The organism is Ferrimonas marina (assembly GCF_900129905.1).
Taxonomy (GTDB): Bacteria; Pseudomonadota; Gammaproteobacteria; order Enterobacterales; family Shewanellaceae; genus Ferrimonas; species Ferrimonas marina.
In genome coordinates, this window is the sequence record NZ_FQXG01000006.1 from 189,786 (window position 1) to 302,622 (window position 112,837).

A 112,837-nucleotide genomic window follows, 5' to 3' on the forward strand; every position below is an offset into this window, starting at 1 on the left:
GCAGGGTACCCTCCGGCAGCAGCGACCAGGGCTGGGGCGGGGCGATGAAGCCCTGGTAGCCCGCCAGCGGACTGTCCTGCCAGGCCACCAACGCATCGGTCTGCTCAACCCCACAGAGGTAGGTGTCGATCTGCAGACCCTGGGCGGTCAGGCTGAGCGCCTGGGCCAGCTCCTGCTGCCCCTGGGTGTCACCGAAGCTGTGATCCAGCCGCACGTAATCCGGCAGCAATACCCGCAGGTAATCCACTGACCCCAGATCGCGACCGAAATGGTCGATGCCAAAGGGGTAGCCCAACTTTTTCAGCATCTGGCGCAGAGCCAGCAGGTTACTGCCACCGCGCAGGGCTTGCTGCTCACTGATCTCGAACTGCAGCGGACTGGGGTGGGCCTCCAGCAGGCTGGCCAGCCAGTGGCGGAAGGGCGGATGATTGATGCTCTCGCTGGTCAGGTTGATCGACAAGGGGTGGGCGCTGTCGCGACAGCGGGGATCCGCCACCACCTGCTGCAGCAGGCAGCGATCGAAGGTGGAGCCCAGCCCCAGCAGATTCAGGTAGGGCAGGAATTGGTTGGCGTGCACCGCCTCCCCCTGGTTGCAGAGTCGGCCAAACAGCTCATAGTGCTTGACCCCATGGCTCTGCCAATCCTGAACCGGCTGCAGGTAGATCGCCATCGGCTGCTCCAGTGCTTCAATAAGCCAAGAACGCCACTGCTGTTGACTGACCGGTTGCTGCTGGGGCTTGAACCAGTGCAGCGGCTCACCCAGTTGTTGGGCCTGGCGCATCGCGCCGTCGGCCTCGGCCAGCAGTTGTGCCTGATCATGCTGAGGCAGGCGCACCACCACACCGATGGTTACCTTATCCGGGTGACTCAGGGCGCTGTTCTGCTCCAGTCGAGCGGCCCACTGCTGCAGCTGCTCCGCCAGCTGGTGCTGGGCCACCAGGTCCAGGTCCATTGCCAGCACGGCAAACTCGTTGGCGCTGATACGGAAGGCGGCACTGCCCGGCAGCGGGTCACACAGCTTGGTTAACTGCTGGGCCAGCTGCTGGATGGTCTCATCCCGTAACTGGTAGCCAAACTGGCCGCGGATCTGTTCCAGCAGCGGTACGCTGATCATCGCCAACATCCCCTCGCCCGGCTCCGACAACCAGGAGCTCAGGCGCTGGTTGAGATGCTGACGGTTGGCCAGGCCAGAGACCGCATCGGCCAGCAGCGAGCTTTGCAGCCGGCTGACCTGGTCGGCATGGGCCTGGAACTGCTGCTGTAGCTGCTGCTCCATGCTGTTGATGCTGCGTACCAGGGCCGCCAATTCGCGTGTGGCGGGCTCGGCGATAGGCTGATCAAAGTGGTGCTGGGCCACCGCTTCGGCATGAGACTGGATGGCGTGCAGCGGCTTGAGCAGGCGGTGCAGGCCCCACCTGGCGATCCCCAGGGTCAACAGCAACAATCCACCACTGAGCAGCAGCAGGTTAACCAGGCTGTTCCACAGCTGGCGGTAGGCGTAGCCAGGGTGGGTGGTCATGGTCAGCTCGCCCAGCTGCAGCCAGCCGCTGGTGATCACCAGGTTGCGCTGTTGGGGCTGGAACCAGCCCAGCTGGCTAAACCATCGGGGCACCTCGCTGTGGGCCTCGGAGCTGTGCCAACGCTTGACGCTGCCGTCCGCCAGCCAGGTCAGGTCGATGCTCTGGTACAGGCCGCCATCGAAGGTGGCGGATACCAACGCCTCGGCGGATACCTTGTCAGCCTGTTCCATGTGGGGCTTAAGCATCATCGACAATGCCTGGCTGCTGTTGTCCAGCTCCACCCCCATTTGGCGGTACAAAAAGCCACGCATCTCGACCAGTTGTCCCCAGCTGAGCGTCAACACCAGGGCGACGAACAGGCCGAGCACGAGCAGGGAAAGCTGTTTGTAGAGGGTCATGGGTCCATCCTTGCTGTCAGAGGGCGTTGCATCACGCCCTGTTGTCGACGCTGATTAAAGCGGTTCCAGCGGTCCAGGGCTGGCTGATTGGTGAGCTCCCGGCCGCCACCCGGTCCGTCCAGCCACAGGCGCTCGCCATTGAAGCTGTATACCGGGAGCAGGTCGCGGCGGGCGCTGGCGGGCAGGATCTCGCCCTTGAGGTTATCCAAAATCAGCGGCTCACTGGCTGGGGTGGGGTAGTAGGCCACCACCATGTGAAACTGGTTGAGACTGGTGGCTTTGACGTACACCAGCCGCAGCTGGGAGGTGGGGATCCCCAGGGCGCGCAGCGATAGGAACTTGGCCAGGGCAAAGTCCTCGCAGTCGCCCATGGCGGCGCCGATGAACTCCATCGGGGTAGCCCAGTAGTTATCCTCACCCCAAACCACCCGATCATCGAGGAAACGGAACTGGTTAAAGAACCGGTTAATCTCGGCCAACTGTTGGCGCTGGTCCTGGCCATTGAGCTCACTCATCAGGGTGCGCCAGGCCTGGTAGCGCAGACCCGCGGACTCGCCGTAGATCTGCACCAGCTTGCGTTGCTGCTGCGGTAGCCACTCCGGTGGTGCCGCCAGACACAGCATGGCGACACCCAACAAGGCCGCCACCAGCGACCTGACTGCGTTGCGCATCGGCTGTTAGCGCCCCACGGTCCAGACCGTCCATTTCATCGCGACCTTTTCGTCTTCACTGCTGATCTCTGCCACCACCCTGCGGTTGCGGCTATGGGCCAGCGGATCATTGCCCGGATCCTCCGGCCGGTCGAAGCTGTAGCCGACGGTATCGATACGCTGGGCCTGCAGGCCAAAGTGCTCCATCAGAGCGGTCTTTACTGATTCTGCCCGACGCTCGGACAGCCACTGGTTGTAGCTATGGCTGCCCACCTCGCTGCAATGGCCCTCGATAATGACCTTGGTTTCCGGGTACTGGGCCATAAAGTCCGCCAGCGCATGGAGAGAATCCATCACCTCAGTGTCCAGTCGGGAGGAGTTGTTTTCAAACAGTACCTTGAGCTCACGACGCGCGGTGTAAGCCAGGCGCTCATCACAGCCGTCATTGCTGACCTCGGCACCGCCGAGGCTTTCAGGGCAGGCCTCACGGGCCAGGATTACCCCATCGCCATCGGCGTCACTGAGGTCATATTGCTGCTCGGTGCTTTGCCACTGCACCAGGGGTTGGTTGGCGCAACCGGACAGGATCAGGCCGGCACACAGAAAGGCAAGGGGGGTGGCAGTGGGCTTATTCATAGTCACGCTCCGCATTCCATTGGCTGGGACGGGTGATGCGCAGGGAGTCGAGCAGCTGACCGCTGGCGTTGAGTACCCGGTACTTGGCCATCAGCTCGTCCATCTCCGCATCGATGTAGTCCTGGCGCGCCAGGAAGAGTTCGTTTTCGGTATCGAGCAGGTCCAGCAGGGTCCGTTGACCCAGGCGGAACTGCTCGCTGTACGCCAGCTGGGCCTCTTTCGCGGCTTCCACATGCTGGCGGATAAACTCCCGCTGCAGCGCCAGCTGTTCGTAGGCGTTCCAGGCCAGTCGCATCCCTTCGAATACGCTGCGCTGAGCCTGCTCCCGTACCGATTTGGCGGAGCCCAGCTTGTAGGCAGCCTCGCGGGAGCGGGCCTTGGTGCTGCCACCGGCAAACAGGTTGTATTTGAACTCCAGCATGGCGCTGAGGTCGTTGTTGTGGCCTTCGTAGTTGTCCAGATCCTGGCCCCAGCTGCCCTCCAGCTTGAGGTTCAGTTCCGGGTAGTAATTGGCTCGGGCCACGGTACGCTCTGCCTGGGCGGCGGCGATGTCCAGCTGGGCCGAGCGCAGCACCGGGTGGTTGTCGGTGGCCAGCAGCGCCGCGGCCAGATCACTGGGTAGGCGGTCGTGGTCCGGCATCGGTGAGACCAGATCCACCGGCTCATCATTGGTGACCTGGCGGAACTGGGCCTCGGCATCCAGCAGGTTGTTGACCGCGGCGACCCGGTTGGCGTGGGCGCGAGCCAGGCGGCCGGTGCTCTGGGCCAGATCGGCGCTGTCGCCCAGGCCGGACTGGCTGCGCTCGACAATCTTGTCGTGGATGGTGCGGTGGTTGTCCAGGTTGTGCTCTGCCAGTTCCAGCTGGTGACGGGCCTTGAGCACCCCGGTATAGACCTGAGCCACGTCCAGCGCGGTGTCCTCCGCCTGAGCAAACAGGGCCCATTGATCAGCGGCGGCCTCTTTGCCCAGCCGCTCTACCTCACCGGGGGTACGGAAGCCGTCAAACAGCAGCTGGCTGAGGCTGACCCCGGCCTGCTGCGGTGTGGTTTCCAGATCGTGGTCGCCACTGCGGGTGCGCCCTACCGGGGTATCACTTTGCTGGTAGCCATAGCGGCCAAACAGGTCGACCTGGGGGAAGTAGCCGCCGCGCACCTGGTTGACCTGCTCCTCGGTGGCCTTAAAGCGGTTAAACTGCTGGCGTACCTGGGGGTGGGTATCCAGGGTGTAAGCAACCGTCTGCTCCAGGCTCTTGGCATAGAGTGGAGCGCAGAGGCTGGCGGCCAATAACGCCGCCGAGATCTGGGTTTTCATCATTGTCCGTCCTTTGATTTTGATGTGTTCTCAGCGCTCTCGCAGCGCATTTTCTTTGGCCCTTAACAAGGGGGTAAGCAGGTAAGCGAGGATGCTTTTTTGTCCCGTCAGTACGTCCACCGAGGTGATCATGCCGGGGATGATGGGCAGGGGTTCCTCCGCCTTACCTAAGCGGTTGCTGTCGGTGCGGATCCGCACCAGGTAAAAACTGTTGCCCTCGTCGTCTGTGATGGTGTCGGCACTGATGTGCTCCACCGTGCCGGACAGGCCGCCGTAGCGGGTGAAGTCGTAGGCGGTCACCTTGACCGTGGCCGGCAGGCCCGGACGCAGGAAGGCGATGTCCTTGGGGGCGATGTGCGCCTCCACCAGCAGCTGGTCCTCGGAGGGAACGATCTCGATCAGTGCTTCCCCCGGCTGCACTACGCCACCGAGGGTGTTGATCTTGAGGGATTTCACCGTGCCATTGACCGGCGAGACGATCAGGGTGCGATCCACCTTGTCCTGGGCGCCGATATTGGCCTGGCTCAGCCGTGCCAACTGGGCACTGATCTCGTTCAGCTCACTTTGGCTTTCGCTGATGAAGTTGAGGGCGATCTCACTGCGTTTGAGTACCGCCTCATCCCGTTCCAGCAGCAGCGAGGGGCGCAACTGACGCAGCGAGGCCAGTTCGCCCTCGGCGTCGTTGGCCTGGCGTTGCAGCTTGATCAGCTCCACCTCGGAGACGATACCGCGCTCAGCCAGGGGCTTGGTGATCTCCAGCTCGCGCATGATCAATTGGTAGCTGGCACTGAGGGTCTGGATCCGGGTGGCCAGCTCCTTGAGCTCGTTCTCTTTTTTATGGATCGCCTGGGCCTCGATATGGATCCGGTTTTCCAGTTGGCTCAGGGTGTGGCGATATTCCGCCTTTTGCTGTTCGACCAGCTCGGGTGCCTGTTCCGCCTGGGCAAACTGCAGTTGCTGGGGCTGGATCTGGACCTGGCGCTGCCACACCTGGGGGCCACTGCCATTGGCCACGCTGACGCTGGCCAGCTGGGCCTTGAGTCGCTCCCGGGTCAGGCTCAGGTTGAGGCTCTCCTGCTCCCGTTGGGCCAGATCGGAGCGGAAGCGAGTATCGTCAATCCGCAGCAGCGGATCGCCGGCCTGTACCACCATCCCTTCGCTGATCAGGATCGCCTCGATCACCCCACCGTCCAGGCTCTGGATCACCTGTACCTGAGAGGAGGGGATCACCTTGCCCAGGCCGCGGGTAACCTCATCAAGCTGGCTCAAGCCGGCCCACAGCAGCAGGCTGGCGATCAGCGCCGCCAGCAGCCAGACCAGTTTGCGCTGGTAGCTGGGGGGGTGAAACAGCAGCGGGTCTTGCCAGTCGTACTTGGCCATCATTCAGCCCCTCCCTGTTTGAGCTTGGCCATCACCTGCTCGGTGGGGCCGTTGGCCACCAGCCGGCCGCGCTCCAGCACCAGCAGCCGTTGACTCAGGGCCAGCAGCGGCTGCTTATGGGTGATCAACACCAGAGTCTTGTCCTTGGGCAACTGCTGCAGGGTGCGGACCAGTTGCAGCTCAGCCCGGGCATCCAGGCTGGCGCTGGGCTCATCCAGTACCAGGATGGAGGGATCGTTGAGCAGGGCGCGGGCCAGGGCGACCGCTTGGCGCTGGCCCGCCGACAGGGCCATGCCGGACTCGCCCACCTGGCGGTTCAACCCCTGGGGATCCAGATCGGTGAACAGGCTGACCCCGGACAGGGTGACGGCCCGATTTAACTGGGCGTCGCTGACCTGGCGCGCCCCCAGCAGGATGTTGTCGCGGATGGTGCCGTAGAACAGCCGTACATCCTGGGGCACATAGCCCACCTGGTGACGCAAGAAGGCGGTGTGGAGCTGGCCGATATCGCGGCCATCAAAGCGCAGATGGCCCTGGCTGGGCTGGAGGAAACCCAGCAATAGCTTGGCCAGGGTGGATTTGCCCGAGCCGTTGCGGCCAATCAGCGCCACCCGCTCACCGGGCTGGATGCGGAAGTCGATCCCCTTGAGGATGGGATCGCCCTGGGGGTCAAAGCGAAAGTGCAGGTCGTCCACCTGGATCTTGCCATGCAGGCGGCCCAGGTCCGGGTAGTAGCCGTCGGCCTCACTGTCCTGGGGCAGGGCCATCAACTGGTCAAGGCTGTGCAGGGTGCCTTTGACGTGGTGGGCCCGACTCATCAGGCCGATCAGTTGGGCCATGGGGCTGATGGCCCGACCGGTGAGGATCACCGCGGCGATGATCCCCCCCATGGAGATCAGCCCCTCTTCCAGCTTGTAGACCCCTAGCACTACCACGGCCAGGGTGGCGATCTGTACGGTGAAGCTGGCGCTGTGGCTGGCCAGGTTGGTCAGCTGGCGGCTCTTGGTATGCCAGTCGGCGCTGTGGGCTTGCATCTTCTCCCAGCTGTGCTGGATCGGGCCTTCGGCGCCGGCGCTCTTGATGGTCTCCAGCCCGGTGATGGACTCGTACAGGTGGGCATGGCGCAGATCGGCGTAGCGCTGTGCCTCCCGACTGGCGTGGGCCAGCTTGGGCTGCAGCGCCAGGGTAACCGCCAGCATCACCCCGATGGCGATGATCGGCGGCCACACCAGTGGGCCGGCGACCCAGGCAATGATCGCCAGGAACAGCAGGGAAAAGGGTAGGTCGACCAGGGTGGTGAGGGTGGAGGAGGCGATGAACTCACGGACCGAGTCAAACTCGCCAAACTGGCGGGCCAGGGCGCCGGTGGAGGCGGGCCTATGCTGCAGCCGCATCCCCAGGATGCGGCCAAACAGGCTGCGGGAAACCTCCAGATCGGTGCGCTTGCCGGCGTAGTCGATCAGTACTGCCCGGATCTGTTTGAGCATCAGATCGAAGGCGAAGGCGATGCCGGCCCCGACGGCCAGTACCCAGAGTGATTCGTAGGCCAGGTTGGGGACCACCCGGTCGTACACGTTCATGATGAACAGCGGCGAGACCAGGGCAAACAGGTTGATCAGTACCGATGCCAGCAGGATATCCCGGTACAGGGTGCGCGCCTTGCGCAGCGGCCCCCAGAACCAGTGTCCCTGGCTCTCCTCGGCTTGCTCCGGGGTAAAGCGAGGGTCCTCCGCCAGCTGAGGGCTGAGCAGTACCACCTGTCCGAGGAAGCCCCGCTCCAGCTCGCGGCGACTGCGGCGGATAGGGGTTTGGGTGATGGGCTCCAGTAGCTCGGCCTCCTCCTCGTCCAGACCCAGCAGTAGGGTTGGGGGCTCATCCGCCAGGGCGATCAAGCAGGGGAAGGCCTGCTCTGGCAGTTGGCTCAGTTCCATCACCAGGCGTCGACAGGTCAGGCCGCAGCGAGCAGCCGCCTGCTCCAGGTGAGACAGGGGGAGATCGCCGTCGACCCAGGGCAATGCTGCCTGGACCGAATGCCGGTTCACCGCCAGCTCATAATGACCGGCCAACCACATCAGGTTGTCCAGTAGCGGGCTGGGCGGGGTGGCGTCGACAGCACGAGAGATCTCCGACATACCGGCTCCTTACGGCAACAGCTCGTTTTGCTGCGGGGCCACATCGATGGCGGGACCCCCGGCAGCGTTATTGGCACTGGGCTGGGCGCTGTCCAGCACCAGGGCGCCATCCTGCAGCAGGGCGTCCAGGTCCTGGTACTGGTTGCCCTCCAGCACGATGGTCAGGCTGGGGGCACCCACGCCGGTGGGGGTGACCTCGATGGTGGTGTCGGTGCCGTCGGTGGAGACGTTGAGGTAATCGGTCAGATCCCCCTGCTCCTCACCCACCAGCAGATCGGACAGGTCGAGGCGGTCACCGTCGGCGCGGCTGAAGTCGACCACGGTGTCGAGGCTGCCGTCGGCATCGCCATCGCGCCAGGCAAAGGTGTCAGCACCGCTGCCGCCGCTGAGCAGATCGGAGCCCAAGCCACCCACCAGCAGATCATCGCCCTCCTGGCCATAGAGGATGTCATCCCCTGCGCCGCCATAGAGGATGTCATCGCCACCGTCCCGGCCCTGACCACCGCTGTCCACCGACTCCTGAGACAGGGTCTGGTGGTGGGTGCGGACGTAGTTGAGGGTGTCTTCCCGACTCCAGTTGTTGGCAGGGTCCTGCTCCAGCGCCTCGAACACCTTGGTGCCGGAGCCCGGGGGCAGATCCAGCCCCTGCTGTTGCGCCAGCTCATCGGTATTGGGGCTGTCGCCAAACAGGATGTCGTTGCCGGCACCGCCATCCAGCAGCTGACGTCCTACCCCATCCAGGGTCAGCTCCACCAGGTTTTGCAGGGTCTGGTCGAGACCGTTGCTTCCCTCCAACAGTTGGGCCGCACCGCTGCTGTCGATGTGATCCATCAGCAGCTGAGTGGTGACGTTGTCTGGTTGGCCATCGCCGGTCAGGTCTACTGCATCGGTGAGCAGCTGGTCCGGGTCCATGCCAAAGCCCACGGCCCGAAGGCTGTTGGACAGGCTGTTTAGCAGGGCGACCTCATCCTGGCTGTCGTTGTTGGCCTGACCTAGCAGGTGCTTGATCGCCCGCTCTGAATTGCCGGATTGCGTGCCGTTGGCGTCATCCCCCCTGAGGTTGGCGGTGGGGATGCCGTCGGTGATCAGGAAGGTGTGGGTTTCATCCGCCGCCGGGGCATCGCCCTGCAGCCAGTCGATCGCCTCCTGGAACGCCGCCTCGTAGTTGGTGACGCCGCGGGAGAACAGGGCCTCGACGAACGCCTGCGCTGAAGCGAGTTGGTCAGGGTCGGTGACGTCAAAGGTGTCCTGACTTTGGCCGTCGACGTTTTTGGCAAAGCCGATCAGCTTAACGGTTACGGTGCCGGGGTGGTCCTTCATGCTGTTAAGCATATTGGTGACCGCGGCTTTGACCTCCTGCAGTTCCCAGGTGTAGAGAGACTCTGAGGTGTCGATCATGATGACGTAGTTGTAGTCGAGGGGCTGCTCCTGCAGTTCGGAACCGCCGGCATCCCCCAGGATGATGTCATCCCCCTGGTTGTCGGGACCCGGGGCGGCCAGTTCGATGGTGAAGTCATCTTCAACCGTATCACCGTCGCTGTCGGTGACCCCCAGGGTGAAGTCCAGTGTCACATCCTTGGTGGTGCTGACGATGGTTTCTGCCGAGGTGCCGGAGAACTGGAAGCGGAACTCGCTGCCCGAGCCTGCGCTCATCAGCTCGATATAGCTAATGCTGCCGACGTTTTCAATGACTTCGCCAGAGCGGATGGTGCCCTCATCCAGCAGGTTGCCGTCGGCGTCGAAGGCGCGGTAGGCGATCTCGTCGGCCCCGGCAAAGCTGACGCTGGTGGCGGCCACATCCTGCTGATAATCGACGATCAGAACTTCATCGTCCTGGATGAAGGCATTGTCGATGCCAACCCCGTTGTTGTTGCCGTTGACCTTACCCTCGGAGCCATCGTTACTGCGTGCGGTCAGGGTAAAGGCCAGCTCAAAGTTCGGGGCGATGTCAGCGGCGTTGTATTCCACATCGAACGCGCCGGTAGTCGAGTCGTAGCCGATGTAAAGGATGGGGCCATTGCCGCCGGTAGCGCCTTCGACACCGGCAATCTCAATGGTTTCGAGGCTGTCGATGCTGACATGACCGTCGATGCTGTAGCTGCCGTTGTCGGGATCCGCGGTCAGGGTAAAGATCAGCTGCTGACCATTGGCACCATCTTCACCCTGGTAGGCGCTGGGAACGTCATTGGTGTCCAGGTAGGCGATCAGCACGTCGGGGTTGGCGGGGTCGACGTAGTAGAACACCGAGTAGCCATTGGAGGTCAGGCCGGAATCGGTAAAGGCCTCGCCCTGGTAGCTGTCACCCATCAACTTGGCGATGGTGGGGTTGAAGTCGGCGCTGTAGCCTTGATCTACGCCCTCAAGCTCGAGGGTACCCTCGCCATGATAATTGGCGGCGTTCTCGCCTTGCAGATCCCCTGCCACCAGACTGATGCCGTCATCCAGAACGGTCAGGTTGACCTGGCCACTGGCGCTGTTGCCGCCTGCATCGGTGGCCACCACCTCAATGCCGCTGATAGTGAGCTGATCCAGGTCGACCTGGTGTTGCAGGTTCTCCATCAGGGTGGCCTGGACCGAGACATTGCCATCCCCCAGATCCTGCAGTGACAGCGAGATCATCGGCTGTTGTAGATCGCCATCCAGGTAGCCGACCAGGGAACCACTGACCACCTGCCAGCTCAGGCTGCCGTCCAGCCCATCGATCTGGATGCCATCGGTATCGCCGAAGGCGTAGGCCGCAATGGCAAAGACACCCAGGGTGAAGGTCAGGGTGGTGGTCTGGGTATCGGTTTGATTGCCCTCGGTGGCAGCATCATCCAGGGTGATACCCGCCAGATCGCCGCCCTCGAGCTCGCCGGTGCCCTGGATGGTTACGGTGACGGTCTGGGAGAGCACGCCACCCTGGCCATCGTCAACGGTGACCGTGTAGGTCTGCACCAGGCTGTCGTCCGGCCCCAGTTGCTGGATGGCATCCAGGCTGTTGTCGACGCTGAAGCTCCAGCTGCCGTCGTCATTGACGACGAAGGTGCCCAGGTAGTCGTCGCCGTCGGCTTCGAAACTCAGGGTGGTGTTGCTGTCGTCGGCACCGAGCACCAGGTTGAGATCGCCACCGGTGGCCAGCATGCCATTGTTGACATCGATGTCTTCGGTCACGCTGCCGCTGTCGGCAGAAATGCTGGGGGCATCGTTGGTACCGGTGACGGTGATGGTGACCTGGGTTTCCGAACCATCAGTGAGGGTCACGGTAATAACATCAGTCACCTGCTCGCCGTCGGCGAGGGCATCGACGGTGGCGTTCTGGGCCAGGGTGTAGGTCCAGTTGCCCTGGGCATCCACCACCAGGGAGCCGTAGCTGCCGGCCAGGGTGTCGGCGACAAAGGCCAGATCCGGGTTATCCGCGTCGGTGGCAGTGAGCTGACCGTCGGCAGTCAGCACGGTGTCTTCGGTAACCGAACCGCTGTCCTCAGAAATCACCGGGGCATCGTCGGTGCCAGTCACGGTGATGGTGACCTGGGTTTCGGAGCCGTCGGTGAGGGTCACGGTAATAACATCAGTCACCTGCTCGCCGTCGGCGAGAGCATCGACGGTGGCGTTCTGCGCCAGGGTGTAGGTCCAGTTGCCGTTGGCATCCACCACCAGCGAGCCGTAGCTGCCGGCCAGGGTGTCAGCCACAAAGGCCAAGTCCGGGTTGTCAGCATCGGTGGCGGTGAGCTGACCTTCTGCGGTCAGCACCGTGTCTTCGGTGACGCTGCCACTGTCCTCAGAGATGACCGGGGCATCGTCGGTGCCGGTGACGGTGATGGTGACCTGGGTTTCTGAGCCGTCGGTGAGGGTGACAGTAATCACGTCAGTGACCTGCTCGCCGTCGGTCAGCGCGTCCACGGTGGCGTTCTGGGCCAGGGTGTAGGTCCAGTTGCCGTTGGCGTCCACCACCAGCGAGCCGTAGCTGCCGGCAATCGTGTCGGCGACGAAGGCCAGGTCCGGGTTGTCGGCGTCGGTGGCGCTGAGCTGACCTTCGGCGGTCAGCACCGTGTCCTCGGTGACGCTGCCGCTGTCTTCGGAGATCACCGGGGCATCGTCGGTGCCAGTCACCGTAATGGTGACCTGGGTCTGGGAGCCGTCGGTGAGGGTCACGGTAATAACATCAGTCACCTGCTCGCCGTCGGTGAGGGCATCGACGGTGGCGTTCTGGGCCAGGGTGTAGGTCCAGTTGCCGTTGGCATCGACCACCAGCGAGCCGTAGCTGCCGGCCAGGGTGTCGGCGACGAAGGCCAAATCTGGGTTATCCGCATCGGTGGCAGTCAGCTGACCTTCGGCAGTCAGCACGGTGTCCTCGGTGACGCTGCCGCTGTCTTCGGAGATGACCGGGGCATCGTCGGTGCCGGTGACGGTGATGGTGACCTGGGTTTCGGAGCCGTCGGTGAGAGTGACGGTGATGACATCAGTCACCTGTTCGCCGTCGGTGAGGGCATCGATGGTGGCGTTCTGGGCCAGGGTGTAGGTCCAGTTGCCGTTGGCGTCCACTACCAGCGAGCCGTAGCTGCCGGCCAGGGTGTCGGCGACGAAGGCCAAATCTGGGTTATCCGCATCGGTGGCAGTCAGCTGACCTTCGGCAGTCAGCACGGTGTCCTCGGTGACGCTGCCGCTGTCTTCGGAGATGACCGGGGCATCGTCGGTGCCGGTGACGGTGATGGTGACCTGGGTTTCGGAGCCGTCGGTGAGGGTGACGGTGATGACGTCGGTCACTTGCTCGCCGTCAGTCAGCGCATCGACGGTGGCGTTCTGCGCCAGGGTGTAGGTCCAGTTGCCTTGAGCATCCACCACCAGCGAGCCGTAGCTGCCGGCCAGAGTATCAGCGACGAAGGCCAGATCCGGGTTATCCGCGTCGGTGGCAGTCAGCTGACCTTCCGCGGTCAGTACCGTGTCCTCGGTGACCGAGCCGGTGTCTTGGGAGATCACCGGGGCATCGTCGGTGCCGGTGACGGTGATGGTGACCTGGGTCTGGGAGCCGTCGGTGAGGGTGACGGTGATGACATCAGTCACCTGCTCGCCGTCGGTGAGGGCATCGACGGTGGCGTTCTGGGCCAGGGTGTAGGTCCAGTTGCCGTTGGCATCCAGGGTCAGGCTGCCGTAGCTGCCGGCCAGGGTGTCGGCGACGAAGGCCAGATCCGGGTTGTCGGCGTCGGTGGCGCTGAGCTGACCTTCCGCGGTCAGCACAGTGTCTTCAGTAACCGAACCGCTGTCCTCGGAGATCACTGGCGCATCGTCGGTACCGGTGACGGTGATGGTGACCTGGGTTTGTGAGCCATCGGTGAGGGTAACGGTGATGACGTCGGTGACCTGTTCGCCGTCGGTGAGGGCATCGACCGTGGCGTTCTGCGCCAAGGTGTAGGTCCAGTTGCCGCTGGCATCCACCACCAGTGAGCCATAGCTGCCGGTCAGGGTATCGGCGACGAAGGCCAGATCCGGGTTGTCGGCGTCGGTGGCAGTGAGCTGACCGTCGGCGGTCAGCACCGTGTCTTCGGTGACGCTGCCGCTGTCCTCAGAGATGACCGGGGCATCGTCGGTGCCAGTGACGGTGATGGTGACCTGGGTTTCGGAGCCGTCGGTCAGGGTCACGGTGATGACATCGGTGACCTGCTCGCCGTCGGTCAGCGCATCGACGGTGGCGTTCTGCGCCAGGGTGTAGGTCCAGTTGCCGTTAGCATCCACCACCAGCGAACCGTAGCTGCCGGCCAGGGTGTCGGCGACAAAGGCCAGATCCGGGTTATCCGCATCGGTGGCGGTGAGCTGACCTTCTGCGGTCAGCACTGTGTCCTCGGTGACCGAGCCGCTGTCCTCAGAGATCACCGGGGCATCGTCGGTGCCGGTGACGGTGATGGTGACCTGGGTTTCAGAGCCGTCGGTGAGGGTGACGGTGATGACGTCGGTCACTTGCTCGCCGTCGGTGAGGGCATCGACGGTGGCGTTTTGCGCCAAGGTGTAGGTCCAGTTGCCGTTGGCATCGACGGATAGGGAGCCATAGCTGCCGGCGAGGGTGTCGGCGACGAAGGCCAGGTCCGGGTTGTCCGCATCGGTGGCGGTGAGCTGACCTTCGGCGATGAGGTCGGTGTCTTCGGTGACGCTGCCGCTGTCCTCAGAGATTACAGGGGCATCGTCGGTGCCGGTGACGGTGATGGTGACCTGGGTTTCGGAGCCGTCGGTGAGGGTGACAGTAATGACATCGGTGACCTGCTCACCGTCGGTAAGGGCGTCGACGGTGGCGTTCTGCGCCAGGGTGTAGGTCCAGTTGCCTTGGGCATCGACGGTCAGGCTGCCATAGCTGCCGGAGAGGGTATCAGCCACAAAGGCCAGATCCGGGTTGTCGGCGTCGGTGGCAGTGAGCTGACCTTCGGCGGTCAGCGCCGTGTCTTCGGTCACCGAGCCGATGTCTTCGGAGATCACCGGGGCATCGTCGGTGCCGGTGACGGTGATGGTGACCTGGGTTTCGGAGCCGTCATTCAAGGTGACCGTAATAACATCGGTGACCTGCTCACCGTCGATGAGGGCATCGACGGTGGCGTTCTGGGCCAGGGTGTAGGTCCAGTTGCCGTTGGCATCGACGGTCAGGGAGCCATAGCTGCCGGCAATCGTGTCGGCGACGAAGGCCAGGTCCGGGTTGTCGGAGTCGGTGGCTGTCAGGGTGCCGGTGGCAACCAGATCCGTGTCTTCGGTGACCGAGCCGGTGTCTTCGGAGATCACCGGGGCATCGTCGGTGCCGGTGACGGTGATGGTGACCTGGGTTTCAGAGCCGTCGGTGAGGGTGACGGTGATGACGTCGGTGACCTGCTCACCGTCGGTAAGGGCATCGACGGTGGCGTTCTGGGCCAGGGTGTAGGTCCAGTTGCCGTTGGCATCGACAGTCAGGCTGCCGTAGCTGCCGGCCAGGGTGTCGGCGACGAAGGCCAAGTCCGGGTTGTCCGAATCGTTGGCGCTGAGCTGTCCATCCGCGGTGAGCAGAGTGTCTTCAATCACGGCCCCTTCACCAGCGCTGATGATGGGGGCGATGTCGGCATCCGGGCCAAGCAGCGGGGCACCGCTGTCGCGGAAGCTCAGGGCATCGGTCGGGTCGGCAGCGGCAGTTTGGTAGCCCCCTTGGGTCTGGGTTTCTACAGCATTGCGATCAACCTTAATGAAGCTTTCCTGGCCCTGGGCACCCACCTGGCCGGCGGCGGTATCGGGCAGCTCTTCCAGATCAGCGCCCTGCATCAACAGTTGCTGCAGAGCCGCCACTTCGGGGTCGATGGTTTCAGTCCCTTGGGCGTTGGGCTGGGCGGTTTCCAGCTGAACCCCGTCTGCCAGGTAAACCTGTTCGCCGGGGCTGAGCAGGTCACCGGCAAAGCGCAGGGATTCGGTGCCGTCGACAGCGATAACGCGTACCGAGTCGGCTCCATGGATCTGGCGAATGGTCAGGCTATGTTGAATGGTTTGAACTTGCACGGTGCTCCCTCCCGTTATGCCTCTTCCTGAGGGCATTTGCTGCCACGATTTCAACTGCCGAGCGTGACCGAATTAACCATATGGTACCGGGCTGGTAACTTGATGCCAACATTTTGACGGGTGGAAATACGGTTTAAAAACCACAACATAGAGAGGGCTTGAACGGGATTTTGCGAGGTTTTGGCAGGTATTGCGGTGAATGGTGCGAAAGAAGCCTAGATAGGGTGTATCTGGTTCATTTATAAAAATTACGCTGGATGAAAAAACGGCCTACCATCAGGGCAGGCCGTTCGGGCGGCAAAGCGAATAAAACTCAAAGTATCGACGGGTCTATGCCGAGTTGGCCAGTGCACTAGCCTCCGGTATGGCTCATAAAGCGCAGGATCTGTGTTTCTCCTTCATCGCTGAAGTGGTGCATCTCCGGCTTGCGAGACATGGCATTGACGATAGCTTCCTTCACCGGCGCCAGCTGACCCGGGTTTTGTCGCAGGATCGCCTTCAGGTCTACCGAATTCTCGTTGCCGAGGCAGAGCAGCAGCTCACCGGTGGTGGTCACCCGAACCCGGTTGCACTGATCGCAGAAGTTGTGACTGTGCGGGCTGATAAAGCCGATGCGGATGTCGCTGTCTTCCATCCGGTAGTAACGTGCCGGCCCGCCGGTATTCTCGGTGGTGGGGATCAGCGCATGCTCAGCTTCAATCAGGCGGCGCACCTCGGCGCTGGTCAGCATCGAGTGCTTGCGTCGGTCGTCCGACAGCAGGCCCAGTGGCATCTCCTCGATGAAGCTGATGTCCACGCCCTTGTCCCGGGCGAAGTTGACCAGGTCCAGCACCTCGTCGTCATTGTTGCCCTTCATCGCCACGGTATTGAGCTTGATCCGTTCAAAGCCGGCCTCGATGGCGGCGTCGATCCCCGCCAATACCCGCTCCAGCTTGCCGTTGCGGGTCACCGCTTTGAAGCGATCCGGATCCAGGGTGTCCAGGCTGATGTTGATGCGCTTCAGGCCCGCCTCCGCCAGGGCGGGGGCAAACTTCTTGAGGCGCGAACCGTTGGTGGTCAGGCAGAGATCCTTCAGACCCGGCAGGTCTGCCAACTGCTTCACCAGAAAGTCCAGGTTGCTCTTCACCAGGGGCTCGCCCCCGGTCAGCCGGATCTTGCTCACCCCAAGCTCAGTGAAGGCCTGGGCGATCAGGTGCAGCTCCTCCAGGGACAGAACCTCCTCCCGGGGCAGGAAGGTGGGGTTCTCATCCATGCAGTAGACGCAGCGAAAATCGCAATGGTCGGTAACAGATAAGCGAAGGTATTTGATCTCACGACCGAAACCATCAATCAGTGCCATTATGACTCTTCCTTACAACAGATCGGCGAAGGGTTGGATCCACACCGACTCACCCGCCTGCACTTGGGCCAGGGGCTCTTCGATGATGATCAGGCAGTTGGCCTTGGACATGGAGCCCAGCATACCGCTGCCCTGGTGACCGGTGCTGACCACCTGCAGTTGGCCAACGGCACCCAGTTGGGCAACGCCACGGAGAAACTCGGTGCGGCCAACCCGGCTGCGCAGGCTCTCGCCCGCCACGGCACGCAGTCTCTGCGGCTGCCAGTCACGCTCACCGGCCAGCTTGCGCAGGGTCGGCTGGACAAACTGCATAAAGGAGACCATCACCGCAACCGGGTTACCCGGCAGGCCGAAGAACAGGGTGTCGCCCAGGGTGCCAAAGGCCAGGGGGCGGCCCGGCCGCTGAGCGATCTTCCAAAAATCGATCTGGCCCAGCTTGGCCAGGGCGCCCTTGATAAAGTCGGCGTCGCCAACGGAAACACCGCCTGAGGTCAGCACCACATCCGCTTGCGCCGCGGCCTGCTCCAGGGCGTGGACCATGGCCGCCTCGTTGTCTTCGATGATCCCCAGATCGATGATCTCACAGCCGAGCTTGGTCAGCATGCCGTGCAGGGTGAAGCGATTGGAGTCGAAGATGCAGTTGGGCTTGAGCGGTTGGTCCGGTGCACAGACTTCGTCACCGGTGGAGAAGATCGCCACCTTGGGGCGACGCAGCACCTTGGGCTGACCCAGCCCCAGTGAGGCTAACAGACCCAGCTCCGCGGCGCCGATGCGCTTGCCTGCCGGCAACGCGGTGGCACCCAGGGCGATGTCTTCCCCTGCCTGGCGAACATTCTGGCCTGGCTCGATGGGGCCTTCGAAGCGTACCTGGTCACCCTCTTGCTGGGCCAGTTCACGCATGACCACGGTGTCGGCGCCGGCGGGCATGGGTGCGCCGGTCATGATCTTAACCGCTTCGCCGGGCTGCAGCGGTTCCGGGTAGTGGTAGCCGGCAAAAACCTCGGCCACCACGCGGTACTGCTCGCAGGTGGGATCGTAGGCAAAGCCGTAGCCATCCATCGCCGAGTTGGTGTGCTGCGGCACGTTGATGGGGGAGACGGTCTCCTCGGCCAGCACCCGGTTGAGGCTGTCGATCAGGCTGACCGCCTGTTGTTCAGTGATGGGGTTTGCCATCGCCAGGATGCGATCCAGGCCCTGTTGCACCGACAGCTGCTTGCGCTCGGTGTCATCGCAGCTGGGCCCCAGCGGCGTCAGCGCCACCGGCTGCCAGCGGGCCATGAAGCCCTGAACGAAGTCGGCAATGGCGGCGACGTCGTTGATGTCCAGTTGCGGCAGGGTGCAGGAGTCGGGCAGCTGGGTGGCTTCATCGCAGGCGATGCCCTGGATCAGCGGGTCGTCGGTGAAGACAAAGGGCTTGCCCACCTCGGCCCGGTGCAGCTCCAGCTTGGGCAGGGGCAGCTTCTTAAAGCCCTCCACCAGGATAAGATCGACCCGGCTCTGGTCGACCAAGCCCAGCAGCTCCTTGAGCTCCGGGTCGCCCTCCACCGGGCGCTCCATCATCAGGGCGCGTCGCTTAGAGGAGGCGATCAGCATCTGATCGGCGCCGGCCTTGCGCAGCTCGTAGCTGTCCTTGCCGGGCTTATCCACCTCGAAGTTACAGTGGGCGTGCTTGAGCATCGCCAGGCGGACACCGCGCTGGTTCAATTCGGGGATCAGCTTGCGCAGCAGCGTGGTCTTGCCGGTGCCACTGTAGGCACACAGGCCCAGCACCGGGACGCGGCAATCGGCCAATAATTCATTCAGGGTCATGGCGGTTCTCACAGCGGATCGTTGTTGGCCAGGGCCTGTTCCATCTGCTGGCACTGCTCTGGCGTATTAATGTTGGCGAAGTCGTTGGCTTGGCCGCTAAAGGTACAGCGTGCCAGCGTGTGCTGACGGTACCAGACGGCGATCTTGCGTTCACCACTGCTCAGGAAGGCTTGCATCGAGGGCAGCAGCTCGCGTTTCAGCAGCAGGATCACCGGGTGATCCCACTCGCCGTCGTTGGCCACCACCACGTCGGCCTGCTGCGCCTGCTGGGTTTGGTGCAAGCGCTCGATCAGATCCGGCGGCAGCCTCGGAGTGTCACAGGGGCAGACCACCACGAAGGGGGTCTCGGCCTGCTGCAGGGCCACTTCCATCCCGGCCATCGGCCCGGGGTAGTCTGCCCGCTCATCGCCAAAGACCGGAAACCCCAGGGCCCGATAGGCGTCCTGGTTGCGGTTGGCGATGATCAGGGTGGCCATGCCTTCGGGTCGTACCCGAGAGAGCACATGCTGCACCATGGGGCGGCCGGCGACCGTGATCAACCCCTTATCTTTGCCATCCATTCGGCTGGCCCGTCCCCCGGCGAGGATGGCCAGAGTGGTATCTGCCTTCATGCGCATTGGTCCTGTTGATGGGGTTGGTGCAACTGTTGGTCCTGTAAGGTCCAGACTTGCCGACATAAAGCGGTCAGCTCGGTGTGCTGGTGGCTGACCAGCACCACGCCACAACCCTGGGCGTTAAGCTCGATCACCATCTGGGTGATCAACTCGATGGATTCGGGATCCAGGTTGGCGGTGGGTTCATCCAGCAGCAGGAATTGTGGGTCAAGCACCCAGGCCCGCGCCAGCGCCAGGCGCTGACGCTCGCCGCCGGACAGCACCTGGGCAGGGCGGTCCTGCAGGTGTTCCAGGTGGGCCAACTGCAGCGCTTTGCGCACCCGCTCCTCCTTGGCCACTGAGGTCAGGCGACGGTGTTTGAGGCCAAACCGCAGGTTTTCAATCACGGTGCGGTCAAACAGGTAGGGGCTTTGATGCAGGTAGACAATCTGGCCCAGCTCAACCTTGTTGTCGCCCAGGCGAACCTGGCCCCGACTGGGCTTGATCAGGCCAGACAGGGTCTTGAGCAGGGTGGTTTTGCCGGTGCCGTTCTTGCCCTTGAGCCAGATCGCCTCGCCGGCGGACACCGACAGTTGCGGGATACGGAACAGCAGACGGTCTTCGAAGCGCTTCTCCAGCGCGGTGGCGGTCAGCAACATGGGTTAACCTCGACGCAAGCCTTCCTGACGGCTGCGTAAGCTGCCCAGGGAGAAATTCAAAATCAGGGCCAGTACCAGCAGCACCGTGCCCAGGGCAACGGCCTGGGCAAACTCGCCCTTGCTGGTTTCCAGCGCAATAGCGGTGGGGATGTTGCGGGTGACATTCTGGATGTTGCCGCCCACCAGCATCGATGCCCCCACCTCAGTGATGATACGGCTAAAGGCGGCGATCACGGCCACCAGCAGCGGCGCGCGCAGTTCGTGGCAAAACACGAAGAAGGCCTGCAACCGGTTGGCACCCAGGGTGCGGGCGGTTTCCCAGGCGCGCCAGTCGCCGCTGGCAAAGGCACCGTAGCTGAGGGAGACCAGCACCGGGATGGCCAGCAGCATCTGCGCCAGCACCATGGCGTTCTGGCTGAACAGCCAGCGCAGATCCCCCAACGGCCCCTGGCGATAAAGCATCAGGTAGACCGCCAGGCCGACCACCACCGTGGGGATCGCCTGCAGGGTCTGAAACATGGAGATAGTAAACCAGCGGCCGGGGAAGCGGCCGACGGCCAGGGCAAAGCCCAGGGCAATAGTAAAGGGCAGCACCAGCAGCAGCGCTTTAACGGAAACGCTAAAGGAGACGGCGATGATGGTCCAAACATCGGGGTCAAAGGTCAGCAGCAGGGCCAGGCCCTGCTGCACGGTGGCGAGGATGCCTTCGTTCATTCTTATCTCTTATAGGTGGCGTGAAACAGTTGCTTGCCGTTGACGCGGAACTGGTCGATCAGGGACTGACCCTGCTCGCTGACCAGCCAGTCGCTCAGCGCCTGGGCGCCGCGGTGGTTCAGATCCGGGTACTTGGTCTCGTTGATCAGGATGATCTGGTAGGGGTTGGCCAGGTTATCGGCGCCCTCGTACACCACCTCGAGATCGAGCCGGTTGATGAAGGCCAGGTAGGTGCCGCGGTCCGACAGAAGGTAGCCGCGCATCTCGTTGGCGGTCAGCAGGGCAGGGCCCATGCCCTGGCCGATGGCGGCGTAACCGGAAAAGTTCGGTTCCACCTCGGCCGCTTGCCACAGCGCCATCTCTTTCATGTGAGTACCGGAGTCGTCGCCACGGGAAACGAAATGGGCCTGGTTGCGGGCAATGCTTTGCAGCGCCTGCTCCAGCGAGGGCGCCTGCTTAACCTGGGCCGGATCGCTGGCCGGCCCCAGCAGCACGAAGTCGTTCATCATCAGGTAGCGCGGGATGCGACCAAAGCCATCGGCAACAAACTGGGCCTCAGCCTCAGGGGCGTGGGTCATCACCACGTCCACATCACCGTTGCGGCCATGACGCAGCGCCTTGCCGGTGCCGGTGGCGATCACCTGGACCTGGTAGCCGCTTTGGCGCTCAAACTCCGGCAGCAGGTAGGCCAGCAAGCCGGTGTTGTCCGTACTGGTCGTGGTGGCCAGTCGGACGATCTTGTCGTCGGCCGCCTGCACCAGGGTGGGCAGTACGAGGGCCAGCAGGGCGGCTTTTAGCAAGGTTTTCATCTCTGCGTTCCTTAGCGTGAATCAACATCAGAGGGATGTCGCCCATGTGCAATTTCGATACCACATGTTCATTCACCGTCTTTTTTTGCACTCAATCACGTTTTTTGGGTGGAAAACTGGGTCAGAATGACTCACCTTACACAGGCCGATAGCCAAAATGACCGGGGTACGGACATTTTGGCCCAACCATAAGACCATTTGGGTAACCCACTCCTATGTCAGAGACCTTTCAAAACCCCACGGCCATGTCGGTGCTGGTGGTAGACGATGAATCCGGCATGCGCTCCTTCCTTAAGAAGGCGCTGGCCCGTCGCTTTACCCTGGTCGAGGTGGCCGGCAGTGTGGAGGAGGCGGAGCAGCTGCGCAGCCGTTGCCATTTCGACCTGCTGATTGTCGACATCAGTCTGCCTGGGCGTGACGGTATCGAATGGCATGAGGCCCTCGATCTGGATACCCGCCGCTCTGACGTGATCTTCATGACCGGCTTTGCCGACATGGACACCGCCATCCGGGCGCTGCGCGCTGGCGCCGCCGACTTCATCCTCAAGCCGTTCCGGCTGGAGCAGATGATGCAATCGGTGGATCGCTGCATCGAGCGTCGCCTGCTGCGGCGCGAGAACCTGATGCTGCGACGGGAGATGGCCCACAGCCACCCCAATACCATCATCGGCAACAGCGCCAACCTGATGGAGGTGAAGGAGGTGATCCGTCGGGTCGCCCCCACCAACTCGGTGGTGTTGATCGAGGGGGAATCCGGCACCGGCAAGGAGCTGGTGGCCCGTTCGCTGCACCAGCTGTCCGGCCGCAGCGGTTCCTTTGTGGCGGTCAACTGTGGCTCCATCGCTCCCGAGCTGCTGGAGAGCGAGCTGTTTGGCCATGTGGCCGGGGCCTTCACCGGCGCCCGCGGGGCCCGGGAGGGGCTGTTCAGCTTTGCCAACGGCGGCACCATCTTCCTCGATGAGATCGGCGAGATGCCGCTGCAGATGCAGACCGCCCTGCTGCGGGTGCTGGAGCAGCGCACCATCCGTCCGGTCGGCTCGGAGAAGGAGCTGCCGGTGGACGTGCGGGTGGTGGCGGCCACCAACCGCGAGCTGTTGGCGGAGGTGGACGCTGGTCGATTCCGTCGCGATCTCTACTACCGTCTCAACGTGCTAAACATCACCATCCCCGCACTGCGTGAGCGGCCCGATGACGTGGTCGATCTGGTGCACCACTTTACCCGTCAACTGGCGGCGGAACTGGGGGTACGGGAGGTGGCCTGGAGCCACGAGGATCTGCAGGTGATGCAGAACTACGACTGGCCCGGCAACATCCGTGAGCTGCGCAACCTGGTGGAGCGCTGCTTGCTGCTGGGTAAGCCACCGGCGGAGTACTGGCGCAGCCAGGAAGCCAATGACGCCCCGGCCATGGCCGGCGGTGAGGGCTACCCGGTGGAGATGGCGCTCAAAGAGGTGGAGCGGCTGCACGTGCTCAAGGTGGTCGAGGAGCAACAGGGCAACAAATCCGCCGCCGCGCGGGTGCTCGGGGTGTCTCGCAAGACCCTCGACCGTAAATTCAAAGAGTGGGGTCTGAGCGAGTAATGCTGGGTCGTTGGCGTCGTCAGTTCCGTAACGATGTACGGGTCCTGACCAGCACCGTCCGCTACCGTTTGTTGGTGCTGATGCTGCTGCCGGTGCTGGTTACCCTGGCCAGCCTGGTGTTCATCACCATCTACTGGAACGTCACCTACACCGGCAACCAGCTGTTCATGAAGGTACGCAGCGATCTGGCGGTGGCTCAGGGGGTGCTCTCCAACGAAGCGGAGAACCAGCAGCTTGCCTTGCGTCAGCTGCAGCATGCCTGGGAGTTCACCCGCCTGATCCAGAGCCTGACCTATTCCGACCGCTCGATGGATCGCCTGCTGGAGCGTAATCGTGAGCAGCTGGGTCTACAGTTCCTGCGCCTGGTCAGCCTGGAGCAGGCGCAAAGCGATCCCCAGTTGCGGCCGCTGATCCCGGAGTCCAACCAGTGGGGGCGCTCCAGTTTGCAAGTGCTCAGTCGCCAGCAGATGCTGCAGATAAGCCCGGTGCTGGCGCGGGAAGCCAGCATGCCGCTGCAGCCGACCCCGATGGCGATGCTGCCGATGAAGGGCTTCGAACAACGCGGCTTGGTGGGACGCTCGCTGGTGGAGGTTCGGGCCCCGGACGGCCGCCGGGTCGGCTTCCTCGATGGCGGTGTGCTGCTTAACCACAACACCGATCTGGTGGATGGGATCCGCGAGCTGACCTATGCCGATGGCACCCTGCCGGCCCGCACTCGCGGCACCGTGACCCTGTTCCTGGATAACGTGCGGATCAGCACCAATGTCCCCTCCGACGACGGCTATGGCCGCGCCATCGGCACATTGGTGTCGGAGCAGGTGCGGCTCAAGGTACTGGAGCAGGGCGAGATGTGGGTAGATCGGGCCTTCGTCTACAACGATTGGTACATCTCCGCCTATGCGCCACTGACTGACATCAATGGTGACCGCATCGGCATGATCTACACCGGCTTTACCGAGGCGCCCTTTGTTCACAATTACCTGATGAACATCGTTGAGCTGGGCACCATCCTGTTGCTGGTGATGCTCGGCTCCGGCCTGGCGGTGTTTTACGGCGCCGCCGGCCTGCTCAAGCCCATCGATCGCATCCATTCGGTGGTGCGGGATGTTCAGCTGGGCCACGATGGCCGCATCGGCGATCTGGGGCTGGACCCGTCCAACGAACTGGCCCAGCTGGGTCACCAGTTTGACCGCATGCTGGACCAGCTGCAGGAGCGCAACCGCCAGATCCAGCTGGCCAACGACCAGTTGGAGCAGAAGGTGGAGCAGCGCACCGAGATCCTCAAGCGCCGCACCCAGGAGTTGAAGCGCAACATCGAGCTGCTCAACGAGACCCGTCAGCAGATGGTGACCAATGAAAAGCTGGTGGCGCTGGGGGAGATGACCGCCGGCATCGCTCACGAGATCAACAACCCCACCGCGGTGATCCTAGGCAACATGGAGCTGATCAAGCTCGAGTTGGGGGATCAGGCCGACAGCATCGATGATGAGATTGAGCTGATCTTCCAGCAGGTGCAACGCATCAAGGAGATCATCCAGTCGCTGCTGCAGTACGCACGGCCGGGGGATCTCAACATGCCACTCAAGCGCCAGACGGTGAACCCCATCGTTGAGGAGATGCTGGTGCTGGTGCGCCACTCCCTGCGCAAGCAGTCGGTGGCGGTGGACCTGGAGCTGGAGGCGGATCAACTGGTGGAGGTCAATCGCCAGCAGCTGCTGCAGGTGCTGATCAACCTGGTGGTGAATGCCGCCCACGCCATGGACGGACAGGGCCAGGTGCGGGTACGCAGCGGCAACTGGCAGGAGCAGGGCCAACTCAAGGGGGTGTGGATCTCCGTCTCTGACGACGGCATCGGTATTCCCCCCGAGCTGCAGACCCGCATCTTCGATCCCTTCTTCACCACCCGCAAACAGGGGACCGGGCTGGGGTTATCGCTGAGCTACGGCATCATCCGCCGCTTCGGTGGGGTGATGGAGCTGGAGTCCCAGCCTAACGTGGGTTCCACCTTCACCATTCGCCTGCCGCTGCAAAGCCCGGCAATGGATGGCGAGTCGGCGCCGCTGCCGATCACCCTGCAGTAGCGACCGCATCGTGGCTAAACCCAACAAACGCCTGCCGGGGCGCACCGTCGATGTGCTGTGTTGTCGCTGTGGTACCCGGCTGTTTGTTTACCACAAGGGCGGCAAGGGCAGCCTGGTGAAGTGCTTCAAGGAGCGCATTGCCAAGGACTTCACCGAGAAGCCCTGTCACTGTCCCGGTTGCGGTGGCCAGTTCGCTCGCGAGACCCTGGTGCGGGGCACCCCGGCCTACAAGATCATCGGCGGCAAGGCGGTGGCCAAGTAAGCGAGTGCTGACCTCGCCCAGGTCGTATCGACAAACTCACTGCAGGCTGTAGCCCCGTCCTTCCATGCAGGCCCGGAAGGCACGGTTAAAGCTGTCCATCTGGGCCTGACGGTCCTGCTCCTGGGCCTGAACCGCGGCCTCATTGCCTGCCTGTTTGCGGCGCTGGCGCGCGCCGCCGGCAATCACCCCAGTACCGGCCCCGATGGCCGCCCCTTTGCCAGCATCGCCGGCGATGGCGCCGATCACCGCACCGGTAGCCGCACCACCCACTGCGCCGCCCAGGCGCTCACCGCCACTCTCCTGCTGAGCCGGTGCGCTCTGGTTGGCCAGGGCCACGGGATCGACCCCGGTGTTGTCCGTCGCCCACAGCTGGCACTCCGCCTGGTCCTGTTTTTGCTGTTCCGGCGATTGGCCCTCGGCGGGATAGATGATGGGATTGGCCAGCAGCGGGCTGGCGAACAGGGTAACAAGCAGCAGGTTGGGGCGCATGGGACAACTCCTTGGGGGGCCTGCTTTAGGTATAGATCGTCCCGCCTGGGCCCAGGCAACAAAAAGGCGGGCCCCAGGGCCCGCCTTTTTGTCTTGCTACGCTGTCTTGCCTTTTATGGCAGGCCTGGCGTCAGGCGCCGCTCCACAACAGCTTGCCGGAGTCGGTCAGGTCGTAGCCCCCCAGGCGCTGGGCATGGGTCAGGGTATCCGGGTGCTGCATCACATTGAACAGCTGCTGCAGGTGCTGACGGAAGAACACTCCCTGGGGCATCACCATATCGAACGACTCCCGCCCCAGTGGCAGGAAGGCCAGGCCGAACTCGCCGGCCACGCCCTGGCAGCCGAAGCCAAAGTCCGCCTCGCCCCGGGCGATGCCCGCCGCCAGCTCACGCTCGCTGAAGGCGGTGCCCACCAAGTTGATGTCGGTGCCGGACAGGCCGCGTTCCGACAGCCAGTTATCGAAATGGTAGCGGGCACCGGCACCCTCCTGGCGGCTGAGCCAGCGGTAGCGCAGCGACAGCGCCTCGTCGATCGCCTGGCCCAGGTGGTGGTGCTCGTTGCGCATCAGCAGGCCATAGTCACGGCTGGCCACGTGCACCAGTACCCACTGCTTGTAGTTGGCGTGGCGCTTGAGCAGGGCCGGATGACGCAGGTCCCGCTCCGCCTCGTTGCCCCAGTGGATGCAACAGACGTCGGCGTAGCCCTGGCCCAGGTGGGTCAGGCCCAGGCGGGAGTCGGTGGCGGAGTAGTTCACCATGCCGGCACTGCCGATGCGTTGCCCCACCCGGCCTACCACCCAGTGCATCAGCGGGTCGTCGGAGCCGGTGATAATCAGCCGGTCGGACAGCATGCCACTGTGACAGGATTCGATGATCCAGCGGTCAATCAGCGCCTTCGGGAACAGCCACTTACCGGTGATCTTGGTGCCCGGCAGCTGACGCTCGTTGGCCATGGCATAGACCTTCTTCTCGTTCAGATCGAGATAGTCGGCGACCTGCTTGGCGTTGAGAAACAGGTTATCGGCGTTGTCGTTCATGCAAGTTCCCCATCAAATTGGACGGTATCCGCGCCGTGGTAAATCAGGAAGTGACGGCCCTTGGCCCGGGCGATCATGGTGATCCCCAGCTGTTGCGCCAGGGTCAGGCCCATCTCGGTGATGCCGGAGCGCGACAGCAGCACCGGGATCCCCATCTTGGCCACCTTGATCACCATCTCCGAGGTCAGTCGACCGGTGGTGTAGAAGATCTTGTCGCCCCCCTGCAGCCCCTCCAGCCACATCTCGCCGGCCAGGGTATCCACCGCGTTGTGGCGACCCACGTCCTCGACGAAGCTGAGGATCTGGTCACCCTGGCAGATAGCGCAGCCGTGCACGGCGCCGGCATTCTTATAGGTGTCGTTGTACTGGCCCAGGTTCTTCAGCAGGGCGTAGATCCCGCTCTGGCTCAGGCTGGGAGTAGGCAGCTGGATCTCGTCGATACCGGCGGTAAAGCTGCCAAACACCGTACCCTGGCCGCAGCCGCTGGTGACCGTCTTCTCCGACAGCTTCTCCTGCACATGGCTGGTGTCCTCGTCGGTGATGATGGCGGCGGAGTTCACCTCCCAGTCGACGATCACCGAGGTGACCCGATGGATGTCGGTGATGAAGCCCTGGTTCTTCAGGTAGCCCAGTGCCAGCGCTTCCGGCCGTGCCCCCAGGGTCATCAGGGTGACGATGGGCTGCCAGTTGAGGTACAGGGTCAGTGGCCGCTCGCAGGCGATCATCTTGTCCTGGGTCTGGCCCTTCTCATCGACCGCGGTAACGGCCAGGGTCAGCGGAGCTTCCGCATGGGTGCGCGACAGGCGCGGGCGGGACAGGTTCTGGGTCATAGCGTGCATTACCATGGGCAAACAATATCCCCCAGCGATGCAAAAGCCGTTCCAGCCGTCCACGGGGATCGGTGCGGGATCCGGATCACGCTTTGCTCTGCCAGGTGTCCCAGCTTGTCCCACCCTGCTAAGGACAATTTGTCCCGTTCGACCGCCACAGCGTGATCCGGATCCTGTCTGGAGGCCGAAATCAGGTTGGAACGAAAATTGCCTAGACTGTGTCATACGCTCGATACGCAGGTATGCCATGCAACATAGTGAATCTATCTGGCCACTTTACGTGTCCTTGAAGTCCACCGAAGTCAAGGTGGGGCGCTGGAGCCAATTGCGCTGGGAGATCGACTCCCTGCTGCCCGCCAAGGGTGAGAAGCCGGAGGGCGCCCACCTGGTGGCCATGGAGCTGTTCCTTGATGAACGGGCCAACTACCGCCTCAACCTCGACCTGCCCAACCCCAAGCTGTTTGTGGTCTGTGATGACAAGGGCGATGGCGTGCCGATCCCTATGCTGATCACCGCCAATCAGAACGTGGCGGCGGGTGCGCTGGAGGGGGATACCCCGGTATTGACCTGTCCCATCCCGGAGGCGATCGCCTGCTGGCTGGAGTCCTTCCTGACCCGTCATGGTGAGCAGCCCATTCAGGCTCACCGCCGCAAGCACATTGATGTCCGCGGTGAGGTGAAGGACAAGAGGAACAAGGCATGAGTGGCCTGTTCAAGCGCTGGCAGCAGCGCCGCGACGAGGTCGCGCGCGAGGAGGAGAGCGACGAAGCCGAACAGGCCGAGCTGCAACAGGCCCAGGCCGCCGAGCAGGCTCCCTCAGAGCCGGAAGGCGAAGAGGTAGCGGCGGAAGAGGAGGTACTGCCCAATCCCGAGGAGATCGAGGAGGGGGGCAGCTTTGCCGCCTTTATGAAGCCGGACGTCGATCCGCTGCAGCGCAAAGAGGCGCTGCGCTCGCTGTGGAAGCAGCCCCACTACAATGTGCGGGATGGCTTGTGCGAGTACGACCTGGATTACGCAGCGCAGCCCAAGCTCACCGCCAAGGTAGCGGCAGAGCTGGCGGAGAAGGTGTTCCGCCATGTGGTGAAAGAGGTGGACGAGGAGGAGACCCAGTTGGCCGAGCAGGCCCCGGCGACCCCCCGAAAAGACCCAGAATTAACCAGCGACGGGGATGCGGACGGACAAATTGTCGCAGACCTGGACAAATCGGCGGACAAACCGCAGAGCGAGGCGTAACCGAGCTGAACCTGACTCATCCAGGAGTGGTGCATTTTTTGCACAATGCCGGATGGGTCAACGCCATGCAGCCCAAACCCGCAGAGGTGGCCGCGTGGAAACGATCACAATAACTAGGAACGCATAGTGAGCACATTTGAAAATGCGGCGTTGGACCAGGCTCGTGAGCAAAGCCTGGCCCAAACCACAATGTTGGAAAACCTGATCCCGCAAACGGTGTCTTACAACACTGCGGGTCACTTGTTGATCCTCGGTGCCGAGGACCAGATCCGCCTGGCCGCGGCCCAACTGGACGGCATGGCCAGTCGAACCCTGCTGGCCACCGAAGCGGTGAGCAGCCAGGACGAGGCCCACCTGGAGCGGGTGATGGCCGCTGCCGAGGCCACCGAGTCTCTGCCCGCCTTTTACAGCCGCGAGCTGACCATCAAGGGCTTCCTTGGTCAGTTCCAGGTGTTCATCCGTGAGCCAGAAGGGATCAGCCAGATTGAGCTGGCCCCGGGCGCCGTGCGTCGCCCTCACTACGACCTGATCCTGGACCTGGGTCAGCAACCGGCCATCAGCCTTGAGCTGCTGCCGCCGGGCTACTTCCACGTTGGCGACGATGCCGACAAGCTGGCGGATGCCCTGGCCCAGTTGCCGGAGCTGGTGGGCCAGTTCGACAAGCCCCGCTACGTTAAGATCAACAGCGACATCTGCGCCCACCACTCCAGTGGTGTGGATGGCTGCACCCGCTGCCTCAACGTCTGCCCGGCAGACGCCATCGAGTCAGTGGAAGGCATGATCCAGATCGACCCCTACCAGTGTCACGGTGCCGGCAGCTGTGCCAGTGCCTGTCCCACCGGGGCGATCAGCTACGACCAACCCACCCCCAGCGTGCTGCGGGATTACCTCAAGCGCCTGCTGACCCGCTACCTGGAGCTGTCTGATCAGCGTCCGGTGGTGCTGTTGCACGATCAGACCGCCGGTGAGGCCGCCCTCAAGGCGATGCAACAGCTGCCCGGTCAGGTGCTGCCGGTGGCCCTGGAAGAGGTGGCCGTGGCCGGCATCGACAGCTGGTTTGCCGCCCTGGCCTGGGGCGCGCGCCAGGTACTGGTGCTGACCACCGAGATGACCCCGCCGACCCTGCTGGCGTTGGTGGAGAAGGAGCAAGCCCTGGCCCAGTCCCTGCTCAGCGCCGTTGGCACTGAGGCGGACCGCATCGCCCTGATCCGCAGCGACGACCTGGCGCAGCTGGCGGCGCAGGTGGCTCAAAGCGGCCAATGGCCTGCGCTGCCGGTGGCAGCCTTCCCGAATGACCTGGCCAAGCGCGATACCCTGTTCAACGCCCTGGACCACATCAACGGTGCATGCGCTGCGTCCACCGAGGCCCTGGCCCTGGCTGGCGTGCCCTACGGCCAGATCCAGGTCGACACCGACAAGTGCACCCTGTGCATGAGCTGCACCTCGCTGTGCCCCACCGGCGCCCTGCTGGATGGTGGTGACAGCCCGGCCCTGAAGTTCCAGGAGCAGCCCTGTGTCCAGTGCGGCCTGTGTGAGCGGGCCTGCCCCGAGAAGGCGATCACCCTGTCCAGCCGGGTTCTGCTCGACCGCGATGCGCGTCAGGCGGTAACCGTGTTGAAGGAGGAGGAGCCCTTCGAATGCATCACCTGTGGCAAGCCGTTTGCCACCAAGGCGGTGATCGAGAAGATGACCACCGCGCTGGCGGGCCACAGTGCCTTTGCCGGTGACGCGCTGCAGCGTCTGAAAATGTGTGAAGACTGTCGGGTTAAGGACATGTTCACCGACATCCTGAACGATCCCGAAAAGCAACTGCGGGTCTGAGTCCGAGGTAGTAATGACTGAACAACAACAAAATCGCATCGTCACTGAGCACCACCAGCTTCGGGCTGACATCTACCAGTTGCTGGCGGCGCTGCTGCGTCAGGCACCGACCCCGGAGCTGATCGGCTTCCTGGCCGAGCTGGAGCTGGAGAGCGACAGCGACAACGAGATGCTGCGTGCCTGGCACGCGCTCAAGCTGTCTGCCCAAACCCACCAGGGCAAGCCGCTGGAAGATGAGTACTTCAACCTGTTTATCGGCCTGGGACACGGTGAGGTAATCCCCTACACCAGCTGGTACCTGACCGGTTCGCTGATGGACCAACCGCTGGCGCTGCTGCGCCAGGACCTGGCCCAGCTGGGCTTTGCCCGCCAGGAGGAGGTCAAGGAGCCGGAAGACCACCTGGCCGCGCTGTGCGAGGTGATGGCCTTCCTGCTGCTGGAGGGCGGCCAAGCCGACCAGCTGACCTTCTGGCAACGTCACCTGGAGCCCTGGGTCAGCAAGTTCTTTGATGATCTGGCCAAGGCCAGCAACGCCTCCTTCTACACCGGTGTTGCGGCACTGGGTCAGGCGTTCTTTGCCACTGAGGCCACCACCTTCAGCAACCAGCTGCTGGATGTGAAGGTGCAACAGACCGGCTAAGCCGGAAACAGGCCGGTCTGTTCGATTTCCGGTGGTGGGGCAGAGGGTTGTCGCCCCACCTTAAACCAAAAGGTACTGGCGGCCTTTTGTGATGGGCTTTCCCGCTGAGAGTCCATCACAAAGGCCACCAGCACCTCAAAACACCATGGAGGTGTTATGAAAGACAGGCAGCCCCAACAGGACCGCCGCCGAGCCCTCAAGGCCTTAGGCCTGGGCGCGGGAGCCGCGGCGCTGACCAGCACTGCTGTGCAGGCAGCCCCGGAGAGCCAAGCGGCCACTCCTGACGACACGAAGTCAACCGGCTATCGTGAAACCCCCCACGTCCTCACCTACTACGCAACCTTGCGTCTCAAATAGGAGGTCAGGATGAAGCTCACACGTAAAGTACCAACCAAAGCATCCACTACCGAGAGGGACTCGCTAGGTCTAAATCGTCGTCAGTTCCTCAAGCAAGCCGGGGTGACCACAGGTGGCATCGCCGCCGCCTCGATGCTGGGCACCGGCATGATCCAAAAGGCCCACGCCGCCGACGCCGGTGGCTCCGGGGAAACCAAGACCGTTCGCACCATCTGCTCCCACTGTAGTGTGGGATGTGGCGTTTACGCCGAAGTTAAGAACGGGGTTTGGGTTGCCCACGAGCCGGCCTTTGACCACCCCATCAACCGGGGCAGTCACTGCGCCAAGGGCGCCTCGCTGATCCACCACACCCACAGTGAGAAGCGGGTGAAGTACCCGATGAAACTGGAGAATGGCCAGTGGAAGAAGCTCAGCTGGGAAGAGGCGATCAACCAGGTCGGTGACCTGATGCTGAAGATCCGTGAAGAGTCCGGTCCGGACTCCATCTACTTCATGGGCTCGGCCAAGACCAACAACGAGCAGTCCTACCTGTACCGCAAGCTGGCGGCCATGTGGGGCACCAACAACGTCGACCACTCCGCCCGGATCTGTCACTCCACCACGGTGGCCGGGGTAGCCAACACCTGGGGCTACGGGGCGATGACCAACTCCTACAACGACATGCACAACTGTGCAGCGATGCTGTTTGTCGGCTCTAACGCGGCGGAAGCGCACCCGGTGGCGATGCAGCACGTGCTGCTGGGCAAGGAACGCGGCGCCAAGATGATCGTGGTGGACCCACGTTATACCCGCACCGCGGCGCACTCGGACGAGTACGTTCACATCCGTCCCGGTACCGACATCCCCTTCATCTACGGCCTGCTCTGGCACATCTTTGAGAACGGCTGGGAGGATCAGGACTTCATCGACCGTCGGGTCTGGGGCATGGAGGCGATCCGCGAGGAGGTGCAGAACTATCCGCCGGCCGAGGTGGAAAACATCGTCGGCGTCGGTGAGAAGCAGATGCATCGCGTCGCCAAGATGCTGCATGAGCACAAGCCTGGCACCATCGTCTGGTGTATGGGCGGCACCCAGCACACCATAGGTAACGCCAACACCCGCGCCTACTGCATCCTGCAGCTGGCCCTGGGCAACATGGGCGTCTCCGGTGGTGGTGCCAACATCTTCCGTGGCCACGACAACGTACAGGGGGCCACCGACTTTGGCCTGCTGTTCGACAACCTGCCCGGCTACTACGGCCTGTCCGAAGGCGCCTGGCAGCACTGGTCACGGGTGTGGGATCTGGAATACGACTGGGTTAAGGGCCGCTTTGATCAGGGCACCTACCTGGGCGCCACACCGATGAACGCACCGGGGATCCCCTGTTCTCGCTGGCACGATGGCGTGCTGGAGGACAAGGACAAGATCGGTCAGAAGGACAATGTCCGTCTGGCGTTCTTCCTGGGCCAGTCGGTCAATACCGAAACCCGTGGCCGTGAGGTGCGGGAAGCGCTCAACAAGATGGACGCCATCGTGGTGGTAGATCCCTACCCGACCATGGCCGGGGTGATGCATACCCGCAAGGACAACGTGTTCCTGTTGCCAGCGGCAACCCAGTTTGAGACCTACGGCTCCGTATCCGCTTCCAACCGTTCGCTGCAATGGCGTAGCCAGGTAGTGGAGCCGGTGTTTGAGTCCAAGCCGGATCACGAGATCATGTACTTGCTCGCCAAGAAGGTGGGTATCGCCGACCAGATGTTCAAGAACATCAAGGTGGAAGGCAGCGTGCCGCTGATCGAGGACATCACCCGTGAGTACAACCGCGGAATGTGGACCATCGGCTACACCGGCCAGTCGCCGGAACGCCTCAAGCTGCACCAGGAGAACTGGGGCACCTTCGAGTACGAAGATCTGCAGGCCAAGGGCGGCCCGGCCAAGGGCGAAACCTACGGCTTGCCGTGGCCGTGCTGGGGCACCCCGGAGCTCAAGCACCCGGGTACCCACATCCTCTATGACACCTCCAAGCACGTGATGGAGGGGGGCGGTAACTTCCGTGCCCGCTTCGGTGTGGAGTACGAAGGGGACAATCTGCTGGCGGCGGACGCCGGCTCCAAGGGCAACGAGATCGGCGATGGCCATCCGGAGTTCACCTCGGACATGCTCAAGCAGTTGGGCTGGTGGGATGAACTGACCCCGGAAGAGCAGGCTGCCGCAGAAGGGCGAAACTGGAAGACCGACCTGTCCGGTGGTATCCAGCGGGTCGCCATGGCCCACGGCTGTATCCCGTTCGGTAACGCTCGGGCCCGCTGCCGGGTCTGGACCTTCCCGGATGAGATCCCGGTTCACCGTGAGCCGCTGTACACCCCGCGTCGCGACCTTGCGATCAAATACCCCAGCTACGAGGACCGTCAGGTTGCCCGTCTGCCTACCCTGTACCGCTCCATCCAGGAGAAGGTGATCGCCGAGGACTTGGACAAGAAGTTCCCGATGATCGTGACCTCCGGCCGTTTGGTGGAGTACGAGGGCGGTGGCGAGGAAACCCGCTCCAACCCCTGGTTGGCGGAGCTGCAGCAGACCATGTTCGTGGAGATCAACCCAGCCGATGCGGCTGATAGGGGGATCCGCGATGGCGATGCGGTGATCCTGCACTCGCCGGAAGGACCCAAGCTGCACATCCACGCCATGGTGACCGAACGGGTGATCCCGGGCGAATGTTTCATGCCCTATCACTTTGCCGGCATCTTCGAAGGCGAGTCCCTGGTTCCGGGATACCCGGAGGGAACGGTGCCCTATATCCAAGGGGAATCGGCCAACACGGCCCTGACCTACGGCTATGACATCGTCACCCAGATGCAGGAGACCAAGGTGTCGATCTGCCAGATCAGTAAGGCTTAAGGAAGGGAGACGTTACTTATGGCAACGATGAAATTCCTGTGCGACACCAAGCGCTGCATCGAATGCAACGGTTGTACCGTCGCCTGTAAGAGTAAGAACGACACCGCCCTGGAGTGGGGGATCTCCCGCCGACGGGTGGTGACCATGCACGATGGTGTGGTCGGCAAGGAGGTCTCCATCTCGGTGGCCTGCATGCACTGCTCCGATGCGCCCTGCATGGCGGTGTGCCCGGCGGACTGCTTTGAGCAGACCGCAGAAGGGATCATCCGCCACAGCAAGGACAAGTGCATCGGCTGCGGTTACTGCCTCTACGCCTGCCCCTTTGGCGCGCCGCAGTTCCCGAAAAAGGCAGCGTTTGCCGGCAAAGGCAAGATGGACAAGTGCACCTATTGTGCCGGTGGTCCGGATGCCGAGGTGGGCAGCGAGAAGGAGGCCCGGCTGTACGGTGCCAACCGCATCGCCGAAGGCAAACTGCCGTTCTGTGCCGAGGTGTGTGCCACCAAGGCCCTGCTGTCCGGTGACTCTGAGGTGATCTCCGGGATCTTCCGGGAGCGCGTAGCAGTTCGGGGTGCCAAAGACGCAGGCTGGGCCGGCTAGGGAGGAGCTATGAAACAGGCTAAGCATTGGCACTGGCTACTCGCCCTGGCGTTTGCGCTGGGTATGGGCAGTGCGTTGGCCGAAGAGGCGCCGGATCAGGACGCCGCCCTGGTGCAATCCGTAATGGCGGCCCAGGCCGCTGAAGTGGAAGGCACAGGGGGTGGCACTACCGAGGGACTCAATCCACTTTGGTTGGATATCAAGAACGGCGAGGTGGGTCGCACCACCTCCGCCGGGGAGTTCCATGGCAGCCTGATCAACACCTACGATCTGGGGCTGTTGACGGCCCGTTCCGACTGGATCGCGCCGGCGCTGTCACTGGCGCTGTTTGGCATGATCCTGGTGTTCGCGCTGTTCGTGATGGTCAATGGTGCCGCCAAGTTGGAGCATGGCTACTCCGGCGTCGAGGTACTGCGGTGGAAAAAGATCGACATCTGGATCCACTGGCTGATGGCGATCCCTTGTCTGCTGTTGATCGTCACCGGGCTGGCATTGCTGGCGGGGCGTTTCGTCTTTGGCTCCTTCCTGGGGCAGGAAGGCGTAGGCGCCCTGGCGGGCATCGCCAAACCGGTACACGACTACATGGCGATACCGTTCTCCATCTTTGCGGTGCTCGCCATGGTGCGCTGGATGGCCAACAACATCCCGGCCAGCTACGACCTGAAGTGGTTCATGGTGGTGGGGGGATACCTCAACTTCGGGCCCTTCAAGGGCAAGCACCCGGATGCGGGGTTCTCCAACGCCGGTGAGAAGCTGTGGTTCTGGAGCTTTGTGATCTTTGGGTTGGCGGTGATCGGCTCCGGTGCCGTCATGCTGTTCCCGGAGTACATCAACCCCAGCCGCACTGCCAGCATGACCGCCATCGTCATCCATGGCGCCTCAGCCATCGTGCTGACCGGCTTTACCGTGGTGCATATCTTTATGGCCACCGTACTGTCCGAGGGGGGCTTCCCGGCGATGACCTCCGGCTACGTGGACGAGAACTGGGCCAAGCAGCACCACAATGTCTGGTACGACGACATCAAGGCCGACGGTACCCTTCAGTACAAAGAGGGGTGACTTCGGGGGCGGGTGTTGCTGTAGCAGCACCCGCTATGATGTTCCGGTACGACGACATCAAGGCCGACGGTACCCTGCAGTACAAGGAAGGCCGACGGAGTGAAGCTAGATTAGCTGGTGTTTTCCGCAGCACCAGCAATCCCTTCCGGTACGACGACATCAAGGCCGACGGTACCCTTCAGTACAAAGAGGGGTGACTTCGGGGGCGGGTGTTGCTCAAGCAGCACCCGCTACGATGTTCAGAAACGCCGACATCAAAGCCCCGCATCGCGGGGCTTTTTCTTGGTTCTTCGCAAATTTGCGGGGTTAACTGCCAATAGTGCGACTAATCACTATTTACTAGGTAACTTTGTCGCGTTGGCGACAGCAACCAAAGGGGCGTTCCGCCCCCTTGGAACCCCCTTGCCTCCAATCGGTGCTTAATCCTCGTATTGGCGGCATCGACTGGCGGCAAAGACCAGAGTCGGCCTCCATGCCTCCGCTGGTCATTCGGGCCATCCTGGCCCTCAGCCTTGTCGATGACGCCTCTACTCGGGCACCTCAAAGTCGGCGCAAGAGCCGTTGGTTCATCAAGCATGGGAAGGAAGTTTGATCAAACTGAGATGTGCCGATTTCACACAGTTTTAGAGCTTCAATGGGCACTTGTCCTCGGAGATCCGCGATAGGGCTTTTTCTTGGCCACGTATCCTCCCCTCGGGGCACCCACCGATTTACCCCTGAAAGCCTGAACCCGGTTTGCCAACCTGGCGCTTTGAGCGACGGCCAATCCGGTCTCACTCAAGCCGGAGGAGATCGCTGGAAACCATAAGTGAAGGCGTTTGAACTCAACTACTTGGCGTGATGCGTGTCACAAAATGGCAATTTGAATATGTGCGCTACGACGGCCAAAAACCGAGCCAGATTACCGTGTTTCAACCCGCTCCCATCCAACTGATAACTGTTCTCACACTGGCGTGTCCCAAATTGTCCACTTTGGACAAAAAGACGAAGAAATTAGGCCTGCTGGTGCTTTTTTGAGCGCCTTCAAAGGTTGTGCTGGATCAAGTTATTTTGCACCTCCCTTCGTCATTCTTGCCTCTGCGTGTGAGCAATGACGCGAAAGGATCAAACCTGTGACCCAAGCCTTGGGTGGCGGGTTGGGCAGTGAGAAGTAACCCAGTAAGGATGGTTATGAATAAGAAACCCGAGATGGCTCGTCGCCAATTCCTCAAGACGGTCGCCGCTGGCTCCGCAGTAGGTGTTGCAGCCGCAGCCGTAAGCCCTGCCGCTCTGGCAGACACTCCGAAGGTCGAAGCTAAAGATGGCATCGGCTACCGCGAAACCGACCACATCCGCAACTACTACGCCGTTGCGCGTGGTCAGTAAGGGGGAGAGCAACAATGAAACTGACTCGAACTCAAGCGGTTGCTGAGAATGCCAAGGCCCTGGGCCTGAACCGTCGCCAGTTTTTGAAGAACGCCGGTGTGACCACCGGTGGCATCGCCGCTGCCTCCATGCTGGGTGCCGGCATGATGCGCAAGGCGGAAGCGTCCGTCGCCGCCAGCGCCGGTGGCAAGACCGAGACCGTGAAGACCATCTGTTCTCACTGTTCTGTTGGTTGTGGTGTCTACGCCGAGGTTGAGAACGGTGTATGGGTTGGCCAGGAGCCGGCTTTCGATCACCCCATCAGCCGCGGTGGCCACTGTGCCAAGGGCGCCTCCCTGCGTTACCACACCCACAGCGACAAGCGGGTGAAATACCCGATGAAGCTGGAAGGTGGTAAGTGGAAGAAGCTGTCCTGGGATCAGGCGATCAACGAGATCGGCGACAAGATGCTGGCCGTTCGCGAAGAGTCCGGTCCGGATTCCATCTACTTCATGGGCAGCGCCAAGTTCTCCAACGAACAGTGCTACCTGTACCGTAAGATGGCAGCCGTCTGGGGCACCAACAACATCGACCACTCTGCCCGGATCTGTCACTCCACCACCGTAGCCGGTGTGGCCAACACCTGGGGTTACGGTGCGCAGACCAACTCCTACAACGACATGCACAACTGTAAGTCGATGCTGTTCATCGGTTCTAACGCCGCTGAAGCGCACCCGGTTGCCATGTCCCACGTGCTCACTGGTAAAGAGCGCGGCGCCAAGATGATCGTGGTGGACCCCCGCTTCACCCGTACTGCAGCCCACGCTGACGAGTACGTGCATATCCGCCCCGGTACTGACATCCCCTTCATCTACGGCCTGCTCTGGCACATCTTTGAGAACGGTTGGGAAGACAAAGACTTCATCAAGCGTCGTGTGTACGGTATGGACGCCATCCGTGAAGAGGTGAAGCGCTGGACTCCGGCAGAAGTGGAAGACGTGACTTCCGTTTCTGGTGAGCAGATGTACCGCGTGGCCAAGACCCTGGCCGAGCACCGTCCGGGCACCATCGTATGGTGTATGGGTGGTACCCAGCACACCGTCGGTAACGCCAACACCCGTGCCTACTCCATCCTGCAGCTGGCGCTGGGCAACATGGGCGTATCCGGTGGCGGTGCCAACATCTTCCGTGGCCACGATAACGTACAGGGCGCGACCGACTTCGGTCTGCTGTTCGACAACCTGCCGGGCTACTACGGTCTGTCCGAAGGTGCCTGGCGTCACTGGTCCAACGTTTGGGATCTGGAGTTTGACTGGGTTAAGGCCCGCTTCGACCAGGGTACCTACCTGGGCAAGGTGCCGATGAACACCCCCGGGATCCCCTGTTCTCGCTGGCACGATGGCGTGCTGGAAGACAAGAACAAGATCGGTCAGAAAGACAACATCCGTCTGGCATTCTTCTGGGGTCAGTCCGTTAACACCGAAACCCGTGGCCGTGAGGTGCGTGAAGCACTGAACAAGATGGACACCGTGGTGGTGGTTGACCCGTACCCGACCATGGCCGGTGTCATGCCGCAGCGTCAGGACGGTGTTTACCTGCTGCCGGCGGCGACCCAGTTCGAGACCTACGGTTCTCTGTCTGCGTCCAACCGTTCTCTGCAGTGGCGTACCCAAGTGACCGAGCCGATGTTCGAGTCCCTGCCGGACCACGTGATCATGTACAAGATCGCTAAGAAGGTGGGCATCGCTGACCAGCTGTTCAAGAACATCAAGGTGAACGGCGACGAGCCGCTGATCGAAGACATCACCCGCGAATTCAACAAGGGTATGTGGACCATCGGTTACACCGGTCAGTCTCCGGAGCGTCTGAAGATGCACCAGGAAAACTGGCACACCTTCTCCTGGGAAGACCTGTCCGCACCGGGTGGCCCGGCTCGCGGCGAAACCTACGGTCTGCCGTGGCCGTGCTGGGGCACCGCGGAGCTGAAGCACCCGGGTACCCACATCCTGTACGACACCTCCAAGCACGTAATGGAAGGTGGCGGTAACTTCCGTGCCCGCTTCGGTGTGGAGCACGATGGGGTCAACATCCTGGCTGAAGATGCCGGTTCCAAAGGCAATGAGCTGGGTGACGGTCACCCGGAATTCACCGCCGACATGCTCAAGCAACTGGGCTGGTGGGACGAGCTGACCGCGGAAGAGAAGCAGCACGCCGAAGGCAAGAACTGGAAGACCGACATCTCCGGTGGTATCCAGCGTGTGGCCATGGCCCACGGTTGTATCCCGTTCGGTAACGCCAAGGCCCGTTGTAAGGTCTGGACCTTCCCGGATGAGATCCCGCTGCACCGTGAGCCGCTGTACACCCCGCGTCGTGACCTGATCACCAAGTACCCGACCCACGATGACATGCAGGTACATCGTCTGCCGACCCTGTTCAAGTCCATCCAGGATAAGGTAATCAGCGACAACCTCGATAAGAAGTTCCCGCTGGTGGTGACCTCCGGTCGTCTGGTGGAGTACGAGGGTGGTGGTGAAGAGACCCGTTCCAACCCGTGGCTGGCGGAGCTGCAGCAGGAGATGTTCGTTGAGATCCATCCTGCCGATGCAGCCGACCGTGGTATCCGCGACGGTGACGAGGTCAAGCTGAAGTCGCCGGAAGGTGCCGTTATCGGCATGAAGGCGATGGTGACCCCGCGTGTGACCGAGGGCGAGTGCTTTATGCCTTACCACTTTGCTGGTGTGTTCGAAGGCGAAGAGCTGCAGTACCCCGAGTCCGGTGGTGTCAGCACCAAGCCCTACGTGGTGGGCGAATCCGCCAACACCGCCATGACCTACGGTTATGACCCGGTGACCCAGATGCAGGAAACCAAGTGTTCCCTGTGTGAAATCGAGAAAGCGTAAGGAGAAGCTGACTCATGGCTCAAATGAAGTTTATGTGTGACACCAAGCGCTGCATCGAGTGTAACGGCTGTGTCACCGCCTGTAAGAACGAGAACGACTCCGCGCTTGAGTGGGGCATCCAGCGTCGCCGCGTGGTGACGGTCAACGACGGTGTCGTTGGCAAGGAAGCCTCCATCTCCGTGGCCTGCATGCACTGCGACGACGCCCCTTGTATGAAGGTGTGCCCGGTCAACGTGTTCAGCCAGACCGAAGACGGTATCGTCCTGCACGACAAGGACCGCTGCATCGGCTGTGGCTACTGCCTGTACGCCTGTCCGTTTGGTGCCCCGCAGTTCCCGAAAAAATCGGCGTTCGGCGGCAAGGGCAAGATGGACAAGTGCACCTTCTGTGCCGGTGGCCCGAACACCGAGCCGGGCTCCGCCGAGGAGAAGGTGAAGTACGGTGCCAACCGTATCGCCGAAGGCAAGCTGCCGATGTGTGCCGAGCTGTGTTCCACCAAGGCCCTGCTGGCCGGTGATGCGGGCGTCGTGTCCGACATCTACCGCGAGCGTGTGGTCACCCGTGGTCACAAAGACGGTGCCTGGGGCTAAGGCCTGAGTAACGAAGGGGCGATCCTCGGATCGCCCCTTTCGTGCCGCAAGGAGTAACTATGTTCAAAAACCTGATAAAGCCCCTGTTGGCGTTGGTGCTGATGTTGCCGGCCCTGGCTCTGGCGGCGGACCCTGGTACCGTGGCCGAACAGGCCGGGAACCCGTCCGACGTGCTGTGGCAGGCGATCCAGCAAGGGGAAGTGGGTCGCACCACCTCCTCGGTGGATCACCACGGTCAGCTGATCAACACCGTTGATGAGCGCCTGTTGCCGGCGCGCAGCGACTACCTGGCGCCGGCCCTGGCGCTGGCGCTGTTTGGCATGATCGGGGTGTTCATCCTGTTTATCCTGGTGAATGGCCCGTCCAAACTGCACGACGGCTTCTCCGGTAAGATGGTGTACCGCTGGTCCAAGGCCGACGTGGCGATCCACTGGCTGGGGGCGATCCCCTGCCTGCTGCTGATCCTCACCGGTCTGGTGCTGTTGGCCGGCCGTCTGATCATCGAACCGCTGATGGGTCCGGAAGCCCTGGCCAGCTTGGGCGCCATTGCCAAGCCGGTGCACGACTACATGGCGATCCCCTTCCTGTTGGGTTGGTTGCTGATGAGCGTGAAGTGGGCCAAGAACCAGATCCCCGCCAAGTACGACATCGCCTGGTTCATGGTGGTGGGTGGCTACATCAACTTCGGTCCGTTCAAGGGCAAGCACCCGGATGCGGGCTTTGCCAACGCCGGTGAGAAGGTGTGGTTCTGGTGCTTCGTGCTGTTCGGTGCGGTGATCGCCGTCTCCGGTGTGATCCTGCTGTTCCCCGAGTACGTCAACCCGTCCCGTAGCCTGAGCCTGCTGGCTCTGATTGCCCACGGTGCGGCGGCCATCATCATCACCGCGTTCTCCGTGGTGCACATCTTCATGGCCACCGTGCTGTCTGAAGGTGGCATGGAGTGCATGGTGTCCGGTTACTGCGACGAGAACTGGGCGATCCAGCACCACAATGTGTGGTACGACGAGATCAAGGCCGACGGTACTCTGAAGTACAAGGAATAAGCCTATGGGCGGTGCTGGGGTCCAGCACCAGCTCAAGTGTTCCGGTACGACGAGATCAAGGCCGACGGCACTTTGAAGTACAAGGAATAAGCTTGTGGCTGGTGCTGGAGTCCAGCACCAGCTCAAGTGTTCCGGTACGACGAGATCAAGGCCGACGGCACTCTGAAGTACAAGGAATAAGGGGCCATCCAGCATTAGCTTGATGATCTCTGTTTGATCCGTATCAATGGCGCCCCCAGTGGGCGCCATTATTGTTAAAGAGAGTAAAATATAGGCACTTGCGGAACTTTGTCCCGACCTTTAGGGACGAACTCTATGCCGCCTGTCGAGACACGGAAGAGGAAGCCCTATGACCCCATGGATGGCGCTGCTGCTGGTTGCCCTGCTCAGCGGCTGCAGCAGCTATGTCAGAACCACCGCTACCCCCAGGGTGGATTGTCACACCGAACTGGCCAGCATCGAGCAGCTTTATCACCGCGCCTTGACCCAGTTCGAGGCCAATCCCAACCTGCATGACTTCCCCAAGTATTTTCAGCACTTCGATCATGTACCCAGTGACGATGGCGTGCTGCGCTACCGGGTCTCGCATGATCAGCCCTATCACCTGACGGATCCGCAGGCCCACTGGGGCAGCAAGCTGTACCGCTTGATGCGTCATACCCTCAGGCTGGAGGGTAAGGCCCCTTACCACCTCAGGCAAAGTATGGTGTTCCAGTGGCGCCAGGGCAGCTATCTTGGCCACCAGGTTGAAGCACCCAAGTGCTTCCTTGGCAACCAGGCGCTGACCAGCTGCGATGGGGCAGTGACGGCAGAGTTGGCGACCGGGGTGACGGCGGAATTGCCCAGCCATTCAGGAGCCCAGTTATGAGCCTCAGCGGCGGGATGAGTGACAACGCCAGAGCGCGGCGTTTGCCATGGTATGCGCCGGCATTGCTCTTGCTCCTGCTGATTGGCTGCAGCAACCCACTGCGCAGTACCCTGCCTGGCTATGAGCCCAAGGTGATCGACAGCCTGGCGGAGCTGGAGGACATTGAGCAGGCCTACCGTGTCTCGCTCAAGCAACTGGATTCCGAGCCGACCCTGGCCAACTTCAGCCGCTATTTTCCCGGTCATCATCGCCTGCCCAACCAGGGTGAGACCCAGCGCTACCAGGTCTACCTGGATCAGCGCTATGTGCTCAAGCGGGATGATGTCGTGGTGGACAGCTTCAACCTGCTGGTCTGGCTCTACAACCTGCTGGAGCGCAACAAGATCAGCAACGAGGGGCAGTTGGAGACCTCACCCCGGCTGTACCGTCAGTACATGACCTTCCGCTGGCAAGGCGAGCAATACCTGGGCTACCAGATCGCCGAGCGCTACTGCACCAGTGATAGGGTCAACACTATGAATTGCGAGTATTGAGGTGCTGTTGGTTCTATTTAATAGAACGCTTTAGCCGTTTATTTGCGATTTTACTCTTAGTAAATCGCACTAATATAGTCCTTGTCTTCAATCAAGATCGAATCCAAGGACTGACCATGAGCACCTCGCAAACCACCTCTCACCCTGTTTCGCAAAACCACTCCCTCGCGGCCCCCACCGATCTGCTGGCCCGCGCCCTGATGGCCTTCATCTTCATCATGGCCGGCTACGGCAAGATCGGCAGCTTCGCCGGGACCCAAGGCTGGATGGAGTCCATGGGCGTCCCCGGCATCCTGCTCTATCCGGTGGTGGCGCTGGAGCTGTTCGGTGGCATCGCCCTGCTGATCGGCCTGAAAACCCGACTGGTGGCCTTTCTGCTTGCCGGCTTCTGTGTCCTTTCTGCGCTGATCTTCCACAATGACCTGGCCAATGACTTCAACGCCCTTGCCAAGAACCTGGCGATGGCTGGCGGCTTCCTGCTGCTGACCCTGCACGGCCCGGGCAAGCTGAGCCTCGACGCCAAGCTGGCCAAGTAACCCCCATCCGCGGCGCCGGCCAACGGCGCCTCGGAGCACGGCATTTCCCCAAGATGGTAAACCGCTAAGGAGCTGACCATGGGACAACTGGTAAAGGGCGTCTGGCATGACGTCTGGTACGACACCGAAGGCAACAAGGGCGAGTTTGTGCGTGAGCAGGCACAGCTGCGCAACTGGATCACTCCGGATGGCAGCCCGGGCCCCACCGGCAACGGTGGCTTCAAGGCCGAAAAGGGGCGCTATCACCTGTATGTCTCCCTGGCCTGTCCCTGGGCTCACCGCACCCTGATCTTCCGCGCGCTGAAGGGGCTGGAGGACTACATCGAGGTCTCGGTGGTCAGCCCGGATATGCTGGATAAGGGCTGGACCTTCGACACCGCCACCGGCTCCAGCGGTGACAAGCTGCACGGCTTTGATTACCACTACCAGGTCTACACCGCCAACCAGGCAGACTACTCCGGTCGGGTTACCGTGCCGGTGCTGTGGGACACCCAGACCCAGCGTATCGTCAACAACGAGTCGTCGGAGATCATTCGCATGTTCAACAGCGCCTTTGATCATCTCACCGGCAATCAACAGGATTTCTGGCCAGAGGCGTTGCGTGATGAGATCGAGCAGGTCAACGAAGAGGTGTACGCCAACATCAACAACGGCGTCTATCGGGCCGGCTTTGCCACCAGCCAGAGCGCCTACGAGGCGGCCTATGAACGCCTGTTCGCCTCGCTCGACCGGCTGGAGCTGCGGCTGGGTCAGCAGCGCTACCTGTTGGGCAGCCAGGTGACCGAAGCTGACTGGCGCCTGTTCACCACCCTGGTGCGCTTCGATGCGGTCTACTTCGGCCACTTCAAGTGCAACCGGCAGCTACTGGCCAGCTTCCCCAACCTGTCCGGCTACCTGCGGGAGCTGTACCAGTGGCCCGGGGTCGCCGCCACGGTCAACATGGAGCACATCAAGCGGCACTACTACTACAGCCACGACATGATCAACCCTACCCGGGTGGTGCCGGTGGGGCCGGAGCTGGATCTGGATGCACCGCATGGCCGGGAAGCGCTCTGACCGACGCTGCGACGGCTACACTTAAAGCAGGATGTAACCGTCGTTGGGAGGGGTTATGGGTGTTGCTATCCGCGTCAGCGATTATCTGAAAAGCTTGGGGGTGTCCTACTCGTTGGTGCCCCACAGCCACAGCCAGTCGGCGGTTCAGTCCGCCATCAGCGCCGGGGTGCCGGTGCGTCAAACCGCCAAATCGGTGTTACTGGAGGACCATGAGGGGCGCCGGATCCTGGCGGTGATCCCCGCCGGTAACCGGGTGCTGTTGAAGAAGCTAAGTGACCAACTTGGTCGCGAGCTGCATCTGATCAAGGAGAGCCAGATGCGCGGCAGCTTTGACGACTGCGAGCTGGGTGCCTTGCCAGCCATCGGTGAGCCCTATCATCTCCAGGCGATCTACGACGAGCTGCTGTCGGAGGAGCCGGAGGTGTACATGGAGGCGGGCGATCACGAGCACCTGGTGCGCCTGAGCCACGCGGCCTTCCTGGCGGTGATGGCCAATCACCCTCACGGTCGCTTCAGCATCGACCGCAGCGCCGATTATGGCCAGCCCTCCCGGGGCTGGGACTGGCAATAGCAACAGTGCTAACACTGTATCCAGGGGCGCCAAGGGCGCCCTTTTTTGATCCCGGGTTTATGAAGAATCCATGACCGGTGAGGTCAATCACAGTTACCGATAACATAAAGAGGGAGAATCCTACGGTTTTGATTTAGTTAGGAAAAAATATGTCGCTGTTATCCAGATTACCGATCCGGCGCAAGCTGATGCTGCTGAGCCTGATGGCTGCTTTGGCCACCCTGACCCTGCTGGGGTACGCCGCCTGGACCACCACTCAGGCTACCCGCGTGGCCATCGATCACGATCTGGAAAATGACCTGCGCCTGGGGGCCTCCATCCTGGTGCGTTACCAAAGCCAGCAGCAGGAGCTGGGGCAGGCCGCAGCCCAGGAGCGCGCACTGGAGGTGATCAGCGGCTTGCGTTACGACGAGGGCAATTTCTTTTGGGTGATGGACAGCGAGGGGCGGCTGCTCAGTCACCCCCATTGGCCTGCGCTGCTGGGCCAGGACGTTCGCCAACAGCACCTGCAGGGCGATCACTACTGGGACCGGATGCTGACCCTGGTGGCGCAGCAAAGCGAAGGGTTTGTCCGTTATAACGAGCAACTGCCCGGTGAGCTGGCCCAGGCCAAGTACGCCTACGTCAAGGCGATCCCGGAATGGGACTGGGTGATCGGCACCGCCATCGATGCGGTGGATCCCCTGGCACTGGCCAAGGAGGTACTGATGCAGCTGGTCTGGGTCGCCCTGGCCGCATTGCTGTTGACCGAGGTGGTCAACCGCACCATACGACGGGACATCGTCGGCCCAATTGCCGAGCTGGAGAAGGTCTGCGAACGGCTGGCACAGGGGGATCTGCGGGAGCGAACCTCTGCACTGACCGAGCGAGGCGATGAGCTGGGCCACCTGGCCCAGGCGCTGAAACAGGCCCAGCAACGGCTGGCGCAACTGCTGGGCCAGGTGCAGCAGGCGGTGAGTCAAAATGAGAGCCAGGCGCAGCGGATCGCCGAGGCCTGTCAGTCCAGCCAGAACGAGGTCAACCTACAGCAGCAGCAGCTCGACCAGGTGGCCTGTGCCATGACCCAGATGCGTGAATCGGTGCAGCAGGTGGCACAACAGGCGGAGCAGACTGCCGAGGTGACTCAACGGGTCAGCCAGCGCAGCGCCGAGGGCGCCGGGGATATGACCCAGGCTGCCACCCAGATCCGCCAGCTGACCGACACCATTGAGTGCAGCAGTGAGCAGATCACCGCACTGCGCCAGGGGGTGTTGGCGATCAATGAGGTGACCGAGGTGATCGATGGCTTGTCCGATCAAACCAACCTGCTGGCACTGAACGCCGCCATCGAGGCGGCCCGGGCCGGTGATCAGGGCCGGGGCTTTGCCGTGGTGGCCGATGAGGTGCGCCAGCTGGCCAGTCATACTCAGCAATCCACCTCTGAGGTCAAGCAGCAGGTCACCCGGTTGCAAAGCGACGCTGCCACCTCGGTCAAGATGATGAGCGACAGCCGTCAGCTGGCGCTCAAGGGGGCGGAGTCGGTAGAGCAGCTGTCCGAGGGACTGCAGGAGGTGGTGGTGCAGGTGCAGCAAGCCAATCAGCGCAGTGGCCACATCGCCGCGGCGGCAGAGGAGCAGCGGGCGGTGGCGGCCCAGGTCAGCGATAACCTGCAGCGAGCCAACGACGCCGGTCACAACGTCAGTGAGCAGGCCGAGCGACTGGCTCAGCGTAGCCAGGAACTGCGCCAGAGCGCCCGCCACCTCAGCGACCAGCTGGCGAAATTTAAACTGTGATCTGAAGGGCAAAGTGAGCTGACAGGGTGGGGGCGATGTCGCATAATGGCGCCATCGTTATCCCTGATAAGGCAGGATCCATGCTCGCAGTTATGCAGGGTCGCCTGGACGCCTACTGGCGCCTGGCTCGCCTTGACCGGCCCATCGGCACGTTCTTATTGATGTGGCCCACCCTGGCCGCCCTTTGGTTTGCCGCTGGCGGTATTCCCGACCTGTTTGTATTGGCCGTGTTTTTTACCGGTGTCTGGCTGATGCGCGCCAACGGCTGCATCATCAACGACTTTGCCGACCGTAAGATCGATGCCCATGTGGCCCGAACCCGTGGCCGGCCGTTGGCCAGCGGTGAGATCCGCGCCAAGGAGGCACTGGCGCTGTTCGTGCTGGTGGGGCTGATCTGTTACGGCCTGGTGCTGCAGCTCAACCCTCTGACGGTCAAGCTGGCCTACGTTGGTATCGTGCTGACGGTGATCTACCCCTTTACCAAGCGCTTTCTTGCCGCCCCGCAGATGTTCCTCGGGGTGGTATGGAGCTGGTCGATCCCCATGGCCTTTGCGGCACAGACCGGTGAGGTACCGACCATCGCCTGGTACCTGTTCCTGGCCAACTGGTGCTGGACCGTGGCCTACGACACCATGTACGGCATGGTGGATCGGGAGGACGACCTGAAGATCGGCGTGCGCTCCAGCGCCATCTGGTTTGGTCGCTGGGAGCGACACTGGATCGCCCTGTTCCAGCTGGCCACCCTGGTGTTGCTGCTGGGCATCGGCCTGCGCCTGGCGATGGGGCCGGTCTTCATGCTGGGGCTGTTGCTGATGGCTGCGCTGTTCGTCCATCAACAGCGTTTGATCCGCGGCCGAGAGCGCGAGGCTTGCTTCCAGGCCTTCCTCAACAATAACTGGGCCGGCGCGGTGCTGTTCACCGCCGTGGTGGTGGATTTCGCCCTGCGTTAACCCGAAACCACAAAAAAAGGCAGCCCTCGGGGCTGCCTTTTTTGTTGCGGTCGACTCAGGCCGCAGCCGGGGTACGGCGTGCCATCTCGTCGCCGGCCACCCGGGCCGAGCGCTGGTACTGGGCGGCGGTCATGGCGAACCAGCACTGGTCGATCTGACCCTGCTCAAAGTGGCCATAGATCTTGTGGGTTCGGCCGTAGCCACACTTCTCCAGCACCCGCTTGCTGCCCTGGTTGCTGTCGTAGGTGTCGGCCCGGACTCGCTCTGCGCCCAGCTGGTCGAAGGCGATCTGGGTCAGCACCCGGCAGGCGGCAGTCGCCAGGCCCTGGCCCCAGCTGGCCACCGGCAGCTGGTAGCCGATGTCATAGACACCCGCCTCGCCCTCGACCGGCACCAGTGCTGCCATGCCGGCAAACTTCCCCTGGCCATCGCGCAGAGCCAGCATCAGCGGGCCCTTTGCCGGCGTACCTTGGGCGATGGCACGGCTCATGGCATCGAACTGCGGGTTGAAATAGTCGTAGAACACCTGCTCCGGTGCCGGGGCAAAGAACAGGTGACGGTGCACCTGCTCATCCGCCAGCATGGTACAGATCGCCGGCATGTCGCTGGGCTGAAGCAGATCCAGGGTGTATTGGCCTGACAGGGGCAGGCGGTTGCCATTGAGCAGGGTGTTCAGAGTCATAACTATCCTAAGCGCAGGGAGAAAAAAGGCGGCGCGATTATCCTTCAAGGGCCGCTGGGGATCTGTGACCCCAGTATAAAAAGGCGACAGCATGGAACAAAAAACGGAACCGAATCGGTTGCTTTTGTGCAGGTCCGAGCAGTGGCCAGGCGTGACGCGATGCCAACAACCGTGAGAGGATAGAGTGGTTATCTTTTCAGCAAGGAGGCTGGTGACATGACTCGATGGGTAACGCTTGGGACCTTAACGCTCAGTGTGAGCTTGGTTGCGGGCACGGCGATGGCGACGGACTTTGGCTCGGAGCAACAATTTGGGGGGCCAGCGTCGGGGGTGGCTGCGGCGCAGGCACAGCAACTTGAGGCGTTAGAAGCACGCTTTGCGGCCCTGATGGCTGAACCTCGGGATGAGGCCTGGGCTTATGATATGGAGCTGGCCATCGCCGATGAGCTTGCACTGCACGAGCACAAAGACAAGGTCACACTGGAGTCGGTTTACTGCTACAGCACCGGCTGTATCGCCACAGTATTCAGCGAGTTTGCGCCCAGCGGCATGCCCTACTATTCCGAGGTACAGGGTAGTCTGATAGAGCGAGGAGGCGAGCCCCCCTTTACTGAGATCCATGGGGTGATGGATCCGGATAGCATGACGCTTGAGCCCCACGGGGCTCGCTTCATGACCTACTTTCTGCAGCGTCGCTGAGCGGTAAAAAGGCGCAAAAAAGGCACCGAGTCGGTGCCTTTGGCTTACTTCATAAAGGCGTAGGCATCGCCGTACAGGTGAGCCTCGTCAACACCGTGCTCACGGAAGCGCTCCCGCGCCGCGCCCGCCATCTCGAAGCGGCCAGCTATGTAGATGTCGTAGTCGTGCAGACCGACAAAATCCTCGCACACCGCATCGATCACCGTGCCCTGACGCTGCTCCCCCTCGACTTCGTCAAAGACGGGCACAAAGGTCAGTTTGGGATGGCGCTTGGCCCACTGCTCGGCAATATCCCGGGCGTACATGCTGGCGCTGTCTCGACTGCCCCAGTAGAGGAAGGTGGTTTGGTTGTCATTCTGCTCGAGCAGCGACTCCATCATGCTGTGGATGTAGGAGAAGCCGGTGCCCCCGGCGATCAGGATGCGCGGCCGTTGGCTGTCGCTGCGCAGATAGGCTTCGCCGAAGGGCGCCTCGATCTCGATGGTCTCGCTGCTTTGCAGCCGTTCGATCACCTGCATGGCATAGCCTTCCTTGACCGCAGCACCGATGTGCAGCTCCAACTCCCCCTGGTGGGGGGCGGAGGCGATGGAGAAGGGGCGCTTGTCCTCGTCACTCATGACGATGGTCAGGTACTGGCCCGGCTTAAACGCCAATGGCATGCTGGGGGCCAAACGAACGCGGAACACGCTGTCGGTGAAGGGCGTCACGGAGACGACGTGGCATAGGGTACGACTCATGTCTGCCTGGGTCCTTGTTATTCTATTTCTATTCCGTATTCAGCCCAGCGGCTGTCCACTTTGCTCTTGATGGCGTCGTCCATCACGATGGGTTCGCCCCATTCGCGATCGGTCTCGCCCGGCCACTTGTTGGTGGCGTCCATGCCCATCTTCGAGCCCAGACCGGCCACCGGAGAGGCGAAGTCCAGGTAGTCGATGGGGGTGTTCTCCACCATCACTGTGTCCCGGGCGGGGTCCATCCGGGTGGTGATTGCCCACATCACGTCGTTCCAGTCGCGGGCGTTGACATCGTCGTCACAGACGATGATGAACTTGGTGTACATAAACTGGCGCAGGAAGCTCCAGGCCCCCATCATTACCCGCTTGGCGTGGCCCGGGTACTGCTTCTTGATGGTGATCACCGCCATCCGGTAGGAGCAGCCCTCCGGCGGCAGATAGAAGTCCTCGATCTCCGGGTACTGCTTCTTCAGGATCGGCACGAACACCTCGTTCAGTGCCACCCCCAGCATCGCCGGTTCATCCGGCGGACGGCCGGTGTAGGTGCTGTGATAGATGGCGTCCTTGCGCATGGTGACGTGGGTAACGGTGAACACCGGGAAGCTTTCCACTTCGTTGTAGTAGCCGGTGTGGTCGCCGTAGGGGCCCTCTTCCGCCTCCAGGCCAGGCTCCAGGTAGCCCTCCAGCACCATCTCACAGGTGGCCGGCACCTGCAGATCGTTGCTGACGGATTTCACTACCTCGGTGCGCTCGCCCCGCAGCAAGCCGGCAAAGGCGTACTCGCTCATGGCGTCCGGCACCGGCGTCACGGCGCCCAGGATGGTGACCGGATCGGCCCCCAGGGCAACGGAAACCGGGTAGCGCTCACCGGGGTTCTGGCGCTGGAACTCCTGGTAATCCAGCGCGCCGCCGCGGTGGGCCAGCCAGCGCATGATCAGCTGGTTCTTGTTGAGCAACTGCTGGCGGTAGATCCCCAGGTTCTGTCGCTTCTTGTTCGGTCCCTTAGTGATGGTCAGACCCCAGGTCACCAGCGGAGCGACATCGCCGGGCCAGCAGTGCTGGATCGGCAGCTGGGTCAGATCGACATCCTCACCCTGGATCACCACCTCCTGACAGGGTGCCTTCTTCACCTCTTTGGGCGGCATGTTCAGCGCCTGCTTGAACATCGGTACCTTGGCGATGGCGTCCTTGAAGCCGGAGGGCACCTCGGGCTCCTTCAGAAACGCCAGCAGCTCACCGACCTGGCGCAACGCCTTGGGATCGTCGTGGCCCAGGGCCATGGCGACCCGCTTGGGGGTACCGAACAGGTTGGCCAGCACCGGCATGGTGTGGCCCTTGGGATTTTCAAACAGCAGGGCAGGGCCGCCGCTGCGCAGTACCCGGTCGCTGATTTCGGTCATCTCAAGGTGGGTATCCACCTCGGCTGTAACTCGCTTCAGCTCACCGGCGTCTTCGAGGTGGGTAATAAATTCCCGCAGATCCCGGAACTTCATTAGGATTGATTCTCTTTCCAAGTGTGATGTCGATCGCAATGCGCGGCCCATTATAACGACGGGGGTCGCCCTTGTCCCCGCAGTTGTCGCCTGGGACGCTGGCCCCACTGTACACTTTGGCGTAGGCTCAAAAAATGAGCAGTCAGGCGGGGGTGCAGGATGATTGAAGCACTGTTACTGAGCGCGTCGTTGATGCTGGGGGATGTCCACTGGAGCGTCAGCTATGGCAATGGCTGGGGGCCCTACTGGCGAAGTGGCTACGGCAGCCGCTGGGATTGGCGCTATGGCTACGATTGGCGCTACCGCCATCATTGGCGTAACGACCCCTGGTTTGATCGCTACCGCTACGATCGTTATCGCCCGCCGCGCAGACGCGAGCCCGAGGTGCGGGTAATCGCCCCGCCCCAGGACACCACCATCGCCAGCGAGCAGGTGGAGCGGGGCAGCCGTTCCAGCCTGCCGGCCAACGCCCGCTTGATCCAGACCGACCAAGGCACCCTCTACCGGTGGGAGGGCAGCTGCTACCGGATGGACTGGGGCAGTCAGCGCTACCTGGTGGTGGACTGCCCCTGACCTAGCCTTAGCGCTCTGTCGCGCTCAGCTTTCACTCTTCCCTTAAGTCAGGCATTCCCTGCTGGGCCCTATTGCCGATAGGGCCCCGGTTGTCTTGCCAACTGGCCATAGCAACCTGCGCTCAGCCAGTTGCCGGGCTTGGTCCGAATTCCATTGCGTGCGCCGGCGCAAGAAGATCGGTTTTTCCTCATTCAGTCCCCATTCAGTTTTGGTCGCCTTTGCGTACAATACCCCCGCAACTCTTTGACAAGGATGAGGTTAATGAAACCTGTAGTACTGGGCCTGGTGGCCCTGGCGGTGGCTCCTGCGCTGCATGCGAATACCTTTGCCGATCCCCGTATCGGCGCCATGGGAGGCGCCGGCGTGGCGTCGGGTGATTTTACCAATGCCCATGCCAACCCCGCGTTGTTGACCCGCTTCCAGGAAGGGCAGAGCTTCTCTGCGCGACTGGGGGTCGGTGCCATCGGCCGGGACTACGAGGACACCATCGATGATGTGGACGCATTGCAGGACACCCTGGATGACCTGGAGTCCGCCCTCAACAACCTCAACCCCACCGATGCGGAGCGCCTGGCGCAGCAGGCCATCACTCAGTTGGAGAACCTGGACGGCACCGAACCCAGTGCCGAGGTGGCCCCCGCTCTGGGCTTCTATGTGCCCAGCACCCGGGTAGGCTTCGCCCTGACCTTCGGTGCCACCGGCTACGGCGAAGGCCTGTTCACCTTTGTCGAGTCTGACCGCGATGTGATTGAGCAATCGCTGGTGGACGGCAACCTGAACCAGGATGACCTGGAGTCCTTTGTCGATGCCAACGCGGTGCTGGTGTCGGAGCTGACTCTGAGCTTTGCCACCCAGTTTAATGCCCCCCACATCGGTGACTTCTCGGTGGGGATTGCGCCGAAGATGCAGCGTCTGGACAGCTACTTCTACCGCGCCACCGCCGCCAACTTCGACGAGGACGACATCACCTCGGACGAGAACATGACCGACAGCACCCAGTTCAACCTGGACCTGGGCCTGCATAAGTCCCATGGCGATTGGCACTTTGGTCTGGTGGGTCGCAACCTGCTGGGCCACAGTGTCACCAACGTCGATAACGCCAAGCTGGAGCTCAAGCCCAGCTACGTCGCGGCAGTAGCCTTTGAGCGCAGTGGCTTCACCGCGGCCTTTGACCTGGACCTGATCGAAGACAAATCTTTTGAGGCGTTCCGCCTGCCCAGCCAGTGGGCCAAGCTGGGGCTGGAGTATGATTTCGCCGGTCACTTCCAGCTGCGTGGCGGCTACCGCAGCGACCTGGCCAGCAACCATGGCGATCGTGCCACCGTCGGGCTGGGGATCAGCCCCGGTCGACTGATCAACCTGGATCTGACCGGTGAGTTCGGCGACGACGATGAGATCGGCGCCCGGGTTCAGTTGGGCCTGAACTTCTAAGCGTTCGCCAGAGACAAAAAAACGCCCCGCAGTGCGGGGCGTTTTTTGTTGTCCGTTAAGACCCTTACTTGCTCTTGGCGCGCTTCATGGCGTCGAAGAACTCGTCGTTGGTCTTGGTCATCGCCAGCTTGTCGATGAGGAACTCCATCGCCTCAACCTCCTGCATGGGGTTGAGGATCTTGCGCAGGATCCACATCTTCTGCAGCTCTTCGCTGCCGGCCAGCAGCTCTTCACGGCGGGTGCCGGAGCGGTTGAAGTCGATGGCAGGGAATACGCGACGTTCAGCGATCTTACGAGACAGGTGCAGTTCCATGTTACCGGTGCCCTTGAACTCTTCGTAGATCACCTCGTCCATCTTGGAGCCGGTGTCGATCAGGGCGGTGGCGATGATGGTCAGGCTGCCACCCTCTTCGACGTTACGGGCCGCACCGAAGAAGCGCTTGGGACGGTGCAGGGCGTTGGCGTCGACACCACCGGTCAGTACCTTGCCGGAGCTCGGGATCACGGTGTTGTAGGCGCGGGCCAGACGGGTGATGGAGTCCAGCAGGATCACTACGTCCTTCTTATGCTCCACCAGGCGCTTGGCCTTCTCGATCACCATCTCGGCGACCTGGACGTGACGGGAAGCCGGCTCGTCGAAGGTGGAAGCGACCACTTCGCCCTTCACCAGGCGCTGCATCTCGGTCACCTCTTCCGGACGCTCATCGATCAGCAGCACCATCAGCTCACACTCGGGGTGGTTGTAGGCAATGGACTGGGCGATGTTTTGCAGCAGCAGGGTTTTACCGGCCTTCGGCGGGGCCACGATCAGGCCACGCTGACCTTTACCAATGGGGCTGGCCAGATCCAGAACCCGGGCGGTGATGTCCTCGGTGGAACCGTTACCGCGCTCCATCCGCAGCCGATCGTTGGCGTGCAGCGGGGTCAGGTTCTCGAACAGGATCTTGTTACGGGAGTTCTCCGGACGGTCGTAGTTGACCTCGTTCACCTTCAGCAGGGCGAAGTAGCGCTCACCGTCCTTGGGCGGACGGATCTTACCGGCAATGGTGTCACCGGTGCGCAGGTTGAAGCGTCGGATCTGGCTCGGCGACACGTAGATGTCGTCCGGACCCGCCAGGTAGGAAGAATCCGCACTGCGCAGAAAACCAAAGCCATCCTGCAGGATCTCCAAGACGCCATCGCCGAAGATGTCCTCGCCGCTTTTGGCGTGGGCTTTGAGGATGGCAAACAGGATATCTTGTTTACGGGCGCGGGCGAGGTTTTCCAGGCCCATGGATTCAGCGAGGGCAACCAGTTCAGAAACCGGCTTCTGCTTCAGTTCGGTAAGATTCATAGGTGGGTCTTTTTGATCGTTTGTGCGCGCATTAGAAGGGCGCCGACGTTTCACTGTCACTGTGAAGGTTTAGGGAGAGTAGGGCCATAAAGGCCGAGAAATGTACTGGTTATGAAGTTAGCACCAAAGAAAAGGAGCGTCCAGCGGTTTCTTTGGGGAAAGCCGGCGGGGTGATCCCCGCCGTACTGTGCGCCAGGCCTGGGGATTACAGGTTGGCGTCGATGAACTCTTTGAGCTGGGTCTTGGAGGCTGCACCGACCTTGGAACCGGCCAGTTCGCCGCCTTTGAACAGCAGCAGAGTCGGGATACCGCGGATGCCGAACTGGGCCGGGGTGGCGCTGTTCTGGTCCACGTTCATCTTACCGATGGTGATCTGGCCATCGTACTCGTTGGCCAGCTCGTCCAGTACCGGGGCGATCATCTTACAAGGGCCACACCACTCGGCCCAGAAATCCACCAACACCGGCTTGTCAGACTTCAATACGTCGGCTTCAAAGCTGTCATCGGACAGGGTAATAATCTTGTCGCTCATTCTTTACTCCATTCATTTCGAGTCGCCTCATGCGTTGGCGACAGGTTAACTGCTATATGGGCACGGAGCAGACCGGTTTCAAGCCCACTCATCGAATTGGGAATCTGGCGATTATTTGACTCGTATTGGTTCCCAATAGCAAGCGCATCCGATATGCTGCAACCGTTATGACAAAGACCCATCTTACTGAGAAAAAATTCGCCGAATTCCCGTTAGCCGCTTCTGTTGTGGAAGCCTTGAAAGGCAGTGGATTCACCCATTGTACGCCGATCCAGGCGTTGACTTTGCCGATCGTTCTTGGCGGCAAGGACATTGCCGGCCAGGCGCAGACCGGAACCGGCAAAACCCTGGCTTTTCTGGTGGCCACCTTCCATGAGCTGCTCAGCCGTGAGCCGGCAGCGGTAGAAGGCAACAATCCCCGTGCGCTGATCATGGCCCCGACCCGCGAGCTGGCGATTCAGATCGCCAAGGACGCGGAGCCGCTGGCTGAGGCCACCGGCCTTAAGCTGGGGCTGGCCTACGGTGGTGAAGGCTACGAGAGCCAGCGCGAGAACATCGCCGCCGGTGTCGACATCCTGATCGGCACCACCGGCCGCCTGATCGACTACCTCAAGCAGGGCGTCTACCGCCTGGACGGTATCCAGGTGATGGTGCTGGACGAAGCGGATCGCATGTTCGACATGGGCTTTATCAAGGACATCCGCTACCTGTTCCGTCGCATGCCGGCCCCGGCCGAGCGTCGCAACATGCTGTTCTCTGCCACCCTCTCCTTCAAGGTGCGTGAGCTGGCCTACGAGCACATGAACGAGCCGGAGCACATCCAGATCGAGCCGGAGCGCAAGACCGCTGAGCGGGTTAAGGAGGAGCTGTTCTACCCCTCCAACCGTGACAAGATGCCGCTGCTGCTGACCCTGCTGGAAGAGGAATGGCCGGACAAGGCGATCGTCTTCGCCAACACCAAGCACCGCTGCGAAGATATCCACGCCTGGATGGAAGCAGACGGTCACCGGGTTGGTCTGCTGACCGGCGACGTGCCGCAGAAGAAGCGTCTGAAGATCCTGGAGCTGTTTAAGCAGGGTGAGATCGACTTCCTGGTGGCCACCGATGTGGCGGCCCGCGGCCTGCACATCGCTGACGTCAGCCACGTATTCAACTACGACCTGCCGGACGATTGCGAAGACTACGTGCACCGCATCGGCCGGACCGGCCGTGCTGGCGCCACCGGCAGCTCCATCAGCTTTGCCTGTGAGCAGTATGCCCTCAACCTGCCGGCCATCGAGGAGTACATCGGTCACAGCATCCCGGTGACCAACTACGACCCCGATGCCCTGCTGACCGACCTGCGTCGTCCCAAGCGTCCCCATAGCCGCAATCGCCGCCCCGGCTCTGGCCGTGGCGATCGCCAGGGAGGCTCCCGTGGCGGGCGCCAGCGTCGCAACGGCTGACCTTCCAGCGCATGGCGGCCCGCTGCTGGCCGCCATCACGCTCGGCTCCAATAGCTTCAACATGTTGCTGGCCCAACCGGGTCAGCCCATGCCTGCCATCCTGGCCAAGTTCAAGCGCAAGGTCCGCCTGGCGGACGGCTTGACCGCCGGTCAGCCCCTGGCCCCTCACGCCCGTCAAAGCGGGTTGGACTGCCTGGCCTGGTTCGGTGAGATCCTATCCCATTATCAGCCCCAGCAGGTGGTGGTCTATGCCACCGCGGCGCTGCGCCAGGCCAGTGACAGCGAGGCGTTCTGTGCCCAGGCACTGCCACTGCTTGGCCACCCCATCGAGGTGATCAGCGGCGAGCAGGAGGCGGAGTACATCTTCCACGGCATGCGAGCCACCACCCAGACACCCGGCGCGGCGATGATGATCGATATCGGCGGCGCCAGTACCGAGCTGGTGGTGGGGGAGCAGCAGATCGACTTCAAGCACTCGCTGCCGCTGGGCGCGGTGCTCTATAGCCACCGCTATTTCGCCACCGGGGTGACCGCCGAGGGTTTCCGCCAGGCAGAGCAGGCGGTCGCTGAGGCACTGGCGCCGCTGCAGACCGAGCTGCAAGGGCTCAACTGGCAGCAGGTGCTGGGGGTGTCCGGCACCGTGCGCAGCCTGTTCGAGTTGGCTGAGCAGCGCGCTGAGCCGATTGCCTCCATCGATTTAGCCTATCTGCAACGGGTTTCGGCGGAGCTTATCCAGCGCGGTGACGCTGCCCTGCCGGGTCTTGATCCTGAACGCGTTCCCACCTTTGCCGCCGGCGTGGCCATCCTCCAGGCCCTGTTCCTACAGCTTGGCCTGAACCAACTGCATCTGGCTGGCGGGGCGCTGCGCGAGGGGGTGCTGGTGGCATTGGATCGTCGTTGGCGCGCTCTGCAATCCGCCTACTAATAACCCTAAATAGATTTCTTATTCCATTTGGGAATATAGGGCGGTGCATCCTTTGGTTATCCTGCGCGTCTGAGTTCACGGAGCGCGATACGCTAATGGACTCGGCTCCGATAACGCTTCCTACTACGATGACGCCGGGGAACCCGGTTTGAAGGTGTTTGCTCTATGGATCTCTTTGTCCTTGCCAACGTACTCGTGATGTTGGCGCTGTTCGCCCTGCTCTACAAGATGCAGCGTGATCACGTGAAGTTTACCCGCCGGGTGTTTGTGGCCCTGGGCCTGGGTGTGGCCTACGGCGCCCTGCTGCAATGGATCTACGGCGCGGGTTCGGCCACCATCGCCGGCTCCATCGAGTACTTCGACATCGCCGGCCGCGGCTATGTGCAGTTGCTGCGGATGATCATCGTGCCGCTGGTGATGGTGTCGATCATCAGCGCCATCCTCAAGCTCAAGGACGGCGAGTCGCTGGGTAAGATCAGCGCCCTGACCATCGGTGTGCTGCTGGGCACCGTGGCCATCGCCGGCTTTATCGGCTTCGCCGTGGCCCACCTGTTCGGCCTGACCGCCGAGGGCCTGGTGGAAGGGGGCCGAGAGGCGCAGCGGGCGGCGGATCTGCTGGCCCGTGAGAACACCGCCCAGGGGATCTCCATCGCCAAGACCCTGGTGGACGTGATCCCGGCCAACCCCTTCCTGGACATGACCGGTGCCCGCGATACCTCGATCATCTCGGTGGTGATCTTCTCCGCCTTTATTGGGGTCGCCGCCCTGGGGGTCAACAAGAAGCAGCCGGAGCTGGCGGCCAAGTTCGACAGCTTTATGCAGGTGGCCTACGCCATCGTGATGCGCATCGTTACCCTGGTGCTGCGTCTGACCCCCTATGGGGTACTGGCGCTGATGACCAAGGTACTGGCCTCCTCCAACTTCAGCGACATCCTCAACCTGTTCAACTTTGTGCTGGCCTCCTATGTTGCCTTGATGCTGATGTTCCTGGTCCACCTGGTGCTGGTGACCCTGGCCGGCGGCAACCCCTGGACCTACGTCAAGAAGGTGTGGCCGGTGCTGACCTTCGCCTTCACCAGTCGCTCCAGCGCCGCCACCATTCCGCTGACGGTACAGACCCAGACCCGTCAGCTGGGGGTACCGGATGGCGTGGCCAACTTTGCCGCCTCCTTTGGGGCCACCATTGGCCAGAACGGTTGCGCCGGGATCTACCCCGCCATGCTGGTGGTGATGGTAGCGCCGGTGATCGGCCTGGATGTGATGAGCCTGGAGTTCTTCGCTACCCTGATCGCGGTGATCGTGGTGGGCTCCTTCGGGGTGGCCGGCGTGGGTGGCGGTGCCACCTTTGCCGCCCTGATCGTGTTCTCTGCCCTGGGCCTGCCCAATGAGGCTATCGCCCTGATTGGCCTGCTGATCTCCATTGAGCCGCTGATCGACATGGGCCGCACCGCGCTGAACGTCAACGGCGCCATCACCTCGGGCTTTGTCACCAGCCGGGTGCTGGGCCAGACCGATATGGCGGTGTACGAAAGCCAGCAGGAGCTGGAGCTGGATATGGAGTCGGTGTCCTGAGCCGCACCGAACGAATGCCGGGCCGCACCTTGCGGCCCGTTTTGTTGAACAGATGACTGAGAAGAGCAAGCTATGAAGATCCTGATCATCGGTGCCGAGGCCGCCGGCATGAGCGCCGCTGCCAAGGCCCGCCGCCTGGCCCCAGAGGCTCAGATCACCGTGTTGGAGCAGAGCGAGATCGTCTCCTTTGGTGCCTGTGGCCTGCCCTATTTTGTTGGCGGCTTCTTTGATGAGCCCGGCTACATGGCGGAGCGCAGCGTCGAGCAGTTCCAGGCCAGTGGCATTGATCTGCGCACCGGCCACCGGGTCGAGCGGGTCGACGCCGAAGCCCAGCGGGTTAGGGTGCGGGTGCTGGCCAGCGACGAGCAGTTCGAGCTTGAGTACGACCGATTGATGATCGCCACCGGCGCCTCGGTGGTACGCCCCCCCATTGCCGGGCTGGACAAGGAGCGGGTCTACTTCCTCAAGACCATGGCCGATGGCCTGGCGCTGCGGGACTGGGTGGCTAAGCCCCGGATCCAGGAGGTGGTGGTGATCGGTGCCGGTTACATCGGCCTTGAAGTGGTCGAAGCGATGCACAAGCAGGGCAAGCGGGTGCGACTGATTGAGCTGGCGGACCGGGTGCTGGCGGAATCCTTCGATGCGGAGATCTCCGAGCAGGTGCAGGCCGAGCTGGCCCGCCAGGGGATCGCCGTGCACCTAGCCGAAGCGGTGACCGAGTTGGTGGGTGAGGATGGGGTGACCGAGGTTGTGACCGATCAGGGCCGCTACCCGGCGGATCTGGTCGTGGTGGCCACCGGGGTGAAACCCAATACCGACTTCCTGGCGGACACCGGTATCCGAACCCTGGCCAACGGCGCCCTGGTGATCGACGACCAGGGCCGTACCAGTCTGGAGCAGGTTTATGCCGCCGGCGATTGCGCTACCGTACCTCATCGGGTGCGCCAGCAGGATGTCTACATCCCGTTGGCCACCACTGCCAACAAGCTGGGCCGGATGATCGGCGAGAACCTCACCGGTGCCAACAAGCGCTTTGCCGGCACCCTGGGCAGCGCTGCGGTCAAGGTGATGGGGATCGAAGCGGGGCGCACCGGCATCAGCGAGCGGGAGGCTCAGCAGCTGGGCTGGGCGGTCAAGACCGTGGTGATCCGCGACAAGAACACCACCAACTACGTGCCGGACCAGGCGGACATCCTGGTCAAGCTGGTGTACGACGGCGACAGCAAGCGGATCCTGGGGGGACAGCTGGTGGGCGGCAGCGGTGCGGTGCTGCGGGTGGACACCTTGGCGGCGGCCATCCAGGGGGAGATGACCACCGAGCAGCTGGGTATGCTGGATCTCTGTTACGCGCCGCCGTTTGCGCGAACCTGGGACGCCTTGAACGTGGCGGGCAACGTCGCAAAGTAAGATAGAACGCAAAAAGCCGGGGGCCATGTCCCCGGCTTTTTTGTGAAACAAACAGATTATTGAACGGCGCTGCCACCGATGATGATGGTTTTGTTCTCGTTGCGGGCCAGATCGGTGATGTTCACCTTGGCCTTGGTCCGGCTGTGGCGGTTGAGGCGATCCACCACCCGCTGGTCGTCGTTGTAGCGTGCCGCGAAGAAGTTGATCGGCTCATCGTTGCAGGCGATACCGCGGGCGATGCTCTGCAGCTTGTAGCCGGAGCGGTCGATGGCGACGTTCATCTGCAGGGTGTTGGCGGTGGCCGCGGCCATGCACAGCTTGGTTTCACGGCTGTTGTCAGCGGCAACAAATTCGGTGGCGCCAACGGTGGTGGTCATCAGTACGGCAGAGGCGAGCAGCAGGGTTTTCATGGGGCGTTCCTCGGTCAGTGAGTCGATGCCCATCAAGCATGGAGGGTCTGCGCCAGGAAGCTGTTAGCGGGGTATGTGTGGATGTAACCAGCTGCGAGGCACCAAAGCGGTGCGATTGCCGGGAGAGCCCGCAATTCATGGGGTTGAGTGAAATGTGACCAGATTGACATACATATGCAGTCACAGCCGGAAACAGTTCGACATATTTTCGTGCTGGGCCAGCCACAAAAAAACACGCCCGAGGGCGTGTTTTTTCTGTCGATTGCCGGCTGAAAATCAGCGGGCGTGGAGGATCTTGAACAGATCGTGCTCCAGGGTCACCTCGGGGGATTCGACGATGCGACCCACCTCTTCACCGCCCTGGTGCACCAGCACGGTGGGGATGCGCTGGAAGTCGTAGGCAGCAGCCAGGCCTTCCGGATCGGTGCGGCTGCGATCGATGCCGATGTACTTCACGCTGATGTGCGGGTTGTTGGCCTGCTCCAGGATCTTGGCCAGGCGCGGGGTTTCGCGGTGGCAGTCTGGGCACCAGGTACCGACAATCACCACCAGCTCGGTGGGGGTGGTGATCTTCTGCAGCGCCGCCACCAGGGTGGCATCCGGCTGGTAGCTGGCAAAGTTGTCGTCGTAGCCGGGCTGTTGACGCAGATCGTCGAAGCCCAGTTCACCGGTCAGGATCACTTCCTTCTTTTCCTCTTGCTGGTCGCAGGTGGCGAACAGGCCACCTTGCGCGTTGTCTTCAAAGCCGCAGCCGCCTTTGCTCTCTTCGTCGGCGTGGGCCGGCATCATAAAGAGGGGGGCGATGACCGCCGCCAACAGGGCCTTTTTCATTATTACTCCTAATCACACACAGTGTTTAGCGCAGTATGACCGCTTCACACAGAATAAGATGCCGCCAGGATCCCACAACGGGGCGCCGGGCGGCGAAGCCAAGAGGGGCTTACTGGCCGTCTTTCAGCCAGCGTGCCACGTCCTTGGCAAAGTAGGTCAAGATGCCGTCAGCGCCGGCGCGCTTGAAGCACAGCAGGGATTCCAGCACCACCTTCTGCTCATCCAGCCAGCCGTTTTGCGAGGCGGCCTTGAGCATGGCGTACTCACCACTGACCTGGTAGGCAAAGGTGGGCACCTTGAGCTCCGTCTTCACCCGGCGAACGATATCCAGGTAGGGCATGCCCGGCTTGACCATCACCATGTCGGCGCCTTCCTCGATGTCCATAGCGACTTCGTGGATCGCCTCATCGGTGTTGGCCGGGTCCATCTGGTAGGTGTGCTTGTTGCCACTGCCCAGGTTGCCGGCGCTGCCGACCGCGTCGCGGAACGGGCCGTAGAAGCTGGAGGAGTACTTGGCGGAGTAGGCCATGATCTGGGTGTTGTGGTGACCGGCGGCTTCCAGCGCATCACGGATGGCGCCGATGCGGCCATCCATCATGTCGGATGGGGCCACCATGTCGGCACCGGCCTCGGCGTGAGACAGGGCCTGCTTGACCAGAACCTCGGTGGTGATGTCGTTGAGGATGTAGCCGGTGTCATCAATGATGCCATCCTGGCCGTGGGTGGTGAACGGGTCCAGTGCCACGTCGGTCATCACCCCCAGCTGTGGGAAGGCGTCCTTGAGGGCACGTACCGCTTTCTGGGCCAGGCCTTCCGGGTTGTAGGCCTCTTCAGCCTCCAGCGACTTCAGCTCGGACGGGGTCACCGGGAACAGCGCCAGGGCCGGTACGCCCAGGGCCACCAGCTCGGCGGCTTCTTCCAGCAGCAGGTCGATGGAGAGGCGCTCTACGCCGGGCATGGAGGGCACTGCCTCACGGCGGGCATTGCCCTCCAGCACGAACACCGGGTAGATCAGATCGGCGGCGCTGAGCTGGTTCTCAGAAACCAGGCGGCGGGAAAAATCGTGTTTGCGCAGTCGGCGCATACGGCGGCGAGGAAAGGCTCCTGAACTCACAGTGGACTCCTTGTTGATACGGATCTGCAACGGCAGTTGCGCTTCATATTAGCAAAATGCGGTTTCTGTAAAACGCGCTGGCTCACAAAGGAAACAGTTGGTTGACGTTGATTTCGCATTGGCGACACAAGGCCTCATAGGGTTCATCGCGCAGCTCGGCGACAACACGGGCAATGTGGGGCAGGTAGGCTGGCTCGTTGCGGCTGCTTTTTGGCTTAGGCTTTAGGTCGCGAGGCAGCAGGTAGGGGGCGTCGGTTTCCAGCAGCAGGCGGTGGGGGGGGATCTGGGTCACCAGTTGGCGCAGCTCGGTGCCGCGACGCTCATCGCAGACCCAGCCGGTGATGCCGATGTGCAGGTCCAGCGCCAGGGCGCCGGCCAGCTCGTCGGCGTTGCCGGTGAAGCAGTGCAGTACTGCCCCAGGCAGGGCATCGCGCACCTCGGCCAGCATCGGCAGAAAATCCTGGTAGGCCTCGCGGCAGTGCAGCAGCACCGGCATCCCCAGCTCTGCCGCCAGGGCTAACTGGGCGGCGAAGGCGTTGCGCTGGGCCGCCGGGGGCGAGTAGTTGCGGTTGTAGTCCAGGCCACACTCGCCGACGGCGATCACCTGGGGCTGGGCCAGTAGTGGCCGCAGCTGGGCTGCGCTCTGCTCGTCCCACTCACTGGCATGGTGGGGGTGGACCCCGGCGGTGCTGAACAGGCCATCCCACTGCTGAGCCAGGGTCAGGCATTGCTCGGACTCCGCCAGATCGCTGCCGATCAACAACTGACGGTTCACTCCGGCGGCGCGGGCCCGGTGGATCACCTCGTCACGGTCGCGATCGAAGCGAGGCCCGGCCAGGTTAACCGCAATGTCAGTGAGGCTCATTGGACCCGTTTGACCCGGGTGCTGCTGTTGCTGCCCTCACGCTTGAGCATAAAGGAGCCGAGCGAGCCTTTGCTGATCACCACCTCCTGATCGGCCTTGAGGCGGAAGCGCTTGGACTCGGTCTGGCGCCAGCGCTGGCCGTTATCCAGGGTGACGGTCCATTTGCCGTAGGGATCGGTGCTGACTTCCGCCACCCGGGCACTGATGGCGTCGGGGGTGTGGTCGACCGCCTGGGCCTCGAAGCCAAATTCGGTCTGCGGGCTGGCCTGAGGGGCCGGGCTCACCGGGGCTACCGGCGCGACAGCAACGGCCGCTGGTGCTGCCGGGTCCGGCTCGGGCTGGATGGATTGGGCCTTGGGGGTGCTGTCCGGCGTGCCGCTGACCTGGGTAATGCTGTCAAAGCAGAGCAGCCGGTCGAGTTGGTCCTGCTGGGCCTGGCACTGGCTGATGGCGGACGCGATCTGGTCATAGCAGGCCAGACGGGCCTTGGGATCGGTCTGCTCGGCGCAGCCGAAGGTGGTGGCAAAAGCGCCACTGCTGAGCAGCAGTGGCGCTAGTAATAATGGGGTACGACGCATAATCCCTCCTTGGGCTGACCAGCCCAAGGCTGGCATTACTCGGCGTCGTCTTCGTCCTGTTTAGGGCTGTAGATCCGGGCGAACAGCAATCCCACCTCAAACAGCAGCAGCATGGGAACCGCCAGCATGGTTTGGGAGATTACGTCCGGCGGAGTCAGGGCCATGCCAATGACGAAGGCGCCGACAACGATGTATGGACGTTTGGACTTGAGGCTCTCCACCGTGGTGGCGCCGGTCCAGCACAGCAACAGTACCGCGATCGGGATCTCAAATGCCAGCCCGAAGGCGAAGAACAGCTTGAGCACAAAGTTGAGGTAGCTGTTGATGTCCGTCGCCACCTGCACCCCTTCCGGTGCCACGCTGGTAAAGAAGCCAAACACCACGGGGAATACCACGTAGTAGGCAAAGGCGATACCGGCGTAGAACAGCACGCTGCTGGAGGCCAGCAGGGGCATGATCATCCGCTTCTCATGTTTGTACAGGCCCGGCGCGACAAAGGCCCAGATCTGGTACAGCACGTAGGGGATGGCGATGAAGAAGGAGACCACCAGGGTCAGCTTGAACGGGGCGAAGAAGGGCGACGCCACGTCGGTCGCGATCATCGAGCTGCTCTCCGGCATCACTGACAGCAGTGGCTGGGAGAGGTAGTGATAGATGTCGTTGGACCAGTAGGCCAGGGCAAAAAACACCACAAACACCGAGCCCAGGGCGCGCATCAGCCGCGTCCTCAGCTCCATCAAGTGGCTGATCAACGGTTGTTGTTCGGACATAGTTACTCTTTGGTCTGGGCGCTTTCCGGCTTGGCGGCCGGCTCGCTCTGCTCGGCGGCAGGGGCCGAGTCAGTCGTCGATGCAGCGTTGGCCTCGTAAGGGCGGGTCACGGACTGGGCCGCGTCCCTCAGTTCCTGGATGGACTTTTGCAGATCCGGGTCCAGGTCTTTCAAGCCCTTGGATTCGGCCTTCTTCAGGTCCGCTTGCAGCTGCTCAATCTTGAGCTCCTGCTCCAGTTCGGTCTTGACCGAGCCGGCCATCCGTTTGATGGCGCGGATCCAGCCTGAGACGGTGCGCACCGCCACAGGCAGTCGCTCCGGGCCCAGCACAATCAGACCCAAAGCGGCGATGACGATCAGTTCGAAAAAGCCGAATCCATCGAGCATGGCTTATGCCTGTTCTTTGTTTTTCTGCTCGGTGGTGGTGCGCTCGGCTTTGTCGCCGTCTTCCAGCGCCTTCTTGTCAGCGGCTTCCTCGTCGGACATCGCCTTCTTGAAGCCTTTCACGGCGCCACCCAGGTCGCCGCCGATGCCACGCAGTTTCTTGGTGCCGAACAGCAGTACGACGATCAATGCAACAATCAGCAGTTGCCAGATACCAAAATTACCCATGTTGTGTCCCCGTGTGTCGGTGTTTTCCCGCCGCGATGGGCCGCAGGAATAAGGTTCAGTGTACCGCTAGTCGTTACGGTTTCCTAATCTGCCAGCTCACTAGCCAAGCCAGGATACCTAAACAAAATAGGGTGGCAGAGGGCCAGATTGTAACGGTTTTACCGAGCAAGATTGTGCTTGAGATCACCAAAACACCGCCGCCCCATAAGAACAGGCTGCTGGTGTGCTGTCGGCGACGCTCCAGGATGTAGCGGTTCAGAACCTGTCCAGGGTTGGCCAGCAGGTTGCGGCCCAGGATCAGGTTCTCATGGAGCAGCTCGGGCAGCTCCGGCAGTTGTTCGGACAGCCTCGGCGCCACCTCTTTCCAGCGCTTGAGCTGGGCCTGGGGGCTGTGCTGCTCGGTCATCCACTGCTCCAGGAAGGGCTTGGCGGTGGCCCACAGGTCGAGCTCCGGATAGAGCTGGCGGCCCAGTCCTTCGATGTAGAGCAGGGTCTTCTCCAGCAGCACCAGCTGGGGCTTCACCACCATGCCGAACTCGTGTGCGGTGCGGAACAGCGACACCAGCACGTGGCCGAAGCTGATCTCCGACAGCGGCTTGTTTTCCAGTGGCTGGAACACCTGGCGCAGGGCAAACTCGAACTCCGCCAGGTCGGCACTGGCGTCGACCCAGCCGGTGGAGAGGAAGATCTGGGCCAGCTGACGGTAGTCGTGGTTGAAGAAGGCCAGGAAGATGGCGGCCATGTCGCGCTTGTCCTGCTCGGACAGGCGGCCGACGATGCCACAATCGATGCCGATGTAGTAGGGATCCTCCGGGTGCTCGCGGGCAACGAAGATGTTGCCCGGATGCATGTCGGCATGGAAGAAGTTATCGCGGAAGACCTGGGTAAAGAACACCTCTACCCCACGCTCCGCCAGGCGCTTCATATTGGTGCCTTGGGCCTTTAGGGCGGGGATGTCGGTCACTGGGATGCCGTCGATCCGCTCCATCACCATCAGGTCGCGGTGGTTGAACTGGGGGAACACCTCGGGCACGTAGAGGGCATCGGAGCCCTCGAAGTTGACCCGCAGTTGACGGGCGTTGTCCGCCTCTCGCACCAGGTCGAGCTCCGCCAGGATGGTGCGACGGTAGTCGGCCACCACCTCCGGCGCGTGCAGGCGCTGGCCGTGGCGGCTGCTGGCCACCAGTTTGGCGCCCCACTCCATCAGGCTCAGATCTGAGCGGATGGTTTGCTCGATGCCCGGTCGGATCACCTTGAGCACCACCGCCTGACCGTCGGATTTGAGCCGGGCGGTGTGGATCTGCGCCACCGAGGCGGACGCCAGCGGGGTGGCATCAAAATCGTCGAAGGCCTCTTCGATGGGGTGGCCCAGGGCCGCCTCGATGCGCTCGATGGCCAGCTGAGAGTCGAACGGTGGCACCTGGTCCTGCAGCAGTGCCAGGGCATCGGCCAACTCATCCGGTAGCAGATCCCGCCGGGTGGAAAGCATCTGGCCGAACTTGATGAACACCGGCCCCAGGCTCTGCAGCGCCAGCTTGAGCCGCTGGGCCACCGGGGCTTGTGCTTGCTGGCGAGGAAAGCACACCAGGGCACGATCCAGCAGGCGCAGCAGGGTAGGTTGGCGCTCGGCAGGGAGCAGATCGATCAGCTGATATTGGCGTAGCACCTTGAGGATGGTGAAGCCACGCCGCAGGGCGCGCCAACTCATGACTTGGCCTCGCGCTGTTCGATCCTTTGTTGCAGCTGGATGACCCGCTGCGCCAGTTGCTCAACCTCGTCGCTGAAGTCGGCCATCTCGGCGCTGCCCGGGGCCAGGCGTAGCTCTTCCCGGGCCACTAGGGCGCCGTGCTGTGCCAGGCGCGAGCTTTGCTGCTGGCCGAAGGCGAACAGGCTCTTACCGAACTGGTCGATGCGGTGGGCCATGGCGTCCCCCACCAGGTGGCTTAACGGCGCGGCGAAATCCGGCTCGATCGCCCCCAGCAACTGGGCCAGCTTGCCCGCCAGGGCGGCATCGCCCTCCAGGGTCAATGCACCCTGCTTGACTAGGTCCGACAGGCTGTCGCCCTGACGCAGCTGCACCAGGGTCGCCATGCTCAGGGCCAGACGTGCCTGGGGGGCAGCCTCGTAGCGACTGTAGACCTGGATCGGGTCACGCATGATCAGGTAAAGGGGAGTCTTCAGCTCGGTCAGCTCGAGCTGGACCACCTGGCCTTGCCATTGGGCCAGGGGGTGCTTGGAGGGGTGCTGCTTGAGCAGCTGCGCCAGGGCCGTCTCCAGCCCCGCCGCCATCAATGTTGCTATCCGCATCGCCTTCCTATTGGCTGGGGGATCAGAATTTGTAGCCGCGGTGCAGGGCGACCACGCCGTTGGTCATGTTGACGTAGTCCGCCTGGTCGAAGCCCACTTCCAGCATCATGTTCTTCAGGGTTTCCTGGTCCGGGTGCATGCGGATCGACTCGGACAGGTAGAGGTAGGACTCTTTGTCACCGGCGATCATGCTGCCCATCTGCGGGATCACTTTGAAGCTGTAGAAGTCGTAGGCCTTCTGCATCATCGGGTTGAGCGGCTTGGAGAACTCCAGCACCAGCAGCTTGCCGCCGGGCTTGAGCACCCGCAGCATCGACGCCAGCGCCTTGTCCTTCTGGGTCACGTTGCGCAGACCAAAGGCGATGGTGATGATGTCGAAGTGGTTGTCCGGGAAGGGCAGGGCCTCGGCGTTGGCCTGGACGTAGTTGACGTTGCCCACCACACCCTGGTCCTGCAGCTTGGCGCGGCCCACCTTGAGCATGGAGTCGTTGATGTCCGCCAGCACCACCTCGCCGGTGTCGCCCACCAGGTGGGAGAACTTGGCGGTCAGGTCACCGGTACCACCGGCCAGGTCGAGCACCTTCATGCCCGGACGTGCTGCCGCGCATTCGATGGTGAAGCGCTTCCAGTAGCGGTGCACGCCGAAGGACATTACGTCGTTCATCAGGTCGTACTTGGATGCGACAGAGTGGAACACGTCGGCCACCATCTCCGCTTTCTTCTCAGCATCTACCTGCTGGTAACCAAAATGGGTTTTGTTGTCACCGCCGTCGGCCATGGTGTCGAGATCCTGTGTTTGCTTCCTCAAGTGTCGGCACAGTCTACACTTTAACGCGACCAACAGAAACGGGGACAGGGCAAACCTTTGAGGTGGATAAATGAACTGTGACGCCGGGCCACAACCTCGGAATGAACCGTGCTGAGGGGGCTGCTGTTGCTGCTGTTTTTTCCGGTCTGGGCGATGGCCGACGACGTCGAAGAGAGCCTGCTTGAGTACTTCAATCCGGGCCGGTTATCAGCCTTTGAGGAGCGCTATGGGCCCGAGGGCAGGGAACGGCTGGAAGACCTTAAGGCCTGGGTGCTGGAAGAGCGCCGGACCGAACGGCCGGTGCGGGAACGACTGGACGTGGTAAACCGCTACTTTAATCAGTTCGAATTCGTTGATGACATCGACCACTGGGGCGTCGACGACTATTGGGCCACCCCGTTGGAGACCGTTGCCAGTGGCGGCGGTGACTGTGAAGACTTCGTCATCGCCAAGTACATGGCCCTGAGTGTGCTGGGCATCGACGTCGCCCACCTTCGCCTGATGTACGCCAAGGCGGTGGAGCTGAACCAGGCCCACATGGTGCTGCTCTACACCAACACCCCCGGAGACATGCCCCTGGTGCTGGATAACCTGATAGATGCCATCAAACCCGGCAATCGCCGACCGGACCTGGTACCGGTGTACAGCTTCAACGCCAAGGGGCTGTGGAAGGCCCGCACCTTCGACAACGACATCCGCCTCAAGGTGGGCGAGAGCGGTGTGGATCTCTGGGGGGAACTGATGGAACGGCTAGCCGAGGAGGCCAAGGGATGACGCTATACCGCTTACTGATGCTGACCCTGGTGCTGCTGGTCGGCATCCTCACCACTACCAATCTCTGGCTGTTCCTGCGTGGCTCCCAGGAGCTGCTCAATCACCAGCTGTCCCATCATGCCTTGGACACCGCCACCTCGTTGGGGCTGTCACTGACCCCGGTGTTGGCGGATGAGGACTGGGTGCTGGCCCAGTCGATGGTGGACAGCATCTTTGACAACGGCGATCTGCAGCTGGTGCGGCTGGAGAGCCTGGATGGCAGTCGGTCGATTGTGCGCAGCAGTCGGGTCGACATCGAGGGTGTCCCCGCCTGGTTCACCGCCATGCTGCCGCTGGAGTCGCCGTCGATGATCAGCCAGGTCAATGCCCAGTGGCGGCTGGTGGCCGAGGTGGAGGTGCAGGCCAACGTGGTGGCGGGCTATCAATACCTGTGGGACATCAGCCGGGTGGCGATGCTGACCAGCGCGGTACTGGCGGCGGTGGCCCTGCTGGGCGGCGGCCTGGTGCTCAACCACCTGCTTAAGCCGTTGAAGCTTGCGGAGGAGCAGGCCCGCGGGCTGCGTCGGCACCAGTATATCCGGCAGAAGCACCTGCCCAGGGTGCGCGAGCTCAACTCCCTGGTTAGCACCATGAACCAGATGGTGGACACCTCCGAGGCGATGTTTAAGCAACAGGTACGGCGGATGGACCGGCTGCGGGCCCAGACCCTGCTGGATGAGGAGACCGGGCTGGGCAACCTGTCCCGGGCTCGGCAGCGGCTGGAGCAGCAGCTGTCTGACCGGGAGATGGATGGCGGCATGCTGGCCAAGCTGCACCTGGTGGGGCTGGACAAGGTGGAGGTCAAAGGCGGGGTCGAGGCGGAGCACAGCCTGCTGAAGACCCTGGCCGGGATCCTGCGGGAGGTGACCTTACGAGTACCCAATGCCCGGGTCTACCGCACCGGTTACGCCGATTTTCAGCTGATGTTCCCCGGTGCCGGTCCGGCGGAGCTGGCCCAGGTGGAGGGGGAGATCCGCCAGCGCCTGGGAGTCAACCTGATGCAGGCCGGCGGCGACCGGGTGTTGATGGTGGCCACCCCGTACCGGCTGGATGAGAAGGTCGACCAGCTGGAGAGCAGCCTGGACCAGCTGATGGCGGATGCCCTGGCCAGCAACGAGCGCAGCCTGTTCCTGGTGGACTCCGGCGATCATACCGAGGTGCCGGAGCGGGCTGAGCAGGAGGCACAGATGGCCCGGATCCTGGCCAACGCCCCCAAGCTGCTGCTGCAAACCGCGCAAGATGGTAAAGGGGTACCGCTGGCCCATGAGATCCTGACCCGCTTCTACGATGGCGAGCGTTGGCTTTCCCCCGGGCCGGTAATGGCACTGGTGGCCCAGCAGCAGAACCATCAGCAGCTGGACATCGCGGTGCTGCAGGCGGTGGTCGCCCGACTGGAGGCCCAGCCGGAGTTGAACGCGCTGACCTACAACCTAACCCCGGAGTCGGTATTGGATCCGGTGTTCCTGGGTAAACTGCGCCAGGCGGTGTCCGGTTACTGGGACCGGATCGGCTTCGAGGTGCCGGAGCGGGCCTGTCTGATGGACACGGAGCAAACCCAACGCTTTGTCCGTGCCCTGGGGGACGCCGGTGCCAGGGTCTGGCTCGATCACGCCACCCCCTCGGGGATGATGATGGTGACCAAGCCGGGGCTGTACGGCATCAAGCTGGATCCCGGCTATACCCAGGCGCTGATGGGCGATCCCAGCCAGGTTGACCTGGTGGAGTTGATGATCACCGCGGCGCACAGCCGGGGCATTAAGGTGGTGGCGCAACAGGTGGAGGACGCCGAGTTGGCCCAGCGACTTTGGCAGTTGGGGATCGACGGGGTCCAAGGCTTCGCGGTGGCTCCCCCCCGGCCGATGGGGGAGCAGGATGAGCCGTTATGAGGTCTTGCGACTAAGCCGGCCCTGGCAGTAGCTCAGCACCAGCTCCGCCAGCATCTGTCCCACCCGACGGGCGCTGCCCGGCTGGTCATCCGGTGCCCCCTCCGCCAGGTGCAGATAACAGGCACCGGGCTGCTGGGCCAGGCGATGGACCAGGTAGCAGGCCTGATCCGGACTGATGCCCAGTCGACTGACGGCGGAACTGGGGATCTCACTGATGGCGTCCAGGTCGACCTCCACCCCCAGCGGCTGCGACGGCAGCTGAGCCAGCACGCTGGCCAGTACGTCCGCCAGGTTCGGCTGTTGCCATAGCCACATCCGCTGCAAGCTGTACCACTTCACCCCCGCTTCGGCCATGGCCGACATCGCCTCGGCGTTGTTCTTTTGCTCGTGCAGTCCCAGTACCTGGTAGTGATTCAGGTGGCCTTGTTGGCAGGCGTAGCGAAAGCCATTGCCGCTGTGGCGCCCCTCGGGACGGCGAAAGTCGGCATGCGGGTCCAGGTTGACTGCCGCCAGTGGCTGGCTCAGCGCGGCACTGGCCCCGGCCAGGATCGGCAGCGCGTTGTTGTGGCCACCGCCGATCACCACAGGTTCCAGCCCGGCGGCCACCACAGCCTGGATCACCGGGGTCAGGCGCTGATCCAGTTGTTCGGTCAGGGCCCGAAGCTGCTCAAGCTGGCCATGTTGGCTAGGGTCGAGCGCGTCGGCCTGTTGCATCAGGTCCTCAACCGCCAGGCTGCCCAGCAGCGCCATGCATCGGCCATCGAAGGCCGGGTTGGATTGCCAGTTGAGCCACTGGTCCAGAAACGCACTCCAGCCCCGCTCGGCCCCGCCGCGACCGCAGTTGGCCCGCGGGCCGATGGACTCGGGGACCCCCAGCAGCACAAACCGGCCCCCCAGCTGCTGCACCTCGGCCAGCCAGGCTGCCAGCGGCTGGCCCTGCCATTGGAGCATGACCTCACCCAGGCGTTGTTCGCCCGGGCGGGGGGAGAGGTGGCGGGTGGGATCAACCGGGTTCAGCGTCATTCGATGTCCAGCGGGTCTTCCGACAGGATGATGCCGGTACTGTCGACGTAGAGGTGATCCTCCGGCATGAAGGTGACGCCTCCGAAGTTGACCGGGACGTCGAGCTGGCCTTCACCGTGCTGACTGGCGCCCACCGGGATGGACGCCAGCGCCATGATCCCCAGGTCCAGGTCCTCCAATGCGTCGACGTCACGCACCGAGCCGTAGATCACCAGCCCCTCCCACTGGTTACTGACCGCCAGGTTGGCCAGCTCCTGATCCACCAGAGCACGCCGCATGGAGCCGCCGCCATCCACCAGCAGCACCTTGCCCTGGCCATCCTGCTCCAGCGCCTCGGCGATGGCGCTGTTGTCCTCGAAACATTTCACCGTATGGATCTGGCCACCGAAGGAGGGGCAGCCACCGAAATTGCTGAACATCGGCTCAACCACGTCGATCTGATCGCCGTAGAGATCACAGAGTTCTGAGGTGTTGTAGTGCATGGAGGGCTCCTTATCTGCGCCATCAGTCCTGACCAAATTAGCCAAAAAACATTGAAATGCAATGCATTGGCCAAAGGAGAGAGGGCGAGCTGGGGCCATTGTCACACAGTGGCCACAAAGCTGTCACACCGCAGTCGGTTCGATGTCACCGGGCTGTCATTCCAACCCCCTAATTTGAAATTGGAAACTTGGGGGGATGACCATGTGGCAAAAACTCGACAGCTTGGATCGTAACGCCATGACCCGGCTGCAACAGATGCCCGGTCAGGCGGTCTGGAAACCGACGGCGAGAGGGATCTCCCTCAGCGGTGACGGCGCAGGCTACCTGTTGTTCGCTATCCTGATGGCAGAGACCGGTGGCGCACGAGGGGTCACCTTCCTGCTGGCGGGGTTGGCGGCCTTTGCCGTCGAGTTGCCGCTGTACTGGCTGTTGAAGAACAGCCTCAAGCGCTGCCGCCCCTGTCACGTGATGGGGGACGTGGTTGCCACGGTTCAGCCCCACGACAAATTCAGCCTGCCGTCGGGCCACAGCGCGGCGGCCTTTATCTTTGCCTCCTTGCTGGCCTGGTATTGGCCGCCCCTGGCCCCTCTGGCGTTTGCCTGGGCTAGTTTGGTCGGCCTGTCCCGCGTGCTGCTGGGGGTGCATTACCCCGGCGATGTGCTGGCCGGTGCCACCCTGGGCCTCTGGGCCGCCCAGTTGGGACTGTCTTGGGTCGCTTAATCCATCAACCACCCGTTCTAGGAAGCCAATCTATGCGCATTCTCTATGGTGTACAGGGAACCGGCAACGGCCACCTGACGCGCGCTCGCGTTATTGCCCCCGCCTTCGCCCGTGCCGGGGTCGAGGTCGATTACCTGTTCTCCGGTCGCCCCCGGGACAAGTACTTTGATATGGATATCTTTGGCGAGTTTGAGTGTCGTCGTGGCCTGAGTTTTGTCACTAAGGCCGGCAAGATCCAGATGGTAGCCACCGCCATGGAGAACCGCCTGTTGGAGTGGCGCCGGGACGTAAAGGCCCTGGACCTGTCCGGCTACGATCTGGTGCTGAACGACTTCGAACCGGTATCGGCCTGGGCCGCTAAGCTGCAGGGCAAGCCCTGCATCGGCATCAGCCACCAGAATGCCTTTAATCACCCGGTGCCGGTGACCGGCGACAGCTGGGTCAACCGGCTGATCATGAAACACTTCGCCCCAACCACCGTGGCCCTGGGCTGCCACTGGCACCATTTCGGTTGTGACCTGCTGCCGCCCTTTATTGAGGCCATCGACCCCACCGATGAGCAAAGCGGTGAGGTGCTGGTTTACCTGCCGTTTGAGGAAGCCAACGACATCGCCCAGTTGCTGGGCCGCCTGCCGGCGCAGCGTTTTGCTGTCTACCATGGCAGTGAGCCCAGTGTCGAACTGCCTGCTAACGTGCGCTGGAGCGGTTTCTGCCGCGATGGCTTCCAGCGCGATCTGGCCCGCTGTCAGGGGGTGATCTGCTCCGCCGGCTTTGAGCTGGTGTCCGAGGCCCTGGTGCTGGGTAAGAAGCTGCTGCTTAAGCCTCTGCAGGGCCAGTTCGAGCAGTTATCCAACGCCATGGCGCTGGAGCTGCTGGGCGCAGCTGACACCATGAAAGGGATGGATCCGGACAAGATCGGCCAATGGCTGGAGGCACCGGGGATCGAGCCCATCGGCTACCCGCAGATGGGGGACGCCCTGGTGCAGTGGCTGTTGAAGAAGGAGTGGGACGACGTCGCCAGCCTGTGTCGCGCTGCCTGGCAAGATGCCCAGCTGCCGGAGGCCTGGAAGCACAAGTGGGCCACCGCCTACTGAACCGGCCTGACTAAGACAACGCCACCGCTTGCGGTGGCGTTGTTGTTTCTGCTCCGGGGCCAGGGGAGGCGGTGTAAGCTAAAGGGAGCGAGCAGCGTGGGTGAGCCCGGCAATGCTCGGTCGGAACAGAATGCTCGGTCGAAACAGAAGGAGAGGGGATGGCGACAGCGTCACTGAGCCCAGTGCAGCGGGCAGAGTTGCAACAGGCCCTGGAGAGCAAGCTGGCCCAGGCACAGCAGCGTTTTAACGAGTTAGACCAGGCCCGTCGGGCCAAACCGCCCTGTTACGCCGATGCCATCGAGCGAGCGTTTTATCAGACCCAGCGCCGTACCCAGGAGCAGCAGATGGAACGGGAACAGACACGAATCGAGGAGCTGCGTCAGGCCCTGGAGCGACTGGAGCAGGGGTGCTATGGCGTCTGTCAGCGCAGCGGTGAGCCGATCCCGTTTGAGCGTCTTCGGCTGATGCCCGAGGCGCGCTTTGCCGAGGGTTCTGGCCAGGGCTGATCCTGCACCCGGGTGAACCTGGGCCGCGACCACCTCGTAGGGAGAACCAGAGACCTATGGGCAAGGGGATGAGATGGTGAGTGAGCAACCAAAGGTACTGGTGCTGGGGGCCAGTGGGTTTGTCGGTGCCAACCTGGTACCGGCGCTGGTGGAGCAGGGCTATCCGGTGCGTGCCGCCAGCCGGCGTCCGGCGCAGTTGGCCCTGCGTCGCTGGCCGGTGGAGCTGTGCCGGGCCGACGTTTTGCAGCAGGACACCCTGGCCGAGGCCCTCGAAGGGGTCGATACCGTCTACTACCTGATCCACGCCATGACCGAAGGCGCGGGCTTCGACCAGCGCGAACAGCAGGGCGCCCGCAACCTGGCCGAGGCGGCGCAGCAGGCCGGGGTAAAGCGGATCATCTATCTGGGTGCGCTGCATCCGGAAGGCGCCGATTCGACCCATCTGCGCAGCCGCAGCCAGACCGGTGAGCTGCTACGCAGTGGGGGCGCTGCGGTGACCGAGATCCGGGCGCCGGTGATCATCGGGCCCGGCTCCGCTGCCTTCGAGGTGATGCGTGACTTGGTCTACAACCTGCCGGGCATGATCACCCCCAAGTGGGTGCGCTCCAAGATGGCGCCCATCGCCCTGCCGGATCTGCTCCATTACCTGATCGGGGTGTTGTCGGTGCCGCAAACCCAGGGCTGCAGCTTCGATGTGTGCGGGCCGGATGTGCTCAGCTACGAGCAGCAGATGCGGGCCTTTGGCCGGATCGTCGATCGACCGGTGAGGATCCTGGCAGTGCCCTTTCTCAGCCCGGGTTTGTCGGCGCGCTGGTTGCGCTGGATCACCTCGGTGCCCACCGGCATTGCCAAGGCGCTGGTCGGCGGGCTGAAGCAGGATCTGCTGGCGGACGACAGCGCCATCCAGGCCTTACTGCCTCGCGAGTTGATGGGCTTTGAACAGGCGGTGCGCTGGTCCCTGGCCCAGGAGCGGGAGCAGGTGGCCTCGGCGTCTCCTCCGCTGGCGTCACTGCTGCGCCGGCGCTGGCAACCCCAGTACGGCTTCTATGCCAAGCAGGATGGCGCCGAGCGGCTGATCGATGCCTCCCCCCAGGAGGTGTGGTCGGTGATCAGCCAGATCGGTGCGGCGCCACGCTACTTCGCTTTCGATCCGTTGTGGCGGATCCGCGAGGCGATGGATGCCATGGTGGGCGGGCGTGGGCTGGCCTACTACCGCCGCGATCCCCTTAAGCTGGCGTTGGGCGACCGGGTCGATTCCTGGACCGTGGCGGAGCATCAGCCTCAACGCCGCTTGACCCTGCTGTTCGGCATGAAGGCGCCGGGCATGGGCGGCCTGACCTTTGAGCTGCACCCCGTTGGGCGCCAGACTGAACTGCGCCTGACCTGCTGGTGGTACCCTTCCGGTGCCTGGGGCCTGATGTACTGGTGGGCGATGCTGCCGGCCCACATCCTGCTGTTTCGTCGCATGGTGGCCAACATCGGTCGGCTCAGCGGCAGCGATGCCCTGCCGGCACCGGCTTAAGCACGGCGACATAGGACATGGCGGCATAGGATACTGCGGCATAGGACACTGCGACAAAGCAAACGGCGGCCGAAAGGCCGCCGTTTTTTCCGGCTGGGTGGGGCTGCGGATCAGCTCATCAGCGGCATCTGGGTACGATACTCGCCAGTGGCATCGGCAATGGCATTGACCACCGCCGGGGCGATCACCCCGGTGGCCGGTTCGCCCACCCCGGTGGGGGGCTCGGTGGAGGGCATGATGTGCACCGCGATCTCCGGCATATCCCGCATCCGCGCCACCTTGTGGTTGTTGAAGTTGCCCTGCTTAACCTTGCCATCGGCCAGCTCGAGCTTGGAGAACAGCACCTGGCCCAAGCCGAAGCCGATGCCGCCCTCCATCTGCGCCGCCACCACGTCGGGATCGACCGCCAGGCCGCAATCCACCGCACAGGTGACCTTGTCGACCCTGACCTCGTTGCCATCGACGCTGACCTCGGCCACCAGCGCCACGTAGCTCTCGAAGGAGAAGTGCACCGCCACTCCCATGCCGCGGTTGGGGCCCAGATCCTTACCCCAGCCCGCTTTCTCCGCGGCCAGATTGAGCACCGCGTCGTAGCGTGGGTTGGTGCCGTGGGCCAGACGGAAGGCCACCGCATCCTGGCCGGCTGTCCGGGCCAGGGCGTCCATGGTGACCTCCTTGGCCAGCGCGGTGTGGTTGTGCCCCACCGCGCGCCACCACAGCACCGGCACCTTATGGCTGTGGTTGTGCACTAGGATGTTGGTATTGGCGATGGCGTAGGGCAGGTCCACCGCCCCTTCGATGCTGGTGTGATCGATGCCATCGTGGATCATGAACTCGGCAAAGGGGGTGCCCTCGGTGACCCGCTTACCGGCGATGTGCTGCTGCCAGGCCACCACCTTGCCCTCGCTGTCGACCCCGGCCTTAACCCGGTTGTAGTAGGCCGGGCGATACCAGCCTGCCCGGGTATCCACCTCGCGGGTGCGGATCATCTTCACCGGTCGGCCCGGGAACTGGCGGGCGATGTCGACGCACTCCATGCCATAGTCCCCGACAGGATTGGCTCGCCGGCCAAAGCTGCTGCCGGCGATCAATACGTTGACCTTGACCTGCTCCGGTTTCAGACCCAGCATCTGGGCCGCCCCCATCTGCTCCACCGTGGGCATCTGGAAGCCACTCCACAGCTCGCAGCCGTCCTTGTCGACCCGGGCCACGCAGTTCATCGGCTCCATGGTGGCGTGGCACAGGAAGGGGGTGGTGAACTCCAGCTCCACCGTCTTGGCGGCGGAGGCCATCGCCTTGTCGCTGTCGCCCTTCTGTTCGGCGATCAGCCCCTGCTGCTGGGTTAACCCCTTGAGCTCGGCGAACATGGCGTCGGTATCCAGCCGCTCTGCCTCGGCCTCATCCCAGCTGACCTTGACCTGGTCCAGTGCCTTCTTGGCCTGCCAGAAGCTGTCGGCCACCACCGCGACGCCATTGAAGAAGGTGACGACCCCGGCCACCCCGGGCATGGACTTGGCCTTCTCGCTGTCGACCTCCTTGACCTTGGCGCCGAAGCGGGGCGGATGGATCACCAGGGCGGTGAGCATCTCCGGCAGCTGCAGATCCATGGTGTAGACCGCAGCACCGGTGGTCTTGCCCAGGTCCAGCCGGCGCTGGGGCTTGCCGATGTAGATAAAGTCCTTGGTATCCTTCAGTGCCAGGCTGGCGGTCTCCGGGATCGCCTGGGACTGCGCCGCCTCGGCCAGTTCACCGTAGCTGAGGCTCTGCTCGCCGTTGTAGATCCGGCCCTGTTCGGTACGCAGGCTGCTGGCGGATACCCCCCAGCGCGCCGCGGCAGCGGCGAGCAGCATCTGCCGCATTGCGGCCCCCACCTGGCGCATCTGCAGGTAGGAGGAGGACAGGCCGGTGCTGCCGCCGGTGCCCTGCATCGGCCCCCACATCAGGTTGTTGTAGAGGGCGGCGTTACCCGGTGCCGGCTTGGCTTCAAGCTGATCCCAGGCGGCATCCAGCTCCTCCGCCACCAGCATGGCCAGGCCGGTGAAGGCCCCCTGGCCCATCTCCAGATGCTTGATCAGGATCTCCACCCGGTTGTCCGGATAGAGGGTGATGAAGGCGTTGGGGTCCCAGTTTTGTGGCTGCTCGCCACTGGGGGTTTCGGCCCGTGCCAGGGGCAGCTGCAGGCCCAGGACCAGGGCACCGCCGGTACCTCCCATCACCTGCAGGAAGCGGCGTCGGCTCAGGCCGGTGCGTCTAAACATCATGGGAACCTCCCGGGGCGGCTTGGGCGTTGCGTTTGAGCTGCTCGGCAGCCTGCTTGATGCCGCGGCGAACCCGCTCATAGGTGCCACAGCGGCAGATCACCCCGGACATGGCCTGATCGATCGCCTTGTCGTCCGGGTTGGGGTTCTTCATCAGCAGCGCGGTGGCGGCCATCACCTGGCCGCTTTGGCAATAGCCACATTGATGCACATTGGTGGCGTCCCAGACCGCGGTAACCGCCTGGCCCTCGGCCGACTGGTTGGCCTCAATGGTGGTGATGGTTTTGCCCTGGGCCGATTTGGCTCTAACCATACAGGCTCGACTGGCCTTGCCATCGATCAACACGGTACAGGCACCGCACTGGGCGATGCCGCAGCCGTACTTGGTGCCGGTCAGCTGCAACTCATCCCTGAGCAGCCAGAGCAGGGGAATGTCCTCGGCCGCGTCGACGGAACGCTCGGTGCCGTTGATGTTGAGGGTCATCTTCATGGTGAAGCTCCGTGGTTTGCCGTTATTGCGCCAGGAAGCGCTGCAGATCGGCGGGTTCGTCAATGTCGATGGCGGCCTGGCCCAGCTCAATGACTTGGGAGCGGGGCACCGACCGCAGCAGCGCCTGGGCACCGCGGTCGCCCTCCAGCGCCTGCAGTTGCGCCAGGCAGTGGCGGGGAAACAGGGCGGGCGCACCTTTGATACCAGCATAGCCACTGGCGACGATTTCGCCGGTGGCCTGGAAGCGTTGAGTCAGACGGTCGAAATGAGAGAGGGGGACGGCGGGTTGGTCCGCCAGGGCGATCAACACCCCGTCCCAGGGTTGGTCCGCCAGTTGGCGCAGCGCCGCGGCGATGCTGTGGCCCAGGCCCAGCTGGCTTTGCGGGCAGTGCAGCCAGGCGGCACCGGCCAGGTGGGGCAACAGCGCGGCAGGGTTCTCCCCCAGCACCACCCACAGACGATTGCCGTAGCGTGACAATAGTGGGCTGAGGGCATGGTGCAGCAGCGGCTTGCCGTGACAGGGTTCCAGCAGCTTGGGGCGACCGAAGCGACGGCTTTGCCCCGCCGCCATCAGCAAGGCGATGGTGTTCATTACTGGCGGCAAAGCACCTGACTAAGGGAGCCCCCTTTGCCACCAAACAGCGCGGCGTGGCACTCCGACAGGATCGCCAGGGCGATCCCTTCCGGTAGCTGGGCACCGATGGCCAGCCCCGCCGGACCCGCCAGTGGGCAGTGGCAGTGCCAGTGCTCGATCTTGGCCTTTGACAGCACCTGCTGTTTGCGGTGGCTGGGGCCGAGCAGGGCGCAGTAGCGCAGCGGCAGGTTGGCGATGGCATGGAGCGCCTCCGCGTCCAGTTCCAGCTGGTGATTCATCACCACCGCGGCGTCCACGGTCTGGCCCCATTGGCTGTCCAGCACCGATGAGGGGGCGGCACGAACCACCCGGTGCACGGTGGGGAACTGCTCCCGACGGGCGTGACTGGGGCGGGGATCGATCAGGGTGACCTGCCAGCCCAGTTGGGTCGCCAGGCCCGCCAGGGGGCGGGCGTCGGCACCGCCACCGAAGATCGCCAGGTGGGGGACAGGCTGGTAGCGGTTGACCAGCCACTCCTTGCCCAGTTGCAAGGTGAGGGTGTGGTCGCCGAACTTGGGCAGCTCCAGTGCGGTGGGGGTGGTGCCATCCAGATGCAGCCCCTGGCTGGGCAGGCCGCGCTCCGGCAGTGCCAATGCCCAGACGGCGCTTTGATGTTGGCTCAGTTGCTTGTACAGGGCCACCAGGCCGAGGTAGTCGTTGCTGTGCTCCACTGGATGCAGCATCACCTCCACCACGCCGCCACAGCCGATCCCCAGCTGGTAGCTGACGTCCTCCTCATCATCGCTGTCGTAGCGTACCTGAAGGGCCTCCCGAGTCTGCATCACCTGCATCGCCTTTCGCTGCAGGTCGCTCTCCAGACACCCACCGCTGAGCAATCCGAGCTGCTCGCCGTTATCGCCAAACAGCATCAGGGCTCCGGCCTTTCGATAGGCGGAGCCCTGCGTTCTGAAGACCGCACCGAGAACCCATTGCTGGCTGTCGCGCTTGGGCAGCCATTGTTCAATCAGGTGTTGCGGGTGGTAAGTCATGAGATGTCCTTTCAAGTTACTCGGATCCACCCTGGGCCACCTTATTGGTTTGATGGTGGTTGCCCTAAGTGTCTCTAGTCGGCCTGATGGCTCTCATTCCCTGACTAGAGTCTTGACTAAAAATCCGAGGAGCGCTGGAAAAATTTGGGGCCCCATTGTTAATAGTTGTTTTTCTGATATTTGTGCAAAAAAAAACCACCTCGCGGTGGTTTTAGTCATTGGATTTTGGGTCGTGAAACTGGACCTGTATCGGGATCATCGGCTCCCGTGACCCCTTCTCTGCGGCCAGCCGGGTCAGGTAATCCTCCCACAGACTGGCCTGGTTCAGCCCCATCTCGTAGAGGTACTTCCAGGAGTAGAGTCCGCTGTCGTGACCATCATCAAACACCAGCTTGACCGCATAGCCTCCCACCGGCTCAATCCTACTGATGTTGACCTCACGCTTGTTGGTCACCAGTTTAGGGTTGCCATGGCCATGCACCTCGGCGGAGGGGGAGCAGACCCGAAGCAGCTCACAGGACAGGGAGAAGGCCTTGCCATCGTCAAACTGCACCTCCAGCACACGGGAGGCCTGTTTGAGCTTGATGCCGGTCACCTTGGGGCTCATGACGACTCCTTGTTGGTTGAGATGGGCCAGGTGCCGGGCTTGCTGGCACCTGGCACCCAGCACTAATCAGAGAATAAAGCGGGCCAGGTCTTCGTCTTCCACCAGGGTATCCAGGTGGCGGTTAACGTAGGCTGCATCGATCTCTAGGGATTGGCCGCCCTTGTCCGAGGCCTCGAAGGAGATCTCCTCCATCAACCGCTCCATCACGGTGTGGAGACGACGGGCGCCGATGTTCTCGGTGCGCTCGTTGACCTGCCAGGCCGCTTCGGCGATGCGGGCGATGCCGTCCTCGGTGAAGCTGATGGTCATTCCCTCGGTGGCCATCAGGGCGATGTACTGCTCGGTCAGGCTGGCGTTGGGCTCGGTCAGGATGCGGACGAAGTCCTCGGCGGTCAGCGCCTCCAGCTCCACCCGGATCGGCAGACGGCCCTGCAGCTCAGGGATCAGATCCGACGGCTTGGCCAGCTGGAAGGCACCGGAGGCGATGAACAGGATGTGATCGGTTTTGACCATGCCGTGCTTGGTGTTGACGGTACAGCCTTCCACCAGCGGCAGCAGGTCGCGCTGCACCCCTTCACGGGACACGTCGGGGCCGGAGACCTCGCCGCGCTTACAGATCTTGTCGATCTCATCGAGGAAGACGATGCCGTTCTGCTCCACCGATTCGATCGCCTTCTCCTTCAGCTCCTCCTGGTTGACCAGCTTGGCGGCTTCCTCTTCCACCAATGCCTTGAGGGCGTCCTTCACCTTCATCTTGCGGCGGTTCTTTTGCTGGCCGCCCAGGTTCTGGAACATCGACTGCAGCTGATTGGTCATCTCCTCCATGCCCGGAGGCGCCATGATCTCCACCCCCATCTGGGACTGAGACACGTCGACTTCGATCTCTTTGTCGTCCAGCTGGCCTTCCCGCAGCTTCTTGCGGAACACCTGGCGGGTGGCGGTGTTGTCGGTCTTCTGTTCGTTGCCCCACTGGTCCTTGGGGGCGGGCAGCAGGGCATCGAGGATGCGCTCCTCGGCGGCCTCTTCGGCGCGGAACTTGTTGCGCTCCACCTCCTGCTCGCGGGTCATCTTGATGGCGGAGTCGGTCAGATCTCGGATGATCTGCTCCACCTCTTTGCCAACGTAACCCACCTCGGTGAACTTGGTGGCTTCCACCTTGATGAAGGGGGCGTTGGCCAGCTTGGCCAGGCGCCGGGCGATCTCGGTTTTACCCACACCGGTGGGGCCGATCATCAGGATGTTCTTGGGGGTCACCTCCTGACGCAGCTCCGGACCGAGCTGCATCCGGCGCCAGCGGTTACGCAGGGCGATGGCCACCGCCTTCTTGGCACCGGACTGACCGATGATGTGGCTGTCCAGCTCGGAGACGATCTCTCTGGGGGTCATCGCGGACATCAGTTGGCCTCCTTGGTGGGCAGTTCTTCGATGGTTTGATGGCTGTTGGTAAAGACGCAGATATCACCGGCGATGGTCAGCGCCTTTTCGCAGATGGTGCGGGCGTCCAGATCGGTGTTCTGCAGCAGCGCCAGGCCGGCAGCCTGGGCGTAGTTGCCACCGGAGCCGATGGCGATCAGGTCGTGCTCCGGCTCGACCACGTCGCCGTTACCGGAGATCAGCAGGCTGGTCTCGCTGTCGGCGACGATCAGCATCGCTTCCAGCTTCTGCAGCGAGCGCTCGGTGCGCCAGGCCTTGGCCAGTTCGACGGCAGCCCGGGTCAGTTGGCCCTGGTGAGCACTGAGCTTGGCCTCCAGCAGTTCAAACAGGGTGAAGGCGTCGGCGGTGGCGCCGGCGAAGCCCGCCAGTACCTTGCCACCGAGCAGTTGCCGCACCTTGCGGGCGTTGCCCTTCATTACGGTGTTGCCCAGGGAAACCTGGCCATCGCCGGCGATGACGACCTTGTCGCCCCGGCGCACAGACACAATCGTGGTCATGGATATGCCCTTAGTCTTTGGTGGGCGGCTCGGGCCGCCGTGATTCGGTGACGCCGGACGCAGCCGGCGCTTGGGATTAGTGTAGATGTGGGGATGGTGGCAGAGGGGATCAACCCTGGGGCGGCAAAATGGGCCAAACCGGGCCGGTTTGAACAGGCGGCGTTCAGACTCGGTGGGCGGGCCGGCGGGGCTGGGCAGGCCCTAAAAAAGAGGGCCGGCTTATGCCGACCCTGGGGTTTAACGTTGCTGCAGCTGGGCTAGGCGCTGACTGAGACGGGCCATCTCCTGGCTGATCTGGGCCAGTTCCTGCTCCTTGCTGTCAGCGGTGGCGAGCGGCGTGGCCTCGGTGGCCTCCTGGGTCTCCTGGGTCATCACATCCAGGATCACCCCCACCATCATGTTGAGGAAGATGAAGGCGTTGAGAAAGATGAAGCTGATGAAGTAGATCCAGGCCAGCGGGTAGGCCTCCAGGGTCACGTACATCACGTTGTTCCAGTCGTCGAAGGTGGCGACCCGGAACAGGGTCAGCATCGCTACCGAGACGTCCTGCCACAGGCGGGGCTCCAGCTCGGCGAACAGGGTGCTGCCCAGGGCGGCGTAGATGTAGAAGAACACGAACATCAGCAGGGCGATGTAGCCCATCTTGGGGATCGACTTGATCAGGGCGTTGATCAGGTGACGCAGCTCCGGCACCAGCGAGACCAGTCGCAGTACCCGGAAGATCCGCAGCAGCCGGGCCAGCAGCACGGTATCGGCGCTGGACAGCGGCAGCAGGCTGACCAGGACGATGACGGTATCAAACAGGTTCCAGCCGTTCTTGAAGAAGCTCAGCCGGCCGCCGTGGGCCACCAGGCGCAGGGTCAGCTCCAGGGCGAAAAACACGGTGATGGCACCATCCAGCAGCGCCAGGGTCTGCTCCAGCCAGGCGGGCAGCTGATAGGTCTTGGCGCCGATGCTGAGGGCCGACAGCACGATCACCGCGATGACGGCGCCTTGGAAGCCACGGCTGGCCACCCAGCGCTCCAGGGTTTGACTGAACTGTATCACTGCCGACTGCATGGGGTACTCCGATTCAAGGCGTGGAAAAGTCGCGAGATTGTACCGATGGGGAGGCAAAACACCAGCCGCTGGTGAGCCGGATCAGTGAAGGTTTGGCCAGCAGTTGCTGGCCAGTATCTTCAGGGCAAGCCAAAGGACAAGAAAAAGGGCGAGTCCGCCGGACTCGCCCCTGGGCATACTGGTGTCGTGCTCAGACCTGGAACTGGGCCAGCTTCTCCTGCTGCTCCCGGGCGATGCCCGCCACCTGGTCCGATTGCACCGACAGGTCGTCGATCTGGCCCTGGCGGGATTCCGCCTGCTCCGCCAGTTGGCGGATACCGGCGTTGATCTGGTGGCACTGCTCGGTCTGTTCGGTGGTGGCGGCGCTGATGCTGTCCGCCCGGCTCTGCACCATTACTACCGCTTGGTGGATCTGCTCGGTGGCGCTGTCCAGCTGCTGGCGCAGTTGCTCGGTGCGGCTCATCTCATCGCGACTGGCCTGGATCGAGTCGCGGGCGTTGGCAGCGGCGCTGTGCAGGGTCTGGATCATCGCCTCGATGGAGTCGGTCTGCTCGCGGGTCTGGGCCGCCAGCTTGCGCACCTCGTCCGCCACCACGGCAAAGCCGCGGCCCTGTTCTCCGGCCCGGGCCGCCTCAATGGCGGCGTTGAGCGCCAACAGGTTGGTGCGATCGGCGATGTTGTTGATCACCTCGGCAATCGCGCCAATCTGATCGACCTGTTCATCCAGCTCCGCCATGCGGCCATCGTTGTCCCCCAGGTGACGGGACAGCGCGTCCAGGTGTTGGCCGGTGGCATCCAGGGCTTGCTGTCCCTGTTGGGCCAGCTCGGCGCTGCGACGGCTGTCCTCCAGCGTCAGGGTGGTGGCCTCGGCGATCCCCTGCATGCTGGCGTCCAGCTCTGCCACGGCGGCGGCGATCTGGGTGGTCTGGGCCGCCTGAGCCGCCAGTGACTGTTGCTGCTGATGGCTGATCCGGGAGCTGGCACCGGCGGCCTGGCTCAGCTCTTCACCGCCGCGGCGCAGCCGGGACATCACGTCGCGGTTACGGCTGTTGGCCTGGTTGAGCCATTTGGCCAGCTGGTTGAACTCCGCCGGGCTGTCGACCCGGCAGACGTGGGTGAAGTTGCCGGCGGCGGTGGCCTTGATGGCGCTTTTCAGCTCCGCCAGGCTGTGGCGCAACAGCACCACAATGCGCTGCACCAGCCAGGCGGTGAGCAGGGCACCGAGGGCGGTGAGGATCAGTAGCAGTTGGCGGCTCTGCTCCAGGGTGGTCTGGGTGTCGACCTGGCCTTGCTCCACCAGGGCGTTACTGCGGTACAGAAGATCCTCCGACAGGGCGCCGAGCTGGGCCAGCTGAGGCAGCAGCTCAGTCAGTGCCTGCTGGCTCTGGTAGCTGAGGGTGACCCGTTCCACCTCCTGGCTGAACAGGCCGTCACGACTGGCGGCCTGCTCCAGCACCTCCAGCGCCGAGACCGCGGAGGGGAACTCATTCAGTTCGCTGTTCAGATCGGCCAGGCTGTCGTACTGGAACCGCATCCGGCTGACGTAGGCGCGCACCTCCCGGTACTGGGCCTGGGCCTGCTCCGGCGTGGTGGCGGTGGAGAGTTGGATCAGGGCCCCCACCAGGCCGCCGGCGCCGCTGATAAAGCTGTCGTAGGCGTCGTTGGCGCCCGGGATTTGCTCAAACAGCAGGGGGTAAAGGCGGGCCATCTCGTTGCGCACCGAGTTGACCGAAAACAGCAGGTAGCCGCGGCCCTCATTGAGGGTCTGCTCGATGGTCAGGCGCTGTTCGGTCTGCGCCATGATGACATCCATCTGCGCCATCACCTTGTGGCTGTCAGCGCTGATCGCCTCGAAGCCCTGGGTCAGCCAGTCGTGCGGGTACTGGGTAGCGGATTGCTCTAGGCGGGCCAGAGCGGTTTGCAGTTGTTGCTGCGCCTGCTGGTAGGGTTGGCGCCGCTGGTCGAAGTCGGTGTGATTGCCGCTGCCGATGGCATTGCGCAGAGACTGGTCCAGCTGCAGTACCGCCCGTTCGATCTCGCCCGCTTGATGGGCAATGGGCAGAGCCTCTTCACCCAGCTGATCGACGGTGGTGGAGAGGGCATTGAGGCCCCAAAGTGCAGAAAGCACCAGACCGAGAGCGATGGTGAACAGCGTGGCCATGGAGATGGACAATCGCTGCACCAGCGTAAGTGACGCGAGCTTTCGAGCAAAAAACGACATGACGGTATGGGTATCAGTGACTTGGCGGTGCCAACAAATACGACAGCCATGTGACACCTTTATGACCTCATTTGATTTCGCTCAAAAGGTGGTCAGGTTATGGTTTCATTTCATGCAATCGTCACACGAAGGGTTCTATATTAGTGCTGTCAAACTAGTCGAGAGGAGTACCCAGCATGGAACGCAAAGTCGCTTTGATCACCGGTGGTCTTGGTGGAATCGGTCTGACCCTGACCAAGTCTCTGGCGGAGGCCGGATACCAAGTAGTGGCAGGATGCCAACCGAATAGCAGTAACGCCCAACGACATGCCGGCGAGTTGGCTGAGAGCCATCCTACGGTCAAAGTGTTGCCGTTTAATGTGTCGGATTTCGACGAGTGCCAGCGCGTGGTGCTGGATATCGAAGAGACCGTCGGGCCCATCTCGGTGTTGGTGAACAACGCCGGTATCACCTGGGACGGTCAGCTCAAGAAGATGGCCAGTGAGCAGTGGCGCAAGGTGATGGAGACCAACCTGGACAGCGTGTTCAACCTGTCCCGCGCGGTGATCCCGGGGATGATCGAGCGCGGCTACGGCCGGGTGATCAGCATCTCCTCCATCAACGGTGAGAAGGGCCAGTTTGGCCAGACCAACTACGCCGCCGCCAAGGCGGGCATGTATGGCTTCACCAAGTCACTGGCCCAGGAAGTGGCCGCCAAAGGGGTCACGGTTAACACCATCTCCCCCGGTTACATCGAGACCGATATGATCCGCGCCATCAAGGAGGAGATCCGCGAGGGGATCCGCCAGCAGATCCCGGTGAAGCGCTTTGGCCAGCCGGAAGAGATCGCCCGGGCGGTATTGTTCCTGGCGGACGAGCAGTCCGGCTTCATTACCGGCTCCAACCTGTCCATCAACGGTGGTCAGTACATGTAACACCGGCGTCTGACCGGATGAAACAAGCCGCCCTAGGGGCGGCTTTGTTGTTGCCAGCTTGGGCAGATCACCTGCTCTTGCTGGTCACGCCGGTGGCCGGCGCAGCTTTCCAGGCATAGCTGCCACAGCATCGCCTTACTGGCCGGATCCAGCGCACGCAGCTGGGCCACACACAAGCTGCCCTGCTGCAGCAACCCCGCGATCACCGCACTGTCCACCTCGAACCTTACCTGCGCCATGATTATCCCCATCGATTAAATGTTATTGAGAATTATTATCAATTGTGGTGTGGGGTGCAACCCTTTAATAGCGGGCGCGGACCTGGGCGGGCATATGGGCCAGCTGGCTCTGCTTCAGCGCGGTAAAGGCGTCGTGCAGTGGCGCAGGATCCAGCCCCTCCAACTGATGCAGGGCGTAGGCGGTAGCCTCCAGGGTCGACAGGCTGTCGCTGCGATGGGCCTTGCGGATCTGGTAGTCGCCCTGGGGCGGGTGGGCAAAGCTGAGGCAGGGCAGTTGCTGTAGCCAGGGGTTGAGTTGCAACAGCTTGTGGGTCTTGCGCCAGGTCCCGTCCAGCAACAGCAGGGCCCGATCGGGGTCTGGCGGGCACTGCTCCACCGCTTGGGCCTGGGGGCCCGGATAGAGCAGCTGGGGCTTGAAGCCCTTCAAGGCCTGTCGCAGGGGGGCGAAATCCTGTTCTGTTTCACCGACCCAAAGCTGGCCCTGGGTGAGGATCTGGCAGGTCAGTCTGGCGGTGCCCTTGGCGGCCTTCAGCTCACTGGGGTGCATCAGGATGTGCACTGGCGTGCGGTGAATCAGGGGGCGGATATGGGCGCACAGGCAGGTGCGCTGAGGTCGCCCACAGCGGGGACAATAGCGGCGTTTGCCGTCTTCTGGGATGGTCATTTTTCGGTTTCGCTAAATGTCCGGGTTCAAGGCAGCTCCCAGGTCGAGCCAAGCCCTGCTGGATTACTAGGAAAGCCTAGGCGCTAGGTCGGGCTTCGCCCTGCTAGGAGTTAGGAACAGCAGGTACTAGGTCGGGCAAAGCCCTTCTAGGAGCTAGGAAAAGCTTAGGAAGAGCAGGTACTGGGCCGGGCCAAGCCCTTCTAGGTAAAAGGAAAAGCGTTGACTGTCATGGCTAAGATTCTAGGCTTGCTGCCTAGCACCTAGCACCTAGCACCTAGCACCTAGCACCTAGCACCTAGCACCTAGCACCTAGCACCTAGCACCTAGCACCTAGCACCTAGCACCTAGCACCTAGCACCTAGCACCTAGCACCTAGCACCTAGCACCTAGCACCTAGCACCTAGCACCTAGCACCTAGCACCTTAATTCCAGTTCCAGATCTGGCAGCCGTTGATGCCGGCCCGCTGCAGGGCGTGGCGATGGGCTTCCGCCGCACGCTTACGTTCGTAGGGGCCCAGCACCACCCGGTACCAGACGCCATTGCTGCCCTCGGTGCGTCGCACCTGGGACTCCATCCCCTGGAAGGCGATGGTGGCGCGCATGGTGTCGGCCTGGGCCTCGGTGCGGAACGAGCCACACTGCATCTGGTAGGGGCCGCCACTGGCTTGTACCTCGGGCAGCTCCACCTCGACGCTGTTGTCGATCAGCCGATCGATGTAGCCCCACTCCTCCTTCGGCGGCTCCGGCAGCGCCGTCTCCGGCTTTGGCTCGGGCTTCGGGGTAGCGACCGGTGCAGTGGGCACCGGCTCCGGCTCATCGAAACGGCCTTCGCTGGCGCCCTTGATGCTGACCAGGACATAGCCAAACAGGCACAGCAGCGCCGTGGCCAATAGCGCCATCGGCCAGGGAAAGGGTTTCTTGGCCGGTGCCTTGCCGCGGCGCTGAGCCCCGCGGCGGCTGGAACGTCCCTTGCCAGCGTAGTCCCGGGTCATTGCTTACATCCGCTCCAGCACGTCGATGCCCAGCAGGCTCAGGCCCACCTTGAGGGTGTTGGCGGTGGCCTGACACAGGCGCAGGCGACTGGCCTTGTCCTGCTCGCTGACGCCATCCTTGTTGATGGGGCAGGCCTCGTAGAAGCTCATAAAGGCACCGGCCAGCTCGTACAGGTAGGTGCACATCAGGTGCGGCATGCCCTTGTTGGCGACGCCGTTCACGGCATCGTTGAACTGGGCCAGTTTGTTGGCCAGGGCTTCCTCTTTCTCGTGGCTCAGGGTGATCTCACCATTGAGGCTGGCGGCATCGATCCCGGCCTTGCGGAAGATAGACTGGATCCGGCTGTAGGCGTAGAGCATGTAGGGCGCGGTGTTGCCCTCGAAGGTCAACATGTTGTCCCAGTCGAACACGTAATCGGTGGTGCGGTTCTTGTTCAGATCCGAGTACTTCACCGCCGCCATCGCCACGGTGTGGGCGATGCGCTCCAGCTCGTCACCCTGCAGATCCGGGTTCTTGTCGCCGATCAGCTTGACCGCGCGTTGGTGCGCTTCCTCCAGCAGATCCGCCAGCTTAACGGTGCCACCGCTGCGGGTCTTGAACGGCTTGCCGTCCTTGCCCAGCATCATGCCGAAGGCGCAGTGCTCGGTGGTGGTGCTCTCCGGCAGGTAGTTGGCCTTGCGGGCGATCAGCCAGGCTTGCTGCAGGTGTTGGGCCTGACGGGAATCGATGAAGTAGAGGATGCGGTCGGCCTGGTAGTTATCAACCCGGTACTTGGCTGCGGCGATGTCGGTGGTGGTGTACAGGTAGCCACCGTCGCGCTTACGGATGATCACCCCCATGGGGTTGCCGTCCTTGCCTTTGAACTCTTCCAGGAACACCACGGTGGCACCGTCGTCTTCCACCGCCAGGCCCTGGGCGGTCAGATCGGCGACGATCTCCGGCAGCATCGGGTTGTAGAGGCTTTCCCCGGCGATGTTGTCGTTGCTCAGGGAAACGCCTAGGCGGTCGTAGATCGCCTGGTTCTGCGCCATGGTGATGTCCACCAGCTTGCGCCACATGGTGTTGCAGTACTGGTCACCGCCTTGCAGCTTAACCACGTAGTTACGGGCGCGCTCGGCGAAGGCCTCGTCGGTGTCGTAGTTCTTCTTCGCTTCCCGGTAGAAGGCTTCCAGGTCCGACAGGTCCATGTCGGCGGCGTTTTCGTTCTCCATCTTCTCCAGGTAGGCGATCAGCATGCCGAACTGGGTGCCCCAGTCGCCGATGTGGTTGGCGCGGATCACCTTATGGCCCATGAACTCCAGGGTGCGGGTCACGGCATCACCGATCACGGTGGAGCGGATGTGGTGCACCGCCATCTCCTTGGCCACGTTGGGGGCGGAGTAGTCGGTGACGATGGTCTGGGGTGCGGCTACCGGGGCGATGTTGGCGCGGTCGCTGTCTGCCATCGCCTCGATCTGCTTGGCCAGGAAGCGCGGATCCAGGAAGAAGTTGATAAAGCCGGGGCCGGCGATCTCGGTCTTGGCCACCAGCTCAGAGGCGGGCAGGTGATCGATGATCAATCCCGCCAGCTCGCGCGGGTTCTTCTTGGCGGGCTTGGCCAGCATCATCGCCAGGTTGGTGGCCAGGTCGCCGTGGCTCTTATCCTTGGTGCGATCTACCTGAACGCGGGGGGCGGCATCGGCGGGGATGATCGCCTCCGCTTTCAAACGGGATACGGTTTGCTCAAGTAACTGCTGGATATGCTCTTTCATCTGGACACCAAAAAGCGGGAAAAACGGACCAAAGTCGATGGATTATCGAACCCGGTAGTTTAACTGGCCCAGAGGCTAAAAACTACAGCAGATCTTGGGGATCGCGCTCCAGGTGCCAGCGAACCCGGCGATCCGGCTCCAGCGCCTGCAGCTGGGGCAGCCAGGCCTCCAACGCCTGCTGCAGCTGGGGCCGTTTGGGGGCCAGGATCAGCGCCTGGAAACGGAACTTGCCCGCCTTGCGCTCCATCGGCGCCGGCATCGGACCGATCATCTGCACTCCCTCGCCCTGAAGCAGACCCTTGGCGTTGCGAATAAACTGCTGGGCCAGCGGGCCCTGACCGGACTCCGCCCGGAGGATGGCCAACTGCCAATAGGGCGGCAGCTGCGCCTGTTTGCGCTCGGTCAGGGCGTCACCGGCAAAGGCGCCGTAGCCCGCCCCCATCAGCTGGTGCAGCAACGGGTGTTCCGGCTGGTGGGTCTGCAACACCACCTCGCCGGCCTTGCTGGCCCGGCCGGCGCGGCCCGCCACCTGGACGTAGAGCTGGGCCAGCCGCTCGGCGGCGCGGAAATCGGCGGAGAACAGCGCTGAATCAACGTCCAGCATCGCCACCAGGGTGACGTCGGGGAAGTGGTGACCCTTGGCCAGCATCTGGGTGCCCACCAGTATCTTGGCCTGGCCCGAGCGGATCAGCTCCAGCTTGTCCTCCAGGCTGCCCTTGCGACTGGTGGAGTCGCGGTCGATGCGGACCGAGGGGTAGCCGGGGAACAACCGCTCCAGTGCCCCCTCCAGCTGTTCAGTGCCGACCCCGCGGGTGAACAGTTGGGTGGAGCCGCAGTCGGGACACTGCTTGGGCAGGTTACGCTGGCTGCCGCAGTGGTGGCACATCACCATGTTGGCGCCCTGGTGGACGGTGTAGAAGGCGTCGCAGCGCTGACACTCATGCAGGTGACCACACTCTTGGCACAGCAGCGCCGGGGCAAAGCCACGGCGATTAAGGAACAGCATCACCTGGTTGCCCGCCTCCAGGTGGGTGCGGATCCGCTCGATCAGCGGGGATGACAGGCCGGCGTCCAGGTTTTGATTGCGGATGTCCTGCAGGATTTGCTTTACCGGTCGGCCCAGGCCGGCGCGCTGACTCAGCTCCAGCTTGCGGTAGCGACCGGATTGCACGTTGTTGAGGGTCTCCAGCGACGGCGTGGCGCTGCCGAGGATGATTGGCACCTGTTGCAGCTGGGCCCGCATCACCGCAAGGTCACGGCCATGGTAGCGAAACCCCTCCTGCTGCTTGAAGCTGGCGTCGTGCTCTTCGTCGATGACGATCAGCCCCAGCTTGGGCAGGGGGGTGAACAGGGCAGATCGGGTACCCAGCACGATGGCCGCGGCACCGGCCCGGGCGCGCTGCCAGCTGGCCAGCCGCTCGCTGTCATTGACGTTGGAGTGCAGCACCTCCATCGGCAGCGGGAAGCGGCGCTGGAAGCGGGCGATGGTTTGCGGCGTCAGCCCGATCTCCGGCACCAGCACCAGCACGTTCTGGCCCCGGCGCAGCACCTGCTCCATCACTGTCAGGTAGACCTCGGTTTTACCGGAGCCGGTCACCCCATCCAGCAGGTAGGCGGCAAAACCGGTGTCGGCCTGGATCGCCGCCACCGCCACCGCCTGTTCGGCGTTGAGGGTGGGTGGGGTTTCCCCCAGCTCAAACTCGGTGGGCCAGTCGGCGCTCAGCTGTGGGGTTTGCCAGTCCAACTGCAGCAGCTCTTTCTGCTCCAGTCCCTTAAGGGCGGTGCGGCTGAACTCCAGCTCGCTGACCCTGTCATCCTCAAGCTGTCCCTGGCGCTGCAAAAAGGCCAGCAGCCGGGCCTGTTGCGGAGCCCGTTTGAGGCCGTTGGCGTCGGCCTGTTGACCCGCCTCGGTCAGTTGCCAGATCCCCCGGGCCTTGGGTTCGCTGTCTTCCCCCTTGCGCAGCTTGACCGGCAGCAGCTGGGGCAGCACCATCCCCAGCGGCGACAGGTAGTAGCGGCTGGCGGTATTGGCCAACTTCCACAGGCTGGGGGGCAGTAATGGCTCCGGGTCCAGCACCTCGGTGAGGGGCTTGAGCTTGCTGGCGGGTAGATCGCACTGCTCGGCGAGGGCCACCACAAAGCCGATCTGCTGGCGTTGGCCAAAGGGCACCCTGACCCGTGCGCCGATCTTGGGCAGGGGCTCGCCCTCGATGGGCAGGTAGCTGAACAGGCGGGGCAGAGGCACCGGCAGGGCGATCTGTATAAACACGGGCAGTTGGGATTGGACTGAGATTGGCTAAGTGCTTATTACCCTATCAGAGCCGCCCGGGTTTCTCAGAACAAAAGCGATAATTCACTGGGACTTCCGGAGAAAACGCGATCCAGGGCGAGCAGGGATAGGCCAGGCTGCCGGGCCGAAAGCTTGAGTCGGAACAAGGCTTTAATCCATTGAGGCGCAATGGGTTGGCAAAACGGTGCAGAAAATCACCAATGGCAGTTGCGGATGGGCCGTGGTTGCTATAGAATTTCGCGCCCTAAACCTATGTGTAACTACGTGTGGTGTCCGGCTTAGAATCGGATAGCGACACGGCCTTTGATTGAGGTTTCCCATGAAACAAGGTATCCACCCGAACTACGTAGAGATCACCGCCAACTGCTCCTGCGGTAACGTGATCAAGACCCGCTCCACCGTTGCCAAAGACATCCACCTGGATGTGTGCTCCGAGTGCCACCCGTTCTACACCGGTAAGCAGAAGGTTGTAGACACCGGCGGTCGTGTTGAGAAGTTCAAGAACCGTTTCGGCTCTCTGTCTTCCAAGAAGTAAGACAGCCATTAGGTTCGAAGAGGGGCGCCCAGTGTGGCGCCCCTTCTTTTTGCCTCGCGTTCCCGTTTTGCCATCGGACCCATCTGATCCTGCCTCTCTTCCTTCCTCGCTCTGCCCTGGCCGTCGACCCCTTTAAGTAACGCAAAGATCACACTTCATCTCTGATACATATGATTCAGGTGACAGTTTGTGAATTTTTGTGAGCTGTGCATTGATTTTGCCTGCCAACGGAGTATGTTTTGCGCGTTCCCTATGAATTTTCACCCTCAGTGACTGGGATAACAGCACAATGACCGATCTGCGCGAACAAGCTCTGGAATACCACGCCCAACCCGTCCCCGGCAAAATCAGCATTGCCCTTACCAAACCCGCCGAGACTCAACACGACCTTGCCCTGGCCTACAGCCCGGGTGTGGCTGAACCGGTGCGGGAGATCGCCGCCAACCCGGACGAGGCGTTCCGTTACACCAACAAGGGCAACCTGGTGGCGGTGATCACCAACGGCACCGCTATCCTCGGGCTGGGTAATTTGGGCCCGCTGGCCTCGAAGCCGGTGATGGAGGGCAAGGCCCTGCTGTTCAAGCGCTTTGCCAACATTGATTCCATCGATATCGAGGTAAAGCACCGCACGCCCGAGGAGTTCATCGACACCGTGGCCAACATTGCCGACACCTTCGGTGGCATCAACCTGGAAGATATCCGCGCGCCGGAGTGCTTCGAGATTGAGAAGCAGCTGATTGAACGCTGCCAGGTGCCGGTGTTCCATGATGATCAGCACGGCACCGCCATCGTCACCGCCGCCGGCATGCTCAACGCGTTGGAGATCCAGGGAAAGGCGCTATGTGACAGCACCATCGTCTGCCTGGGGGCGGGTGCTGCCGCCATCGCCTGCATGGAACTGCTGATCAAATGCGGCGCGATGCGGGAGAAGATCTACATGCTCGACCGCAAGGGCGTGATCCATACCCGTCGGGAAGACCTCAACGAATACAAGAAGCTGTTCGCCAACAACACCGATAAGCGCACCCTGCAGGAGGTGATTGTCGATGCCGATGTCTTTGTCGGGGTCTCCGGTCCGGACCTGCTCTCTGCCGAGGACGTGCAGCTGATGGCGGACAAGCCGGTGATCTTTGCCTGCTCCAACCCGGATCCGGAGATAAAGCCGGAACTGGCCCGTCAGGCCCGCCCCGATGTGATCATGGGCACCGGGCGCAGTGACTACCCCAACCAGGTCAACAATGTGCTCTGCTTCCCCTTTATCTTCCGTGGCGCACTGGATGTGCGCGCCCGGGCGATCAACGACGCCATGAAGGTGGCGGCAGTGGAGGCGTTGCGTCAGCTGGCCAAGGAGCCGGTGCCTGAGGCGGTACTGCAGGCCTACGGCGCCACCGAGATGCGCTTTGGCCCGGACTATGTGCTGCCCAAGCCGGTGGACAGTCGACTACTGCCCCGCATCGCCAAGGCGGTAGCGCTGGCGGCAATCGAATCCGGGGTGGCGGGGATCGACACGCTGCCGGAGGATTACCTGGCGGACGCGGAATAGGACGGGATCCAAATTCGGTACAGATTCCAGTCAGTAATGGAGTTACACTAATAGGGTTCGCCAAGGCGAGCCCTTTTTCTTTGAACTGACCCACTGAACCGACTCGATGCTGAGATTGATCCCCGCTCTGGCCCTGCTGGCCAGTTTTTCCCTGTACGCCGTGCCCGGTGCGGAAGAGAAGCCGCAATGGGGGATCGCCATTGGCGCCCGCTATGCCGATATCCCCTACGACACCGACGTCGATCAGGTGATGGACATGACGCCGCTGATGTACTTCCAGTCGGAGTACTTCTACCTGCACGGTTTGGAGGGGGGGATCCACCTGTGGAATGGCGAGCAGCATCAGGCCACCCTGTTTTCCCGCTATCGCTTCTTCGATATCCCCCGGGAGTTTCAGAACGAGGTGCAGGAAGACAGCTTCGATACTGGCCTGCGCTATCGCTTCCTGCCGGGTCAGCAAGACTTCATTGACGTCGAACTGCTCAGTGACGGCAGCGGCCGCAGCTATGGTCACCTGCGCTACGGCTTCTACCACCAGGAGGGGGGCCTGGAGCTGTGGCCAACCCTGTCACTGGACTGGCGCTCCAGTGCCTTTAATGATCGCTATTACGGCCTCAACATGTACGAGGCGGGCAGTGACGTCGGCGGCAGTGCCGGGCTGGAGATGCGCTACCACGTCGCCAGCAACCTCTACCTGCTGGGCAACGCCGAGGTGAATGTCCTCGGCGGGGACCTGGGCGATCTGCCCACCCTACAAAGTCGCTATAACCTGGAGACCTTCGTCGGTTTTGGCTTCTTTCCGGAGCCGGGCAAGCAGCGTGGCACCCCCTACGACTTCTCTTCCCTCGAGGGGCATTACGTGCGGCTGGCCCACGGCTGGGCGACCGAGTCCAACATGGGGGATATCCTGGCGGGGGACTGGGTGGAGGATCCCTTTGGCAACCAGCTGACCTCGGTGTTCTGGGGGATCCCGCTGACCCAGTCGCTGTTCTCGCTGCCCATCGACGTCTACTTTAATCCGGGCTTTATCTACCACCACAGCTCCGAGGTGCAGGACCCCACCTACGAGGGGGTGCTGTCGTTCAAGGCCTACTACACCTTCACCTGGCCGATCCGCTGGCGCATCGGTGCTGCGGAGGGTCTGTCCTACGTGAAGGACATCACCTACATCGAGCAGATCGAGATGGACCGCAAGGGTTATCGTCCCTCTAACCTGATGAACTACCTCGATGTCTCACTGGATGCCAACCTGGGCGACCTGTTTGGCACCTCCAAGCTGGATAACCTGTGGCTGGGCTACAGCCTGCACCACCGCAGCGCCATCTTCGAGACCTCCTCCCAGTTTGGTCGCATCAAAGGCGGCAGCAACTACAACACCATCACCCTGCAGTGGCACTTTTGAGGCGCTAGCGGCGCCGGTCGATCTGATGGCCGGCCTGCTGCAGCGCGTCGATGGCATCCTCCAACCGCTCAGCTTTCACCAACAGATAATCGGTATCGAAGGTGGAGAGGGCGAACAGCGACACCCCGGCGTCGGCCAGTACCTGGCTTAACTGAGCCAGGATCCCCACCAGGCTGAAGTCCAGCGGGCCGGCGACCTTGAGGGCCCGCCAGCCGGGCTCCATTTTTGCCCCTTCTACAGTGCAACTGGCCGGCAGCACCAGCGAGAGTTCCTCGTCGGTGCGGGTGAGGGAGAAAAAGGGCGCCGCCAGCCAGGCGGGGTCGATGGGGCTGTGCGGCGGCAGACGCAGGATCTGCAGCTCGGTGGGGAGCAGGGTCAGGTGCATCGGGCCTCCTTGGCGATTGCTGCCATCCTACTGCCCCCACTGTGCCAGCTTCGCCGCTGGCACAGTGAGGGCTAGGTGGTCAGCAGGTAGTAGAGTGAGCGCAGGATCAGCAGGCCACCGGCACTGGCGCACAGCAGCAGGGTGGCTTGCTTCAGTCGGTCGGGATTGACGTGCTGCACCAGCCGGTCCCCCAGCACAAAGCCGATGAACACCGGCGGGATCAGCCACAGCCCCTTGAAGAAATCGTCCCAGCCGAAGGCCCCGGCCAGCAACAGCAACAGCAACGACAGGGCGGCGCTGAACACGAAAAAGCCCGCCAGGGTGTTGCGCATGGCGGCAGCGGACTGGTTGTTGTTGAGCAGCAGGGCCAGTGGCGGGCCCCCCATGGCGGAGATGGCGGCGAACACCCCGGAGATCACCCCGGCACCGAACAGGTTGCGGCCGGTCAGGGCCAGGCTGACCTTATGGTGGGTCAGCCACACCGCCATTAGCACGATGGCGCCAATGGCCAATCCCAGCCAGTGTACCGAGGCCACCAGCAACAGCCAGGTACCCAGCACCCCGCCGGGCAGTCGGCCCAACAGGGCGGGCTTGAGGATCCCCATCTGCAGGGTGAAGCCGGTGCGGGCCAGGGTGAACAGCGACACCAGCAGCCCCATCATGATGATGGGGCCGGGTACCCAGCTGGGATCGATCAGGTAGAGCAGCGGGGTGACCACCACCGCCAGGCCAAAGCCGATGGCGCTTTGCACCAGGGCACCGAGGCAGACCACCAGCCAGATCAGGCTCAGCTCGGACAGGGGGATCATCGGCGATGGCTCCGGTTGAGAACAAAACGCCTGCTCGGAGGCAGGCGTTGGGTCAGGGGGAGGGGCTTATTCTTCGATCTGCTCGGGGTCCAGGCCCAGCTCCACCATCAGGGCGCGGGCTTCTGCCGGCAGGCCGTCGGGGCGGTCCTTGCGCAGGTCCTCATCCGCCGGCAGGGGCTGGCCGGTGTAGGCGTGCAGGAACGCCTCGCACAACAGCTCGCTGTTGGTGGCATGACGCAGGTTGTTAACCTGTCGGCGGGTACGCTCATCGGTAAGAATCTTCAATACTTTCAGAGGAATAGAGACAGTAATCTTCTTTACTTGCTCATTCTTCTTACCGTGTTCCGCGTACGGGCTGATGTACTCGCCATTCCACTCGATACTCATCGATGCACCTATAAGTCTTGATAACGATTGCAATTTTAAACTCATGGCCGGGAGAGTCAATGTATTGCCATCTGAACCCTTACACGTTTAGACGGCTAAACGTCTTGACGCCCAATAATCGCAACGTTACCTTAATCAATCATCGCAATCCAGTTTTGTGCGTCAGTTTGGAGGATGCCACCGATGAGCCAGCTCAAGTCCGCGACCATTGCCGCCCGTGAGGGGATCGAAAGCGATACCCAGCACGGGGCTGTGGTACCGCCCATCTACCTGTCCACCAACTACAGCTTCGAGGCCTACGGTCAGCCGCGTCAGTACGATTACGCCCGCAGCGGCAACCCCACCCGGGGCACCCTGTCCCAGGCCCTGGCCAAGCTGGAGGGCGGCGCCGGTGCGGTGGTAACCGCCACCGGCATGGCGGCGATCACCGCGGTGACTGCGCTGCTGGGCAAGGACGATCTGCTGGTGGTGCCCCACGACTGTTACGGTGGCAGCTACCGGCTGTTCACCTCGGTGGCGGCCAAGGGCGGCTACCGGGTGCTGGTGGTGGACCAGACCGATGAAGCGGCACTGGCCGAGGCGTTGGCGCAGAAGCCCAAGATGGTGTGGCTGGAGACCCCGTCCAATCCGCTGCTGCGGCTGGTGGACATCGAGGCGATTGCCGGCCAGGCCAAGGCGGTCGGCGCCCTGGTGGTGGTGGACAACACCTTCCTGTCGCCGGTACTGCAGCTGCCCCTGAGCCTGGGTGCCGACATCGTGGTGCACTCCACCACCAAGTACATCAATGGCCACTCCGATGTGGTTGGTGGCGCGGTGATCGCCAAGGATCCTGAGCTGGCGGAGCAACTGGACTGGTGGGCCAACTGCCTGGGCCTGACAGGTGGCGCCTTTGATGCCTATCTCACCCTGCGCGGGCTGCGCACCCTGCCACTGCGGATGAAGCAGCACCAGGCCAATGCCGAGGCGGTGGTGGCGCTGCTGCAGTCCCACCCGGCGGTGGGCAAGATCTACTACCCCGGCCTGCCGGATCACCCTCAACACCAGCTGGCCCAGCGTCAGCAAAGCGGCTTTGGTGCCATGCTCAGCTTCGAGCTGGCCGGCGGTGAAGCCGCGGTGCCCGCCTTCCTGGAGCGGCTACAGGTGTTCAGCGTGGCGGAGAGCCTGGGCGGGGTGGAGTCGCTGGCGGCACACCCGGGCACCATGACCCACCGTGGCATGGTGCCGGAGGCCCGGGCCAAGGCCGGGATCTCCGAAGCCCTGATCCGTATCTCGGTGGGGATCGAAGACCCCGCCGATCTGGTGGCGGATCTGCAGCAGGCATTGGGTTAACAGGGAGGAACAGTCGTGCCGCGTCGTTTTCTACACAAGTTTGGGGGCTCCAGCCTGGCGGATGCCGATTGCTATCGCCGGGTAGCCCATATCCTGCTGACCCAGGGCAGCAGCGATGATCTGGTGGTGGTCTCTGCCGCCGGCAAGACCACCAATCAATTGATCGCCCTGCTGCAGCGGGCAGAGAGTCAGCGCGGCTACGAAGCGGAGCTGCAACAGTTGGAGCAGTTCCAGCAGGCGCTGATCCTTAAGCTGCTGCTGGGGCCGGAAGCCGGCGCCCTCAAAACCCAGCTGTGTGCCGATCTGGTTCAGCTGCGCCAGTGGCTGGCCAAGCCGCAGCCACCTCGGGCCCAGATCCAGGCGCTGGGCGAGGTATGGAGTGCTCGCTTGCTGGCAGCTCTGCTGGGTCAACTGGGGGTCCAGGCCCTGGCCCTGGATGCCCGCCGTTTCCTCACCGTGCAGGACGACCTGACCCCGGATTACCAGCGCAGCGCCGATGCCCTGGCCCAGACCCTGGCGTCCCACCCGGATACCCGGGTGGTGATCACCGGCTTTGTTGCCAGCAACAGCGACGGCGACAGCGTTTTGCTGGGCCGCAACGGCTCCGACTACAGTGCCACGGTGATCGCCGCCCTGGCCGGGGTGGCCCAGGCCACCATCTGGACCGACGTCCAGGGCGTGTTCAACGCCGATCCCAACCTGCTGCAGGATGCCCGCTTGCAAGCGGAGCTGTCGCTGGAGGAGGCCGACCGATTGGCCCGCCTGGGCTCGCCGGTGCTGCACAGCCGCACCCTGCAGCCGCTCAAGCGCCAGCCGATGGCGCTGCATGTGCGCTCCAGCTACACCCCGGAGCAGCCCTACACCAAGATCCTCGACCAAGGCGCCCGGGCGGAGCCGGTGATCACCAGCCTGGACCGGGTGGTGGTGCTGAAACTGCCGGTGGCCAGCCTGGCCGCCGCCCAATCGCTGCTGGCGGAGCACGGCCTGTTGCCGCTGCTGCAATACCCGGATAAGGGCGCCCTGGTGCTGACCGAAGAGCAGGCGCCCCAGGCGGAGTCGCTGCTGAGCGAGCAACTGACGCCAGAATTTGAGCGGGTCGAGGGCCTGGGCATGGTGGCCCTGGTCAGCCGTCATGCCGGTCGCCTGGCGGGGGCCTTTGCCCGGCTGCTGGGGCGTCGCGCCTGGCCGTTACAGTCCGATGCCATGGCCCTGATCACTCTGGTGCCGGAGCAGGAGGTGGCAGACCTCACCGCTCGTGCCCACCGTCGCTGCGCCGGCCCATTGAAGAAGATTGGCCTGCTGGTGGCGGGCAAAGGCAACATCGGTGCCGCCTGGCTGACCCAGTTTGCCCACTACCAGCGTCGCATCAGCGATGAGCTGGAGGCGGAGTTGTCGCTGGTGGCTATCCTGGGTCGGTCCCAGGCGCTGCTGCAGCCGGAGGGGATCGATTGCGCCCAATGGCAGAGCCAGTTTGAGCAGCAGGCCCAGCCCTACCAGCTGGATGCCTTGATCGAGCAGGCCGCTAGCCTGCCCTACGATGAGCTGATCTTCCTCGACATCACCGCCAGTGGCGAGCTGGCCCGGGCCTACCCACAGCTGCTGTCCCACGGCGTTCATCTGATCTCCGCCAACAAGCAGGCGGGCAGTGACCAGATGGACAACTACCGCGAACTCAAGAACAAGCTGGCCCAGCGCCACCTGTACTGGCGCTATAACGCCACCGTCGGCGCCGGTCTGCCGGTGTTCTACGCCATCGACGACCTGCAGCGCGGCGGCGATACCCTGAGCCGCATCGAGGGGGTGTTCTCCGGTACCCTGAGTTGGTTGTTCCACCACTTCGATGGCAGCAAGCCGTTTTCCCAGCTGGTGCTGGAGGCCAAGGCCAAGGGCTTTACCGAGCCGGATCCCCGTGAGGATCTCGGTGGTGTGGACATGCAGCGTAAGCTGCTGATCCTGGCCCGCGAGGCGGGATTGGAGCTGGAGCTGGAGCAGATCGGGCTGGAGTCATTGGTGCCGGATAGCCTGGCAGCACTGAGCCCAGACGAGTTCCTCGAGCGCATCGATGAGCTGGACGGGGTGATGAAGGATGCCCTGGCATCGGCCCAGGCGCGGGGACTCTGCCTGCGCTACACCGCCGCACTGACCCTGGCGGAGGGCAAACTCAACGCCAAGGTGGGGCTGGAGCCGGTGGCGCCGGATCACCCCTTTGCCAGCCTGCCGCCGGGCGACAACCAGTTCCTGTTCTACAGTGAGCACTACCCCAATGGCCTGGTGATCCAGGGCCCGGGGGCTGGCCGCGAGGTGACCGCGGCCGCCGTACAATCTGATTTGGTGGCGATCTGCCGCCGCCTACTGCACTGATTCCAGGGAGACCAAGATGGGATTTCATCACGCACAGCAAGTGGAAGCATTGAATGAGCGCCTCAGCTCCCTGACCGATCTCAACGTCTCGTTCGAGTTCTTTCCCCCCAGCACGCCGCAGATGGAGGAGACTCTGTGGGAGTCTATCCAGCGTCTGTCGCCGCTCAAACCCAAGTTTGTTTCGGTCACCTACGGGGCCAACTCCGGCGTGCGTGACCGTACCCACAAGGTGATCGAGCGGATCCACGCCGAGACTGAACTGCAGGCGGCGCCGCACCTGACCCTGGTGGACGCCAGTGACGACGAACTGCGCCAGCTGGCGCGACAGTACTGGCAGCAAGGGGTACGCCATATCGTTGCCCTGCGCGGCGACGTGCCGGCGGGCCAGCCCAACCCCAATCGCTACGCCTCGGATCTGGTGACCCTGCTGAAGGAGGAGCACGATTTCGAGATCTCGGTGGCGGCCTATCCGGAGGTGCACCCGGAGGCCAGCAGTGCCCAGGCGGATCTGATCAACCTCAAGCGCAAGATCGACGCCGGCGCGGACCGGGCCATCACCCAGTTCTTCTTCGACATCGAGGCCTACCTGCGCTTTCGTGACCGCTGCGCCGCGGCGGGGATCGAAGCGGAGATCGTGCCGGGGATCCTGCCGGTCACCAACTACCAGCAGCTGCTGAAGTTTGCCGACTTCGCCAAGATCCGGGTGCCCAACTGGCTGCACCACATGTTCGATGGTCTGGATGATGACCCGGCGACCCGCAAGCTGGTGGGCGCCAACGTGGCGATCGAGATGGCCAAGGTGCTGGCCAAGGAAGGGGTCAGTGATTTCCACTTCTACACCCTCAATCGGGCGGAGCTGTCCTACGCCATCTGCCATGCCCTGGGGGTGCGTCCCGGGGTGTGAGCCTCAGTCCCTGTCGGGGTCGCTGAGTATCAGCCAGACCCCCTCGGTGATGCCGGTCATAAAGGGGTAATCCAGCCGCTCCGCCTTATCGGTGGTGCGGTGGTAATCCTTGTGAGCGGTGACCCCCAGGTAGTACCAGGGCAGACCGGCCCGGTGAAAGGGGTAGTGATCCGAGGCCTTGAGCGGGTCATAGCTGTCTTTGCTGCTGCCCCGGGCGCCCTTCATCCGTCGCGGCCCCTTACGCAGGCAGGCGGTCTGCTGCAGTTGGGCCAGGCCCGCCTCGCCCTGCTCCCAGCCCGGGCGCCACCACAATCGCCCATGGCCCTGCCGATCCGGTCGGCCCACCATATCCAGGTTCAACACCCACGCCAGTGGCACCTCGGCCAGTTGCTGTTGCAGCGCCTGGCTGCCGTGGAGGCCATTCTCTTCCGCATCCAGGGCGGCAAAGATCACCCCATGAGGCAGCGGTTGCTGGTGGGCCCGATGGGCCAGCGCCAGCAGCACCGCCACCCCGCTGGCGTTGTCATCGGCACCGGGATAGATCTGACCCTGGTGCCGGCCCAGGTGATCATAGTGCGCCACCACCAGGCGATAGGGCGGTGGACCGGGGACCCAGGCCACCAGGTTGAGCCCCTGCCTGGGTGCCCAGCCCGGTCCGTACTGGAAGGGGTGGAGGTAGTCCTGCTGCCAGGGCGGCAGGGGACTTAGGCGCTGCTGCAGGTAGGTCGCGGCAAGAATGGCCCCCGGGGTGCCGGTGCGACGACCCGCCATCGCCGGGTCGGTCAGTGCCTGCACATCTTGCTGCAGCTGGCCGAGTAGCACCGGATCAGGGCTTAGCGCCGGGCAGGGGGCCTGGGGGCTTTGGCAGCCGCAGAGGAGCAGGAACAGGGCCGGAAAGAGGCGAACCATATTTCTCCTATCAGTTTGAATAATAAAATTTTTCAACTGTGTGATCCGGCCCGGCGGCAGGGATCGGGCTTTTTGGCACCATAGCATGAATCTGCAGCCGAGGAGCGGACCGCCGTGCGCAATAATCAACCTATCACCGGGCAGGAAAAACGCTACCCTGCCGATACCATCCTGCTCTCCACCACCGACACCCGGGGCAACATCAAGTACGCCAATCCGGATTTTTCCGAGGTGAGTGAGTTCTCCATCGAGGAGTTGCAGGGCGCTCCGCACAACCTGGTCCGCCATCCGGATATGCCGCCCCAGGCGTTCGAATCCCTGTGGCAGCGCATCCGCAGCGGTCGCCCCTGGTTCGGTATCGTCAAGAACCGCACCAAGTCTGGCGACCATTACTGGGTCAACGCCTACGTCACCCCGGTGTATGAGCACGGCGAGATCCACGAGTACCAGTCGGTGCGGCGTCAGCCCCAGGCCCAGCACGTGGCCCAGGCGGAGGCGATCTACGCCCAGCTCAATCGCGGTAAGACCCCCAAGGCGCTGCGCCCGGCCCGAATCGGTTTTGCCCAGCGCCTGGCCCTGGGGGGCGCCGCCATGGCCGCTATCACGGCGGCACTGGCCAGCTGGCAGCCGCTGCTGGGCGGCATCATCGGTGCGCTGCTGACCTTCCTGTTGCTGGCAAGACAGCTGGCGCCGCTGAAGCAGCTGGCACTGCGCTCCCGCGAGTTGGTGGACGATCCGGTGGCCCGTGGGGTGTTTGCCGGTCGCCAGGATGAGATCGGCGACATCGGCCTGGCCATCGACTTTCTCGGTACCGAGCTGGGCGGCGTGGTTGGGCGGATGGCGGACTCCGCCGAATCGCTCTGCGGCATGGGCAAGCAGCTCAATGACACGGTCAAGGACACCGAGCGCCGCGCCACTCAGCAAAGCGAGCAGACCACCGCCGCGGCCACCGCGGTGGAGGAGATGAGTGTCAGCTTTAATGAGGTGGCGGACAATGCCGGCCAGGTGGCCCAGGCGTTGACCCAGAGCCTGGCCGACGCCGATGCCGGCAGCCAGGTGTTGGACCAGGTCTCTGGCGCGATCGAGGGGCTGAGTAATGAGGTGGCGCGGATCGCCGGTGAGGTGGCCACCATTGAGCAGGACAGCCAGGCGATTACCCAGGTACTGGATGTGATCCGCGGCATCGCCGAGCAGACCAACCTGCTGGCCCTGAACGCGGCCATTGAGGCGGCTCGGGCGGGCGAATCTGGTCGTGGCTTTGCCGTGGTGGCGGACGAGGTGCGCAGCCTGGCGCAGCGCACGGCGGAGTCAACCGGTCAGATCGAGAAGATCATCGACCAGTTCCAGCACTCCAGCCAGAACGCCAACCGCGCCATGCAGACCGGTCAGCAGGCGGCGGAGAGTGCGGTGGCGCTGGTGCGGGAGGCGGATCAGGCCTTTGATGCGCTGCGGGACGCGGTCTCCCGGGTGCATGGCCGCAGCGACTCCATCGCCTCGGCGATGAGCCAGCAGCGGATCGTGACCCAGGATATCAGTGCCGCCATCCAGACCATCAGCGACCTGGCCCGTTGCAGTCAGCAACAGGCCCAGAACACCGCCAAGCGGGGCCGGGACATGTCGCGGCTGGCCTCCAAGCAGGCGGAGCTGTCCCGTCAGTTCTGGCAGCATGGCGTAGAGCGGGGACGCTAACGACACTCCGTCAGGTGGGGCTGGAAGCCCTCACCAGGGCGGTATTCAAGAAAGCAGTTGCCGTGCTCCAGATCGCCAAAGCCGATCCGGCTCCACTGGGCGGTCTCCAGGCTGTGATAGGGGCCGTACTGGGCTCGTCGTTGCAGACTCGAGTGCTCGGTCGGTTCGGCAGCCCAGCCTGGATTGAGTAACTCCAGCAAGTAATGGCGCTGGCGATCGCCGGAGCGGTTCTTCGGCCAGCTCGCCACCAGTTGCCAGGGCCCCAGTGAGGTGCTCAAGGTGGCGACGCGGTCCTCTATCCTGGCCAGCCCCGCCTCGGCGCGTGCCTGGCTCACCAGGGTCATCAATTGAGCATTGAGACCCGGTTGCAGCCGCTTCAGCTGCGCCGCCTGCCCGGCTCCCGATAGGCCTGCACCGGGCCAGCCGTAGTGCCAGAGCAGACCCAGGATCGCCAGCGCTGCCACCAGACTGAGCAGCGTCCCTCCTTGTTGTGATCGCATCGCATTCCCTCGCGGTGGGTGTTACCGGACTATAGTCCAGACTTCAGGAAAGCACAGAGTTCACCTGTAAATTCAGAGTCTTCCCATATTGGTTTTGGCCCGATGGCTTGGTGTTTATCCGTTCTGGGGCGTATCTTGGTGGCATCCAAAAGACCAGGAGGGTGTGTGATGGGTCAGATCTACGATTTCGAGGTGGAAAGCAACGGCGGTGAGGCACTGTCGATGAGCCAGTACCAGGGCAAGGTGCTGCTGATTGTGAACACCGCCAGCAAGTGCGGTTTCACTCCCCAGTACGAGGGACTGGAGCAGCTCTACCAGAGCTACCAGGCGCAAGGCTTGGAGGTGCTGGGCTTTCCCTGCAACCAGTTTGGTAACCAGGAACCGGGGGATGCGGCTCAGATCAGCGAATTCTGTCAGCTTAACTTCGGCGTCAGCTTTCCGCTGATGGCCAAGGTGGAGGTCAATGGCAGTGGTGCCCACCCGCTATTTGAGCACCTCAAGCGGCAGGCGCCGGGTCTGCTGGGCAGCAAGGGGATCAAATGGAACTTCACCAAGTTCCTGGTGGATCGTCAGGGTCGGGTGGTGAAGCGCTTCGCCCCCACCGATAAGCCGGAATCGCTTAAGGCGGAGATCGAAGCGCTGCTGGGCGCCTGAGGCAGCTTAGTTGTTGGCGGCGCTGGAGATCCCGCGGGTATTCATGATCCGCTCCGCCTCCTGCCGCTCCGCTTCGCGCTGTGACGCGGTGGTACAGCGACGGGTGGGCATGCGGGAACCCACCGCCACCACCTTGTCGCAGCGATAGCCGTCGGTTCGTGCTTCACTGCTGGTGCTTTGGGCATCGGTGGTGTCGATGCTGCTGCAACCGCTGAGCAGCAGGGCGGTGGCCGCCATTGTCGTGGTCAATACCTTCATCCCGGGAGACTCCTTTCACTGTCGGATGGGGTCTCAACATAGCAATGGCGCGTTAACGCCAGCAAATGACGGCGCCAGCCTGGCGTCAGGCAGGATGGGTTGAGCCGAGCCGGATCCCAGGCAGGATCCTTGGTGTGTATGCTTTTCACCAGCGACTTTAACCTGACTGATGGCACTGGCCAGCCAATTACCCGCAGGGCCGTCGCAGCGGCGGACCGCGGCGGGATAGGGGGTTCGTGATCAGGATCACGAACCGAGCGGCAGGATCACCCGGACCTTAAGACCGGGATGGGTATTGTGCAGCTCGATGTCACCGCCGTGGGCACGCACCAGGTTGCGGGCGATGGACAGGCCCAGGCCAACCCCACCGGTGTGCCGATTGCGTGAGCCCTCCAGCCGCAGGAAGGGCTCAAACACCCGCTCCTGATCCGACTCACTCAGACCTGGCCCCTGGTCCTGGATCTCCACCCAGACGGCGTCGTCATGGCGTTGGTAGCGGACCTCCGCTTGTTCACCGTACTGGACCGCGTTCTCCACCAGGTTGCGCAATGCCCGTTTCAGTCCGCTGGGGCGGGCCAGGAGCACCAGTGGCTCGGCACTGTGGTAGTGCACTGGCTTGCCCAGCTGCTGCAGATCGTCGCACAGGCTCTCCAGCATGGCGTCCAGGTCCAGCTCCCGGCTGGCCTCCTGGTCGCTGCCCTCCCGCAAGAAGGCCAGGGTCGCCTCCGACATCTGTTGCATCTCCTCCAGGGTCGCCAGCAGGGCCTGTTGATCCGGCCCCGGCGGCATCATCTCCACCCGCAGTCGCATGCTGGTGATGGGGGTGCGCAGATCGTGGGATAGCGCCGCCAGCATCCGGGTACGGTCGGACACGTAGCGCTGCAGCCGTTCGTTCATCTGGTTGAAGGCACGGATGGGGCTGCGCAGATCCTCAGGCCCGCGCTCCGCCAGGGGCGCGACCGGCTGGCCTCGGCCCAGTTGGTCGGCGGAGCGGGTCAGCGCCTGCAGCGGACGGGTTAACCGGCGCACCATCCAGACCAGCGCCACCATCAGGGCCGCGGCGGAGATCAGCAAAAAGATCAGGGTCTGCCGGGGCACCAGCGGTGGCGGCTCCGGCAGTTGGCTGTCCAGGTTGAGCCACTGGCCGTCGGCCAGTTGCACCGACAGGGAGAAGAACTCCAGCTTGGGGCGTTTGTCCGGGTGCTCAGACAGGCGCCGCTCCAGCAGGGCTCGGCGCTGATGCTCGGTCATCCGCTCGCCCCGATGCTCGCGCAGGCGGCGCAGTTCCCGCTCCGGCAGCTTGATCCTCAGCGCATGGCTGGCTCGGATACGGCCGGCATACTCCGGCCCCAGGTGCTCCACCAGGCGCTCAATCAGGTGGGCGTCCCGGGGTGTCGGTGGCTGGGCTGGCAGGGCACTGCTGCGATCCAGACTTACCTGGGTGGTGGCGCTGCGGGCGGCGCGCAAGATAGTGGGATAGTAACTGGGGTCGCTGCTCTCCATCAGGCGGACGATGGAGAGGTACTGGCGGCTGATCTGGCCCTGGTTAAGGTTGCCAATGGACTCCTTATGGGCTCCGGCCAACAGGCCGAGGCTGATGGCGAAGGCCAGTACCAGTACCAGCAGCACCAGGGCTACCATCTGGCTGGCCAGGCGCCGGGGCCAGAGCCGTTGTCGAAGCGTTTTCAGCATTGGGTGGTCTCAGCGGTGAGCATGTAGCCACCGCCCCAGACGGTCTTGATCAGGGTCGGCTGTTTCGGGTCCTGCTCCACCTTTTTGCGCAGGCGGCTGATCTGGTTGTCGATGCTGCGATCGAACGGCATCGCCTCACGGCCCTGGGTCAGGTCCATCAGCTGATCGCGGCTGAGCACCTGGCGAGGGTGATCCAGCAGCACCCGCAGCAGGCGATACTCGGCGGTGCTGAGATCCACCACCAGGCCATCCTCCCGCTCCAGCTGGCGCTGATGCAGATCCAGTGACCAGCGATCAAAGCGGATCCGCTCCGCGTCACTGCCGGCAGCGGCGGGCGTGCCCTGTTCTCGGCCGCGCAGCACCGCCTTGATGCGGGCCAGCAGCACCCGGGGATTGAACGGCTTGGTGACGTAATCGTCGGCCCCCACCTCCAGGCCGACGATGGTGTCGGTCTCTTCGCTGAGGGCGGTGAGCATGATCACCGGGATACTGCTCTTCTCTCGTAGCTGGCGGCACAGGGTCAGGCCATCCTCACCGGGCATCATCAGGTCCAGGATCACCAGGTCGATGGCGTGCTGATCCAGCACCGCCCGCATCTGTTCGCCACCATCGGCCAGGTGGGTCTGGTACCCGTGCTGGCTCAGGTAGCGACCGAGCAGGTCGCGGATCTCGTCATGGTCATCGACCACCAGTATCTGCTTTGGCTGCATCTTGTTTCCCGGAGTCTGGAGTCTAGTTTCTGGAATATGGTGTCGATTATACGGCCAGTTGGCTGGCCAATCTGTATCAAAGTTTATCGCTGCCATTGGATACAGATTGCGACAAACTCCGAACGGCTTGGGATATTTGGGTGACATCCGGATGGTTAACTGGGCACCGTCAAATCACCACAGCGAGGAATTACCGATGAAGATGAAAGCCACTGCCCTGTCCCTGATGCTGGCCATGACCACCTTGGCGGGTGCCCCGCTGCTGGCCCAGGCCCACGACGATGCCGGTCAGCCCTCCTACCACAGCGAACGCGGCGAGCGTGGAGAGCGCGGCGAACGCGGTAAGCACCGTGGCCACGGCAAGATGATGAAGCAGATGGACCGGGAGTTCAGTGCCGATGAGATCCGCACCCTGACCGAAGCTCGTCTGATTCAACGGGGCAACGACAACATCATGGTGGGTGACGTGGAGCCTACTGCGGATGGCTACCAGATCACCATCGTGACCAAGGCGGAAGGTGCCTTGGTTGAACAGAAAGAGGTAGCTCGTAACGGCATGCCGCTAGATCGCTACCAGAAGATGGAAGAGCGCAAGGCCCAGCGAGAGGCCAAGCGCGAGGCCCGCGAAGCGCAATAAGCGCCTCGCGGTTCAGCTGGCCCGACGTTGGGCCTGCTGACCGAACATCTGCGCCAGCAGGAAGCCCTTCACCTCGGTGGCGGCCAGGTCGCCATCAAGGCCGGGCTGGCTGGTCACATAACAGGCCCCCAGCTCCGGCGAGCTGGGGGCTCGGCCATGTGAGCCCTTGACCAGGTTGGCGTCGGTGGCGATCACGTCCATCAGGGTGCGCTGCCCCAGCCGCTTCTTCAGCAGCCGCCAGGCCACCGACAGCATGGGGAAGGGCAACCTGGGATCGACGAACAGCTCCACCGGGTCGTAGCCGGGTTTGCGGTGGATCTCCACGGTGCGGGCAAAATCCGGGGCCTGGGCCTCCTCCAGCCAGTAGTAGTAGGTAAACCAGGCCCCGGGGGCGGCGATCACCAGCAGATCGCCACTGCGTTCATGGTCGATGCCTGCCTTGGCCTGATCCTCTTGGTCCAGCACCTGCTCCACCCCGGCCAGCCCCTCCAGGCAGGCCTTGACCGCCGGTCGCAGTTTGGCGTCCTCGACGTAAACGTGGGCTACCTGATGATCTGCCACGGCGAAGGCCTGACTGGCCCCGGGATCAAGCAGCTCCCGGCCTAATTCCTCCCGCACCTGCAGCCAGCCCTGCTGACGCAGTATCCGGTTCAGATGCACCGGGGTGTCCACCGCCTCGATGCCGTACTCCGACAGCACCACCAAGCCGATATCCTCCTGCTCGGCCCGGGCCATCAGTCGGCCTACCTCGGCATCGATCAAGCCCAGCTCCCGCTCTATCTGAGGGTGACCGGGGCCAAATTTCTGCAGGCAGTAGTCCAGGTGGGGAAGGTAGACCAGGGTCAGGGTCGGGCTGTGTTGATCCAGGGTGCGCAGGGTGGCATCGACGATCCAGCGGGAGGAGCGGATGTCGGATTTGGGGCCCCAGAAATGGAACAGCGGAAAGGCGCCCAGCTCGGCGTTGAGGCTGTCGCGCAGCTCGGCGGGGTGGGTATAGATGTCCGGGATTTTGCGGCCATCGGCGGGGTACATCGGACGCACCGTGACCGACACGTCGACGCTGCTGTACATGTTGAACCACCAGAACAGGTTGGCACAGGTGGCGTTGGGATCCTGCTTGCGCATCGCCTCCCACAGTTTTTCGCCGGCCACCAGCTTGTTGGACTGATGCCAGAAGCGCACCTCACACAACGCCTTGTGGTACCAGCCGTTACCGACCACGCCATGGTCCTGGGGCAGGGTACCGGTGAGGTAGCTGGTTTGGGCGCTGCAGGTCACCGCCGGCATCACCGGGGCGATGGTACCGCTGCTGCCGCGCTGCTGCAGGGCCAGCAGGTTGGGGGTGGCGGGGCCGATCAGGTTCCGGCTCAGGCCCACCAGGTTGACCACCATCAGGCGCTGGGTCATTGGATCCCCTCCACCGAGTCCGGGGTCAGCGGCGTTTGCCCCCTCAGCACCGAGTTGCCCTCGAACT

104 protein-coding genes (2 of these 104 only partly in view) are annotated in these 112,837 nt (G+C 62.9%); 46 read left to right on the forward strand and 58 right to left on the reverse strand.

The window, feature by feature from the left end; translation table 11 throughout:
- The 13 genes from BUC04_RS15435 to BUC04_RS15495 all read right to left on the reverse strand — a co-directional run.
- Nucleotides 1-1,918, reverse strand: the 5' portion of a protein-coding gene (locus tag BUC04_RS15435) for a bifunctional diguanylate cyclase/phosphodiesterase (protein ID WP_067659413.1). Its footprint begins 20 nt before the window's first position; 1,918 of the gene's 1,938 nt are visible here — the first part of the coding sequence; its start codon is at nt 1,916-1,918; the stop codon falls past the left edge of the window.
- Nucleotides 1,915-2,589, reverse strand: coding sequence for a transglutaminase-like cysteine peptidase (locus BUC04_RS15440; protein WP_067659410.1), 675 nt, complete (start codon nt 2,587-2,589; stop codon nt 1,915-1,917). Before BUC04_RS15440 ends, BUC04_RS15435 begins: the two co-directional genes overlap by 4 nt.
- 6 nt (nt 2,590-2,595) lie before the next feature.
- A complete protein-coding gene (locus BUC04_RS15445) occupies nt 2,596-3,204 on the reverse strand; it encodes an OmpA family protein (protein ID WP_067659407.1) in 609 nt (202 codons plus the stop codon).
- A complete protein-coding gene (locus tag BUC04_RS15450; protein ID WP_143165748.1) occupies nt 3,197-4,516 on the reverse strand; it encodes a TolC family outer membrane protein in 1,320 nt (439 codons plus the stop codon). The genes BUC04_RS15445 and BUC04_RS15450 overlap by 8 nt, the downstream gene beginning before the upstream one ends.
- 30 nt (nt 4,517-4,546) lie before the next feature.
- Entirely contained in the window at nt 4,547-5,899 is a 1,353-nt protein-coding gene (locus BUC04_RS15455) for an HlyD family type I secretion periplasmic adaptor subunit (protein ID WP_067659403.1), read from the reverse strand.
- Entirely contained in the window at nt 5,896-8,028 is a 2,133-nt protein-coding gene (locus BUC04_RS15460; RefSeq protein WP_067659400.1) for a type I secretion system permease/ATPase, read from the reverse strand. Before BUC04_RS15460 ends, BUC04_RS15455 begins: the two co-directional genes overlap by 4 nt.
- A gap of 9 nt (nt 8,029-8,037) precedes the next feature.
- On the reverse strand, nt 8,038-15,507 hold the full coding sequence (locus BUC04_RS15465) for a VCBS domain-containing protein (RefSeq protein ID WP_073325984.1): 7,470 nt from the start codon (nt 15,505-15,507) through the stop codon (nt 8,038-8,040).
- Nucleotides 15,508-15,859: 352 nt separating this feature from the next.
- A complete protein-coding gene (moaA, locus tag BUC04_RS15470; RefSeq protein ID WP_200804700.1) occupies nt 15,860-16,849 on the reverse strand; it encodes a GTP 3',8-cyclase MoaA in 990 nt (329 codons plus the stop codon).
- Nucleotides 16,850-16,858: 9 nt separating this feature from the next.
- The gene (locus BUC04_RS15475; protein WP_067665049.1) at nt 16,859-18,655 is read right to left on the reverse strand and encodes a bifunctional molybdopterin-guanine dinucleotide biosynthesis adaptor protein MobB/molybdopterin molybdotransferase MoeA; all 1,797 of its coding nucleotides are present in this window, start codon (nt 18,653-18,655) and stop codon (nt 16,859-16,861) included.
- An 8-nt stretch (nt 18,656-18,663) separates the two neighbouring features.
- A complete protein-coding gene (gene mobA, locus BUC04_RS15480; RefSeq protein WP_143165749.1) occupies nt 18,664-19,266 on the reverse strand; it encodes a molybdenum cofactor guanylyltransferase MobA in 603 nt (200 codons plus the stop codon).
- The gene (locus BUC04_RS15485; RefSeq protein ID WP_067665043.1) at nt 19,263-19,907 is read right to left on the reverse strand and encodes an ABC transporter ATP-binding protein; all 645 of its coding nucleotides are present in this window, start codon (nt 19,905-19,907) and stop codon (nt 19,263-19,265) included. The genes mobA and BUC04_RS15485 overlap by 4 nt, the downstream gene beginning before the upstream one ends.
- Before the next feature lie 3 nt (nt 19,908-19,910).
- Entirely contained in the window at nt 19,911-20,621 is a 711-nt protein-coding gene (locus tag BUC04_RS15490) for an ABC transporter permease (RefSeq protein WP_067665040.1), read from the reverse strand.
- Nucleotides 20,622-20,623: 2 nt separating this feature from the next.
- Nucleotides 20,624-21,430 (reverse strand): ABC transporter substrate-binding protein, encoded by an 807-nt coding sequence (locus tag BUC04_RS15495; RefSeq protein ID WP_067665038.1) that lies wholly within the window; start codon nt 21,428-21,430, stop codon nt 20,624-20,626.
- A 215-nt stretch (nt 21,431-21,645) separates the two neighbouring features.
- Here BUC04_RS15495 and BUC04_RS15500 point away from each other — a divergent pair, with 215 nt between their 5' ends.
- Genes BUC04_RS15500 through BUC04_RS15510 form a run of 3 tightly spaced genes read left to right on the forward strand, consistent with a single transcriptional unit; the run spans nt 21,646 to nt 25,353 of the window.
- On the forward strand, nt 21,646-23,010 hold the full coding sequence (locus BUC04_RS15500) for a sigma-54-dependent transcriptional regulator (RefSeq protein WP_067665035.1): 1,365 nt from the start codon (nt 21,646-21,648) through the stop codon (nt 23,008-23,010).
- The gene (locus BUC04_RS15505) at nt 23,010-25,091 is read left to right on the forward strand and encodes a sensor histidine kinase (protein WP_067665032.1); all 2,082 of its coding nucleotides are present in this window, start codon (nt 23,010-23,012) and stop codon (nt 25,089-25,091) included. Before BUC04_RS15500 ends, BUC04_RS15505 begins: the two co-directional genes overlap by 1 nt.
- Before the next feature lie 10 nt (nt 25,092-25,101).
- Nucleotides 25,102-25,353 carry a hypothetical protein gene (locus tag BUC04_RS15510; RefSeq protein ID WP_067665029.1) on the forward strand — a complete coding sequence of 84 codons (252 nt, stop codon included), beginning with the start codon at nt 25,102-25,104 and terminating at the stop codon, nt 25,351-25,353.
- A 36-nt stretch (nt 25,354-25,389) separates the two neighbouring features.
- Here the strand turns inward: BUC04_RS15510 and BUC04_RS15515 are convergent, their stop codons facing one another.
- From BUC04_RS15515 to BUC04_RS15525, 3 genes are all read right to left on the reverse strand, one after another.
- Nucleotides 25,390-25,842, reverse strand: a complete 453-nt coding sequence (locus BUC04_RS15515) for a glycine zipper family protein (RefSeq protein WP_067665026.1) — start codon at nt 25,840-25,842, stop codon at nt 25,390-25,392.
- Between the two features lie 130 nt (nt 25,843-25,972).
- Nucleotides 25,973-26,878 carry a helix-turn-helix transcriptional regulator gene (locus tag BUC04_RS15520; RefSeq protein ID WP_067665023.1) on the reverse strand — a complete coding sequence of 302 codons (906 nt, stop codon included), beginning with the start codon at nt 26,876-26,878 and terminating at the stop codon, nt 25,973-25,975.
- The gene (locus tag BUC04_RS15525; protein ID WP_067665020.1) at nt 26,875-27,708 is read right to left on the reverse strand and encodes a formate dehydrogenase accessory sulfurtransferase FdhD; all 834 of its coding nucleotides are present in this window, start codon (nt 27,706-27,708) and stop codon (nt 26,875-26,877) included. Before BUC04_RS15525 ends, BUC04_RS15520 begins: the two co-directional genes overlap by 4 nt.
- A 247-nt stretch (nt 27,709-27,955) precedes the next feature.
- Here BUC04_RS15525 and BUC04_RS15530 point away from each other — a divergent pair, with 247 nt between their 5' ends.
- The 20 genes from BUC04_RS15530 to ubiA all read left to right on the forward strand — a co-directional run bounded on the left by BUC04_RS15530 (nt 27,956) and on the right by ubiA (nt 48,452).
- Complete coding sequence (locus tag BUC04_RS15530; protein ID WP_067665017.1) at nt 27,956-28,411, forward strand: DUF3305 domain-containing protein; 456 nt, start codon at nt 27,956-27,958, stop codon at nt 28,409-28,411.
- Nucleotides 28,408-28,941: a DUF3306 domain-containing protein gene (locus BUC04_RS15535; protein WP_067665014.1), complete on the forward strand. Its 534-nt coding sequence runs from the start codon at nt 28,408-28,410 to the stop codon at nt 28,939-28,941. The genes BUC04_RS15530 and BUC04_RS15535 overlap by 4 nt, the downstream gene beginning before the upstream one ends.
- 126 nt (nt 28,942-29,067) lie before the next feature.
- Entirely contained in the window at nt 29,068-30,762 is a 1,695-nt protein-coding gene (locus BUC04_RS15540; RefSeq protein WP_067665011.1) for a 4Fe-4S binding protein, read from the forward strand.
- A 13-nt stretch (nt 30,763-30,775) separates the two neighbouring features.
- Nucleotides 30,776-31,402 (forward strand): TorD/DmsD family molecular chaperone, encoded by a 627-nt coding sequence (locus BUC04_RS15545; RefSeq protein WP_067665008.1) that lies wholly within the window; start codon nt 30,776-30,778, stop codon nt 31,400-31,402.
- A gap of 156 nt (nt 31,403-31,558) precedes the next feature.
- Nucleotides 31,559-31,759: a twin-arginine translocation signal domain-containing protein gene (locus BUC04_RS24295; protein WP_067665005.1), complete on the forward strand. Its 201-nt coding sequence runs from the start codon at nt 31,559-31,561 to the stop codon at nt 31,757-31,759.
- A 9-nt stretch (nt 31,760-31,768) separates the two neighbouring features.
- The gene (locus tag BUC04_RS15555) at nt 31,769-34,633 is read left to right on the forward strand and encodes a formate dehydrogenase subunit alpha (protein WP_067665002.1); all 2,865 of its coding nucleotides are present in this window, start codon (nt 31,769-31,771) and stop codon (nt 34,631-34,633) included.
- Between the two features lie 18 nt (nt 34,634-34,651).
- Nucleotides 34,652-35,230 carry a formate dehydrogenase FDH3 subunit beta gene (gene fdh3B / locus BUC04_RS15560; RefSeq protein ID WP_067665000.1) on the forward strand — a complete coding sequence of 193 codons (579 nt, stop codon included), beginning with the start codon at nt 34,652-34,654 and terminating at the stop codon, nt 35,228-35,230.
- Nucleotides 35,231-35,353: 123 nt separating this feature from the next.
- Complete coding sequence (locus BUC04_RS15565; protein WP_373277987.1) at nt 35,354-36,289, forward strand: formate dehydrogenase subunit gamma; 936 nt, start codon at nt 35,354-35,356, stop codon at nt 36,287-36,289.
- A gap of 35 nt (nt 36,290-36,324) precedes the next feature.
- Entirely contained in the window at nt 36,325-36,486 is a 162-nt protein-coding gene (locus tag BUC04_RS23995) for a hypothetical protein (RefSeq protein ID WP_156480048.1), read from the forward strand.
- 973 nt (nt 36,487-37,459) lie between these two features.
- A complete protein-coding gene (locus BUC04_RS15570) occupies nt 37,460-37,654 on the forward strand; it encodes a twin-arginine translocation signal domain-containing protein (RefSeq protein ID WP_067664996.1) in 195 nt (64 codons plus the stop codon).
- Between the two features lie 14 nt (nt 37,655-37,668).
- The gene (locus BUC04_RS15575) at nt 37,669-40,533 is read left to right on the forward strand and encodes a formate dehydrogenase subunit alpha (protein WP_067664993.1); all 2,865 of its coding nucleotides are present in this window, start codon (nt 37,669-37,671) and stop codon (nt 40,531-40,533) included.
- Between the two features lie 14 nt (nt 40,534-40,547).
- A complete protein-coding gene (gene fdh3B, locus BUC04_RS15580; RefSeq protein ID WP_067664990.1) occupies nt 40,548-41,123 on the forward strand; it encodes a formate dehydrogenase FDH3 subunit beta in 576 nt (191 codons plus the stop codon).
- A 59-nt stretch (nt 41,124-41,182) separates the two neighbouring features.
- Nucleotides 41,183-42,166 carry a formate dehydrogenase subunit gamma gene (locus BUC04_RS15585; protein ID WP_067664987.1) on the forward strand — a complete coding sequence of 328 codons (984 nt, stop codon included), beginning with the start codon at nt 41,183-41,185 and terminating at the stop codon, nt 42,164-42,166.
- A 349-nt stretch (nt 42,167-42,515) separates the two neighbouring features.
- A complete protein-coding gene (locus BUC04_RS15590) occupies nt 42,516-43,034 on the forward strand; it encodes a hypothetical protein (RefSeq protein ID WP_067664983.1) in 519 nt (172 codons plus the stop codon).
- Nucleotides 43,031-43,567 (forward strand): hypothetical protein, encoded by a 537-nt coding sequence (locus tag BUC04_RS15595; protein WP_143165750.1) that lies wholly within the window; start codon nt 43,031-43,033, stop codon nt 43,565-43,567. The genes BUC04_RS15590 and BUC04_RS15595 overlap by 4 nt, the downstream gene beginning before the upstream one ends.
- Nucleotides 43,568-43,683: 116 nt before the next feature.
- Complete coding sequence (locus BUC04_RS15600) at nt 43,684-44,103, forward strand: DoxX family protein (RefSeq protein ID WP_073325986.1); 420 nt, start codon at nt 43,684-43,686, stop codon at nt 44,101-44,103.
- 78 nt (nt 44,104-44,181) lie between these two features.
- Nucleotides 44,182-45,159, forward strand: coding sequence for a glutathione S-transferase family protein (locus BUC04_RS15605; RefSeq protein WP_067664977.1), 978 nt, complete (start codon nt 44,182-44,184; stop codon nt 45,157-45,159).
- A 55-nt stretch (nt 45,160-45,214) separates the two neighbouring features.
- On the forward strand, nt 45,215-45,730 hold the full coding sequence (locus tag BUC04_RS15610) for an aminoacyl-tRNA deacylase (RefSeq protein ID WP_067664974.1): 516 nt from the start codon (nt 45,215-45,217) through the stop codon (nt 45,728-45,730).
- Nucleotides 45,731-45,879: 149 nt separating this feature from the next.
- The gene (locus tag BUC04_RS15615) at nt 45,880-47,502 is read left to right on the forward strand and encodes a methyl-accepting chemotaxis protein (RefSeq protein ID WP_067664971.1); all 1,623 of its coding nucleotides are present in this window, start codon (nt 45,880-45,882) and stop codon (nt 47,500-47,502) included.
- Nucleotides 47,503-47,582: 80 nt separating this feature from the next.
- On the forward strand, nt 47,583-48,452 hold the full coding sequence (gene ubiA / locus BUC04_RS15620; RefSeq protein ID WP_067664968.1) for a 4-hydroxybenzoate octaprenyltransferase: 870 nt from the start codon (nt 47,583-47,585) through the stop codon (nt 48,450-48,452).
- Between the two features lie 55 nt (nt 48,453-48,507).
- On the opposite strand, the gene BUC04_RS15625 is transcribed toward ubiA, so the two are convergent.
- Entirely contained in the window at nt 48,508-49,134 is a 627-nt protein-coding gene (locus tag BUC04_RS15625; RefSeq protein WP_067664965.1) for a GNAT family N-acetyltransferase, read from the reverse strand.
- Nucleotides 49,135-49,350: 216 nt separating this feature from the next.
- Between BUC04_RS15625 and BUC04_RS15630 the strand changes: the two genes are divergently transcribed.
- Nucleotides 49,351-49,833 carry a hypothetical protein gene (locus BUC04_RS15630; RefSeq protein WP_067664962.1) on the forward strand — a complete coding sequence of 161 codons (483 nt, stop codon included), beginning with the start codon at nt 49,351-49,353 and terminating at the stop codon, nt 49,831-49,833.
- A gap of 44 nt (nt 49,834-49,877) precedes the next feature.
- On the opposite strand, the gene fre is transcribed toward BUC04_RS15630, so the two are convergent.
- Both fre and ubiD read right to left on the reverse strand, forming a co-directional pair.
- Nucleotides 49,878-50,570 carry an NAD(P)H-flavin reductase gene (fre, locus tag BUC04_RS15635; protein WP_067664959.1) on the reverse strand — a complete coding sequence of 231 codons (693 nt, stop codon included), beginning with the start codon at nt 50,568-50,570 and terminating at the stop codon, nt 49,878-49,880.
- Between the two features lie 17 nt (nt 50,571-50,587).
- Nucleotides 50,588-52,060, reverse strand: coding sequence for a 4-hydroxy-3-polyprenylbenzoate decarboxylase (gene ubiD / locus BUC04_RS15640; RefSeq protein WP_067664956.1), 1,473 nt, complete (start codon nt 52,058-52,060; stop codon nt 50,588-50,590).
- A 159-nt stretch (nt 52,061-52,219) separates the two neighbouring features.
- Here ubiD and BUC04_RS15645 point away from each other — a divergent pair, with 159 nt between their 5' ends.
- Nucleotides 52,220-52,633: a hypothetical protein gene (locus BUC04_RS15645; RefSeq protein WP_067664953.1), complete on the forward strand. Its 414-nt coding sequence runs from the start codon at nt 52,220-52,222 to the stop codon at nt 52,631-52,633.
- Nucleotides 52,634-52,894: 261 nt separating this feature from the next.
- Nucleotides 52,895-54,064: a conjugal transfer protein TraF gene (gene traF, locus BUC04_RS15650; protein WP_067664950.1), complete on the forward strand. Its 1,170-nt coding sequence runs from the start codon at nt 52,895-52,897 to the stop codon at nt 54,062-54,064.
- A gap of 64 nt (nt 54,065-54,128) precedes the next feature.
- Here the strand turns inward: traF and rho are convergent, their stop codons facing one another.
- Both rho and trxA read right to left on the reverse strand, forming a co-directional pair.
- Nucleotides 54,129-55,397 carry a transcription termination factor Rho gene (gene rho, locus BUC04_RS15655; RefSeq protein ID WP_067664947.1) on the reverse strand — a complete coding sequence of 423 codons (1,269 nt, stop codon included), beginning with the start codon at nt 55,395-55,397 and terminating at the stop codon, nt 54,129-54,131.
- A 205-nt stretch (nt 55,398-55,602) separates the two neighbouring features.
- Nucleotides 55,603-55,929, reverse strand: a complete 327-nt coding sequence (gene trxA, locus BUC04_RS15660; RefSeq protein WP_067664944.1) for a thioredoxin TrxA — start codon at nt 55,927-55,929, stop codon at nt 55,603-55,605.
- A 167-nt stretch (nt 55,930-56,096) separates the two neighbouring features.
- Between trxA and rhlB the strand changes: the two genes are divergently transcribed.
- From rhlB to BUC04_RS15680, 4 genes are all read left to right on the forward strand, one after another.
- Entirely contained in the window at nt 56,097-57,374 is a 1,278-nt protein-coding gene (gene rhlB / locus BUC04_RS15665) for an ATP-dependent RNA helicase RhlB (protein ID WP_067664940.1), read from the forward strand.
- On the forward strand, nt 57,346-58,299 hold the full coding sequence (locus tag BUC04_RS15670) for a Ppx/GppA phosphatase family protein (RefSeq protein ID WP_067664937.1): 954 nt from the start codon (nt 57,346-57,348) through the stop codon (nt 58,297-58,299). The genes rhlB and BUC04_RS15670 overlap by 29 nt, the downstream gene beginning before the upstream one ends.
- Nucleotides 58,300-58,464: 165 nt before the next feature.
- Nucleotides 58,465-59,871, forward strand: a complete 1,407-nt coding sequence (locus tag BUC04_RS15675) for an L-cystine transporter (protein WP_067664935.1) — start codon at nt 58,465-58,467, stop codon at nt 59,869-59,871.
- A 72-nt stretch (nt 59,872-59,943) separates the two neighbouring features.
- Nucleotides 59,944-61,278 (forward strand): CoA-disulfide reductase, encoded by a 1,335-nt coding sequence (locus BUC04_RS15680; RefSeq protein WP_067664933.1) that lies wholly within the window; start codon nt 59,944-59,946, stop codon nt 61,276-61,278.
- A gap of 56 nt (nt 61,279-61,334) precedes the next feature.
- Here BUC04_RS15680 and BUC04_RS15685 read toward each other — a convergent pair whose 3' ends face one another.
- The 11 genes from BUC04_RS15685 to ubiE form a co-directional block, all read right to left on the reverse strand.
- Entirely contained in the window at nt 61,335-61,688 is a 354-nt protein-coding gene (locus BUC04_RS15685) for a DUF3718 domain-containing protein (protein ID WP_067664931.1), read from the reverse strand.
- A gap of 276 nt (nt 61,689-61,964) precedes the next feature.
- Nucleotides 61,965-62,519 carry a thioredoxin family protein gene (locus BUC04_RS15690; RefSeq protein WP_067664927.1) on the reverse strand — a complete coding sequence of 185 codons (555 nt, stop codon included), beginning with the start codon at nt 62,517-62,519 and terminating at the stop codon, nt 61,965-61,967.
- 109 nt (nt 62,520-62,628) lie between these two features.
- On the reverse strand, nt 62,629-63,633 hold the full coding sequence (hemB, locus tag BUC04_RS15695; protein WP_268762539.1) for a porphobilinogen synthase: 1,005 nt from the start codon (nt 63,631-63,633) through the stop codon (nt 62,629-62,631).
- Nucleotides 63,634-63,715: 82 nt separating this feature from the next.
- Nucleotides 63,716-64,498, reverse strand: a complete 783-nt coding sequence (locus BUC04_RS15700) for a TatD family hydrolase (RefSeq protein ID WP_067664923.1) — start codon at nt 64,496-64,498, stop codon at nt 63,716-63,718.
- Nucleotides 64,495-65,076 carry a hypothetical protein gene (locus BUC04_RS15705; RefSeq protein WP_067664921.1) on the reverse strand — a complete coding sequence of 194 codons (582 nt, stop codon included), beginning with the start codon at nt 65,074-65,076 and terminating at the stop codon, nt 64,495-64,497. The genes BUC04_RS15700 and BUC04_RS15705 overlap by 4 nt, the downstream gene beginning before the upstream one ends.
- A 35-nt stretch (nt 65,077-65,111) precedes the next feature.
- Nucleotides 65,112-65,846, reverse strand: coding sequence for a twin-arginine translocase subunit TatC (gene tatC / locus BUC04_RS15710; protein ID WP_067664919.1), 735 nt, complete (start codon nt 65,844-65,846; stop codon nt 65,112-65,114).
- A gap of 2 nt (nt 65,847-65,848) precedes the next feature.
- Nucleotides 65,849-66,232, reverse strand: a complete 384-nt coding sequence (gene tatB / locus BUC04_RS15715; protein ID WP_067664917.1) for a Sec-independent protein translocase protein TatB — start codon at nt 66,230-66,232, stop codon at nt 65,849-65,851.
- A gap of 3 nt (nt 66,233-66,235) precedes the next feature.
- Nucleotides 66,236-66,457, reverse strand: coding sequence for a Sec-independent protein translocase subunit TatA (gene tatA / locus BUC04_RS15720; RefSeq protein ID WP_067664915.1), 222 nt, complete (start codon nt 66,455-66,457; stop codon nt 66,236-66,238).
- A 73-nt stretch (nt 66,458-66,530) separates the two neighbouring features.
- Nucleotides 66,531-68,165: a ubiquinone biosynthesis regulatory protein kinase UbiB gene (ubiB, locus tag BUC04_RS15725; protein WP_067664913.1), complete on the reverse strand. Its 1,635-nt coding sequence runs from the start codon at nt 68,163-68,165 to the stop codon at nt 66,531-66,533.
- Entirely contained in the window at nt 68,162-68,764 is a 603-nt protein-coding gene (locus tag BUC04_RS15730; protein ID WP_082766801.1) for a ubiquinone biosynthesis accessory factor UbiJ, read from the reverse strand. Before BUC04_RS15730 ends, ubiB begins: the two co-directional genes overlap by 4 nt.
- Before the next feature lie 22 nt (nt 68,765-68,786).
- Nucleotides 68,787-69,542 (reverse strand): bifunctional demethylmenaquinone methyltransferase/2-methoxy-6-polyprenyl-1,4-benzoquinol methylase UbiE, encoded by a 756-nt coding sequence (gene ubiE / locus BUC04_RS15735; protein WP_067664909.1) that lies wholly within the window; start codon nt 69,540-69,542, stop codon nt 68,787-68,789.
- Between the two features lie 156 nt (nt 69,543-69,698).
- Between ubiE and BUC04_RS15740 the strand changes: the two genes are divergently transcribed.
- Nucleotides 69,699-70,346: a transglutaminase-like cysteine peptidase gene (locus BUC04_RS15740; protein WP_200804694.1), complete on the forward strand. Its 648-nt coding sequence runs from the start codon at nt 69,699-69,701 to the stop codon at nt 70,344-70,346.
- The gene (locus BUC04_RS15745; protein WP_067664904.1) at nt 70,343-72,271 is read left to right on the forward strand and encodes a bifunctional diguanylate cyclase/phosphodiesterase; all 1,929 of its coding nucleotides are present in this window, start codon (nt 70,343-70,345) and stop codon (nt 72,269-72,271) included. The genes BUC04_RS15740 and BUC04_RS15745 overlap by 4 nt, the downstream gene beginning before the upstream one ends.
- On the opposite strand, the gene BUC04_RS15750 is transcribed toward BUC04_RS15745, so the two are convergent.
- Both BUC04_RS15750 and rraA read right to left on the reverse strand, forming a co-directional pair.
- A complete protein-coding gene (locus BUC04_RS15750; protein WP_067664902.1) occupies nt 72,266-73,294 on the reverse strand; it encodes a formimidoylglutamase in 1,029 nt (342 codons plus the stop codon). The two genes, BUC04_RS15745 and BUC04_RS15750, sit on opposite strands and share 6 nt — an antisense overlap.
- A complete protein-coding gene (gene rraA, locus BUC04_RS15755; RefSeq protein ID WP_067664901.1) occupies nt 73,291-73,776 on the reverse strand; it encodes a ribonuclease E activity regulator RraA in 486 nt (161 codons plus the stop codon). Before rraA ends, BUC04_RS15750 begins: the two co-directional genes overlap by 4 nt.
- Nucleotides 73,777-73,972: 196 nt before the next feature.
- On the opposite strand from rraA, the gene BUC04_RS15760 reads away from it, so the two are divergent.
- From BUC04_RS15760 to BUC04_RS15775, 4 genes are all read left to right on the forward strand, one after another.
- Nucleotides 73,973-74,497 (forward strand): phosphatase PAP2 family protein, encoded by a 525-nt coding sequence (locus tag BUC04_RS15760; protein WP_234977437.1) that lies wholly within the window; start codon nt 73,973-73,975, stop codon nt 74,495-74,497.
- A gap of 32 nt (nt 74,498-74,529) precedes the next feature.
- A complete protein-coding gene (locus BUC04_RS15765; RefSeq protein ID WP_067664900.1) occupies nt 74,530-75,591 on the forward strand; it encodes an MJ1255/VC2487 family glycosyltransferase in 1,062 nt (353 codons plus the stop codon).
- 158 nt (nt 75,592-75,749) lie between these two features.
- Nucleotides 75,750-76,097: a TraR/DksA family transcriptional regulator gene (locus BUC04_RS15770; protein ID WP_143165751.1), complete on the forward strand. Its 348-nt coding sequence runs from the start codon at nt 75,750-75,752 to the stop codon at nt 76,095-76,097.
- Nucleotides 76,098-76,173: 76 nt separating this feature from the next.
- Nucleotides 76,174-77,619 (forward strand): DUF2867 domain-containing protein, encoded by a 1,446-nt coding sequence (locus BUC04_RS15775; protein ID WP_200804695.1) that lies wholly within the window; start codon nt 76,174-76,176, stop codon nt 77,617-77,619.
- Nucleotides 77,620-77,729: 110 nt separating this feature from the next.
- Here BUC04_RS15775 and BUC04_RS15780 read toward each other — a convergent pair whose 3' ends face one another.
- From BUC04_RS15780 to BUC04_RS24000, 9 genes are all read right to left on the reverse strand, one after another.
- The gene (locus BUC04_RS15780; protein WP_067664891.1) at nt 77,730-79,880 is read right to left on the reverse strand and encodes a xanthine dehydrogenase family protein molybdopterin-binding subunit; all 2,151 of its coding nucleotides are present in this window, start codon (nt 79,878-79,880) and stop codon (nt 77,730-77,732) included.
- On the reverse strand, nt 79,870-80,367 hold the full coding sequence (locus BUC04_RS15785; RefSeq protein WP_067664889.1) for a (2Fe-2S)-binding protein: 498 nt from the start codon (nt 80,365-80,367) through the stop codon (nt 79,870-79,872). Before BUC04_RS15785 ends, BUC04_RS15780 begins: the two co-directional genes overlap by 11 nt.
- 22 nt (nt 80,368-80,389) lie before the next feature.
- Nucleotides 80,390-80,959 (reverse strand): nucleotidyltransferase family protein, encoded by a 570-nt coding sequence (locus tag BUC04_RS15790; protein WP_067664887.1) that lies wholly within the window; start codon nt 80,957-80,959, stop codon nt 80,390-80,392.
- On the reverse strand, nt 80,959-81,990 hold the full coding sequence (locus BUC04_RS15795; protein ID WP_067664885.1) for an XdhC family protein: 1,032 nt from the start codon (nt 81,988-81,990) through the stop codon (nt 80,959-80,961). The genes BUC04_RS15790 and BUC04_RS15795 overlap by 1 nt, the downstream gene beginning before the upstream one ends.
- Before the next feature lie 211 nt (nt 81,991-82,201).
- Nucleotides 82,202-82,597, reverse strand: a complete 396-nt coding sequence (locus tag BUC04_RS15800; RefSeq protein WP_067664884.1) for a gamma-butyrobetaine hydroxylase family protein — start codon at nt 82,595-82,597, stop codon at nt 82,202-82,204.
- Nucleotides 82,598-82,663: 66 nt separating this feature from the next.
- Complete coding sequence (hslU, locus tag BUC04_RS15805) at nt 82,664-83,992, reverse strand: HslU--HslV peptidase ATPase subunit (protein WP_067664883.1); 1,329 nt, start codon at nt 83,990-83,992, stop codon at nt 82,664-82,666.
- Nucleotides 83,992-84,528: an ATP-dependent protease subunit HslV gene (hslV, locus tag BUC04_RS15810; RefSeq protein ID WP_067664881.1), complete on the reverse strand. Its 537-nt coding sequence runs from the start codon at nt 84,526-84,528 to the stop codon at nt 83,992-83,994. Before hslV ends, hslU begins: the two co-directional genes overlap by 1 nt.
- A gap of 237 nt (nt 84,529-84,765) precedes the next feature.
- On the reverse strand, nt 84,766-85,587 hold the full coding sequence (locus tag BUC04_RS15815) for an ion transporter (RefSeq protein WP_067664879.1): 822 nt from the start codon (nt 85,585-85,587) through the stop codon (nt 84,766-84,768).
- A 190-nt stretch (nt 85,588-85,777) separates the two neighbouring features.
- A complete protein-coding gene (locus BUC04_RS24000; RefSeq protein ID WP_067664878.1) occupies nt 85,778-87,760 on the reverse strand; it encodes a methyl-accepting chemotaxis protein in 1,983 nt (660 codons plus the stop codon).
- A gap of 224 nt (nt 87,761-87,984) precedes the next feature.
- Between BUC04_RS24000 and phbB the strand changes: the two genes are divergently transcribed.
- Nucleotides 87,985-88,722, forward strand: coding sequence for an acetoacetyl-CoA reductase (gene phbB, locus BUC04_RS15825; RefSeq protein WP_067664876.1), 738 nt, complete (start codon nt 87,985-87,987; stop codon nt 88,720-88,722).
- 32 nt (nt 88,723-88,754) lie between these two features.
- On the opposite strand, the gene BUC04_RS15830 is transcribed toward phbB, so the two are convergent.
- From BUC04_RS15830 to priA, 5 genes are all read right to left on the reverse strand, one after another.
- On the reverse strand, nt 88,755-88,961 hold the full coding sequence (locus BUC04_RS15830) for a hypothetical protein (RefSeq protein WP_067664874.1): 207 nt from the start codon (nt 88,959-88,961) through the stop codon (nt 88,755-88,757).
- 64 nt (nt 88,962-89,025) lie between these two features.
- Nucleotides 89,026-89,625, reverse strand: a complete 600-nt coding sequence (locus tag BUC04_RS15835; protein WP_073325992.1) for a tRNA-uridine aminocarboxypropyltransferase — start codon at nt 89,623-89,625, stop codon at nt 89,026-89,028.
- 422 nt (nt 89,626-90,047) lie between these two features.
- Entirely contained in the window at nt 90,048-90,617 is a 570-nt protein-coding gene (locus BUC04_RS15840; protein WP_067662523.1) for an SPOR domain-containing protein, read from the reverse strand.
- A 3-nt stretch (nt 90,618-90,620) separates the two neighbouring features.
- Complete coding sequence (argS, locus tag BUC04_RS15845) at nt 90,621-92,369, reverse strand: arginine--tRNA ligase (RefSeq protein ID WP_067662526.1); 1,749 nt, start codon at nt 92,367-92,369, stop codon at nt 90,621-90,623.
- A gap of 82 nt (nt 92,370-92,451) precedes the next feature.
- Complete coding sequence (gene priA / locus BUC04_RS15850; protein WP_067662528.1) at nt 92,452-94,644, reverse strand: primosomal protein N'; 2,193 nt, start codon at nt 94,642-94,644, stop codon at nt 92,452-92,454.
- A gap of 334 nt (nt 94,645-94,978) precedes the next feature.
- Between priA and rpmE the strand changes: the two genes are divergently transcribed.
- The 3 genes from rpmE (at nt 94,979) to BUC04_RS15865 (ending at nt 98,139) form a co-directional block, all read left to right on the forward strand.
- On the forward strand, nt 94,979-95,194 hold the full coding sequence (gene rpmE / locus BUC04_RS15855; protein WP_067662531.1) for a 50S ribosomal protein L31: 216 nt from the start codon (nt 94,979-94,981) through the stop codon (nt 95,192-95,194).
- Between the two features lie 289 nt (nt 95,195-95,483).
- Nucleotides 95,484-96,737, forward strand: coding sequence for a malic enzyme-like NAD(P)-binding protein (locus BUC04_RS15860; protein WP_067662534.1), 1,254 nt, complete (start codon nt 95,484-95,486; stop codon nt 96,735-96,737).
- 106 nt (nt 96,738-96,843) lie between these two features.
- Nucleotides 96,844-98,139: a MipA/OmpV family protein gene (locus tag BUC04_RS15865; RefSeq protein WP_067662537.1), complete on the forward strand. Its 1,296-nt coding sequence runs from the start codon at nt 96,844-96,846 to the stop codon at nt 98,137-98,139.
- 4 nt (nt 98,140-98,143) lie between these two features.
- Here the strand turns inward: BUC04_RS15865 and BUC04_RS15870 are convergent, their stop codons facing one another.
- From BUC04_RS15870 to metJ, 3 genes are all read right to left on the reverse strand, one after another.
- Entirely contained in the window at nt 98,144-98,524 is a 381-nt protein-coding gene (locus tag BUC04_RS15870; protein ID WP_067662540.1) for an ACT domain-containing protein, read from the reverse strand.
- Between the two features lie 71 nt (nt 98,525-98,595).
- Nucleotides 98,596-99,333, reverse strand: a complete 738-nt coding sequence (locus BUC04_RS15875; RefSeq protein ID WP_067662543.1) for a sulfite exporter TauE/SafE family protein — start codon at nt 99,331-99,333, stop codon at nt 98,596-98,598.
- Between the two features lie 66 nt (nt 99,334-99,399).
- Nucleotides 99,400-99,720 (reverse strand): met regulon transcriptional regulator MetJ, encoded by a 321-nt coding sequence (metJ, locus tag BUC04_RS15880; RefSeq protein WP_067662546.1) that lies wholly within the window; start codon nt 99,718-99,720, stop codon nt 99,400-99,402.
- A gap of 183 nt (nt 99,721-99,903) precedes the next feature.
- Between metJ and metB the strand changes: the two genes are divergently transcribed.
- The 3 genes from metB to metF are packed head-to-tail and all read left to right on the forward strand — an operon-like array spanning nt 99,904 to nt 104,314.
- Nucleotides 99,904-101,049, forward strand: a complete 1,146-nt coding sequence (gene metB, locus BUC04_RS15885; protein WP_067662549.1) for a cystathionine gamma-synthase — start codon at nt 99,904-99,906, stop codon at nt 101,047-101,049.
- Between the two features lie 15 nt (nt 101,050-101,064).
- A complete protein-coding gene (gene metL / locus BUC04_RS15890; RefSeq protein WP_067662551.1) occupies nt 101,065-103,410 on the forward strand; it encodes a bifunctional aspartate kinase/homoserine dehydrogenase II in 2,346 nt (781 codons plus the stop codon).
- Between the two features lie 16 nt (nt 103,411-103,426).
- On the forward strand, nt 103,427-104,314 hold the full coding sequence (gene metF / locus BUC04_RS15895) for a methylenetetrahydrofolate reductase (RefSeq protein ID WP_067662553.1): 888 nt from the start codon (nt 103,427-103,429) through the stop codon (nt 104,312-104,314).
- A gap of 3 nt (nt 104,315-104,317) precedes the next feature.
- On the opposite strand, the gene BUC04_RS15900 is transcribed toward metF, so the two are convergent.
- A complete protein-coding gene (locus BUC04_RS15900) occupies nt 104,318-105,223 on the reverse strand; it encodes a M28 family peptidase (RefSeq protein ID WP_067662555.1) in 906 nt (301 codons plus the stop codon).
- A gap of 114 nt (nt 105,224-105,337) precedes the next feature.
- Here BUC04_RS15900 and BUC04_RS15905 point away from each other — a divergent pair, with 114 nt between their 5' ends.
- Nucleotides 105,338-106,912, forward strand: a complete 1,575-nt coding sequence (locus tag BUC04_RS15905; RefSeq protein ID WP_082766752.1) for a methyl-accepting chemotaxis protein — start codon at nt 105,338-105,340, stop codon at nt 106,910-106,912.
- Here BUC04_RS15905 and BUC04_RS15910 read toward each other — a convergent pair.
- On the reverse strand, nt 106,909-107,412 hold the full coding sequence (locus BUC04_RS15910) for a pilus assembly FimT family protein (RefSeq protein WP_143165754.1): 504 nt from the start codon (nt 107,410-107,412) through the stop codon (nt 106,909-106,911). The two genes, BUC04_RS15905 and BUC04_RS15910, sit on opposite strands and share 4 nt — an antisense overlap.
- Before the next feature lie 168 nt (nt 107,413-107,580).
- Here BUC04_RS15910 and BUC04_RS15915 point away from each other — a divergent pair, with 168 nt between their 5' ends.
- A complete protein-coding gene (locus tag BUC04_RS15915) occupies nt 107,581-108,066 on the forward strand; it encodes a glutathione peroxidase (RefSeq protein WP_067662562.1) in 486 nt (161 codons plus the stop codon).
- A gap of 6 nt (nt 108,067-108,072) precedes the next feature.
- Here BUC04_RS15915 and BUC04_RS15920 read toward each other — a convergent pair whose 3' ends face one another.
- The 3 genes from BUC04_RS15920 to BUC04_RS15930 all read right to left on the reverse strand — a co-directional run bounded on the left by BUC04_RS15920 (nt 108,073) and on the right by BUC04_RS15930 (nt 110,726).
- A complete protein-coding gene (locus tag BUC04_RS15920; protein WP_143165755.1) occupies nt 108,073-108,324 on the reverse strand; it encodes a hypothetical protein in 252 nt (83 codons plus the stop codon).
- A gap of 246 nt (nt 108,325-108,570) precedes the next feature.
- Nucleotides 108,571-110,016 carry an ATP-binding protein gene (locus tag BUC04_RS15925; protein ID WP_067662568.1) on the reverse strand — a complete coding sequence of 482 codons (1,446 nt, stop codon included), beginning with the start codon at nt 110,014-110,016 and terminating at the stop codon, nt 108,571-108,573.
- Nucleotides 110,010-110,726, reverse strand: coding sequence for a response regulator (locus BUC04_RS15930; RefSeq protein WP_067662571.1), 717 nt, complete (start codon nt 110,724-110,726; stop codon nt 110,010-110,012). The genes BUC04_RS15925 and BUC04_RS15930 overlap by 7 nt, the downstream gene beginning before the upstream one ends.
- 196 nt (nt 110,727-110,922) lie before the next feature.
- Here BUC04_RS15930 and BUC04_RS15935 point away from each other — a divergent pair, with 196 nt between their 5' ends.
- Nucleotides 110,923-111,363 (forward strand): hypothetical protein, encoded by a 441-nt coding sequence (locus BUC04_RS15935; RefSeq protein ID WP_067662574.1) that lies wholly within the window; start codon nt 110,923-110,925, stop codon nt 111,361-111,363.
- Nucleotides 111,364-111,375: 12 nt separating this feature from the next.
- Here the strand turns inward: BUC04_RS15935 and BUC04_RS15940 are convergent, their stop codons facing one another.
- Both BUC04_RS15940 and BUC04_RS15945 read right to left on the reverse strand, forming a co-directional pair.
- Nucleotides 111,376-112,770, reverse strand: coding sequence for an alkaline phosphatase family protein (locus BUC04_RS15940; protein WP_067662577.1), 1,395 nt, complete (start codon nt 112,768-112,770; stop codon nt 111,376-111,378).
- Nucleotides 112,767-112,837: the final stretch of a TatD family hydrolase gene (locus tag BUC04_RS15945; protein WP_067662580.1), read on the reverse strand. It continues 829 nt past the right edge of the window; the window shows 71 of its 900 coding nt (coding positions 830-900); the start codon falls outside the window, past its right edge; it ends in the stop codon at nt 112,767-112,769. Before BUC04_RS15945 ends, BUC04_RS15940 begins: the two co-directional genes overlap by 4 nt.

What these genes read in the sequence shown, in the direction of transcription:
- BUC04_RS15440 (WP_067659410.1), bottom strand. Translation starts at nt 2,589, where the DNA reads ATGCGCAACGCAGTCAGGTCGCTGGTGGCGGCCTTGTTGGGTGTCGCC.
- BUC04_RS15445 (WP_067659407.1), bottom strand. Translation starts at nt 3,204, where the DNA reads ATGAATAAGCCCACTGCCACCCCCCTTGCCTTTCTGTGTGCCGGCCTG.
- BUC04_RS15450 (WP_143165748.1), bottom strand. Translation starts at nt 4,516, where the DNA reads ATGAAAACCCAGATCTCGGCGGCGTTATTGGCCGCCAGCCTCTGCGCT.
- BUC04_RS15455 (WP_067659403.1), bottom strand. Translation starts at nt 5,899, where the DNA reads ATGATGGCCAAGTACGACTGGCAAGACCCGCTGCTGTTTCACCCCCCC.
- BUC04_RS15460 (WP_067659400.1), bottom strand. Translation starts at nt 8,028, where the DNA reads ATGTCGGAGATCTCTCGTGCTGTCGACGCCACCCCGCCCAGCCCGCTA.
- BUC04_RS15475 (WP_067665049.1), bottom strand. Translation starts at nt 18,655, where the DNA reads ATGACCCTGAATGAATTATTGGCCGATTGCCGCGTCCCGGTGCTGGGC.
- mobA (WP_143165749.1), bottom strand. Translation starts at nt 19,266, where the DNA reads ATGAAGGCAGATACCACTCTGGCCATCCTCGCCGGGGGACGGGCCAGC.
- BUC04_RS15485 (WP_067665043.1), bottom strand. Translation starts at nt 19,907, where the DNA reads ATGTTGCTGACCGCCACCGCGCTGGAGAAGCGCTTCGAAGACCGTCTG.
- BUC04_RS15490 (WP_067665040.1), bottom strand. Translation starts at nt 20,621, where the DNA reads ATGAACGAAGGCATCCTCGCCACCGTGCAGCAGGGCCTGGCCCTGCTG.
- BUC04_RS15495 (WP_067665038.1), bottom strand. Translation starts at nt 21,430, where the DNA reads ATGAAAACCTTGCTAAAAGCCGCCCTGCTGGCCCTCGTACTGCCCACC.
- BUC04_RS15500 (WP_067665035.1), top strand. Translation starts at nt 21,646, where the DNA reads ATGTCAGAGACCTTTCAAAACCCCACGGCCATGTCGGTGCTGGTGGTA.
- BUC04_RS15505 (WP_067665032.1), top strand. Translation starts at nt 23,010, where the DNA reads ATGCTGGGTCGTTGGCGTCGTCAGTTCCGTAACGATGTACGGGTCCTG.
- BUC04_RS15515 (WP_067665026.1), bottom strand. Translation starts at nt 25,842, where the DNA reads ATGCGCCCCAACCTGCTGCTTGTTACCCTGTTCGCCAGCCCGCTGCTG.
- BUC04_RS15520 (WP_067665023.1), bottom strand. Translation starts at nt 26,878, where the DNA reads ATGAACGACAACGCCGATAACCTGTTTCTCAACGCCAAGCAGGTCGCC.
- BUC04_RS15525 (WP_067665020.1), bottom strand. Translation starts at nt 27,708, where the DNA reads ATGACCCAGAACCTGTCCCGCCCGCGCCTGTCGCGCACCCATGCGGAA.
- BUC04_RS15530 (WP_067665017.1), top strand. Translation starts at nt 27,956, where the DNA reads ATGCAACATAGTGAATCTATCTGGCCACTTTACGTGTCCTTGAAGTCC.
- BUC04_RS15535 (WP_067665014.1), top strand. Translation starts at nt 28,408, where the DNA reads ATGAGTGGCCTGTTCAAGCGCTGGCAGCAGCGCCGCGACGAGGTCGCG.
- BUC04_RS15545 (WP_067665008.1), top strand. Translation starts at nt 30,776, where the DNA reads ATGACTGAACAACAACAAAATCGCATCGTCACTGAGCACCACCAGCTT.
- BUC04_RS24295 (WP_067665005.1), top strand. Translation starts at nt 31,559, where the DNA reads ATGAAAGACAGGCAGCCCCAACAGGACCGCCGCCGAGCCCTCAAGGCC.
- BUC04_RS15555 (WP_067665002.1), top strand. Translation starts at nt 31,769, where the DNA reads ATGAAGCTCACACGTAAAGTACCAACCAAAGCATCCACTACCGAGAGG.
- fdh3B (WP_067665000.1), top strand. Translation starts at nt 34,652, where the DNA reads ATGGCAACGATGAAATTCCTGTGCGACACCAAGCGCTGCATCGAATGC.
- BUC04_RS15565 (WP_373277987.1), top strand. Translation starts at nt 35,354, where the DNA reads ATGGCGGCCCAGGCCGCTGAAGTGGAAGGCACAGGGGGTGGCACTACC.
- BUC04_RS23995 (WP_156480048.1), top strand. Translation starts at nt 36,325, where the DNA reads ATGATGTTCCGGTACGACGACATCAAGGCCGACGGTACCCTGCAGTAC.
- BUC04_RS15570 (WP_067664996.1), top strand. Translation starts at nt 37,460, where the DNA reads ATGAATAAGAAACCCGAGATGGCTCGTCGCCAATTCCTCAAGACGGTC.
- BUC04_RS15575 (WP_067664993.1), top strand. Translation starts at nt 37,669, where the DNA reads ATGAAACTGACTCGAACTCAAGCGGTTGCTGAGAATGCCAAGGCCCTG.
- fdh3B (WP_067664990.1), top strand. Translation starts at nt 40,548, where the DNA reads ATGGCTCAAATGAAGTTTATGTGTGACACCAAGCGCTGCATCGAGTGT.
- BUC04_RS15585 (WP_067664987.1), top strand. Translation starts at nt 41,183, where the DNA reads ATGTTCAAAAACCTGATAAAGCCCCTGTTGGCGTTGGTGCTGATGTTG.
- BUC04_RS15590 (WP_067664983.1), top strand. Translation starts at nt 42,516, where the DNA reads ATGACCCCATGGATGGCGCTGCTGCTGGTTGCCCTGCTCAGCGGCTGC.
- BUC04_RS15595 (WP_143165750.1), top strand. Translation starts at nt 43,031, where the DNA reads ATGAGCCTCAGCGGCGGGATGAGTGACAACGCCAGAGCGCGGCGTTTG.
- BUC04_RS15600 (WP_073325986.1), top strand. Translation starts at nt 43,684, where the DNA reads ATGAGCACCTCGCAAACCACCTCTCACCCTGTTTCGCAAAACCACTCC.
- BUC04_RS15605 (WP_067664977.1), top strand. Translation starts at nt 44,182, where the DNA reads ATGGGACAACTGGTAAAGGGCGTCTGGCATGACGTCTGGTACGACACC.
- BUC04_RS15610 (WP_067664974.1), top strand. Translation starts at nt 45,215, where the DNA reads ATGGGTGTTGCTATCCGCGTCAGCGATTATCTGAAAAGCTTGGGGGTG.
- BUC04_RS15615 (WP_067664971.1), top strand. Translation starts at nt 45,880, where the DNA reads ATGTCGCTGTTATCCAGATTACCGATCCGGCGCAAGCTGATGCTGCTG.
- ubiA (WP_067664968.1), top strand. Translation starts at nt 47,583, where the DNA reads ATGCTCGCAGTTATGCAGGGTCGCCTGGACGCCTACTGGCGCCTGGCT.
- BUC04_RS15625 (WP_067664965.1), bottom strand. Translation starts at nt 49,134, where the DNA reads ATGACTCTGAACACCCTGCTCAATGGCAACCGCCTGCCCCTGTCAGGC.
- BUC04_RS15630 (WP_067664962.1), top strand. Translation starts at nt 49,351, where the DNA reads ATGACTCGATGGGTAACGCTTGGGACCTTAACGCTCAGTGTGAGCTTG.
- fre (WP_067664959.1), bottom strand. Translation starts at nt 50,570, where the DNA reads ATGAGTCGTACCCTATGCCACGTCGTCTCCGTGACGCCCTTCACCGAC.
- ubiD (WP_067664956.1), bottom strand. Translation starts at nt 52,060, where the DNA reads ATGAAGTTCCGGGATCTGCGGGAATTTATTACCCACCTCGAAGACGCC.
- BUC04_RS15645 (WP_067664953.1), top strand. Translation starts at nt 52,220, where the DNA reads ATGATTGAAGCACTGTTACTGAGCGCGTCGTTGATGCTGGGGGATGTC.
- traF (WP_067664950.1), top strand. Translation starts at nt 52,895, where the DNA reads ATGAAACCTGTAGTACTGGGCCTGGTGGCCCTGGCGGTGGCTCCTGCG.
- rho (WP_067664947.1), bottom strand. Translation starts at nt 55,397, where the DNA reads ATGAATCTTACCGAACTGAAGCAGAAGCCGGTTTCTGAACTGGTTGCC.
- trxA (WP_067664944.1), bottom strand. Translation starts at nt 55,929, where the DNA reads ATGAGCGACAAGATTATTACCCTGTCCGATGACAGCTTTGAAGCCGAC.
- rhlB (WP_067664940.1), top strand. Translation starts at nt 56,097, where the DNA reads ATGACAAAGACCCATCTTACTGAGAAAAAATTCGCCGAATTCCCGTTA.
- BUC04_RS15675 (WP_067664935.1), top strand. Translation starts at nt 58,465, where the DNA reads ATGGATCTCTTTGTCCTTGCCAACGTACTCGTGATGTTGGCGCTGTTC.
- BUC04_RS15680 (WP_067664933.1), top strand. Translation starts at nt 59,944, where the DNA reads ATGAAGATCCTGATCATCGGTGCCGAGGCCGCCGGCATGAGCGCCGCT.
- BUC04_RS15685 (WP_067664931.1), bottom strand. Translation starts at nt 61,688, where the DNA reads ATGAAAACCCTGCTGCTCGCCTCTGCCGTACTGATGACCACCACCGTT.
- BUC04_RS15690 (WP_067664927.1), bottom strand. Translation starts at nt 62,519, where the DNA reads ATGAAAAAGGCCCTGTTGGCGGCGGTCATCGCCCCCCTCTTTATGATG.
- BUC04_RS15700 (WP_067664923.1), bottom strand. Translation starts at nt 64,498, where the DNA reads ATGAGCCTCACTGACATTGCGGTTAACCTGGCCGGGCCTCGCTTCGAT.
- BUC04_RS15705 (WP_067664921.1), bottom strand. Translation starts at nt 65,076, where the DNA reads ATGCGTCGTACCCCATTATTACTAGCGCCACTGCTGCTCAGCAGTGGC.
- tatC (WP_067664919.1), bottom strand. Translation starts at nt 65,846, where the DNA reads ATGTCCGAACAACAACCGTTGATCAGCCACTTGATGGAGCTGAGGACG.
- tatB (WP_067664917.1), bottom strand. Translation starts at nt 66,232, where the DNA reads ATGCTCGATGGATTCGGCTTTTTCGAACTGATCGTCATCGCCGCTTTG.
- tatA (WP_067664915.1), bottom strand. Translation starts at nt 66,457, where the DNA reads ATGGGTAATTTTGGTATCTGGCAACTGCTGATTGTTGCATTGATCGTC.
- ubiB (WP_067664913.1), bottom strand. Translation starts at nt 68,165, where the DNA reads ATGAGTTGGCGCGCCCTGCGGCGTGGCTTCACCATCCTCAAGGTGCTA.
- BUC04_RS15730 (WP_082766801.1), bottom strand. Translation starts at nt 68,764, where the DNA reads ATGCGGATAGCAACATTGATGGCGGCGGGGCTGGAGACGGCCCTGGCG.
- ubiE (WP_067664909.1), bottom strand. Translation starts at nt 69,542, where the DNA reads ATGGCCGACGGCGGTGACAACAAAACCCATTTTGGTTACCAGCAGGTA.
- BUC04_RS15745 (WP_067664904.1), top strand. Translation starts at nt 70,343, where the DNA reads ATGACGCTATACCGCTTACTGATGCTGACCCTGGTGCTGCTGGTCGGC.
- BUC04_RS15750 (WP_067664902.1), bottom strand. Translation starts at nt 73,294, where the DNA reads ATGACGCTGAACCCGGTTGATCCCACCCGCCACCTCTCCCCCCGCCCG.
- rraA (WP_067664901.1), bottom strand. Translation starts at nt 73,776, where the DNA reads ATGCACTACAACACCTCAGAACTCTGTGATCTCTACGGCGATCAGATC.
- BUC04_RS15760 (WP_234977437.1), top strand. Translation starts at nt 73,973, where the DNA reads ATGACCATGTGGCAAAAACTCGACAGCTTGGATCGTAACGCCATGACC.
- BUC04_RS15765 (WP_067664900.1), top strand. Translation starts at nt 74,530, where the DNA reads ATGCGCATTCTCTATGGTGTACAGGGAACCGGCAACGGCCACCTGACG.
- BUC04_RS15770 (WP_143165751.1), top strand. Translation starts at nt 75,750, where the DNA reads ATGGCGACAGCGTCACTGAGCCCAGTGCAGCGGGCAGAGTTGCAACAG.
- BUC04_RS15780 (WP_067664891.1), bottom strand. Translation starts at nt 79,880, where the DNA reads ATGATGTTTAGACGCACCGGCCTGAGCCGACGCCGCTTCCTGCAGGTG.
- BUC04_RS15785 (WP_067664889.1), bottom strand. Translation starts at nt 80,367, where the DNA reads ATGAAGATGACCCTCAACATCAACGGCACCGAGCGTTCCGTCGACGCG.
- BUC04_RS15790 (WP_067664887.1), bottom strand. Translation starts at nt 80,959, where the DNA reads ATGAACACCATCGCCTTGCTGATGGCGGCGGGGCAAAGCCGTCGCTTC.
- BUC04_RS15795 (WP_067664885.1), bottom strand. Translation starts at nt 81,990, where the DNA reads ATGACTTACCACCCGCAACACCTGATTGAACAATGGCTGCCCAAGCGC.
- BUC04_RS15800 (WP_067664884.1), bottom strand. Translation starts at nt 82,597, where the DNA reads ATGAGCCCCAAGGTGACCGGCATCAAGCTCAAACAGGCCTCCCGTGTG.
- hslU (WP_067664883.1), bottom strand. Translation starts at nt 83,992, where the DNA reads ATGTCCGCGATGACCCCCAGAGAGATCGTCTCCGAGCTGGACAGCCAC.
- hslV (WP_067664881.1), bottom strand. Translation starts at nt 84,528, where the DNA reads ATGACCACGATTGTGTCTGTGCGCCGGGGCGACAAGGTCGTCATCGCC.
- BUC04_RS15815 (WP_067664879.1), bottom strand. Translation starts at nt 85,587, where the DNA reads ATGCAGTCGGCAGTGATACAGTTCAGTCAAACCCTGGAGCGCTGGGTG.
- phbB (WP_067664876.1), top strand. Translation starts at nt 87,985, where the DNA reads ATGGAACGCAAAGTCGCTTTGATCACCGGTGGTCTTGGTGGAATCGGT.
- BUC04_RS15830 (WP_067664874.1), bottom strand. Translation starts at nt 88,961, where the DNA reads ATGGCGCAGGTAAGGTTCGAGGTGGACAGTGCGGTGATCGCGGGGTTG.
- BUC04_RS15835 (WP_073325992.1), bottom strand. Translation starts at nt 89,625, where the DNA reads ATGACCATCCCAGAAGACGGCAAACGCCGCTATTGTCCCCGCTGTGGG.
- BUC04_RS15840 (WP_067662523.1), bottom strand. Translation starts at nt 90,617, where the DNA reads ATGACCCGGGACTACGCTGGCAAGGGACGTTCCAGCCGCCGCGGGGCT.
- argS (WP_067662526.1), bottom strand. Translation starts at nt 92,369, where the DNA reads ATGAAAGAGCATATCCAGCAGTTACTTGAGCAAACCGTATCCCGTTTG.
- rpmE (WP_067662531.1), top strand. Translation starts at nt 94,979, where the DNA reads ATGAAACAAGGTATCCACCCGAACTACGTAGAGATCACCGCCAACTGC.
- BUC04_RS15860 (WP_067662534.1), top strand. Translation starts at nt 95,484, where the DNA reads ATGACCGATCTGCGCGAACAAGCTCTGGAATACCACGCCCAACCCGTC.
- BUC04_RS15865 (WP_067662537.1), top strand. Translation starts at nt 96,844, where the DNA reads ATGCTGAGATTGATCCCCGCTCTGGCCCTGCTGGCCAGTTTTTCCCTG.
- BUC04_RS15870 (WP_067662540.1), bottom strand. Translation starts at nt 98,524, where the DNA reads ATGCACCTGACCCTGCTCCCCACCGAGCTGCAGATCCTGCGTCTGCCG.
- BUC04_RS15875 (WP_067662543.1), bottom strand. Translation starts at nt 99,333, where the DNA reads ATGATCCCCCTGTCCGAGCTGAGCCTGATCTGGCTGGTGGTCTGCCTC.
- metJ (WP_067662546.1), bottom strand. Translation starts at nt 99,720, where the DNA reads ATGAGTATCGAGTGGAATGGCGAGTACATCAGCCCGTACGCGGAACAC.
- metB (WP_067662549.1), top strand. Translation starts at nt 99,904, where the DNA reads ATGAGCCAGCTCAAGTCCGCGACCATTGCCGCCCGTGAGGGGATCGAA.
- metF (WP_067662553.1), top strand. Translation starts at nt 103,427, where the DNA reads ATGGGATTTCATCACGCACAGCAAGTGGAAGCATTGAATGAGCGCCTC.
- BUC04_RS15900 (WP_067662555.1), bottom strand. Translation starts at nt 105,223, where the DNA reads ATGGTTCGCCTCTTTCCGGCCCTGTTCCTGCTCCTCTGCGGCTGCCAA.
- BUC04_RS15910 (WP_143165754.1), bottom strand. Translation starts at nt 107,412, where the DNA reads ATGCGATCACAACAAGGAGGGACGCTGCTCAGTCTGGTGGCAGCGCTG.
- BUC04_RS15915 (WP_067662562.1), top strand. Translation starts at nt 107,581, where the DNA reads ATGGGTCAGATCTACGATTTCGAGGTGGAAAGCAACGGCGGTGAGGCA.
- BUC04_RS15920 (WP_143165755.1), bottom strand. Translation starts at nt 108,324, where the DNA reads ATGAAGGTATTGACCACGACAATGGCGGCCACCGCCCTGCTGCTCAGC.
- BUC04_RS15925 (WP_067662568.1), bottom strand. Translation starts at nt 110,016, where the DNA reads ATGCTGAAAACGCTTCGACAACGGCTCTGGCCCCGGCGCCTGGCCAGC.
- BUC04_RS15930 (WP_067662571.1), bottom strand. Translation starts at nt 110,726, where the DNA reads ATGCAGCCAAAGCAGATACTGGTGGTCGATGACCATGACGAGATCCGC.
- BUC04_RS15935 (WP_067662574.1), top strand. Translation starts at nt 110,923, where the DNA reads ATGAAGATGAAAGCCACTGCCCTGTCCCTGATGCTGGCCATGACCACC.
- BUC04_RS15940 (WP_067662577.1), bottom strand. Translation starts at nt 112,770, where the DNA reads ATGACCCAGCGCCTGATGGTGGTCAACCTGGTGGGCCTGAGCCGGAAC.